We start from the raw sequence: 112,621 nt of genomic DNA on the forward strand, positions 1-112,621 counted from the left end.
GTAAAAATCGACAAGCGCTCGACCGGCCCGGCGCATGAACAACTGGTCAAAAGCTATAACGCTGCAATCAACCTCGCGCTAGCCGAACAAACCATTGCCCTCTCTCAGCAAGCTCTGGCCGATCTGAATAGCAAAATTGAAGCACTTGAAGCCGCAGCGCAGGTTGAAGCGGAAATTGACCGTATTGCTGCTGAAGCCGCCGCGCAAGCTGAAGCCGCACGCATTGCTGCTCACCATGAACTCATGCGCCAGGCGAACACGTTTTCCGCAGCCGGAGCAGCTGCTATCGCAGGCCCACTGCTCGTTACCCCTGCCGGCACGGTGCTGTCGACACTCTCCCTTCTGGGCGAGATCAAGGCTTCCATCACCGCCTTGAAAGGGCTTGGCTCGGGTGTTCTGGCTGGGTTCGCGGTGGGAACATTCGCCATGCTGTATCCATCACGCCTGGGTAACGGCGAACTCCCGGCACGCTATGTGTTACAGACCCCGCTCGCCGAGCTGGACCCTCACCTTGCCTCGACGCTGGCCAACGGCAGCGCGGCAACGCCCCTGGTCGAGCTCCCCTACCGCTTCGGCTCGAAACCAGGCGAGGCCGGCAGCTCGGAAATATTCACCGCCACCAGCGACGGCCAGCTCGTACCGCCGCAGGTACGCGTGATAGCAGCGACCTTTGACACCCAACGCAATCTCTACAGCGCCACCACCGCCGATGTTCCGCCACGCACGCTGACATGGACGCCGGTGGTTACACCGGGCGACGCTTCGACCGTTACGCCAATCGAGCACATAGAGCCACCGGTGTATGAAGGTGCAACGCTGAAGCCGGTCGAGGCGAGAGTCGACAGTTATCCTGGCCTTGGCGATGCGAGCTGGGATGACTATGTGATCGTTTTCCCGGCGGATTCAGGGTTGCCGCCTTTGTACGTGCTTTTCAACTCGCCTTATCCTGGGGCGACGACAGTGGGCGCTTACAGCGGACGACCGTACAATCCCGAAAAAGCGGGAGGTCCGATTGAGAATCTAGACTGGCAACAAGCTGATATCACGCGAGAGGGAGTAGACTTGGTGATATTACACACCAATCGGTTTCCTGTGTCCGATGCGAATAGAATCATGATTGGTCGACTTGAACAAATTCTCCGCGGCGAGCTCGATATAATCGACACAGACAAGCGATTTTACACCCACGAAATCAGGGAACTAGAACGCTTTCGTGCACTGGGCGTTGAGGACACCACCCTGCCGATGGATCGTGGGGAGACTTGGAACAATACCCACGCAGCGTCACTAGAGGATTATAAATTACACTCTAACCCAGAGCTCCTATACACTCCGGAAGCTTTGGATGCTGACGACTTGCAAATCAAAAGGGAGTACCCATGAACAGCATTCACGATGTAATAAAAAACGAAACACCCACTGACGTCATACTGTTCATAACTGGGAATAATTCGATTTCACACCCACACCTTGACAGGCTCTACAATCGTAACGACTGGATATTTGTCGGCGATTGCCTAGGCCTAATAAATATTATTAAGGAGATGATCAATCAAGGGTTAATCGAAGAAAAGGGTGGCGGCTACATCAAGGGCCCAAACTGGCGAGAACCTGAATTTATCACCCTAAAAAAATACAACTTGAACTCTAGCAGTTAAGCACTTTTAAACTTTGAGCCGGAACCCACCAACAACAATCCGCCGGCAGCACAGCACGCTGCCGGCTCAGAGGTTTACCGCCATTCCCCCTTATCCGCAAAAAACGCCCGCGCATTGGCCTCCAAACTCTCCAGGTGATACCCCCCCTCCTGCACAATCAAACACGGCAACCGCAACCCGCGAATCTGCTCACCCAAACGGGCAAACCCTGCGGTGGTCACCGCCACCTTGCTCTGCGGGTCCAGCTCGTAGATATCGAAGCCCAGCGACAGCACCAGCACCTCGGCGCCGAAGTCCTTCACTGCGGCCAGGGCCACCTCCAACTGGGCCATGAAATCCGCCTCGCTGGCGCCATGGGCCATGGGCAGGTTGAGGTTGTAGCCCTGCCCCGCGCCGCTGCCGCGCTCATCCTCGAAGCCGGCTACGCCCGGGTAGAAGTTGGTCGGGTCGCCATGCACCGAGACGTACAGCACATCATCACGGTCGTAGAAGATTTCCTGAATGCCCTGCCCGTGGTGCATGTCGGTGTCGAGGATGGCCACCCGGCGATAACGGCTGCGCAAGGCCTGGGCGGCCACGGCGGCGTTGTTGACGTAGCAGAAGCCGCCGGCGGCGTCGAAGCGCGCGTGGTGGCCTGGCGGGCGGCACAGGGCATAGGCGGCAGGCTCGCCGTCGAGAATCGCCTGGGCGCCGGCCACGGCGCTCTGCGCCGACCAGTAGGCGGCGTGCCAGGTGTGCTCGCCTATCGGGCAACTGCCATCGGCCAGGTAACGCCCGGCCTGGGCGAGGATGCCGCGCAGGGCGTTGGGCTCGCGCACAAAGATGTTGGACATTACCTCGTCGCCCCAGTCCTCAGGCACTTCCTTCCAACGTGCGTGGGCTTCTTCGAGGAACGCCAGGTAGGCTCTGCCGTGCACAGCTTCAAGCGGCGCCAGGCCGGCATCGGCTGGCTGGCGAATGTCAAAACCAAGACCTTTGGCAGCCTGCAGCAGGCGTTGGGCGCGCTCGGGCACTTCCTGCGGGGTGCGCATGGCGCCGCGGGAATAGTAGCTGCGCGGGTGGTGCAGCAGCTGTTCGGGATGGAAGTAGCAACGCATCAGGCTTCTCCTTGTGCAACCTGGCCGGCGCGGGCCAGCACGGCATTGAGCAATACATCGACACCCTGGCGGGCATCTTCGGGCAGCACGTCTTCGGCCTCGTTATGGCTCAGGCCACCGACGCAGGGGATGAACACCATGGCCGTCGGGCAGTAACGGGCAAGCAGAATGGCGTCGTGGCCGGCGCCACTGACGATCGGCTGCTGGGCGTAACCCAGGCCGTCCACCGCCTGCTGCACCGCCGCCACGCAGTCGGCATCGAACGGCGTGGCCGGGCTGACCCAGTGGCGCTCGATGCGCACCTGCAGGCCGCGTTGGCTGGCGATGGCCTGCAGCTTGAGGGCCAGGTCCTGCTCCATGGCCTCGATAGCCGCGTCACGGTGGTGGCGCAGGTCGACAGTAAAACGCAGCACGCCGGGGATGGTGTTGCGCGACGACTTGGCGATGGACAGCTCGCCGACGGTGGTCAGGCCCTCGGGGGCAAAATCGGCAGCCAACTGCTCGACCGCCTGGATCATCCGCGCGGCGCCATACAGGGCATCCTTGCGCAGCGCCATCGGCGTGGTGCCGGCGTGGGCAGCCATTCCTTCGACCGTGACGTCCAGCCAGCGAATGGCCTGGCCGCCGCTGACCACACCGATGGCCTTGGCGTTGTCTTCAAGGATCGGGCCCTGCTCGATGTGCGCCTCGAAGTAAGCGTCTACTTCACCCCCCAGCGGGCGCTGGCCGGCGTAGCCGGTGCGGCGCAGTTCGTCGGCCACGCTGATGCCGTCGGCGTCGCGGATAGCCAGGGCCTGCTCCAGGGCCAGGCTGCCGGTGAACACCGCCGAGCCGAACATGGCCGGGGTGAAGCGCGCGCCCTCCTCGTTGGTCCAGACCGCGACTTCCAGTGGTTTGCGGGTTTGGATGCCAAGGTCATCGAGGCGGCGCAGCACCTCAAGCCCGGCCAGCACCCCATAAACGCCATCGAAGCGGCCGCCCTCAGGCTGGGTGTCGAGGTGGCTGCCCATCATCACCGGGGCGGCCTGCGAATCTGTGCCGGCGCGGCGGGCGAACAGATTGCCGATGGCATCCACGCTCAGGGCCAGGCCGGCTTCGCGGCACCAGTGGCTGAACAGTTCGCGGCCGGCCTTGTCTTCGTCGCTCAGGGCCAGGCGGCAGCTGCCGCCGCGGGCGGTGGCGCCGACTTCGGCCATGGCCATCAGGCTCGCCCACAGGCGTTCGCCGTTGCATTTCAACATTGCAGGTACTCCAGGCAAATCAGGGGTTCAGGCCAGTTCGAGCTGGCGGCTACGGGCGTATTGGCGCGCCAGGGCCAGCACGCAGAGCAGCGAAATGGTGGCGATCAGGGTGTAGAACACCGCCATCGGCCACCACTGGCCGGTAAAGCGGTGGGCCAGCCAGGTGCCGATCAACGGCGTCAGGCCACCGGCGATGGCGCCGCAGATCTGGTAGGCCAGGGAAATGGCGGTGTAGCGCACGCGGGTGTCGAACATGCCGCTGACGTAACCGGCAATCACCGCGTAGAACGAGGCCATGCAGGCCGCCGCCAGGGCGATGCCCAGCACGATCAGCGGGCCTTCGCCGCTGCTGACCAGCACGAACATCGGGTACGGCGAGGCCATCGCCAGCAATGCCACCAGGGCCAGAAAACGCGTGGCACCGAGTTTTTCCGACAGCCACGCCGCCAGCGGCTGCACGCAAAACTGGATGCACGCCACGAAGAACAGGCACTCGAGAATCAGCGAACGCTCCAGGTGCAGTTGCTGGGTGGTGTAGCTGATCATGAAGGTGTTGGTGAAGTAGACCCCGGCAATGCCCAGGGTGTTGGCGCCGATGCACAGCAGCAGCGGCCGCCAGGCAGTGCGCAGCACCTCGAACACCGGTGCCTGCTCCTTGCGCCGGGCCTTTTCGGCGTGCTCGCGGCTGGCGAGAAACTCCGGCGACTCATTGACCCCCAGGCGAATCGCCAGGCCCACCAGCAGCAACAGCGCGCTGGCCAAAAACGGCACGCGCCAGCCCCAGCTCATCAGCTCTTCTTCCGGCAGGCGGGTGACCGCGCTGAAGGCCAGCAGCGACAAAATCAACCCGGCCGGGCTGCCCAACTGGGCGAAGGATGCAAAGAAATTGCGCCGGCCCTTGGGCGCATGCTCGCCGGCCATCAGCACTGCACCGCCCCACTCACCACCCACGGCAATACCTTGCACCACCCGCAGGATGATCAGCAGCACCGGCGCGGCGGCGCCGATCTGCGCATAGGTGGGCAACAGGCCGATGCACACGGTGACCACGCCCATCATCAGCAGGGTGATGATCAGCGACTTCTTGCGCCCGATGCGGTCGCCGATATGGCCGAACACGATACCGCCCAGGGGCCGGGCGAAAAAGCCCACGGCAAAGGTGCCGAAGGCGGCCATGGTGCTGAACAGGCTGTTGTCGGAGGGAAAGAACAAGGCGCCGAACACCAGCGCGGCGGCGGTGGCGTAGATGTAGAAGTCGTACCACTCGATCATGGTGCCGATGAACGCGGCGGCAGCGGCGCGGCGTGGTTGGGGCGAAGCGACGGGCTTCATGGGGGTGGCTCCTTTGCTTGTTTTTTTGGCAGGAGTTGGGGGCACGGTTTGCGCTCTTTTGGCGCTTGGCCTGTTCGTCGGTTCTGGGCTCTTCGCGGGCAAGCCCGCTCCCACAGGGTTTCACAGGAGCAGCAGGCGGCGCCCTACCTGTGGGAGCGGGCTTGCCCGCGAAGAGGCCAACAGCGATGTCACAGGCCTCAATGACTGCGATTTTTCGGCCCACCTCTATGATTAGTCAATTTTCTATTTATTATTCGAATTATTAACCCTACTTATATCGAGCCTGTCATGCCCGACCGCCTGCTCAACGACCGCCTCGACTGGAACCTTCTGCGCACCTTCCGGGTGATCGGCCAGGAGTTGTCCATCAGCCGCGCCGCCGCGCGCCTGCACCTGACCCAACCGGCGGTGAGCCAGGCGCTCAAGCGCCTGGAGGAACAACTGGGCCGCCAGCTCATCGCCCGTCGCGGGCCGCGCTTCGTGTTGACCGAGGTGGGCGAGCAGTTGTTTGCGTTGGCTGGCGAGGTGTACGGGCAGATGTCGCAGATCGGCGGCCTGCTGGAGCAACCGACGGACGAGCTGGTGGGCAAGGTGCGGCTGTTGATGATCAGCCGCATCGTCAGTGAACGCTTCGACAACTTCCTGGCCGAGTTTCACCGCCAGCACCCGCGGGTGGAGCTTGAGATCGATGTGATGCGCAGTTCGGACATTGTTGCCGCGCTGCAGGAGAAGACCGCCACTGCCGGCCTGAGCCTGAACCGTCGGCCGCAGCCGCGCCTTGAGCAGCGATTGTTCCTGCGCCAGCGCTATGCGTTTTTCTGCGGCCGGCACCATGCCCTGTTCGGCCAGCAAGGGGGCGACCTGTTGCGGGAGAACTTCGTCAGTTTTACCAGTGACCAGATTGGCGGGATGCTCTCGCCGCTGACCATTTTCCGTGACCAGCAGGGGTTTGCCGGGCGGATCGTTGCCTCGTCGCCGAGCCTTGAAGAGGTACGCAGGCTGGTGATCGCCGGGTTTGGCATCGGTTGCCTGCCGGAGCATGTGGTTGCGCCGGATGTGGCGGCGGGGCTTTTGTGGAAGCTGCCGCCGCTGGAGGGGATTGCCGATGTGGATATTCACCTGTTGTGGAACCGGGAGCAGCGGTTGAGCCGGGCGGAGGGGGTGTTTATTGAGGCGTTGCAGAGTGGGGCTTGAGGGGGCGGGTTCGGGGCTTTAGGGTGATTGCGCTGGGAGATGTATGCGCATTCGTTGACGATATACGCTTTTCGTCACCTTTCCGCCCTTACGGCGGGTTACTTTGGTCGCGGCTCGGCGCCCCCGGCCAAAGTAACCAAAGCCGCCCTGCTCCCATCATCCGGCCCCCTACGCTGCGCTTCGGGGGTTCCCTCGCTCCGGGCTTGCTCCGGAGGTACGCGCCGACGGGCCGTCCCTGGCCCGATCGGCGCTCGACCGGCATCCATGCCGGTCGCCCTCCTACGCAATCCCTACGCTCGGCCTCCTGAAGTCGCGATTTGTGTTGCCTGAACTATTGCGCGCTTAGAAGCAAGATCAAGAGCCAGATCAAGAGCCAGATCAAGAGCCAGATCAAGAGCCAGATCAAGAGCAGAGATATTGGTTTAGTTATTATTGATGTGTCGTTTGTTCGGGCCCTATTGCCGGCTTGCCGGCGATTGCAATCCTGAGGTCCCACAAATGCAACTAGCGGTTAGCTGCACCAGTGCAGGCGCCGCCCCTAACTTCGCGACTTCAGGAGGCCGAACGCAGGGATTGCGTAGGGGGGCGACCGGCATGGATGCCGGTCGAGCGCCGATCGGGCCAGGGACGGCCCGTCGGCGCGTACCCCCGGAGCAAGCCCGGAGTGAGGGAACCCCCGGAGCGCAGCGCAGGGGGCCGTATGAATGGAGCGAGGATTTTTTGGTGACTTTTTGATCCTTCAAAAAGTTACCCGCCGTAAGGGCGGAAAGGTGAATAAGCGTCACTACAAATAATGAATTCGCGCACAACTCTCAAACCAACTAAACCAACTAAACCAACTAAACCAACTAAACCAACTAAACCAACTAAACCAACTAAACCAGATTCAACAGAGTCAACAAAAATACCAGCCCCTTTCACACCACAATCGCCTCATGCAACTCAATAACAGGCACCTCCCCCTCAACCCGCCGCCCGGCCAGCCACTCCCTCATCCGCTGAGCATCGAAAATCTGCCCCTCGTCCATCATCCACAACACCAGCGCCTGGGACATCCGATAACTCCCACACAACGCACAGCAGCGCTGCTCAAACCCCGACGGGCATTCGACGCTTTGCGCCTGCCCCGCACAAATCAGACAACTCATATACAACCCCCATGGCTTTTTTTGTTGGAAGGGAGCAGCCCTCAAAACGGCTTGCAGTACGTAAGAGTGGCTGTTTCTGCCAGAAATTCCATGCACGAAGCTGACCAAAAGCCGCCAACAGCCACAAAAACCAAAGAACTGGCCTCAACTCTCCAGCACCTGCCCAAGCAACCACTGCCCAGCCACCCCCAGCGGCGCCTTGCGCGACCAGGCCACATCGATGTCGACACTACGCGGGTAACCCCGTACCTGCAGCTCCACCAGGTCCTTGCCAAAGCGCTCGACCATCACCCTGGGCAACTCGGCCCAACCAAAACCACGGCCGGCAAACTCCATCAAGGTCAGGTAGTCCGGCGCCGACCAGGCCTGGCTGCTGGCCGGCTCGCTGCTGCGCGCATAAGTGCGGATGAACAGCTGCCGCTCGCCCTTGAGCTGGCCCGGCGTCACCTGCGCCAGCGCCGACAACGGGTGGCTGGCCGCCACGTACACGCCGAACTGCGCCTGACCGGCCAGGCGCTGCGCGGCGACGTCCGCCGGGTAGCCAGCCTGCGCCGCAAGAATCGCCAGGTGCGCCTGGCCGGCCTGGACCATGTGGATGGCATCGGCATCCTCGGCAGGCCCGCAACGCAGTTCGGTGTCGGGGAAGCGCTCGGCGAAGCGGGCCACCACATCGCCAAAAAAGATCGGGCTGTAGATATCGGTGGCAACCACCGAAAGCAACGGCTCGACCTGCGCCGCCAGGCGCATGGACAACGCGTCCAAGCGTTCGCTGGCAGCGAGAATCTCGTCCACCCGCGCCAAAACCAACCGCCCCGCCTCGTTGAGCTGCGGATGGCGGCCACTGCGGTCGAACAACTGGCAGCCCACATCCGCCTCAAGGTTGGCGACGGCGATGCTGATCGTGGACTGGCTCTTGTTCAGCTTGCGCGCGGCAGCCGAGAACGAGCCCAAGGCAACGGCCTCGACAAACGCCACGAGGGATTCCGGTGAATAACGCATGTATAGATAAAACCGATAGCTGTTATGTGTTCAGTATCAATTTTATCAACGAGCATGTGAAGCATCATTTGGCTCAACGCAGGTGCAATCATGCAAGGCAACCGTGTCTCCCTCACTGAACGGCTTACCCACGCCATCGGCTATGAAATTGGTGCGGTGGTGTTGTCGGCCCCGGTCATGGCCTGGGTGTTCGACAAACCGATGGAAACCACCGGCGCCCTGGCGCTTGTGATATCGCTGATCGCCATGGGCTGGAACATGGCCTACAACGCGCTGGTCGACCGCTTCGTCAGCCGGCCCCGCTCGCAGTGGAGATTTACCAACCGGCTGCTGCACGGGCTGGGGTTCGAAGGCGGGATCATCGTGCTGTGCCTGCCAGTGGCGATGTGGATGCTGGATATCGGCCTGGTCACGGCCTTCATGCTGGAGGCGGGTTTCTTCGTGTTCATCCTGCCGTACACCGTGCTGTACAACTGGGGCTTCGACAAGCTCAAGCAGCAGTTGTCGGGCAATGGTAGCGGTGCCCAGACCTCCTGAACCGCGCAGCCTTCTCTACGTTGCCGATGCCCGCGCCCGCACCAGGCAGTTGGTCAGGTGCAGGCGCATGGCCGCCCGTGCCACCTCGGCATCCCCGCTGGCGATCGCAGCGTACACCTGCTCACGCTCACGCACCTGCTGTGCCTCGCCCGGCAAAGGCGCGGCCTGTTCACCGGCGGCCACCAAGGTGTTACCCAGGTGCGTCATGCTGTCGATGAAGAAGCTGTTGCCGGTGCTCTGGGCAATCTGCAGGTGGAACGCAAAGTCAGTGCGCGTGCACGGCGCCTGCCCGACAAGCCGGGCCTGGTCCAGTGCCGTACGCATGGCCAGCAACTGCTCTGCAGTGGCGCGTTGCGCGGCGATTGCCGCGGCCTCCACCTCCAGGCACAGGCGCAGCTCAATGATTGCGACCGCATTGTAAGCCTCACCCATGTCAGGGCTGGCGGCCTGGAAGTCGCCGGCAGGAAAGGCATCGACGACGAAGGTGCCGATACCCCGGCGGGTTTCCACCAGGCCCTCGGCCTGCAGGCGCGACAGCGCCTCGCGCACCACGGTACGGCTGACCCCCCGGGCCTTGGAGAAGGCGTCCTCGGTGGGCAACTTGCTGCCCGCAGGCAACTCGCCGGCAAGAATCTGCTGCGACAGATCCTGAACCAGTTGCTGGGCAAGGTTGAGGCGTCGTTCGGGGGTAGCGGATGCCATTGCAAAGGCCCATTCAAACCGGAAGATGCTGGATTATACCCGCAGCCTTGCAGCAAAACGCTCTATAATGCCCGCTGTACACACATGAGCAGAACAATGCCGGATCAAACCGCTACCGCCCTGCAAAAACCGCGTCGCCTTGCCGAACAACTGGTTGAACGCTTTGCCCAGCGCATGCGTGAAGGCGTCCTCAAACGCGGCGACAAACTGCCCACCGAAGCATCGATCATCCAGGCCGAAGGCGTCAGCCGCGCCGTGGTACGTGAGGCGCTTTCGCGCATGCAGGCGGCAGGCCTTGTGCAAACCCGCCACGGCGTGGGCACCTTCGTGCTCGACATGCCGGCACCTGAAAGCTTCAACGTCGGGCCTGCCACCATCGGCCTGCTGAGCGACGTGCTCGACCTGCTGGAGTTTCGCCTGAGCCTTGAGGTGCAGGCCGCCGGCATGGCCGCCGAACGGGCCACGCCGCAGGCGCTCGAAGAACTTGCCCAGGCGCTGGACGCCCTGATGCAGGGCCCGGAGAAGTCCGGCAGCACCACCAACGCCGATTTTCAGTTCCACCTGAAGATCGCCAAGGCAGCCGGCAACCAGTACCTGATCGACATCATGAAGCACCTGGGGACCAAGATGATCCCGCGCACCCGGATGAACTCCGCCTACACCGGGCAAAGCAACCGCAGCACCTACCTGGCCGGCATCAACGCCGAGCACCAGCAAATCTTCGATGCCATCGCCAGCCGCCAGGTAGATGCCGCCCGCGCGGCCATGTACCTGCACCTGAGCAACAGCCGCATGCGCCTGCGCGAGGCGCAGCAGGTGCAGGCGTTTTATGGCGAATGACCTGCCCACCTGCAGGGGCAACTGTCTTGTGCTGGCTGTGCCGGCCTCATCGCCGGCAAGCCGGCTCTCATAGAACTGCACACAACTCATTGATTTAACACGGTCTCTGTGGGAAGCGGCCTTGCCGGGGCGCCGTCCGGTCGAGATGGGGCGCGAAGCGGCCCCAAGGTCTCGACCTCATGCAAAATTGCCGGGGCTGCTGCGCAGCCCATCGCGACACGAGGCCGCTTCCCACAGAGACCGTGGCGCATCTGCCAGACCAGTTCTCTGCACGACAGCGCAGCCCGCAGGGCTGGGTAATCTCCTACAGCGACCGTATCAAATCATCGCTGTGGCGCCGGCTCTACATCGCTGTAGGCCAAGCCTTGGCTGTCGCTCACCTGCCAGGGGTTGGCACCCGCGGTTTCGCTGAAGCGCACATTGTCGAAGCGTGAATCCTTCAAACCCTGGATCTTCACAGGTGCCGGCCCGCTGAAGCGCACACGCTCGAACGCCAGCCCCTGGTGATAGGCGCCATGCTGGCTGTCGCCTTTGACCTCGATGGCTGCAATGCCTGCGTTTTCAACGCTGACATCACTGACCTTGATATCGCGAAACTGCCCCGCCACCGTCGAGCGCTGATAGTCCAGCTTGGCGTTGGGGTCGTTGTAGTCGAGGGTGAAGATGAACGCCTGCTTGGCGCTGTTACGGATCGCCGAGTCGCGGAAGGTCACATGCCGGGCGCCGCCGCCCATGAAATTGGTGCTCTTCATGCGCAGGCCCGCATCGGTACCGTCCGACACGTTGTCTTCGGCGAGGATGTTCTGAATCCATGCCCCGGTGTGGCTGCCGGCGACCACCATGCCGTGGCCCTTGCGAAAGTAATTATTGAAGATCCAGGCGTCTTCCTGGGCTTTCTGATGCACCGCATCGGCGCCGGTGCCGGCCGCGAAGTTCACGCAATCGTCGCCGGTATCGAAGAAGTTGTTGAACACCATCGCGCCCCGGCTGTTGGCGAACTCGATGCCATCGCCGTTGTTGGCGTCATAGGTCTTGTGGGTGGTGTTGGCCAGCACCACGTTGCGGGTTTCCAGGTTCATGATGCCGTGGTACGCCGGGTTGAGCACGGTGAAGCCACCGTAAAACACGTTGGTCACATCGCGCAGGGTAATCAGCGATGAGCGCATCTGCCCGTAGGCATCCTTGACGTTCATGCCCTCGGCCACGGCCCGCTCGACCTGGGCCTTGGCCAGCACGCCGTCGTGCATGTAGCGGGTGTTGTCACTGGCCAGGTACACCGGCAGCGGCTGGCCACGCTCGTCCACGGCATCGGCGCTGCGTTTCCAGCCATTGCCGTCGATGGTGCCTTTGCCGACGATGCGGATGTTCTCGAACGCCTGGTGCTTGCGCGGGTCGCGGGGCAAGGCGTTGATCAGCGAGGCCGGGCGCACGGTGGTGGAATACGGGTACTGGATATAGCCCTGGCGCGGGTAGTCCTCGGCACGTTCCGAGCCAAGCAAGGTGGCGCCCTCGGCGATCTCCAGGGTCATGTTGCTCTTGAGGTAGAGCGCACCGCTCTTGTAGGTGCCGGCTGGCAGCAACACCTTGCAGCCGACGCTGCAGGCATCGATGGCACGCTGGATCGCAGCGGTGTCCAGGGTACTGCCGTCGCCCTTGGCACCGTAGCGCCTGACGTCGAACAACGCCGGCACCGGGGTGGTGCGCTGAGTCACGCCAGAGCTGGCAGCAGACTCCTTGCCATCGCGGCCGACCGAATGCACGGTGAAGCGGTATTCGGTGTTCGGCTTCAGGCCTTGGGCGGTGAAGCTGTGGATGGCGATGCGGTGGTGGAAATTGCCCACGTCCTGCTCGTAGAAGCGGTCGATATAGGGCTTGGCCGGCGACACTTCGCTGTTGTTGTGGTTGCTGGTGCCCAGCAGCTTGCCGTTGGCGTAGACGCGGTAGTCGACGATATCGGCATGGCTGGGCGGTTTTTCCCAGACCAGGATGATTTGCCGGTCATCAAAGGCCAGGGTTGGCACCTGGACATTGACCGGGGCCTGCACGGCCCACAGCGGCGTGCTGCAGGCCATGGCCAGGGTGGCGAGGGTGGCGTTGCGCATGGAGGGTCTTCCTTGTTGTTGTTTTTGCCGATGCGTGGGGTCAGGCGTTTTGCGCCTGGTGTTCAAGGTACTGACGGCGGTTGACGAAGGTCTCGCGGGGCATCTGCTGCACATCCACCGACAGCGCCTTGACCTCGGGCAGCAAGGCGACCAGCGCCGCCACCACGGCAAGGCCGAGGCTTCGGCACTGCTGCTCGCTGCGCCCGCCGAGCACATTCAGCGCAACGTGGACGAAATCATCCTGGCCTGCGCCGCAGCGGTAATGGCTGAAGGTGTTCAGCCGGGCCTTGATTTCACCAGGCTGGAACAGGCCGCTGGCGTCGATGGCATCGTGCACGGTGGCCAGCAGCGTTTGTTCGCCTACCCGTTCGGCCAGGGTGGTGGGGCAGTCGATGATGCAATGGGGCATGGGGGCTCCTGGTTAAATAGCGTTGACATGAGATCGCCGGGACCGCACTGCGGTCCTTCGCGGCACGAGGCCGCTCCTACAATGACCGCGTGATGCCAAGGCCAATGGGCTAGGCGCGCGCAGCCATGGGCGAATCGGCACTGAAGTCGCGGCTGGCCTGCACCAGCATGCGGGTGTACTCGTGCCGGGCGAGGTTGTGGCTCAGCGCCTGGCTGTCCAGGCGCTCGACGATACGCCCCTGCTGCATCACCGCCACCTTGTCGCACAAGTGGCTGACCACGCCCAGGTCGTGGGTAACCATCAGGTAGGTGAGCTTCTCGCGCTGGCGCAGGTCGGCCAGCAGGTTGAGAATTTCGGCCTGCACCGACACGTCCAGCGCCGAGGTGGGCTCGTCCAGCAACAGCACCCGTGGTTCGAGAATCAGCGCCCGGGCGATTGCCACCCGCTGGCGCTGCCCGCCGGACAACTGGTGCGGGTAGCGGTAGCGGAAGCTGTCGTTGAGCCCGACCTTGAGCAGGATGTCACTGATGCGCTCGTCGCGCCGGTCCAGGCCGTGGATCACCAGCGGCTCGCGCAGGGCGGTATCGATGGTATGGCGCGGGTGCAGCGAGCCGTACGGGTCCTGGAAGACCATCTGCACCTGGCGAAAGTGCTCCTTGGGCAGCTTTTGCTGCAGCGGTACGCCGGCAATGCTCAGCGCCCCGCTCCAGTGCCGGTACTGCCCGGCCAGGCAGCGCAGCACGGTGGTCTTGCCCGAGCCGGACTCACCCACCAGGCCGAACGACTCACCGTCCTCGACGCACAGGTCGACGTCGTGCAGCACCTGGTTCAGCCCGGCGCCAACGCCGAAGCTCAGGTTCAATGCATGTGCTTGGATCATGGACATCTCGGTTACCTCAGCAGGTCAGCCACAGCGGGTCGCGTTGCAGCACCGGCAACCGCGGGCGGCGGTTGTCCATGCTCGGCAAGGCAGCCAGCAGGCCACGGGTATAGGGGTGTTCGGCGTACTGCAGGTCGCAGGCCTTGAGCGACTCGACCACGCGCCCGGCATACATCACCAGCACCCGGTCGCAGTAATTGCGCACCAGGTTGAGGTCATGGCTGACGAAGATCAGCCCCATCTGCTGCTCCACCACCAGTTCCTCAAGCACGTTGAGCACCTGCTGGCGCACTGACACATCCAGCGCCGAAGTGGGCTCGTCGGCGATGATCACCTCGGGGCTGGTGATCACCATCATCGCGATCATGATGCGCTGGCCCATGCCGCCGCTGACTTCGTGGGGGTACAGGTCGTAGACCCGCTTGGGGTCACGGATGTGCACCTTCTCCAGCATCGTCAGCACCCGCTCGCGGGCCTCCTGGCGGCTGGCCTTGTGGTGCGCCAGATACGCCTCGGCGATCTGCTCGCCGACCCTGACCACCGGGTTCAGCGAGTATTTCGGGTCTTGCATGATCATCGAGATGCGCTGGCCGCGAATCTTCTGCATGGCTTTTTCGCCGGCACCGAGCAGGTCGAGGTCGCCGAACTGCATGGCCTTGGCGCTGACTTGCGCACTGGCCGGGTGCAGCTTGAGCAGGCTGCGCCCGACGGTGGACTTGCCCGAACCGGACTCGCCGACGATGGCAAGCTTTTCCTGGCCCAGGGTGAACGACACATCGCGTACCGCGTGCATCACTTTCTTGCCGTTGACGAAGCGCACGTTGAGCGAATCGACATGGATCTTTGCCGCTGTCATGAAGCCTCCGGTTATTCGCTGCGTGGGTCGAGAATATCCCGCAGGCCATCGCCCAGCAGGTTGAACGCCAGGCTCACCAGCATGATCGCCGCACCCGGTACCGCTACCAGCCACCAGCATTCGAGCATGTAGCGCCGGCCGGTGGAGATCATCGCGCCCCACTCCGGCAACGGCGCCTGCGCGCCCAGGCCTAGAAAGCCCAGGGCTGCGGCGGTGAGGATGATGCCGGCCATGTTCATGGTCAGGCGGATGATCACCGACGACAGGCACATCGGCACGATGTGGCGCAGAATGATGCGGCTCGACGAGGCGCCCTGCAGCTCGACTGCAACCACAAAGTCAGCCTTGCGCAGCGACAGGGTTTCGGCCCGTGCCAGGCGCGCGATCGGCGGCCACGAAGTCAGCGCGATGGCGACCACCGCATGCTCCAGGCCAGGGCCGAGGGCGGCGATGAAGGCCAGCGCCAGCACCAGGCTGGGGAACGAGATGAAGATATCGGTGACGCGCATGAACACCGTGTCGATGACCCCGCCGAAGTAGCCGGAAACAGTGCCGATGAACAGCCCGATCGGCCCGACGATGATAGTCACCAGGGCAATGATGTACAGGGTGATGCGCGCGCCGTAGACCAGCCGGCTGAAGATATCCCGGCCGTACTCGTCGGTGCCGAACCAGTGCGCAGCGCCCGGCGCCTGCAGGGCGTTGGCAAGGTTCTGCAGCACCGGGTCGTGGGTGGCTATCCACGGCGCAAAGGCCGCTACCACGATCAGCAGCACGGCCACCAGCAGGCCGGCCAGGGTCATCGGGTTGCGCACCAGCAAACGCAATACCCGCAGGCTGCTCCTGCCCAGTGCATCCAGGCTCGAAGCAGGGGTATCGGCCTGCCGCGGGGCGGGCGTATCGGTAGAAGACATGTTGGCAATCATCGGCATGTTCCCAAGGTGAAATCATGGCCACCGGGCGCCCGCAGGCGCTGCGGTGGTGCTCAGCGCTGCTTGTAGACGCCCAGGTAACGGGTGGCCTCGGCGTCATCGCCGGTAAAGCCCTTCACGTCGGCTGCGCTCACCGCGGTGTCGGTCATCTGCGAAACCATCATGATCGGCCCCACCTGCTGGTCGTACAGCGCCTGCGCCTGGTGGTACAGCGCCACGCGCTTGCCGGCGTCACGCTCGACGCCGGCCTGGTCGATCAGGGTGTTGAGCTCGGGGCTGTAGAACGAGGCACGCCAGCCCTGGAAGTTGGGCAAGCCGGCGCTGTCGCTGTTGTCGGGGTTGTAGACGAAGGTGCGCAGGCTGAAATACGGGTGCGGGTAGCGCTCGGCGCCGCGGGCCACGATCATTTCGAAGTTGCGCGCACGCATGGCGCCGTACACCTGGTTGCCGGTGCCGGTGACGATGCTGGCCTTGATACCGCCCTCGGCCAGGGTCGCCTGCATGCGCGCGGCAATGTCGATGAACGGCGGCTCGGACAGCGTGCGAATGGTGGTGGCAAAGCCGTCGGGGTAACCGGCTTCGGCCAGCAGCGCCTTGGCCTTGGCCACGTTCAGCCGGTAGCCGGGGTCGGGCAGGCGCGCTTCCAGGCCCAGTTGCATCGGCTGCTGGTTGAGCTTGCCGTAGTGCGGCATCACCTGTTCGTCCAGGCCTTTGTAGTCGATCAGGTTACGCACCGCTTCACGCACTTTTTGCTTGGCGAACTCCGGCTGTTTCATGCTCATCGCCACGTAGTACATGGTGCCGCGCTGCAGCGCCTGCACCTGCAGCTTGTCGGAGCCTTCGATGGCCTTGATGTCGGGCGCGGCCATGCCGTAGGCCAGGTCCAGGTCGCCGCGCTCGAGCATCAGGCGCAGCGACTGCGACTCGGTCATGTGCCGCACCAGCACCCGCTTCATCTTCGCCGGGCCCGCCCAATAGCCGTCGAAACGGGTCATCACCAGGGCGTCGTTGGCGCTCCACTTGCTCAGGGTGAACGGGCCGCTGCCGGCTTCGTTGGTGACCAGCCAGGCCGCGCCCAGGTCGCCGTTCTTCTCGTGTTTGAGCACCGCCTGGCGGTCCACCACCACGGCGCTTGGCGACACTGCCAGCGAGTCGATCACCAGCAGCGGGTCGGTCGGTTGCGCAAGCTCCACCACCAGGGTGTGGGCATCGACCGCACGGATCAGCCCCTGGATGTTCTCGGTGCTGTAGCCGTAGGCCTTCCAGGTGGTGGCCAGGCCGTAGTTGAGCTTCATCACCCGGTACAGCGACCAGGCAACATCCTCGGCGGTGAGCGGGTTGCCGGAATGGAACTTGACGTCATCGCGCAGGTAAAACGTGATCTGCTTGCCGTCTTCGCTCACCGTCCAGCGCGCGGCCAGTTGCGGCAGGTGCCGGTCGGGGCTGCCGTTGTCGCGCTTGACCAGCGTGTCGTAAAGGTTGGCGTTGACCCCTGAGGCGTCCAGGCCCGGGGCGTTGGCCGGGTCGATTGAAAACAAGTTGACCATGCTCATGCCGACGATCAGTTGGTCGGCCGGGGTCTTGGCCTGTACCGCGGCCAGCGGGGCGAACAACAGCGCGGCCCCCAGCAGGGTCGTGCGCAGAGGCGGGAATACTGACTTCATGTGGGCATCCTTGTTTTTATTATTCAGTGAGGCTGCTGCAAGAGCGGCCTCGTGTCGCGATGGGCCGCGCAGCGGCCCCGGCAATCTGCAGTCGTCAGCGGGTCCTGGGGTCGAACACCTTGTACAGGGCATCGCTGATCAGGTTCAGTGCCACGAAAATCAGCCCGATCACCAGCACGCAGCCCATCACCGCGTTCATGTCGCCAAGCATCAGGCTGCTGGTCAGGTACTGGCCGAAACCGGGCCAGGCAAACACCGTCTCGATCAGCACCGCGCCTTCGAGCAGCGAACCATAGGCCAGGGCAACCACCGTAAGCAGCTGCACGAGGATGTTGCGAAACGCGTGGTTCCACACCACCTGGCGCCGCGACAGGCCCTTGACCCGCGCGGTGATGATGTATTCCTGGGACAGCTGTTCGAGCATGAAGCTGCGGGTCATGCGGCTGATGTAGGCCACCGAGTTCAGGCCCAGGATCAGCGCCGGCAACACGATATGGCGCAGCGCGCTGGTGAAGGCTTCCCAGTCGCGGGCAAGCGCCGTGTCGATCAGCAGCAGGCCGGTCACCTCATCGACCATGCCGTCGTAGGCCAGGTCGATGCGCCCTGCCCCGCCGGCCCAGCCGAGCCAGGCATAAAACACCAGCAAGCCCATCATGCCGACCCAGAAAATCGGCGTGGAATAGCCGAACAGGGTAATCACCCGCGCCACGTGGTCGCCCACCCGGCCCTGGTTGCTGGCCGCGACCACGCCTAACGGCAGGCCGATCAGCACGCCGAACAGGATCGCCAGGGTGGCCAGTTCGATGGTGGCCGGGAACACCCGCTTGATGTCTTCCAGCACCGGGTGGCCGGTGAGCAACGCATTGCCGAAGTCGCCGTGCAGCAGGTCGTTCAGGTACAGGCCGAACTGGGTCCAGATCGGCTGGTCCAGGCCCATGGCCCGGTACACCTGGTCGTAGGTGGAGCTATCGGCGTCCGGCCCGACCACGGCCAGCACCGGGTCCAGCGGCATCACCCGGCCAATGAAGAAGGTCAGCGCCAGCAGGCCAAGCAGGGTCACCATGACCGTGCCGGCGCGGCGGGCGGTACCTGACACACGGGTACCCAGCACAGAGGCAGTCGAAGCAAACATAACGAGCTCCTGAAAAAACGGTCACCGGAACCGGGGCGAACCCCGGCCCCTCAACGCGACTTGTAGACGTCTTTGTAACGCGTGGTGGCGGCGGTATGGCCCTGATAATCCTGCACATCGTGGTACAGCACCACGGTGTCGGTCATCTGCGACACCGGCAGGATCGCCCCCACCTGGGTGTCCAGGGTCTGCTGAATCTGCTGGTACTGAGCCAGTTGCCGGGCCTTGTCGGGCTCAACTTCGGCCTGCTCGATCAGGCTGTTCAGCTCGGGGCTGTAGAACGAGGTGCGCCAGCCCTGGAAGTTGCTCAGCTTGGCCTCGTCGCGGTTGTCCGGGTTGTACACCAGAGTGCGCAGGCTCGAATGCGGGTGGCGCTCGGCACCGCCGCCGCCGCGCCCGACCAGGATGTCGAAGCTGCGTTCGCGCATGGCGCCGTAGATCTGGTTACCGGTGCCGGTGACGATGCTGGCCTGAATACCCGCCTGGGCCAGGGTCGATTGCAGGCTGGAGGCAATGTTGATGAACGGCGGTTCGGTGAGCACGCGGATGGTGGTCTTGAAGCCATTGGGGTAACCGGCTTCGGTCAGCAGTTTTTTCGCCTCGGCCACGTTCAGCGCATAGCCCGGGTCATCCAGGCGCGCCGGCAGGCCCAGCGGCAACGGGCGCTGGTTGAGCTGGCCGTAGTGCGGCATCACGGTCTGGTTGATGCCCTGGTAGTCGATCAGCGAACGCACTGCCTTGCGCACCCGCACATCGTCGTAGGGTTTGTTCTTCACGTTCAGCGCCACGTAGTACAGGGTGCCGCGCTGCACGGTCTGGGTGCGGACGTTGTCTGACTTCTCCAGCGCCTCGATGTCGGGGGCCGACATGCCCTTGGCCAGGTCCAGGTCGCCACGCTCGACCATCAGGCGCAACGACTGCGATTCGGTCATGTTGCGCATGACGATGCGCTTGAGCTTGGCCGGGCCACCCCAGTAGCCGTCGAAGCGGTTCATCAGGATCACGTCGTTGGCGCGCCAGTCCTTGAGGATGAACGGCCCGCTGCCGGCGGCGTGGGTGGTCAGCCAGGCGCCGCCCATGTCATCGCCCTTCTGGTGCTGCTGCACCACCTTGCGGTCGAGGATGAACGCGCTGGGCGAGGTGGCCAGGGTGTTGAGTACCAGCAGTGGGTCTGTGGGGCGTGGCAGCTCGATGACGAAGGTGTGCTCGTCAACGGCGCGCATGTGCTGGGCGACGTTACCGGCACTGAAGCCATATGCCTTCCAGGTCGAGGCCAGGGCCAGGTTGAGCTTGAGCACCCGTTGCAGCGACCAGGCGACGTCTTCGGCGCCCAGCGGGTTGCCCGACTGGAACTTCACGCCCTGGCGCAGCTTGAAGGTCAGCGTCTTGCGGTCGTCGCCGACCTGCCAGCTTTCGGCGAGGGCCGGCAGCAGTTGGTCTGGCTGGCGCGCATCCTGCACCAGCAGCATGTCATAGAGGTTGGCGTTGACCTCCGAGACATCCAGCCCGGTGGCGGCGGCCGGGTCCAGCGACAGCAGGTTGATCATGCTCATGCCGACGATCAGCTGGTCGGCCGGGGTTTTCGCGAATGCGCCAGAACTTGGGGCCAGCGCAAGCGATGCGGCAAGGACCCCCGCCCAGACTGTGGGGAGAACGCTCATGTGAGATAGCCTTTTTATAGTTATTGGACTCTCGGGCGGCGCGCGTTGACGCACGCCGCCATGACACGAATCAGAAGCGCTGCAGCGTATTGGTCTCGACGTAGTCGAAGTCGATGTCCTCACCCAGGCCCGGCAGGTTCGACAAGTGCACGAAACCGTCGGCATCCATGGGGTCGACCAGGCGCTTGAGGTAGGCCGGCACCTCGTCGTAGTCCAGGTACGGGTGCAACAGGCCGCGCTCGTACCAGGTGCAGTTCTTGATGGCACCGACCACCGCCAGGTTGGCCGCGCCGTTGCCATGGACCTCGCAGTCCATGCCGAACGACTCGGCCATGTGCGCAACCTTCAGGCACGGCGCAATGCCGCCGACCCCGGCCACGCCGGCACGCAGGATATCGCACACCTCGTTCTTCACCCAGCTGGCCCGGCTCAGGTGCTTGCCCCCCAGGCTTTCCGGGCCCAGCACCGGGATGTCCAGCTGCCCGGACAACCAGGCGTAGCTTTCGGCCGAGTCTTCCATCATCGGCTCTTCGAACCAGGCGAAATCGAGTTTTTCCAGGGCGCGGCCGATGGTCAGGGCCTCGGTGCGGCTGTACCAGTGATAGCCGTCGATCATCAGCGCGATGTCCGGGCCCACCGCCTCGCGCACCGCGGCGCAGGCCTTGATGTCCATGCTCACGCTGGGGGCGAACGACACCGGCGGCATCCAGGTGTGCAGCTTGATGGCTTTATAGCCGCGCTTGACCAGGGTTTCGGCGAAGCGGCCGTACTCCTCGGGGGTGGACAGACCGCCCGGCAGCTCGTCACCGCACATGGTCGAACCGTAGGCCGGCACCTTGTCGCGGTAGGCGCCGATGAGCTTGTGCACCGGCAGGCCAAGCTTGCGCCCGGCCCAGTCCCACAGCGCCTGCTCCACCAGCGCCAGGGCGCGGTCGGTGAGCTGGCTGGCGCTGCCGCGCTGCCAGTGCGCCAGGTCGTGCCAGATTTTTTCGCGGTCGAAGGCATTGGCGCCCACCAGCACCTTGCGTACGAAGTTATCCAGCACGTAAGGGCGGATCAGTTCAGGGGCACCCAGGGCATAACCCTCGCCGCCGCATTCGGTACGGATGCGCAGCAGGGCCATTTTTGCCTGGGTCACGTCGCCCGGGTGGGCGTGGCCGGCGCTGTCTACGGCGCGGCGTGTGGGGTAGGAAAATACCTGGACGTTTACAGCAGTGATGATCATGGACGTCTGTGCCTTCTTATTGGATTTGTGGCGGGTGAGTCACGCTCTGGAGGAGATCCTACGTCATCAGACAACCTTTGAAAAGCACCTGCGTAAAACTCATTTCAAGACCGTTTTTTTCTGTGATTTAGTCCACACACCTCGTAGACCACCTCCTAAAACATCCTTAAAAAGCCCATTCTAGAGGCATCAAGCAAAGTGATCAGACAACATTTCAAGAAATCGTAGACAGCCCTGAAGTCGTACGATAACTTAATTGAAACATCACGGAGCGCCCCCATACCACGCCAGCACCTGCCCCCCACGCCTCATAACGTCCTCGACAAAAACAAAAAAAGAAGATCGCATGAACAACACACTCCGCCGCCTCATTGCCGTCAGTACGCTCGGCCTGTCCTTCTACGCCTGCGCAGACTCGGCCAGCATCAACTACCGCCACGGTTTCACCGAAGACGACAGCATTCACTCCGACCGCATCAAGTTGAACTACCGCAAGGACAACGGCCTGGGTTTTGCCGCCGAGATCAAATACAAGACTGCCGGCGACCGCGAAGATGTCGCGTACGACAACATGGTCAACAACGGCCATGAATTCACCGTGGACTTCAACTACAAGTTGAGCCCCAAGTCGACGCTGACCCCCGCCTTCCAGATGGACAGCTCGAAAGACGCCACCACCTACAAGTTCGGCCTCAAGTACAGCTACAAGATCAGCGACACCTGGTACGTCGCCACCCGCGTGCGCCAGGACGCACGCAGCCTGGACCGCGACCAGATCGACCGCAGCAAGGACGACCGCGCCAAGGACAACCAGAACACCACGCGCCTGGAGGGCTGGCTCGGCTATACCCCCAAAGGCCCGTGGGCCTTCGAGTATCAGTACATTTACTTCGACACCGATTACATCCGCTACGACAACAAGAAGAGCGACTACGAGCAGAACTTGATCATCAAGTACAAGCTCAACAAAGAGTGGGCGCCATTCATGGAGGTGGGTGATATCAAAGTCAGTTCCACCACGGACGATCGCCAGGCCCGCTGGCGTATCGGCATCCAGTACAACTTCATGTAACCCCTGCCACCGGGCAACGTGACAAGTGCCCGGTGTTGTTATTGCCACTTCAAACAAAAGGCTTGCCCGTGACCTCCAATTCCCCCGCAAAACCCTTCAACCGCCTGCTGCTCACCGGCGCCGCCGGCGGGCTGGGGCAAATCCTTCGCCAAGCGCTGCAGGCTCACGCCAACGTTGTGCGCGCCTCGGACATCAGCCCCATGGCGCCGCCTGTGGGCGCGCACGAGGAAGTGGTCACCTGCAACCTCGCCGACAAGGCCGGCGTACTGGCATTGGCTGCAGGCGTTGACGCCATCGTGCACATGGGCGGGATCTCCACCGAGCGCGCCTTCGAAGAAATCCTGCAGGCCAACATCGTCGGCACCTTCCACATCTACGAGGCGGCGCGCAAACACGGCATCGGCCGCGTGGTGTTCGCCAGCTCCAACCATGTCACCGGCTTCTACCCGCAGGACGAGCTGGTCGATGCCCGCTCGCCGCGCCGCCCGGACTGCTACTACGGGCTGTCGAAGGCCTATGGCGAGGACCTGGCGACCTTCTACTACCACCGCTACGGCATCCAGACCGTGAGCCTGCGTATCGGCTCGTCGTTCCCGGCGCCGCGCAACCTGCGCATGCTCAGCACCTGGCTGAGCTACGCGGACCTTGCGCATCTGGTGGAACGCGCGCTGCTGGCCGAAGATGTCGGTCACACCGTGGTGTACGGGGTATCGGCCAACCGCGAGCTGTGGTGGAGCAACCGTTACGCCGCCCACCTGGGCTTCAACCCGCAAGACAGCTCGGAAGGTTTTCGCGCAGCCCTCGAGCAGCAGCCCGAACCTTCTGCCTGCGACCCCGCTGCGCGCCTGCAGGGCGGCGCTTTCACCACCGCCGGCCCGTTCGGCGACTGACCCGGAGCACCGCCATATGAGCGCCGAACTGATCATCAACGCGCGCAATGCCACCGGCGAGAGCCCGGTGTGGCAGGCCCGGGAAAACGCCCTGTACTGGGTCGACATTCCCGCCGGGCGGCTTTACCGCTGGCAGCTGGACGGCCCTATCAGCCACTGGACCGGCGACGAGATGCTCGGCTGCATCGTGCGCACCCCGCAAGGCCACTGGCTGGGTGCTCGGCAAAGCGGCATCTTCAAGCTCACCCCCAAGGCCGATGGCAGCCTGCACGCCGAGAAGCGCGCCAGCGTCGAGCATGCGCTGCCCGGCATGCGCTTCAACGACGGACGCTGCGACCGCCAGGGGCGCTTCTGGGCTGGCACGATGCACACCGGCATGGGCAGCCAGCCGGTGGGCGCGCTATACCGCCACGACCCCGCAAGCGATGCCCCGGTATACGCCCTGCAGGCACGGCTCGGCGGCCTGACCGTGCCCAACGGCCTGGCTTTCAGCCCGGATGGCAAAACCATGTACCTCAGCGACTCGCACCCCGAGGTGCAGTTGATCTGGGCTTTCGACTATGACATCGACAGCGCCACCCCGCACAACCGCCGGGTGTTCGTCGACATGCGCCAGCACCCCGGCCGCCCGGACGGCGCCACCGTGGATGCCGAGGGCTGCTACTGGATCTGCGCCATCGACGCCGGCAAGGTGCTGCGCTTCACCCCCGAAGGCAAGCTCGATCGGACCCTGGAGCTGCCGGTGAAGAAGCCAACCATGTGTGCGTTTGGCGGGCCGCAGCTGGATACGCTGTTCGTCACCTCGATCCGCCCGCAAGGCGTCGACCTTGCCGACCAGCCGCTTGCCGGCGGCGTGTTCGCCTTGAACCCCGGGGTCAAGGGCCTGCCAGAGCCCATGGCCCGGGCCTGAGCTCAGGGTTCTGCGGTGAGAGCGACGGCCTTGCGCTGCCTGTACTGGCCCTATCGTCGGCAAGCCGGCTTCAGGTAGCGCGCGGGATTAAAGCCGGCGCCATCCTGTAGGAGATCACCCAGCCCTTTCGGGCTGCGCTGTCGCGCAGAGAACTGGGCACGAGCCCGCCGCGGCCCCTGTGGGAGCGGGCTTGCCCGCGAAGCAGGCGACGCGGTGTCTGGCACCGGCTTCGCCGGTGTTCGCGGGCAAGCCCGCTCCCACAGGGCCTTGCTAAATCAATGAGTTGTGTGCAGTTCTATGAGAGCCGGCTTTACACCTGCAAAATACCCCGCCACCGTCATCCAGCCGTCACGCAACTGTCGTAATCTGCGCCAAAATTCCGTGGCAAAGGTCCCCGGCATGCGCCGCCTGCTCGCTCTTCTACTCTGCCTGCTGCCAACCCTGGCCCCCGCAGAACCCGCACAACTTCGCATCCAGGGCTCCAACACCATAGGTGCCGCCCTGGCCCCCGCACTGGTGCGCGGCCTGCTGCAATCCCAGGGCGCCACATCGATCGAGACCCTGCCCGGCACCGCAACCAACGAAACCGTAGTCCGCGCCCGCAGCCGTAATAACCAGCCAGTGCGCATCGACATCGCCGCCCACGGCTCCAGCACCGGCTTCAGCGCCTTGGCCAGTGGCGATGCCGACCTGGCAGCAGCCTCGCGGCCAATCAACGACCGCGAAGCCCAGCAGCTTCAAGCACTGGGCGACCTGCGCGGCGCAGGCGCCGAACAGGTGATCGGCCTGGACGGCGTGGCGGTGATCGTCCACCCGGATAACCCGCTAGGCCAGCTCACCACCGAGCAGCTGGCACAGGTGTTCTCGGGCCAAGTGCGGCGCTGGGAGCAATTGGGCGTGCCTGGCGGCAGCATCCACCTGTATGCCCGGGACGACCGCTCGGGCACCTTCGAAACCTTCAAGGCCCTGGTGCTCGACCCGCAGCGCCGCCAGTTGTTCAGCGAAGCCCGGCGCTTCGAAGCGGCCGACGAACTGGCCGAGCGAGTGATGGGCGACCGCCAGGCCATCGGCTTCAGCGGCCTTGCCACGCTACACGGGGCAAAGGTACTGGCAGTGGCGGATGGCGATGCCCCCGCCCTGCCCCCCAGCCGCGCCCTGGTTGCCAGCGAGGACTACCCGCTGTCGCGGCGGCTGTTTTTCTACCTGCCTGCCCACGCCCGGCCACAGGCCCGGGCCCTGGCCGAGTTCGCCCAGAGCCCGGCCGGGCAGGCGATCGTCGCCGAGCAGGGGTTCGTCGCGCAGCAGGTCAAGGCAGTGCCGGTACCCGCCCAGGCCGACATGCCACCGCGCTACCGGGCGCTGGCCGGCGAGGCCAGCCGGCTGAGCGTCAACTTCCGCTTTCAGGAAGGCAGCGCCAGCCTCGACAACAAGGCCCTGCGCGATGTGCAGCGGGTCTGCGACTACCTGCGCCAGGCCGGCAAGCTGCAGGGCAAGGTGGTGCTGGTGGGCTTTGGCGACCCCAAGGAAACCCCGGGCCGCGCCGCCCTGCTGTCGCGCCTGCGGGCCATGGCCGTGCGCCGTGAGCTGGCGCGGGCGGGGGTCGAGGTGAAGGAAGTCACGGGCATGGGTGATGAGCTGCCGGTGGCGGGAAACGAGCTGGAACAGGGCCGGCTGAAGAACAGGCGGGTTGAGGTGTGGGTGTATTGAAGGCAGCAGAGCATGCGCACACTGTAGGAGCCGGCTTGCCGGCGATGAGGCCGGGGCTGCAAACCAGGTCCATGGCCTTGCGCCGTGGCGGATGGCTCTATCGCCGGCAAGCCGGGCTCCTACAGGGGTTCCGGTAACCGGTAATCAAATGTAACACCCCTTTCAGCCCTTCCCGGCCAATCACTACTAGGCTCAAGCCCATGTGATGCCGGGCCCCTCTGACGGTTAGCGCCGCCATGTCGGAATCACTGTTGCCATGCAACGTCGACAATCAAGGAGGGGCTCATGACAGCTCTGCACACATTCCTCTTCACCCCGTTCCTCGGTACCAGCACCTGGTTGTGGCTGGTGTTCATCACCATCGTCATCGCTTTGCTGGTGCTCGACCTCGGCGTGCTGCACCGCCAGGACCGTGAAATCGAAATGCGCGAAAGCCTGTTGCTGTACTCCGGCTACTTCAGTGTCGGCGTACTGTTCGGCCTGTGGGTCTGGCACCAGCTCGGCGCGCAGTCGGCGCTGGAGTTCTACACAGGTTTTCTGGTCGAGCAGTCGCTGTCGATGGACAACGTGTTCGTCATGGCGATGATCTTCAGCTTCTTTGCCATCCCCCGCCGCTACCAGCACCGCGTGCTGTTCTGGGGCATCCTCGGGGTGGTGGTGCTGCGGGCGATCATGATCGGCGTGGGCGCAGCCTTGGTGCAGCACTTTGCCTGGGTGCTGTATATCTTCGGGGCGTTTTTGCTGTTCACCGGCATCAAGATGGCGCTGGCCAAGGACGACAACCACGTCGACCTTGCCAACAACCCGGTACTGCGCTTCGTGCGCCGGCACATGCGGGTTACCGACCAACTGCATGGCCCGCACTTCTTCGTGCGCCTGACGCCGCCCGGCGCCAGCCAGGCCGTACGCTATGCCACCCCGCTGTTCCTCGCCCTGGTGCTGATCGAGCTGGCCGACCTGGTGTTCGCCGTGGACAGCGTGCCGGCGATCTTCGCCATCACCCAGGACCCGTTCATCGTCTACACCTCGAACATCTTCGCCATCCTCGGCCTGCGTTCGCTGTACTTCGCCCTGGCGGCGCTGATGCACCGCTTCGTCTACCTCAAGTACGCGCTGGCCATGGTGCTGGTGTTCATCGGCTGCAAGATCTTCTGGCACGGGCTGGTGGGCAAGGTGCCGCCGGAGCTGTCGCTGGGGGTGACGTTCGGCCTGCTTGCCGGCGGCGTGGTGCTGTCGCTGCTGCGAACCCGCGGGCAGGCAAAAGCAGACCTGTGAGCCGGCTCCTACAGGTTTCTATGTGATACCAACGATCAGGGCTTGAAGCCCTCGACGATGATCACCTCGGCCTTGGCCACCCCCTGGCGGTGCTTGCACGCCTCCTGGTACAGGTCGGAGCGGTAGCACGCCACGGCCTGTTCGTATGAGTCGAACTCGATCACCACGCTACGCTGTGGAGTGGGCCGCCCCTCCATGGCCTCGCTGCGCCCGCCGCGGGCCAGAAAACGCCCGCCAAAGGCAACGAACGCCGCCGGGGCGCGCTGGGTGTACTGCTGGTACTGCTCGGGGTCGGTGACGTCCACGTGGGCGATCCAGTAGGCCTTCATCGGTCATACTCCTGCTTCAGGGATATTTGTGTATGATGGTATACCATAAAAACCACCCGACCACCGTGAGCGTGCAGCATGGCATTCAACAGCATCGAAGAACTCCTCGAGGACTACCGGCAAGGCAAGATGGTCCTGCTGGTGGATGACGAAGACCGCGAAAACGAAGGCGACCTGTTGATTGCCGCCGAGCGCTGCGACGCCGCAGCCATCAACTTCATGGCCCGCGAGGCGCGTGGCCTGATCTGCCTGACCCTCACCGACGAGCACTGCCAGCGCCTGGGCCTGGAGCAGATGGTTCCGAGCAACGGCAGCGTGTTCAGCACCGCCTTCACCGTGTCCATCGAGGCCGCAACCGGCGTCACCACCGGCATTTCCGCGGCCGACCGGGCGCGTACAGTGGCCGCTGCCATGGCCGCCGATGCCCGCCCCGAGCACCTGGTACAACCCGGCCACATCTTCCCCCTGCGCGCCCGTGAAGGCGGCGTGCTGACCCGCGCCGGGCACACCGAAGCCGGCTGCGACCTGGCCCGCCTGGCCGGCTTCAGCCCCGCCTCTGTGATCGTCGAGGTACTCAACGACGACGGCACCATGGCCCGCCGCCCCGACCTCGAAGTATTCGCCGCCCAACACGGCATCAAGATCGGCACCATCGCCGACCTGATCCACTACCGCCTGAGCACCGAGCAGACCATCAAGCGCATCGGCGAGCGCGAGCTGCCCACGGTGCATGGCACCTTCCGCCTGGTCACCTATGAAGACCGCATCGAAGGCGGCGTGCACATGGCCATGGTGATGGGCGACATCCGTCGCGAACAGCCCACCCTGGTGCGGGTGCATGTGATCGACCCGCTGCGCGACCTGGTCGGCGCCGAGTACGCCGGCCCCGCCAACTGGACCCTGTGGGCGGCGCTGCAGAAGGTGGCCGAGGAAGGCGCCGGGGTGGTGGTGATTCTGGCCAACCACGAGTCCTCGCAAGCGCTGCTTGAGCGGGTGCCGCAACTCACCCAGCCGGTACGCCCCTACCAGCGCGGCCAGTCGAAGGTGTATTCGGAGGTAGGTACCGGTGCGCAGATTCTGCAGGACCTGGGCGTGGGCAAGCTGCGCCACCTGGGCCCGCCGCTCAAATACGCAGGCCTTGCCGGCTATGAGCTGGAGGTGGTGCAGAGCATTCCCTTCGAGCCAGGGATGGTCGGCTGAAGTACGCCTGGGCAACAACCAACCCGTGGGAGCGGGCTTGCCCCGCGATGGCGGCCAGCGTCATGCAGATGTCGTCTCGGCCAATGCAATCGCGGGGCAAGCCCGCTCCCACGGGTTTTTCGTTCAGGGCTGCAATTGAGTGATGGCCGGTCGCCCACACCCCCTTGCGAAAAGTTTGGAATACCATAATATGATATCCCGTAGACCTTGAAACCTTAGGCCGAACCTACAATCACAAGACGGCCACGCGACACACATTGATAGCTGCTCCCCGAACACTGTTGGCGGGCGCACCAAAAGCCCCGCCTCGAATAACAAAAGCAACGAGGGCGTAACCATGCTGTTGAGCAAACGTGTAACCGCAGTGCTGTCCGCCAGCCTGCTGACCCTGGCATTTCAGGCCGCTCAGGCCGCCAACGAAAGCGTCAACTTCGTCAGCTGGGGTGGCACCACCCAAGACGCGCAGAAAGACTCCTGGGCCGCGCCGTTCAGCAAAGAGACCGGCATCAAGGTCGTCCAGGACGGCCCCACCGACTACGGCAAGCTCAAGGCCATGGTCGAGAGCGGCAACGTGCAGTGGGACGTGGTCGACGTCGAAGCCGACTTTGCCCTGCGCGCCGCCAGCGAAGGCCTGCTCGAACCCCTCGACTTCACCCAGATCCAGCGCGACAAGATCGACCCGCGCTTCGTCTCCGACCATGGCGTCGGCTCGTTCTTCTTCTCCTTCGTGCTGGGCTACAACGAAGGCAAGCTCGGTGCCAACAAGCCGGTCGACTGGACCGCACTGTTCGACACCAAGACCTACCCCGGCAAACGCGCCCTGTACAAATGGCCGAGCCCCGGCGTGCTCGAGCTGGCCCTGCTGGCCGACGGCGTAGCCCCCGACAAGCTCTACCCGCTGGACCTGGACCGCGCCTTCAAAAAACTCGACACCATCAAGAAAGACATCGTCTGGTGGGGCGGCGGCGCCCAGTCGCAGCAACTGCTGGCCTCTGGCGAAGCCTCGCTCGGGCAGTTCTGGAACGGCCGCTTGTACGCCCTGCAACAAGATGGCGCACCGGTGGGTGTGAGCTGGAAGCAGAACCTGGTCATGGCTGATTTTCTGGTCATCCCCAAAGGCGCCAAGAACAAGGACGCGGCCATGAAGTTCCTGGCCAAGGCCAGCGGCGCCCAGGGCCAGGCCGACTTCGCCAATGCCACCGCCTACGCCCCGGTCAACACCGACAGCGTCGCGCGCCTGGACAAGCAACTGGCCACCAACCTGCCAACCAATTACCCCAACGACCAGGTCACCCTCGACTTCGCCTACTGGGCGAAAAACGGCCAGGCCATCGCCGCCCGCTGGAATGAGTGGCTGGTCAAATGAAAGTCGCCATCAACGCCCTGCATAACGCGCAAGGAGCCCCTTCGGGGGCCGGCGCACCGGGGGCGGCAGACCGTCGCCCACCCTTGAGCCAACGCTGGAAAGGCAGCCGCAACCTGCTGCCGGCCCTGCTCTTTCTCGGCCTGTTCTTCTTCGCCCCGCTGGTCGGCCTGTTGCTGCGCGGGGTGCTCGAACCGGTACCGGGGCTGGGCAACTACGAGCAACTGTTCGCCAACTCGGCCTACGCGCGGGTGCTGTTCAACACCTTCTCGGTAGCGGGCCTTGTGACCCTGATCAGCGTGTTGCTGGGCTTCCCGCTGGCCTGGGCGATCACCCTGGTGCCCAAGGGCTGGGGCCGCTGGCTGCTGAATATCGTGCTGCTGTCGATGTGGACCAGCCTGCTGGCGCGCACCTACTCATGGCTGGTGCTGCTGCAAAGCTCGGGGGTGATCAACAAGGCGTTGATGGCAATTGGCATCATCGATGCGCCCATCGAGATGGTGCACAACCTCACCGGTGTGGTGATCGGCATGAGCTACATCATGATCCCGTTCATCGTGCTGCCGCTGCAGGCGACCATGCACGCCATCGACCCGATGGTGCTGCAGGCCGGCTCCATCTGCGGCGCCAGCCCCTGGACCAACTTCTGGAAGGTGTTCCTGCCGCTGTGCCGCTCGGGGCTGTTCTCCGGCGCCTTGATGGTGTTCGTGATGTCGCTGGGTTACTACGTCACCCCGGCGCTGCTGGGCGGGGCGCAGAACATGATGCTGCCCGAATTCATCATCCAGCAGGTGCAGTCGTTCCTCAACTGGGGCCTGGCCAGCGCCGCCGCGGCACTGCTGGTGGTCATCACCCTGGTGCTCTTCTACCTGTACCTGAAGCTGCAGCCGGAATCCCCGGTCGGCAACGCGAGGTAAACCGCCATGCTTCTGTCCCCCAATGCCATGGGTCGCCCGCTGCGCACCGGCCTGTACCTGACCACCGGGGTCATTGCGGCCTTTTTGCTGCTGCCGGTGGTGTTCATCGTTCTGCTGTCGTTCGGCTCCTCGCAGTGGCTGGTGTTCCCGCCGCCAGGCTGGACCTTCAAGTGGTACGGCCAGTTCTTCTCCAACCCAGAGTGGATGGACGCAGCCCTGGCCAGCCTGAAGGTGGCCGTGCTGACCACCATCGCCGCCGTGTTGCTGGGCCTGCCCACCGCCTTCGCCCTGGTGCGTGGCCGCTTCCCGGGGCGCGAGATGCTCTACGGGCTGTTCACCATGCCGATGATCGTGCCGCTGGTGATCATCGCCGTGGCGGTGTACGCGCTGTTTCTCAAGCTGGGCTACACCGGCACGCTGTTCGCCTTCGTGGTCAGCCACGTGATCGTCGCCCTGCCCTTTACCATCATCTCGATCATCAACTCGCTGAAGCTGTTCGACCAGTCGATCGAGGATGCTGCTGTGATCTGCGGTGCCTCGCGCCTGCAGGCGATCTTCAAGGTGACCTTCCCGGCCATTCGCCCGGGGATGATCGCCGGCGGCCTGTTCGCGTTTCTGGTTTCGTGGGACGAGGTGGTGCTGAGCGTGATGATGGCCAGCCCCGACCTGCAAACCCTGCCGGTAAAAATGTGGACCACCCTGCGCCAGGACCTGAGCCCGGTGATTGCCGTGGCCTCGACCCTGCTGATCGGCCTGTCGCTGCTGGTCATGATTATTGCCGCCGCCCTGCGCCGGCGCACCGAAAACGCCTGAGCGCGGAGAACACAACAATGAGTGCAGTGATCAAAGACAACGCGCAAAACAAGACCCTGGTCAGCCTGCGCGGCCTGAACAAGCACTACGGCGACTTCACCGCCGTGGACAACCTGGACCTCGAGATCCAGGACGGCGAATTCCTCACCTTCCTCGGCTCCAGCGGCTCGGGCAAGTCCACCACCCTGTCGATGCTGGCCGGTTTCGAAACCCCCAGCAGCGGTGAAATTCTGGTAGACGGCCAGTCGTTGGTGAACGTGCCGCCGCACAAACGCGACATCGGCATGGTGTTCCAGCGCTACTCGCTGTTCCCGCACCTGAACGTGCGCGACAACATCGCCTTCCCCCTGGCCATCCGCAAGCTCAGCGCCAGCGAGACCACCAAGCGCGTGGACGCCATGCTCAAGCTGGTGCAACTGGAAAAATTCGCCCACCGCAAGCCCTCGCAGATGTCTGGCGGCCAGCAGCAGCGCGTGGCGATTGCCCGGGCGCTGGTATACGAGCCGCGCATCCTGCTGATGGACGAACCCCTCGGCGCGCTGGACAAAAAGCTGCGTGAAGACCTGCAGGACGAGCTGCGCCAGTTGCACCGCCGGCTGGGCATCACCATCGTCTACGTGACCCACGACCAGGAAGAAGCCATGCGCCTGTCCCAGCGCATCGCGATTTTCAGCCACGGCAAGATCGTCGGCCTGGGCACCGGCTACGACCTCTACCAGAACCCGCCGAATGCCTTCGTCGCCTCGTTCCTGGGCAACTCGAACTTCTTGCGCATCAAGGCCAGCAGCAACGGCGCCGGCAGCTTCGAGGGCCAGCCGGTGGCCATCCGCCTGACCCCGGGCCTGGCCGCCGAGCAAGAGGCGCTGATCATGGTGCGCCCGGAAAAGGCCCTGGCGCTGACCGCCGAGCAAGCCGCCCGCGACACCCTGCCAGCGGGCTGGAACGAAGTCACCGCCACCGTTGGCGAGGTGTTGTTCCTGGGTGAAAGCCAGACCTGCCACGTGGTTACCCAGGGCGGTACCGAGCTGACGGTCAAGGCCCTGTCGGCCGCCGGCATGCCGATGCAGCCGGGTGACCAGGTGAAAGTGCGCTGGGCGGTGGCCGATGCCTGCATCTACACCGAGTGGGCCGAAAGCGATTTGAGCAAGGCGGCCGGGGCGCACTGAGCCTGGCCATCTGCCAACACAGGCGCTTACGCAGGGCCTGAATCATGTGTTGTACCTGTAGGAGCGGCTTTAGCCGCGAACACCGGCGCAGCCGGTGCCAGCCACCGCGTCGCCTGCTTCGCGGTGGTCCGGCACTCCGGTAAACCCGCGCCTACAGGGTACGTGTCGCGCTTACGAACACTACTCCTGCAACAGACCTCAACCCTTACGCTGCATCCACGCCGCCCCCAGCCCGCTCAGGCAGATGATCGCAATGCCCGCCAGGCTTACCCCGTCCGGCACCTGGCCGAACACCACCAACCCCAGCAACCCGGCAAACACGATCTGGCAGTAGCTGAACGGCGCCAGCAGCGCCGGCGCGGCATGCCGGAAGGCCTGGGTCAGCAGCAGGTGCGCGGTCATCCCGCAGCCCCCCAACCCCAGCATCAACAACACATGCGGCCATTGCGGCACCTGCCAGAAGAACGGCACCAGCGCGGTCATCACCAGGGTGTTGCACAGGCCTGCGTAAAAGTTGCTGGTGGTCGGGCTGTCGTGGGCCGCCAGCTTGCGCGTCAGCAGCTGGTAGAAGCAAAAACCCATGGCCGAGCCGAACGGGAACAGAATGGCCGGGGTAAACATCGCCCCGCCCGGGTGCACCACCACCAGCACACCGATAAAGCCCAGCACCACCGCTACCCACTGGCCCAAGGTGACGTGCTCCTTGAGCAGCGGCACCGACAGTGCGGTAACCAGTACCGGGGCCAGGAAGTTGACCGAGGTTGCCTCGGCCAGCGGCAGGTATTGCAGGCCGGCGGTAAACAGCAGGCTGGTGCTGAGCAGGCTCAGGGCGCGCAAGGTCTGCAAAACCGGGCGCCGGGTACGCAGTACCGCCAGGCCCGCCTTGGGCAGGAAGATGCCGGCCATCAGCAGCGTGTGCACCACGTAGCGGGCCCACACCACCATGATGACCGGGTAGATGCCGCCCAGGTACTTCGACAAGCCGTCGTGGCTGGCGAACAGGAAGGTGGCCACCACCACCAGCACGATACCGCGCAGCGGCTGGTTGACTCCGGACAGCGGGGTACTGGAACTCATGGGGCCCTCGGGCGATGGCCCCGGCATGGCGCCCGGGCATGGGCGGATTCTAGAAGAGATCGGACGACCTGAACATCAGGCGCGCCCACTGCTTTGCACCACCCGGTACATTTTGTTCGCTGATCGACCACTTTCCCCCAGGCTGTGCAGCCAGCCAGCGGGCGATAGCCGATGATGTGCACCCACCTTTCGACCCGTACAAGGAGTACCCATGCACAGGCTCACCAACCGCCACGGCCTCGACCTGCCCGCCATCGGCCTGGGCACCTGGCCAATGACCGGCGCCGACTGCACCCGCGCCGTGCACCAGGCGCTGGAGCTGGGTTACCGGCACATCGACACCGCCACCGCCTACGCCAACGAAGCCGCGGTCGGCCAGGCCCTGCGCGACAGCAGCGTGCCGCGCGAGGCCATTCACCTGACCACCAAGGTGTGGTGGGACCGCCTTGAGCCCCAGGCCATGCGCCAGTCACTGGAAGACAGCCTGCGCGCCCTGGGCACCGAACAGGTCGACCTGTTCCACATCCACTGGCCGGCCCGCGACTGGGACTTGGCCCGCAGCATCGAGACCCTGGTGCAACTACGCGACGAGGGCAAGGCGCGCTGCATTGGCGTTGCCAACTTCCCGCTGGGCTTGCTGCGCCAGGTGGTGGAGCAGTTGGGCGCGCCGTTGGCGGCGATCCAGGTGGAGTACCACGCACTGCTCGAGCAAAGCCCGTTGCTGGCGTTCGCCCGCCAGCACGACATGGCCTTCACCGCCTATACGCCTTTGGCCCGCGGCGAAGTGGCCGAGCAGCCGGCAGTGCGTGCAATTGCCGAAAAACACGGCGTACTGCCCACCCAGGTGGCACTGGCCTGGCTGCTCGAGCAGCCCGGCGTGGCGGTGATCCCCAAGGCCAGCAGCCGCGCCAACCAGTTGGCCAACCTGGCGGCACTGGAGCTGCGCCTGGATGAGCAGGACCGCGCGGCCATGGCCGCATTGCCCAAGGACCGGCGCGTGGTAAGCCCCGAGTTTGCGCCGGACTGGCAAGCCTAAGACCGGGCGTGCGCCTTAACGGCGATGAGCCTGACTAAAACCGCTTTCTGTGGGAAGCGGCCTTGTGTCGCGATGGGCTGCATAGCAGCCCCAAGATCTCGACCTCATGCAAAATCGCCGGGGCTGCTACGCAGCCCATCGCGACACAAGGCCGCTTCCCACAAAGCCTGCACCAGCGCTCAAAAATGTCGTAAGACAAAACTCCCACGGTGTCAGGTGCTCTCCTACATTGCCCACACGGAATGATGGCACCCTGCGCCAGCATTCAAACCCCTCTACTACGCCCACGACAGCGGAATTTTCCTGCGTATAATCGCGCCTTTTTCTGACGCTGATCGACGCCCCATGAAAAGACTGCTTTACGCCGCCACCCTGTTCCTCACCCTGCTGCCACCCGCCTTCGCCACCCCGCCTGCGACCTTCACCGAAGCCAAGGTTATCGCCAAACAGAAGATCTACCTCGACCAGGCCAGCAGCGCCCAGGGCGACCTGTACTGCGGTTGCAAATGGACCTGGGTGGGCAAGTCCGGCGGGCGTATCGACCCCGGCTCCTGCGGCCTGCAAGCGCGCAAGCAGCAGACCCGCGCCGACCGCACCGAGTGGGAACACATCGTCCCGGCCTGGACCTTCGGCCACCAGCGCCAGTGCTGGCAAAACGGCGGCCGCGAGGCCTGCGTCGATAAAGACCCGGTGTTCCGCGCCATGGAAGCCGACCTGTTCAACCTCTACCCCGCCGTGGGCGAGGTGAATGGTGACCGCAGCAACTTCAACTACGCCATGGTCAGCGGCGTCGCCCCGCAATACGGCCAGTGCCCGACCAAGGTCGATTTCGTGCAGAAATCCGCCGAGCCCCGTGATGCAGTCAAGGGCCTGGTGGCACGCACCACCTTCTATATGTACGACCGCTACCAGCTGAGCATGTCGCGCCAGCAGCAACAGCTGCTGATGGCCTGGAACAAGCAGTACCCGGTCAGCGCCTGGGAGCAGGAGCGCGACCGGCGCATCGCCGCAGTCATGGGCCACCACAACCCGTTCGTTACCGGCGAGCGCAGCTGGACCCCAGGCTACAAACCGACCGGCAGCACCGTCGCCAGCAACAGCGCAGCCAGCAAGCCCGCCCCCACCGCCAGCACCTCCCACGGCGCGGTGCTGGGCAACCGCAACAGCCAGGTCTACCACCTGGCCAGCGGCTGCCCGGGCTATGCCCAGGTAGCACCGAAAAACCAGGTGGCCTTCGCCTCGGAGGCTCAGGCGCAGGCCGCAGGTTATCGCAAGGCCGGCAACTGCAAGTAAGCGCCCGGCGGCCAGGATGAACGAATCTTCATCTTGGCCGCAGCGCCCTGATACCGGGCCCCAAGGCGCCCTCGCCGGCCGCCCCCGACCGTTGCAGCTTGAGCCATGGCCGGGGCTTGCGTAGCATCGCCGGCCCTTGCCAGCTTCGTGGGAGCGGGCTTGCCCCGCGATTGCGTCTTCAAGCGTCAACCCGCAGCCTGGCCGGCGTCGGGTCGTGGGGCGGGCCCGCTGCCACACCTTATCCGCCGAGCCGCCGATGCCCCAACCCATCCCCCTCAAGGACCACGAAACAGAAAAGAGCCTGGTCAACCGCCGGCTGCTGGCCTGCGCCGTGCTGGTGCTGAGCCTGGTGGCGGTGCTGATCGGCCGGCTGTACGTGCTGCAGGTGCTGCAGCATGACCAGCAAAGCGCGGTATCGGAAAACAACCGCGTGCACGTGCTGCCCATCCCCCCCGAACGCGGGTTGATCTACGACCGCAACGGCGTGGTACTGGCTGACAACAAGCCCAGCTTCAACCTGACCATGACCCGCGAACGCGCCGGCGACTCGGCCAAGGTGCTGGACAGCCTTGCGCAGATCCTCAGCCTTTCCGATGACGACCGCCATCAGTTCGACAAGGACCTGCGCCGCGGCCGCAAACCCTTCGAGCCGGTCACCTTGATGGTTGGCCTGAGCGAGGAGCAGATCGCCCTGATTGCGGTGAACCAGTTCCGCCTGCCGGGCTTGGAGGTAGAGCCGCAGTTCATTCGCGAATACCCCCTGGCCGAGCACTTCGCCCACTCGGTGGGTTATGTGGGGCGCATCAACGAGAAGGAAGCCAAGGCTCTCGACAGCACCGAATACCGTGGCACCCAGTCGATCGGCAAGACCGGCATCGAGCGCTTCTACGAAGACCAGTTGCATGGCCACGTGGGTTACGAAGAGGTCGAAACCAACGCCCAGGGCCGGGTGATGCGCGTGCTGCGCCACCACGACCCGGTGCCGGGCAAGGATATCGTGCTGAGCCTGGATGCCCACCTGCAGCAGGCCGCCGAAAAAGCCCTGGGTGACCGGCGCGGCGCCGTGGTGGTGCTGGACCCGGCCAACGGCGACGTGCTGGCGATGGTCAGCAACCCCAGCTTCGACCCCAACCTGTTCGTCAAGGGCATCAGCTTCAAGCAATACGCGGCGCTGCGCGACTCCATCGACCGGCCGCTGTTCAACCGCGTGCTGCGCGGCCTGTACGCGCCGGGCTCGACGGTCAAGCCGGAGGTAGCCATCGCCGGCCTGGACAGCGGTGTGATCACCCCTGCCAACCGGGTGTTCGACCCCGGCTACTACGAGCTGCCCAACTACGACCACAAGTACCGCAACTGGAACCGCACAGGCGACGGCTGGGTGGACATGTACACCGCCATCATGCGTTCCAACGACACCTACTTCTACGACCTGGCGCACAAGCTGGGTATTGACCGGCTGCACGACTACATGAGCGAGTTCGGCCTGGGGCAGAAGGTGTCGCTGGACATGTTCGAGGAAGCCGCCGGCCTGATGCCGTCGCAGGCCTGGAAGCGCGCCACCCGCCGCCAGGCGTGGTTCCCGGGTGAGACGTTGATCCTTGGCATCGGCCAGGGCTATATGCAGGTGACCCCGCTGCAACTGGCCCAGGCCACCAGCCTGCTGGCGAGCAAGGGCGTCTGGCACCGCCCGCACTTGGCGATGACCATCGGTGGCGACAAGCCAGTGGACCCGAACCCGATGCCGGACATCGTGCTGCACGACAAGCGTGCCTGGGACCAGGTCAGCCAGGGCATGCAGATGGTCATGCACGACCCGCGCGGCATTGCCCGGGCGTCGGCTGCCGGCGCCCAATACCGCATTGCCGGCAAGAGCGGTACGGCGCAGGTGGTGGCGATCAAGCAGGGTGAGCGCTATGACCGCAACAAGACCCTCGAGCGCCACCGTGACAACGCTTTGTTCGTCGGCTTTGCGCCGGCTGACCATCCGGCGCTGGTGGTGGCGGTGATGATCGAGAACGGCGAGGCTGGGGGGCGGGTTGCGGGGCCTGTGGTTCGGGAGGTGATGGATGCTTACCTGCTGGATGAGCAGGGGCATCTGAAGGCGCAATATGCTGGGAATTTGGGGGGGGCGGCTGCGCCGCATGGCTGAGGGGTTCGGGTTCGGGTTCGGGTTCGGGTTCGGGTTCGGGTTCGGGTTCGGGTTCGGGTTCGGGGGTTTAGGGTGATTGCTTTGGGAGATGTATGCGCATTCGTTGACGATATACGCTTTTCGTCACCTTTCCGCCCTTACGGCGGGTAACTTTTTGAAGGATCAAAAAGTCACCAAAAAATCCCTGCTCCCATCATCCGGCCCCCTACGCTGCGCTCCGGGGGTTCCCTCGCTCCGGGCTTGCTCCGGAGGTACGCGCCGACGGGCCGTCCCTGGCCCGATCGGCGCTCGACCGGCATCCATGCCGGTCGCCCTCCTACGCAATCCCTACGCTCGGCCTCCTGAAGTCGCGATTTGTGTTGCCTGAGCTATCGCGCACTTAGAAGCAAGATCAAGAGCCAGATCAAGAGCCAGATCAAGAGCCAGATCAAGAGCCAGATCAAGAGCCAGATCAAGAGCTGGGATGTTGGTTTTATTGTTATTGATGTGATGTTTATTCTGACGCAATCGCGGGGCAAGCCCGCTCCCACGTTAGTTGTGCGCATCAAGTTCTAGCGTGAAAGCGGGCTTGCCCCGCGATTAAATCCTGAGTTCCCACGGTGGCAACTAGCGGTTAGCTGCGCCAGCACAGGCGCCGCCCCTAACTTCGCGACTTCAGGAGGCCGAACGCAGGGATTGGGTAGGGGGGGCGACCGGCATGGATGCCGGTCGAGCGCCGATCGGGCCAGGGACGGCCCGTCGGCGCGTACCCCCGGAGCAAGCCCGGAGTGAGGGAACCCCGGAGCGAAGCGCAGGGGCCGTATGAATGGAGCGTGTACGGGTCACCCACATGGGTTACACAAAAGTTCGCTCACATAGGTGACAACACCTGAAGTGTTACATAACCATCATCGGCATCTCGCTCATCGATCCTGCCGAGAATGATTGGGCCGAAAATAACATCCCACACCCCATCCCCGACTTGCTCCAGCCCAATGGTCTGATGCTTGAGCACGTAACCTACATAGATCCTCAAACCCCGGCGGTTGACGATGCCACTGCGATCAGCTGGCAGGCTCTCGATATGACTGGGGTAAGTCATTTCAGGTAGTTTTTCCGGGAACGGGCGTGGCGAAGGCTGGTAGCAGGACGCTGGTGTTTTCTGCTTCAGTGCTTCGTGGAGCCGCTCGTAATTGTAGTGTTGCCGGAAGCGGTCGAAGTGCCGTTGTTGAGCCTCCCAAGCCACTGCGGGCGGTGACGGAAGCGTACTTTGAGTGTTCGGTGCATACGCTCGTGCCGACCATTTTGCTCCGGTCTGCCAGGCGCAATACGTTCAGGAATGATGCCTAGGCGCAGCCACCAGATGGACAGCTGGGAGAGCCCTGCACGCCCTTTACTGGCAAACGGCACGCCGTTATCGGTCCGGATACGTTCAGGTAGCCCGTTTTCACGAAAGACCTCAGTGAACACAGCCTGTGTCTCCAGAAAGTTCGTATTGGCCATGCTGTGGCACGCGAGCAAGAAGCGACTGGCGTGATCCATGATCGTCAACGGATAGCACCAGACCCCAGCTCCTGTCAGAAACTGGCCTTTGTAGTCCGCAGTGAAGAGCTGATTGGGCGACTCCGCCTTTTCAAGCGGCTTGGGATAGACCGCTACGCGCTGACGCAGGCGCCGCGGCTTGATCAGCTCGGCTTTCTTGAGGATGTTGTAGATCGTTGTCTTGGAGGGAGGCGCCTGGTCAGGAAAACGTTCCTGCAATGCGGCCTGGATCTTCTTGGGCCCAGGCTCCGTCTGGCCCTTGCCGCGTAATTCGATAATGGCCTCGCGAACGGCGACGGGTACAACCCAATCTTGCGTCAGCCGGCGACGGCTACGTTCCTCTAGGCCTGCTGGGCCAGCTTTCTCGAAACGCTCGACCCATTTGTAACCGGTCTTTCGACTGATCTCGTAGGCCTCGCAAAGGGCGCTGAAGCTAGGCGCCCCCTGGAGATAGTCAGCGATGAAAAGCACTTTCATGTCCATAGGTTTCAGCTCTCGCCAAGGCATGGTCAGATCCTCGAAAAACCGACCATGCCAGTTAAAAACTGTTACCTATGTGCGTGAACTGATTTGTAACCCATGTGGGTGAGTCATACCAGCGAGGATTTTTTGGTGACTTTTTGATCCCTCAAAAAGTTACCCGCCGTAAGGGCGGAAAGGTCAATAAGCGTCACTACAAACGGGAGTGTCAGTTTTTTTGTGTGCGGGCCGGTAGCGGCCTGCCGTCAAGCAGGCCCTGATTTTCACCAGGTTGGCCTGATGAATCGATCCCCGTACAAAATCGCGAATTGATTCATCGCACTTTTCCAATCATGCGCCGCTGAGCCCCAGTTCGCCGTGATGTTTCTCAGACCCAGCCAGATCAGCTTGGTGGCTGCTTCATCGTTCGGGAAATGACCCCGGGTCTTGATGATCTTGCGCAGCTGGGCATTGATGCTTTCGATGGCATTGGTGGTGTAAATCACTTTCCGGATGGCCGGCGGGAAGACAAAGAAGGGGATCACTCGATCCCAAGCGCGTCTCCAGGCCGCAACGACCGTTGGATATTGCTTGCCCCAAGGCCCACTTTCAAACTCATCGAGCGCCTGCTCAGCCGCTTCGGCATTGATGGCCTGGTAGATCGGCTTGAGCGCCTTGGCCAGTGCCCGCCGCTTGTCCCAGGCTGCAAAGTCCAGGCTGTTGCGGATCAGGTGGACGATGCACGTCTGTAGCGTCGTCTCTGGAAACACTGCGCTGAGGGCCTCTGGCATGCCTTTAAGACCATCGGTCACGGCAATAAGGACATCGTCGACACCTCGCGTCTTGAGGTCGTTGAACACCTTCATCCAGAACTTCGCACCCTCGGTGTTCTCAATCCAGATGCCCAAGATATCGCGCGTCCCGTCCGGCAGAACGCCCAGCGCCAGGTAAATGGCCTTGTTGCGCACCAGGCCTTCCTCACGGATCTTCACCCGCAATGCATCAAAGAAAATGACCGGGTACATAGGCTCAAGCGGCCGCTGCTGCCACGCGCCGATTTCTTCCATGACCTCGGCGGTCACAGAGCTGATGAAATCGGGTGAAACATCCGTCCCGTACTGCTCGGACAAAAAGGCGCGGATCTCTGACCGTCATCCCACGTGCATACATGGCGATGATCTTGTCATCGAAACCGGTGTAACGCCGCTCATGCTTGGGAATCAGAATGGGCGCAAAACTGCCGTCTCGGTCACGGGGATATCCAGCCGCAATGGGCCGTCCCCGGTTAAAACAGTCTTGCCACTCTTGCCGTTACGTTGATTGGTTTCATCCTCTGGGCGCTGCGCGCCCGGCGGATAACCCAGGTGATGGCCCAGCTCGGCACTCAGGGCGCGTTCGATCAGGGCCTTCTTGAACGCCGCAGAGGCATCCTCGATAGCTTCGGCAGTCATCAGGCCCTCACCGAACTGCTCTAGCAGCTCTTTGGGGATTTGGGGCAGGTCACGCAGGGGTTTCTTTTTGGTTGGCATACATGCACCTCTTACTCATGTTATGCCCGAACACAAAATTTCTGACACCCTCCTACAAACAATGAATGCGCATACAAATTTCAATACCAACCAAACCAACCAAACCAATTAAACCAATCAAACCAATTAAACCAATTAAACCAATTAAACCAATTAAACCAATTAAACCAATTAAACCAAAGACAACCCCCCACTCCAATATACCCACCCCACACAGCCCCCATCACCGCCCAGCAATCGCCCACAGGTAAATACGCACCCCAACCACTTAGCAGGTAGAATGCCCAACCCGTACACCGCCGCACCCGGAGCCCACCCCGAGATGTTCATCCTCCGCCGCCTCGACGGCGTTCCGCCAGAATCCTTCCAGAGCCAGATCCGCCAGTTGGTGATCGACCATGTCGGCCAGCTCAGCAGCGTCGCCATCACCCAGGACAACCCGCTCTACCCGCTGTACCAGTACGGCGTGGGGCTTGAGGTACACCAATACCTGATGGCCCTGGACGGTACCCGCGGCCTGGCCGTGCAAGTGACCCTCGCACTGGACGCCGACGCCCCGGACCAACTGCTGGGCTTCGCCTTGGCACTTCCGGCACAGGACGCCCCCCAGGCGTGCGCCCTTGCCTACCTCGCCGTAAGCGCCAGCCATCGCCGCCAAGGCATCGCCCTGGGCCTGCTGGATGACCTGCGCGCACGCTTTGCCTGCGTCGAACTGAGTACCTTCGCCAACCAGGTACCCTGGTTCGAGGCCATGGGCCTGCAGGTGGTCGCCAGCGCCGGGCCGCAAGTGCTGATGAGCAGCACCGGACGCGCCAGCGGCGCGTTGATCGGGCGGTTGGACATTGCCCCGATCTACCAGACCGTCGAAGTGATGCAGATCCACGCCTACCTGCTCAAGCAGCATGGTGATGAGGCAATGATGGAGGCCGAACAATTGCGCGACGAACGGCTGGATGGGCTGGCGCTGGAGGCCAAGGACTGCGTCAGCCAGCGGCTGCTGCGCCATTGAATCAACGCGCTGGCAAGCCCGCAGCAATCACCAGCAAACCTGCAAACCATCTGTAGGAGCCGGCTTGCCGGCGATAAGGCCGCCACAGCCAGCACAACGCAGTAGCTCCCGCCGCTCAACCAGCTTCGAGGCCCCTGACCACCCGACATCAGGCATAATGTGGCCCTTTTTCACCCCGCAGCACAGGTACCTGCCCCATGAAAGCCCAAGCCCGCCACATCCTGGTCAAGACCGCTGAAGAAGCCGAAAAGCTCAAGCAGCGCATCGCCAATGGCGAAGCCTTCGACGTGCTGGCCAAGAAGTTCTCCACCTGCCCGTCGGGCAAGCGCGGCGGCGATTTGGGCGAAGTGCGCCCCGGCCAGATGGTGGGCGCCATCGACCAGGTGATCTTCAAGAAGCCACTGCGGGTGGTACACGGGCCGATCAAGAGCAAGTTCGGCTACCACCTGGTGCAAACCTTCTACCGCGACTGAGGCTCAGCGCCGCGCCGCCAGCAAACCCAAGCCTGCGCAGCCAAGCATTGAGGCGCTGACCCGGTTGAATACCCGCCGCGGCCCGGGCTGTTCGAACCAGCGCTGCAGATAGGCACCGAGCCCGGCGTAGATGGCAATGGCAGCCCACTCCAATAGCAGGAACAGCCCCCCCAGTTGCAGGAACTGCTCACCCACCGGGGTGCTGCCGCCCACGCTGACGAACTGCGGCAGGAAGGCAGTGAAGATCAAGATGGCCTTGGGGTTGCCCGCCGCCACCCAGAACTCCTGGCGCGCCAGCTTCCAGGTGCCACGCGGCTGCTCACCCGCGAACTGCGCGTCCCTCACCGGCGCCCGCCACAGCTGCCAGGCGATGTAGAACAGGTAACCGGCCCCCAGCACCTTGATGGCCAGAAACAGGTATTCACTGGTGTGCAGCACCACCGCCAGGCCCATCGCCGCCAGGGCAATCATGCCGCTGAAGGCCAGCAGCCGCCCGCCGCCCGCCACACAGGCGGTGCGCAGGCCATAGCGGCTGGCATTGTGCAGGGACAACAGGTTGTTCGGCCCCGGGGCCATGTTCAGGGCAAAGCAGGCGGGGATAAACAGCAGCAGGCTCGACAGGTCCATTATTCTTCTCCTCCACAGGCCGGGCAGCGTCGCGCCCGGCTGGCCCTGGCGTCAAGCACAGTGGCGCGGCAATTGGCCAGAACAGTAGACTGCCCGCTGCCACTGCACTTCAGGCCATTCGCCATGCCCACTGCCCGCCGCGAAATCTGGCACGACCCGGCCCTGCCCCACGTAGAGAGCCGGCGCGCCTGCCACAGCCGCGCCTGCTACAAGGCCCACAGCCACCCGACCTTCTCCATCGGCGCGGTGGATGCCGGGTTCAGCCGCTTTACCGGGGCCGGCATGGGTGAGACCCGCCTGACCCCGGGCACCCTGGTGCTGGTGCCGGCGCAGCGCGTGCATGCCTGCAACCCCGAGCCCGGGCAGGCCTGGAGCTACCAGATGCTGCACCTGGATGCCGAGTGGCTGCAGCGCCTGCGCCTGGAGTCAGGGCTCGAAGCCGGCGCACCTGGCGCGCCGGCCCGGGTCAGCCGTTCGCCGCGCTTGTACCGGCAGTTTTGCGCGCTGAACGAGCTGCTGTTTTCATCCGCCGCACCACTGGAGAAGGACGCAGCGCTGGTGGCGTTCATCGGCGAGCATGATTTTTCGGCGCATCGGTGCCTGGCCGAAGCGCCGGCCCTGGCGCCCTCGATGCTGGCCGAACTGCTGGAGCGCCTGCAGCACCAGGACCTGGCCGCAGTCAGGCTGGACGGGCTGGCGGCACAGGCGGGGCTGGGCCGTTATGCGCTGATCCGCGCCTTTGCCAGCGCCACCGGCATGACGCCCCACGCGTATTTGCTCAATGCACGGGTGAACCAGGCCCGCGAGCTGCTGCGCCAGGGGTTGCAGCTGGCGGATGTGGCCTATCGCCTGGGCTTTGCCGACCAGGCGCATTTTCAGCGGGTGTTCAAGGCGCATGCCGGGGTGACGCCCGGGGTTTACCGCCAGTACCCCAACCGCAAAGCGATGAGTTGACCCGCAAACACCGGCGCACCCGGTGCCTGGCACCGGCTGCGCCGGTGTTCGCGGGCAAGCCCGCTCCCACAGGGATCGCACAACCCTCGGACCTGCGCTGTACCTGTAGGAGCCGGCTTGCCGGCGATGGGGCCGGCACAGGCTGTTACCGGGCAGCAACCCCTTCCAGCGCCGCCTTCAGCTCTGGCGCATCGGCAAATTCGCGCTGCACCACCAGCACACCGTGGTCCAGCGCCAGCCACAGCACCTGGCCCTCGGCCCCGGCATAACGGCTGGCCACTCGCCCTTCCCGGTCCAGCAGCACCCGATAGCTGTAGTCACGCATCGCCGGGATGGCGAACAGCTTGCTGATCAACGCCGGCATGCGCTGGATATCCGCCACGAACACCGCACCACGGGCCTCAAGGTACCCCTTGGGCTGCCCGGCCAGGGCCGCCTTGACCAGCTTGGCGCCGTCCATGTCGCGGGCCACCAGCAAGATGCGGGTGTCGCCGCCCAGGCTGTAGGGCTGGTCGTACTGGTCGAGCAAGGTCCAGGGCGCCAGGCGCTCGCCCGGCTCCACGGCATGGGCCAGCACAGGCAGCAGGCTGAACAACAGTACGGCGAGGTATTTCATGGCAGGTGCTCCAGGCAGCAAAAGGCCGCCAGCATAGCCCAATGCCACCCGGTGTTGTCTTTCCCGGCGCCGCCTTGCACACTCATCGCGCCAGCCAGGAAGCGGAGTCCGCAGTGCCCACACCACGCCAGTTCAGCAAGAAGACCAGCACCAGCAACATGCTGCGCCTGAAGAACAACGACGGCAGCGCCCAGCGCCCGTACCGGGTCGACTTCGTGCTGCTGGAGCATTTCTCCATGGCCAGCTTCACCGTGGCCATGGACGTGCTGGTCACCGCCAACCTGCTGCGCGCCGACAGTTTCGCCTTCACCCCGCTGTCGCTGGGTGGCGACCGGGTGCTCAGCGATCTGGGCCTGGAACTGGTGGCCACGCCCCTCGACCTGCACACCCTGCACGACCTCGACCTGCTGGTGATTTGCGGCGGCCTGCGCACCCCGCTCAAGTACCCTGGCCTGGACCGCCTGCTGGCCGACTGCGCCGGCCACGGCATGACCTTGGGCGGGCTATGGAACGGCGCCTGGTTCCTCGGCCGCGCCGGAGTGCTCGATGACTACGGCTGCAGTGTGCACCCCGAACAACGCGCAAGCCTGGCCGAAACCAGCCCGCAAACGCGCATCACCCCGGCCAGCTTCACCCTCGACCGCGACCGCCTCACCGCCGCCAGCCCCAATGGCGCCATGGAACTGATGCTCGGCCTGGTGCGCCGCCTGCACGGCGATGGCCTGGCCGAAGGGGTCGAGGAAATCCTGTCGTTCTCTGGCGCACGTTATCGCCAGGTCGGCCCGGGGGCGAAAAAGTCCATGAGCCTGCACCTGCGTACCATCGTCGAGCTGATGGAAAACAACCTCGAAGAAACCCTCAGCCTCGACCAGCTAGCGTCCTACTCCGGCCGTTCGCGGCGCCAGATCGACCGCCTGTTCCAGGCCCAGCTGGGCACCTCGCCGCGGCGCTACTACATGGAGCTGCGCATCACCAAAAGCCGGCGCCTGCTGCAGTATTCGGACCTGTCGGTGATGGAAGTGGCGGTGGCCTGCGGCTTCGTTTCGGTATCGCATTTCAGCAAATGCTACGCCGCCTACTTCGGCTACCCCCCATCGCGCGAACAGCGCCTGGGCGAGTAAGGGCTCAGCGCAGCTGCGCCAGCTCCAGCAGCAAAATTTGCAACCCCACCGGCCACGCCGACTGCGCTGCCACGCCGGCTCTCATAGAACAAACTGCAACTCATTGATTTAACACGGTCTCTGTGGGCAGCGGTGCATCTGCGAGACCAGTTCTCTGCGCGACAGCGCAGCCCGAAAGGGCTGGGTGATCTCCTACAGGGAGCAGCGGTGCTCTTATTGCGCGCCAACACTGTGCGCCGCGCACCATCACAGACCACCGGCAACACCGCCGGCACCTGCAAACCCAAGCCACTCAACGCCGCCAGCCACCTGGCACCCTCCTTGCTACCACTCATCCCTTAACCTTTTGCCAGCCTTAGCTTTTTTAAGGTTCATGAGCACAAATTTACTAATTTCCCGTTCCCTGCCCGGCCCCCATCATCGCTCCAACAAGAACGCGTCGCCCCTTGCCGGCACGCCCCCGGGCAGCTGCGGTTGCCCCTCCTTGCCTTGGAGTCAGTCATGACCAGTGCAGCCAATTCGGCACCCCTCATCGAGAAACACACGATCGGCTATGTGCCGCCGCAAGACCGCCATGGAAAGGTAAGGGATCTGTTCACACTGTGGTTCGGCGGCAACATCGCGCCGTTGCCCATCGTCACCGGCGCGCTCGGCGTGCAGCTGTTCCACCTGAACCTGGTCTGGGGGATCGTCGCCATTCTGGTCGGCCACCTGCTCGGCGGCGTGCTGATGGCGCTGCACTCGGCCCAAGGCCCGCAGATGGGCATCCCGCAGATGATCCAGAGCCGCGCCCAGTTCGGCTCGCTCGGCGCGTTGCTGGTGGTGGTGATCGCCGGCGTGATGTACATCGGCTTCTTCGCCTCCAACATCGTGCTGGCCGGCAAGTCGCTGCACGGGGTGGTCGACAGCGTGCCGGTGCCGGTGGGTATCGTCATCGGTGCGCTGGGCTCGGGCATCATCGGCATTATCGGCTACCGCTTCATCCACGTGCTCAACCGCATCGGCACCTGGGTGCTGGGCATCGGCATCGTGGTCGGCTTTGGCTACATCTTCAGCCATGTGCAAAGCGACGACTTCCTCACCCGCGGCGGCTTCAACCTGGCCGGCTGGCTGGCCACCGTGTCGCTGGCGGCGCTGTGGCAGATCGCCTTCGCCCCCTACGTATCGGACTACTCGCGCTACCTGCCGGCCGACGTCAAGGTCAGCTCGACCTTCTGGACCACCTACCTGGGCTCGGCCCTGGGTTCGAGCCTGTCGTTCATCTTCGGCGCGGTGGCAGTGCTGGCCATCCCGGCGGGCATGGACACCATGGATGCGGTGAAGCTCGCCACCGGCACCCTCGGCCCGCTGATGCTGGTGCTGTTCCTGCTCAGCGTGATCAGCCACAACGCCCTCAACCTGTATGGCGCGGTGCTGTCGATCATCACGCTGATCCAGACCTTCGCCTACCGCTGGATCCCCACCGCGCGCAGCCGCGCCGTACTGTCGCTGGTGGTGCTGGCGGCCTGCTGCGTGGTGGCGGTGTTCGCCTCGGCAGACTTCATCGGCCACTTCGTCGACATGGTGCTGGTACTGTTGGTGGTGCTGGTGCCGTGGACCGCGATCAACCTGATCGACTTCTACGCCATTCACAAGGGCGACTACGACATCCAGTCGATCTTCAAGGTCGATGGCGGCATCTACGGGCGCTACAACCCGCAGGCGCTGCTGGCCTACGCGGTGGGCATCGTGGTGCAGGTGCCGTTCATGAACACCCCGCTGTACGTGGGCCCGGTGTCCGAGTACATCAACGGTGCGGACCTTTCGTGGCTGGTGGGCCTGGCGGTGACCTCGCCGCTGTACTGGTGGCTGGCCAGCCGTGACAGCGCCTACCGCCGCCGGCAGACCAGCGCCAAACTGGCCGCGGCGGCCTGACCGAACGCCCATCGCGGGGCAAGCCCGCTCCCACGTAAAACGGCGTGGGAGCGGGCTTGCCCCGCGATGGTATTTACCCCCTTACAGCACCGCCAGCCGTTCGCGCAGAAACTCCACGAACACCTGCACCGGCCGGGCCACCTGGCGGTGCTGCGGATACACCGCCGACAGCTGCAGCGCAGGCGGTGCCCAACCCTCCAGCACCTGCACCAGCCGCCCCTCGGCCAGCGCCTGGCCGACGATGAAGGTCGGCAGGTAGGTCACCCCCATCCCCGCCACCGCCGCATCGCGCAGCATCTCGCCATTGTTGGCGCGCATGCGCCCGCTCACGGCAATGCTGCGCGCCTTGCCCTGCGCGCTGAACTGCCACTGCACCTGGCGCGCATGCCCGTAGGGCAGGCAATCGTGCCCGGCCAACTGCTCCGGCGTTTGCGGCGTGCCGCGCAGCGCCAGGTACGCCGGGCTGGCGCAATACACCCGCTCCACCGCAGCGATGCGTCGGGCGATCAGGCTGGAGTCTTCCAGGGTGCCGATGCGCAGCGCCAGGTCGTAACCCTCGCCGATCAGGTCGACGGCGCGGTCGCTCAGGTCTACCTCCACATCCACGCCGGGGTGCAAGCGCAAGAACTCGGTGAGCAGGCAACCCAGGTGGGCGATGGCGAACGATAGCGGCGCGCTCAGGCGCAAGGTGCCGCGCAGCGCTTGCGTTTGCCCGCTGATGTCCTGCTCCAGCAACTGCACCTCGTCGAGCAGGCGCAGGGCGTTCTGATAGTAACGCTCACCCAGCGGCGTGGCGTCCAGGCGCCGGGTCGAGCGGTTGAGCAGGCGCACGCCAAGGCGCTCTTCCAACTGCATCAGCCGGCGGCTGACGAACTGTTTGGACAGCCCCAGGCGCTCGGCCGCAGCGGTGAAACTGCCGGCCTCCATAACCTGGGCAAAAATTCGCATGTCTTCGTACGGGTTCATTGTCACGCTCTGATTGACAGTCAAACGCTTTATAGCCGCTTTTTCCGCCCATGGCATCTGCTTAATCTGCACACAAGTCGCAGCGATGGCCCCAAGGCCAGGCAAGACGCCCAGTACACACACTCAAATTGAAAAGGATTCGCCATGAACATTGTCCGCAAAACCCTCGCCACCAGCCTTCTCGCCCTTTCGGTCAGCAGCGCCTTCGCCGCCGGCAGCCCAGGTGTGGAACAACACACCCAGGCCTTCCTCGACGCCCTCGCCCAAGGTGGCGGCAAGCCGCTCGAGCAGCTCAGCCCGAAAGACGCCCGTGCGGTACTGACCGGCGCCCAGGCTTCGGTGAAGGTCGACCTGTCGGGTATCGAGGTCAGCGAGCGCAGCATCCAGGCCGACGGCCAGCCGCTGAAGCTGACCATCGTGCGCCCGGCCAAGGTCAAGGGTGATTTGCCGGTGTTCATGTTCTTCCACGGCGGCGGTTGGGTGCTGGGCGACTACCCTACCCACCAGCGCCTGATCCGCGACCTGGTGGTCGGCTCTGGTGCAGTGGCGGTGTACGTCGATTACACACCGTCCCCCGAGGCCCACTACCCCACCGCCATCAACCAGGCTTACGCCGCCACCCGCTGGGTTGCCGAGCACGGCAAGCAGATCGGCGTGGACAGCAGCCGCCTGGCGGTGGCCGGCAACAGCGTCGGCGGCAACATGGCGGCGGTGGTCGCGCTGAAGGCGAAAGAAGCCGGCACGCCGAAACTGCGCTTCCAGCTGCTGCTGTGGCCGGTGACCGATGCCAGCTTCGAGACCGCTTCGTACAAACAGTTCGCCGAGGGCCACTTCCTGACCACCGGCATGATGAAATGGTTCTGGGACAGCTACACCACCGACGCCGGCCAGCGTGCGCAAATCTACGCCTCGCCGCTGCGCGCCACCCCTGAGCAGCTCAAGGGCCTGCCGCCTGCGCTGGTGCAAACGGCCGAGTTCGATGTACTGCGTGACGAAGGCGAAGCCTATGCCCGCCACCTGAATGCAGCCGGTGTGACGGTGACCGCAGTGCGCTACAACGGCATGATCCACGATTACGGGCTGCTCAACCCGCTGAGCCAGGTGCCGGCGGTACAGGCCGCGATGCGCCAGGCGGCTGGGGAGTTGAAGGTGCACCTGCAGTAACCGCGTGATACCGCCACAAGGCCGCTCCTGCCAAAGAGCGGCCTTGTGGCGTGCCCGCAACTCAAATCGCCTGCTCGCCCAACAGCTCCGTCAGCACATCGGCCAATGCCTTCACCATTACGTCTGCCGTTGGCCGGCAGACGATGACGATCTCGTAGCTGTCCACCCCCGGTAGCCCTTCGGCGGCGCCCAACACGCGGTGTTCGGCGGTTGCCGCCCGCGGCGGCAGCAGGCTGATGCCCATGCCGTCGGCCACCGCGGCCTGGATGCCGCTCAGGCTCGAGCTGGTGAAGCTGATGCGCCAGCGCCGGCCCATGCCTTCGATGGCGTTGATCATGTCGTCGCGGTACAGGCCGCGCGGGGGGAAGGTCACCAGCGGGATAGGGTCGAGCTCGAAGGACGGCATGCGCGCGCTGTCGATCCACTGCAGGCGCTCGGGCCAGCAGGCCACGCCTTCGCGGCTGTTGCGCCGCTGCTTGAGCAGCACCAGGTCGAGCTCGCCATTGTCGTAGGCCTGGCTGAGGTCGCGGCACAGGCCGCTGGTGACTTCCAGTTTGACCTGCGGGTGGCAGCGGCTGAACGCCGACAGCGCGTTGGTGGTACGCCCGCCGACGAAGTCTTCGGGCACGCCCAGGCGCACGGTCACCCCAACCATGGCGCCGGCCAGGGCTTCGAGCATCTGGTCGTTCAGCGCCAGCATGTGGCGGGCGTAGCCGAGCAGGGTCTGGCCGGCGTCGGTGGGCAGCACGTCGCGGTTGCCGCGCACCAGCAGGCGGTGGCCGACCATCTCTTCGAGGCGGCGCACCTTCTGGCTGATGGTCGATTGGGTGGAATGCAGCCGCGCGGCGGCGGTAGTGAAGCTGCCGCAATCGGCCACCACCACGATGGCGCGCAGCAGGTCGAGGTCGAACAGGGCTCTATTCGATTTAACGCTGATGGACATCTTGAAATTCAACTTCTGAATGGCAGGCCTGACTTCTATCACGGCCCCCTGCCCCGGGCAACCATTCACAAATCGACTCAAAGTCATGCGGATACTTCACTTCCGCTGCCGGTAACGCTTGCCTAGGATGGCCCCTCGCCCCCCAGGAACCGTCGCCATGCGTACGATGATCGCCGCCCTGCTGCTGGCCCTGCTGAGCCTGCCCACCCTTGCCAAGGAGCGCCCCATGGACACCCGCCTGCTCGAAGCCGCCCAGCGCGGCGATGCCCAAACCATTGGTGAACTGCTGGCCCAGGGCGCCCCGGTCGATGCTCGCAATGGCGACGGCCAGACCGCACTGCTGGTGGCCACCCACGCCAACCAGGTGGCGGCGGCCGATGCGTTGATCGCGGCCGGGGCCGACGTCAATGCCAAGGACAACATTCAGGACAGCCCCTACCTGTACGCCGGCGCCCGCGGGCTGAACGAAATCCTGCGCCTGACCCTGGCCCACGGCGCCGACCTCAACAGCACCAACCGCTACGGCGGCACGGCGCTGATCCCGGCGGCCGAGCGCGGGCATGTAGAAACCGTGCAGTTGCTGATCGATGCCGGGGTGCAGGTGAACCACCTCAACCGCCTGCATTGGACCGCACTGCTGGAGGCGGTGATTCTGGGTGATGGCGGGCCGCGCCATGTGGAGATCGTGCGTCGCCTGCTGGCGGCCGGGGCGGACCGGGCGATTGCCGACAAGGACGGCGTGACCGCGCTGGAGCATGCGCGCCAGCGCGGGTATGGGGAGATGGTCGAAGTGCTGGAGCAATAGCACAGCATCACGTGCGGTATCGGTGGGAAGCGGCCTTGTGTCGCGATGGGCTGCGAAGCGGCCCCAGGATCTCGAGCACATGCAAGATTGCCGGGGCTGCTACGCAGCCCATCGCGACACCAGGCCGCTTCCCACAGGCTCCAGGCATGTCGATGTGCTACCTACAGCCCAACCTACGCCACCTCCTCGAACGGCAACCCCACATAATTCTCGGCAATGTTCAGCAACCCCGCCTCCGCCCCCAGGTAATACTCGCGGTCCGCGGCCTGCATCTTGCGGTCCCAGTCGTCCTGGTGCTCGCCAAAATCATGCAGCAGCTGGGTCATGAACCAGCTGAAACGCTCACCCTTCCACACCCGGCGCAGGGCCATGGGTGAATACTGCGCCAGCAGGTCGGTGCGCCCTTCGCGGTACACCTTCAGCAAAATGCGATACAGGTAGTTGACGTCCGACGCCGCCAGGTTGAGCCCCTTGACCCCGGTGGGCGGGACGATGTGCGCGGCATCCCCCACCAGGAACAGCCGGCCATGCTGCATGGGCTCGACCACATGGCTGCGCAGTGGCGCGATGCTTTTTTCCAGCGCAGGGCCGGTGACCAGGCGCTCGGCCACATCCGCCGGCAGGCGCGTCTTCAGCTCGCCCCAAAAGCGCGCATCCGGCCAGTCCTCCACCCGCTCTTCAAGCGGCACCTGCAGGTAGTAGTGGCTTCGGGTTTGCGAGCGCTGGCTGCACAGCACGAAGCCGCGCTCATGGTGGGCATAGATTAGCTCGTGGTTCACCAGCGGCTGTTGCTGGAGGCGCGGCGCAGCCTTGTTTACACACGCATGAGCATCGGGCAGTTGTCCGACAGCCTGGGGTTCAGCGACCCGACGTACTTTGCGCGGTTCTTCAAACGGCTCAGCGGGCAGACGCCGAATGGCTACCGGCGGTTGCAGGCCCTGTAGGTTACGCGGTCGATGTAGGAGCGGCCTTGTGTCGCGAAAGGGCCGCAAAGCGGCCTCGGCGATTGTGCATGATGCCGAGATCCTGGGGCCGCTGCGCAGCCCTTTCGCGGCACAAGGCCGCTCCTACAGGGATCACATGGACTTCAGGCCGCCGCTATACCTGTAGCCGGCTTGCCGGCGATAGGGCCCGCGAGACAAACATCATTGCCTGTCCGGGCCTCATCGCCGGCAAGCCGGCTCCTACAGGGGACCGCGTGGCCTAGTGCTTCAGGCCCAACTCGGCATCGTCCATCAACGCCTTGGCCAAGGCGCTGAGGTAGTGCGCGGCCCAGACCATCTTCGGGTCTTCATCCATTACCCCCACCAGGGTCAGGTGGCTGACATAGCCCATCAGTTCCGAGGCCTGTTCGCGGGCGTGGTTGCAGGGGATGCCGGGTTCGATGCGAAACAGCGGCTGGGGGTTGTTTTCACCCTGGCTGAAGCGGGTCTTGCCGGGGGTGGTGCGGGGTGTGTCCGTGGTCATTTGCCTGTCTCCCTGGAGTTTCTGATGGCCCCATCGTTTGCCGGCAATGGGGCCGACTTGCCTATGCAGCCATCAATGCACCGTCTGCGGCGCCTCGGATACTTGCTGCACTTGCGCCAGCAGCGTCTCCAACAAGGTGCGCACGCTTTCCAGCTCGTGCATCGCCGCCAGCAACAGGAACGAGCCCGGTGAGCGGGTGCTGAGCAACAGCGATTGATGGGTGACGGCCAGGGCACAGTTCACGTGCTCGGTGGTTTGCACCAGGGTGTCTTCGAACAGGTGGGGATGGGGTGGATCGGGGACAATCTTCAGCATGCTCGTACTCCAACGTGGTTGAGGAGAGCTACCGCTTACTTGCTGTCAAACAAGCGGGAGGCAGCTGTACGCGGGTTGACAGACCGAGACGTTGGCACTCGGCGCACACGGGGTGCCCACACGTACAGCCACCATGATGGGCCTGCACACGAGGCAACGTAGACGGTCTGTCAAAACCGGCCGCTGAATTTGCAGCGGCTGGCCGAGACTAGTGACCGACGCGGGCTCGGGCAATGGCAAAACGGGTGGAAAAGCTTGTTTGGGAAACGTCCTACAGGGAATAGGGAAAGTCTGATGAATTGGGTTTGGCGGGAGGCTCTGAAAATTCTTGGATGGGACCGCGTGAGGGCTTGCAGGTGCCCGCCACAAACCTTGCAGCGCCTATCAGATCGAGCGCCGCCCGCGCGGCGCTTCGCGGTGGTTCGGCACCCCGACAAGCCCGCTCCCACAGTTTGTTTCGGGCCAGTCTCTCCTGTGCCGGTACCGGGTCCGCCTTGTTTGCATGGCGCGATTTCAGCGTGGGCATCGCAGCCGCCTCACATGGCTCAAGACATGCCCCAAGGCGGACAGCGGTACTTTCACAGGAGTAATTGGCCCGAAACAAACTGTGGGAGCGGGCTTGTCGGGGTGCCGAACCACCGCGAAGCGCCGCGCGGGCGGCGCTCGATCTCATAGGCGCTGCAAACCTCTCGGCGAGCACCTGTAAGCCCTGATGCAGAGATTGTGGCGAACACCTCAAAGCCCTGAAACAGCGGTCATGGCGAGCACCTGACACAACCCCACCCAATCAAAGCCCCCTCACCCCGCCACCCGCGGCATCAACTCATAAGGATGCTTCCACCCCGGCACCGCCATGATCCGCGCCTTCCAAGCCTCGATATGCTTGAACTCAGCCAGATCAATCCCGGTATCCTCCGGCATGAACACATACCCCGCCAACGACAGGTCAGCAATGGTCAACCGCCCACCGACCATGAACGGCGTCTTGGCCAGGTGCGCATCGACAATGCGGTAAGCCGCCGTCGCCCGCTCGCGCAAAAACTGAACGACCGGGGTCTCGCCAGAATTCTTCAGGCAAAAGATAAACCGCAGCGCCGCGTAGTAAGCGGTGAACTTGTGGTTATCGAACAGCATCCAGCGCCAGATCTCGCGCCTTTCGGCCTCGTCCTGCGGGCCAAACTGCCCGGTGCGTTCGGCCAGGTACTCAAGAATCAGCGCCGACTGGGTCAGGCGCTGCTCGCCGTGCTCCAGCACCGGCACCTCACCCTGCTCGTTGACCTCGTCGCGCCATTGCTGATCACGGGTCTGGCCGTTGAAAAAGTCGACGAACACCGCCTGCCAGGGCTGGCCGGTAAGTTCGAGCATCAGTGCCGCTTTGTAGGCGTTGCCGGATTCGGCGAAGCAGTGGAGCTTGTAGTCGGGCATGGATCTTCAGCTTCCTTTGAAGGATCGTTGGGGGACACAAAGCATCGCGGGGCAAGCCCGCTCCCACCGATAGCGTGGGAGCGGGCTTGCCCCGCGATGACTCTAGCGCCTGTCGCCAGGCGTACTCAACTCACTTCACGCAATCTGGAACCCATGGGCCAACGGGTCACGATCATCGACCACGATGGTGTTGTACCCGATCACCCTTGCCCACCCCGCCACACTCGGCCGCACCGCATCGAACTCGCCCACCCGGGCCACCTCCTCGGCCCGGCAGTTGAAGGTGGTGCCGGTGATGCTCTCGTGTACAAAGATCTCGCCCACCTTGAGCCGCCCGCGCGCTACCAACTGCGCCACCCTCGCCGACGAGCCGGTGCCGCACGGCGAGCGGTCGATGGCCTTGTCGCCGGGGGCCGTGGGCTTGTCGCACCAGGTGGCTCATGCGCACCAGGTCGTCGGCTTTCAGGCCATCGAGCCCGGCGTAGCTCTGCTGCGGCTCGACGATGATGTAGTAGTTGCCGCCGTAGCCAATACAGTCTTGGTGTGGGTCATCTTGGCGCTCCTTGCCCGTTGCACGATGTATAGGCGCCGCTGCCGCTGTACCTGGCGTGACGGCTGCCTAGCCCGCCAGCAGTTGCTCGAGCTGCTTACAGGCTGAGGTTCAGCGCCTGGCGTACAGGCTCGCCGCGCACATCATCAGAGGCGCTGACCAGGGCGAAGTTGTAGTCGCCATGCGACCAGTAACGCGCCTCCAGCTGGCCGTCGGTGCGCTGGCCGGTGGGCATGCGCTCGAAGCGCTCGCCGGGCGAGCGCAGGAACAGGCTGATGCGCTGCCCCTTGGCGTCCTCGAATACCAGCAAGGCCGCCGGCCCCGCCTCGTTGCTGAGCAGCCGCGCACCCACCGGTTGCAGGCCGTAGCCGGTCAGGTCGGGTAGCCGGCCGACGCGGTTGAAGTGGTGGCCCAGCCAGGCCTGCAGGCGGGCCGGGTCGCTGGCCTGGATATCCAGCGCGGTGGTATCGGCGAACAAGCGGTGCGCCTGCACCGCATCGGCCATGGGCTTCTCGATGGCGGCCAGGGTCGCCTCGCGCGCCTGCCAGCCCCCCAGCCCACCGACGCCCACGGCCAGCAGCAGCACCGCTGCCGTGGCCAACTGGCGTTGCCGGCGCTGGCGCAGGCGGCGGCGCAGCGGGGCCAGGTCCAGGGCGGGGTCACTGGGTTGCTCGGCAAAGCCGGCCAGGGCAGTGCGCAGGCGCCGCGCATCGTTGCGCCAGGCTTCCAGGCGCTGCGCCTCATGCGGATTGGCGGCAAGCCAGGCTTCGACCTCGGCCCGGCGCGCCGGCTCCAGGCGCTCGTCGACGAAGGCGTGCAGCTCGTGTTCGGTGGGGATCAGGCGTGTCATTTGAGTCTCCGCAGGGTGGCGGGCGCGGGGTTGCCGTCGGTCAGTTCGCGCAGGGCGGCGCGGGCGCGCGACAGGCGCGACATCACGGTACCGATAGGAATGCCCAGGGCCTGCGCGGCTTCCTTGTAGCTCAGGCCCTCGACGCTGACCAGCAACAGCAACGCACGCTGTTCGTCCGACAGTTTGGCGAAGGCCTGCAGGTCGGCCTGGGCCAGGACGATGCTTTCGGTGTCGCCGCCCAGCGGCTCCTCGGCCTGGCTGCGGCCGAACCAGTTCAGCCAGCGCGCGTGCAAACGCTCGCGGCGTTTGCCGTCCAGGTACAGCCGGTAAAGGATGGTGAACAGCCAGGCGCGCAGGCTTTGCTGGGTGCGCTGCTGGCTCAAGCGGCTCAGCGCGCGCTCGGCGGTGGCCTGCACCAGGTCGTCGGCGCTGGTGGCGTCGCGGCACAGCCACAAGGCGAAACGGCGCAGCCGCTGCAGCAGCTCGCGCCAGTGTTGGTCGTCCAGATCATGCATGTTCGGGCCCCGGTGGGCGGTCAGTGTAAACAGCAGACGGCGCTGGGGGGATTTTATTCCATGCAGCCGCAGCAATAGCCCGCTCCCACGCAACCCGATCCCGCAATGCCTTTGCACAATGCCGGGAATAAACCCGGCGTTGCTGCGTCGTACCGGTTCATTCCCACTACAACGGACTGCCTGATGACCACTCCCCTGAACGGCCCCGCCAAGGCCCTGCGCCTGGCCGCCATCGGCGCCACGCTGGTGGCGCTGGGTGCGGGCTTTGCCTATGCCGCCGGCTGGGTCGGCCCGGCCAAGCTCACCCCGCAGCGCATCATCGACACCTTCGAAGCCCAGGCCGGGCACCACCCCGGCTACCGCAAGAACCACGCCAAGGGCCTGTGCGTCAGCGGCTACTTCCAGGCCAGCGGCCAGGCCGCCAGCTTGTCCAGCGCACGGGTGTTCAGCCAGCAGAACGTGCCGGTGATCGGCCGCTTCGCCATCGGCGGCGCCAACCCCTTCGCCCCGGACACCGCAGTGCCGGTGCGCAGCCTGGCGATCCAGCTGAGCAGCGACGACGGCCAGGTATGGCGCACCGGCATGAACAACCCGCCGGTGCTGGCGGTCAGCACCCCCCAGGGGTTTTATGACCAGGTACTGGCCGGCGCGCCGGACCCGGCCACCGGCAAGCCGGACCCGGCGAAGATGCAGGCGTTCTTCGCCGCCCACCCGGAAAGCGCGGCGTTTCGCCAGTGGGCGGCGGGCTACAAGCCCAGCGACAGCTTCGCCAGCACCGCCTACAACAGCATCAATGCCTTCCAGTTGATCGACGCCAGCGGCAAGGCCCACCCGGTGCGCTGGGCGCTGGAGCCGCAAACCCCGTTCGCGCCCCTGCCGGGCCAGGTGGACGACAAGCAGTTCCTCCAGCACGACCTCGCCCAGCGCCTGGCCCAAGGGCCGTTGCGCTGGACCCTGCGCCTGACCCTGGCCGAGCCCGGTGACCCGGTGGACGACCCGGCCCGCCCCTGGCCGGCCGAGCGGCGCAGCATTGATGCCGGCACCCTGGTGCTGCAGCAGGTCGACGGCCCCGAGCAAGGCGCCTGCCGCGACCTGAACTTCGACCCGCTGATTCTGCCACACGGCATCCGGCCGTCCGCCGACCCGATCCTGGCCGCGCGCTCGGCCGCCTATTCGGTATCGTTCAACCGCCGCAGCCACGAAGCCCTGAGCGAAGGAGCCAAGCCATGAGCACTACCGCCTTCCACCCCCTGGCCCGGCTGGTGCACTGGCTGATGGCCGTGCTGATCATCGCCATGCTGTTCATCGGCGTGAGCATGGTCGGCGACCTGTCCACACGCCACCCGCTGATGGTCGAACTGCACAAGGCCACCGGCCTTGCCCTGCTGCTGCTGGTAGTGCTGCGCATCGCCCTGCGCCTGAGCCTGGCGCACCCGCCGCTGCCGCGTGAACTGCCGCCGATACAGCGCCTGGCGGCCGGCGCTTCGCACCTGCTGTTGTACCTGCTGATGCTGGCCATGCCGTTGCTGGGCTGGGCGATGCTCTCGGCCGGCGGCTACCCGCGCCCGCTGCAACTGCCGGCCATCGCGCCCCACGACCTGCAGCTGTACGCGGTGCTGCGCCAGGCCCACGGCTGGGCCGGCTACCTGCTGTTCGCCACGGTGCTGGTGCACCTGGGCGCCGCGCTGATGCACGCACTGGTGCGCCGCGACGGCGTGTTGCGTAGCATGTGGCCTGGCCCGCTGCGGCGCGGTGAATGAGCACCGGGTAGTCCAGGGTCGACAAATGTAAATAATTATTACTAACATTGGTGCTCATTTCGCCACTGCCCTGGACTGCCCATGAACGTTGCAAAGGACCCTGCCACCTTCACCCCCGCCAGTACCCTCGACCTGCGCCCACTGATGCTGGTCAGCATGGCCTGCACCCTGTCGATGATGGCCTTCGTCGCCCTGATCGGCCCCATCGCCCGCCTGCTCGGCATGGCAACCTGGCAGGCCGGTGCGGCGGTCACCGTGGCCGGTGTGGTGTGGGTGCTGCTGGCCCGGCCCTGGGGCCAACTGGCCGACCGTTATGGCCGGCGCCGGGTGTTGCTGCTGGGCAGCGCCGGTTTCACCCTGGCCTATTGGGCTCTGTGCCTGTTCATCGACGGTGCCCTGCGCTGGTTGCCGGGCGCTACAACTGCGTTCGTCGGCCTGATGCTGGTGCGCGGCCTGATCGGCGCCTGCTATGCCGCCTTGCCGGTGGGTGCCAATGCCCTGATCGCCGACCATGTCGCGCCACAGCGCCGGGCCCGGGCCATGGCCTCGCTGGGCGCAGCCAACGCGGTCGGCCTGGTGCTCGGCCCGGCGGTAGCGGCGCTGTTGGCGCGCTACAGCCTGAGCCTGCCGTTCTATGTGCTGTCGGTGCTGCCGGCGCTGGCCTTCGTGGTGCTGCTGTTCAAGCTCAAGCCGCAACCGCTGCCCCACGCCCATGCCCCGCAGCCTGTGCGCCTGGGCGACCCGCGCCTGCGCCGGCCGCTGCTGGTGGCGTTCTGCGCCATGTTCAGCGTGACCGTGTCGCAGATCGTGGTGGGCTTTTTCGCCCTTGATCGCCTACAACTGCCGGCCACCGAGGCCGCCCAGGCCGCCGGCATCGCCCTGACCACCGTGGGCGTGGCGCTGATGCTGGCCCAGGTGCTGCTGCGCCAGCTGGAATGGCCGCCGCAGAAGATGATCCGTATCGGTGCCTGTGTTTCCGGGCTGGGCTTCGGGGCGGCGGCCTTCGCCAGCAGCGCCCCCTGGCTGTGGGCCGCATTCGCCGTGGCGGCGTTTGGCATGGGCTTCGTGTTCCCGGCGTTTTCCGCCCTGGCGGCCAATGCCATGCAGGCTTGCGAGCAGGGTGCTACCGCAGGCTCCGTGGGCGCAGCCCAGGGCATGGGCGCGGTGATCGGGCCGCTGGCCGGCGCGCTGGTGTACACCCTTGACCCGCGCCTGCCGTTCCTTGCCGTGGCCGCCTTGCTGGTGCTGCTGGGGCTGTGGCCGGCGTCGGCGGACAAGCGCCACTGACGCACAGGGGCGCAAGGCCTGCAGAGTGTGTTTTAATGCGTCGCCCATTATTTTTGACACCTCTGCAAACAAGGCGGCTATGGACACCGGGACACGACTCAAACTGGTGCGTGAACGCAACAACCTATCCCAACGGGAACTGGCCCGCCGCAGCGGCCTGACCAACTCGACCATCTCGCAGATCGAGCAAAACCGTGTCAGCCCGTCGGTCAGCTCGCTGAAAAAGCTGCTCGAAGGCATCCCCATGTCGCTGGCCGAGTTCTTCAGCTTCGACGAGCCGGTGCGTGAGGAGCGCTTCGTGTTCCGTGGTGGCGACCAACCCGACCTTGGCCGTAACGGCCTGCGCATGCTGCTGGTGGGCGCCAGCGTCGAAGGCCGGCAGATGCGCATGCTGCGCGAGCTGTATGCCCCGGGCGCCGACTCCGGCGAGCCGATCGTGCATTCGGTGGGCGAAGAATGCGGCCTGGTCACCCGTGGCACCATGGAGCTGTGGGTCGATGGCCAGGTGAGCATCCTCAACGCTGGTGACGGCTACTACATCCCCACCACCCTGCCCCACAGCTTCAAGAACATCGGCCCCGACGAGGCCGAGATCATCAGCGCCAACACCCCGGCGAACTTCTGATAGCGCAATGATCAGCAGCCGCGAGGTGTACCAGTGCCTGCGCGATGCCGCGCTGGGCGTTGCGCAGCAGGTGGTCGCCCAGCGGCAGCAGCTGCACATCGACGGCTGGCAACTGGCACTGGTGCTGGATGACGAAGGCCTGGCTTGTTGCAGCCATGCCCGCAGCCCCGACGGGCGCCAGGCCAGCCTGGCCGACTGGCCGCGCTACGGCACCAACCCGGTGGACCACCTGAGCCTGTGGGAACGCCGGCAGATCGAGCGGTTACTGGCTGGCCAAGGCCTGCTCGACGAAGTCCAACCGGTCCTGCCCGAAGAACATCTGCTCGCCGACAAAACAGGTAGGCGCGCCGAATAAGCCCCTGTCCACTGCCTGTTGCGTAGCCTCCTTCAAGGCCTCCTTGACGTCGGTACGCACAGCCAGGGCCTGGAAGACTTGCGCATCGAACCCACCCTCGGCCAGGGTACGGCCCAGCACATCGGGGTCGGACAGGTTGCGCAGCTTTACCCACAACCCTTCGAACAGCACCTTGAGCAAGGCCTCGAAGCGTTCGGGTGCGTGCAGTTGCGTGCCGATAAGCCCGCGCATCAGGTTCAGGGTGTTGACCGGAAACCCCGGCGGCAGGCCGAACGGCACGCCGTAGCGCTCGGCGTAGCGGGCAAGGTCGATGAACATGTAGCGCCCCTTGGCCGGCACCATTGCCGGCGAAGCGTTGCCGGTAGCCTGGAACACACCGCCCAGCAACATCGGGCGGTACAGCAGTTGTGCCTGGTGGCGGGCGCACAGCGCCGGCAGTTGAGTCCAGGCCAGGTAGCTGGCGGGGCTGCCGAGGTCGAAGTAGAAGTCTAGGGTTTTGTGCATGGGGGTTCCTTGTATGCCTGTGGGGGGTGTGCTGCCTGGGCCGGCGATAGGGCCCTCACAGGCCTACCACCGCTCCATCCACGGCCGCAGGTCGAGCTCGAACGTCCAGGCATCACGCGGCTGGCTGTGCAGGTACCAGTAACTGTCGGCAATGTGCGCGGGGTCGAGGATGCCGTCCTGGCCCTTCAGCGCGTAACGCTCGGGGAAGCTGTCGCGAATGAACGCCGTGTCGATGGCGCCGTCCACCACCACATGGGCGACATGGATGTTCCGTGGGCCCAGCTCGCGGGCCATGCTCTGGGCCAGGGCGCGCAGGCCATGCTTGGCCCCGGCGAATGCGGCAAAGCCCGCTGCGCCGCGGGTACCGGCGGTGGCCCCAGTGAACAGCAGGGTGCCGCGCTCGCGCTTAACCATGCGCCGGGCCACGGCCTGTGCGGTAAGAAAGCCTGCAAAGCAGGCCATCTCCCAAATTTTGAAGTATTTGCGCGGGGTCTCGTCGAGAATGCTGCACGGCACGTTGGCGCCGATGTTGAACACGAACGCCTCGATCGGGCCGATATCGCGCTCGATGGTTTCGACCAGCTCGGCCACCTCGTCCTCCTTGCGCGCATCGGAGCCAAACCCATGGGCCTGGCCGCCAGCGGCGCGGATCTCGTCCACCAGCGGTTGCAGCTTCTCGACCTGGCGCCGGGTAACACAGGCGATGTAACCCTCACGGGCAAAGCGCTTGGCAATCTCGCCGCCGGTGGCATCGCCCGCCCCCACCACCAACACGACCTTTTGTTGTTCTGCCATGGACCGCTCCATTAGTGAATGATCGTTTAGTAAACGAACGCTATGCTACGATCACGCCATCGTCAAGCCAGGTGCCCGCATGCGTTACTCCACCGAACACAAGCAGCAAACCCGCGACAAGCTGTTGGCCAGCAGTGGCGCGCTGGCCAAGCGCGGCGGTTTTGCCGGCACCGGTGTGGCAGGGCTGATGAAAGCCATCGGCCTGACGGGCGGTGCGTTTTACAACCACTTCCCGTCCAAGGACGACCTGTTCACCGAGGTGGTGCGCCGCGAGCTGGGCAATAGCCCGCTGGCCCGTACCAACATCGACCGCCCGCGCCTCAAGCGCCTGCTCGATCAGTACCTGTCACTGGCCCACCTGCACAACGCCGAAGGCGGCTGCCCGCTGCCGCCGTTGGGGGTGGAGATCGCCCGCGCCGAGCGCCCGGTGCGCGAAGAAGCCGAACACTGGCTGGTGCAACTGCAACAAGCCTGGGGCGCCACCCTTGGCGACCCGCAACTGGCCTGGGCACTGATCAGCCAGTGTGTCGGCGCCCTGGTTGTCGGGCGCATGCTCGCCAGCGAGCCGGTGCAGGAACAAGTGTTGCAGGCCAGCCGCGCGTTACTGGAGCAGGTGCTCGATGAGGCTGATTAGCGCACTGTTCGGCCTGTTACTGGCCGCCCCGGCCCTGGCCGGTAACTGCCCCGAGGGCCAGTACGAGGCCTGCGTGGTGGTGTGTTTCTGCATGCCGGTGGGCGAAGGCCAGCCGGGCGATGTGTTCAAGGATGTCGAGAACATGGCCACCGCCAGCCTGGTGTTCGCTCTGCGCCAGGCCCGTGACGATGCCAACGCCAGCGGCACCCAGCCGATCCCGTTGCATATCCGCGCCCAACTCGAACCCTGGTACGACTTCGCCGTGCTGGACGCCGCACGTTACCGGGTGGGTAACGAACAGCAGATCAGCGCCGCCAACGCCCTGCTGCAGAACCCCGATGTGAATGCGGTGACGCTGATCGACACGGTGATCTTTCGCCGCAGCACCGACGCCGAGGACAACGTGGCGCTGTGGGCCCACGAGCTCAAGCACGTGCAGCAGTACCAGCAACTGGGGGTTGAGGAGTTCGCCCGGCGCTACACCCGCAACTACGACGAGCTTGAGGCGCCCGCCTACGAGATCGAGGCCGAAGTGGCCAAAACCCTGCGTGAGCGGGGCGCGGGCGGGGCGCGCTGAGCTTGACGTATACGTAAAGCTGGCTTTAGGTTAGCGCGACCGACCCTTCGAGCCGCGCCATGACCAGCCAGACCTACAGCATCTCCGATTTGTCCCGCGAGCTGGACATCACCACCCGGGCCATCCGCTTTTACGAAGAACAGGGCCTGCTCAGCCCCGAGCGCAAGGGCTTGGAGCGCATTTATTCGGCGCGCGACAAGGTGACCCTCAAGCTCATCCTGCGCGGCAAGCGCATCGGCTTTTCGCTGGCCGAATGCCGCGAACTGATCGAGCTGTACGACCCCACCGGCGGCAACCTCAAGCAGCTCAACAGCATGCTGCTGAAGATCGCCGAGCGCCGCGCCCAACTGGAGCAGCAGATGCTCGATATCCAGCAGATGCACCTGGAGCTGGACACCGCCCAGGAGCGCTGCGAGCAGGCCCTGGCCGCCACCCTGAACAAACAGCCCCTCCACCGTTGACCTGCCACAGGAACCCCGCCATGTCATTGCCCCGTAAAGTGCGCCTGGTCGAAGTCGGCCCGCGCGACGGCCTGCAGAACGAAGCCCAGCCCATCAGCGTCGCCGACAAGGTGCAGCTGGTGGACGACCTCACCGACGCAGGTGTTGGCTATATCGAGGTGGGCAGCTTCGTCTCGCCCAAGTGGGTGCCGCAGATGGCCGGCTCCGCCGAAGTGTTCGCCGGCATTCGCCAACGCGAAGGTGTTACCTACGCGGCACTGGCGCCCAACCTGCGCGGTTTCGAAGATGCCCTGGCAGCAGGTGTGAAAGAGGTGGCGGTGTTCGCCGCCGCCACCGAGGCGTTCTCCCAGCGCAACATCAACTGCTCGGTCAGCGAGAGCCTGACGCGCTTCGAGCCGATCATGAGCGCTGCACGCAGCCACGGCGTGCGTGTGCGCGGCTATGTGTCCTGCGTGCTGGGCTGCCCCTACGAGGGTGTGGTCAAGGCCGAGCAGGTGGCCCCGGTGGCCCGCGCCCTGCACGACATGGGCTGCTACGAGGTGTCGCTGGGCGACACCATCGGCACCGGCACCGCCGGTGATACCCGCAGGCTGTTCGAGGTGGTCTCGGCACAAGTGCCACGCGAGCAACTGGCCGGGCACTTCCACGACACCTACGGCCAGGCACTGGCCAATGTCTATGCAAGCCTGCTGGAAGGCATCGCGGTGTTCGACAGCTCGGTGGCCGGCCTTGGCGGCTGCCCCTATGCCAAGGGCGCCACTGGCAATATCGCCACCGAGGATGTGCTGTACCTGCTGCAGGGCCTGGGCATCGACACCGGCATCGACCTCGACAAGCTGATTGCGGCGGGCCTGCGCATCAGCGCGGTGCTGGGCCGGGCCACGGGTTCGCGGGTGGCACGGGCACGCAGCGCGCGCTAGGTCACACGGCTGTCACACAAGTGTGGGCGCGAGTGTTACCGCCTACACGTCCGGCAGCAAAAAATCGGGTAACAGGGAAACAAATCGACAAAATTTCAGGTGCCAGCTTTTTCGCCAAAATCATCAAGCGCTTGATTTTAAAGAGTTTTCAAAAGTTGGCACGGCACCTGCTATATCTCTGGCACAACAAGAACAAAAAACAGCGACATTTAATAAAAACAACATGTAACGGCTCTGACATAACAAGAACAACACGGCAGAGGCGTAGCAAGCAGATTTTTTTGGAGTCGACGTGCTTTCCAGGGAAGCTTTCGCAGAAAAGCCCCGCAACCGGTCACAGAACAATAAAACTACCTGCAAGGTAGCGGCAGTCACGGTTGGATCACACGTTGGATGAACGCAAGTCAGCGCTCAAAAAAATACGTTTGCTCTTGGCCCCGGGTAGGGGCCCCCGCAGCACCGAGGCAAAGGCCGACAAAAACAACAACAGGCCAGTCTCCAATAATAATAAAAGAGCAGGCAACAACGCTTTGAGGGGAGCTTCGGCTCCCCTCAGTGCTTCCTGCCCTCCTCCTCCTTGCGCTTCTCCTCGCTTTCCCCCTCCACCTTCTCCACCAGCAATGGCATGCTGCCCAGCACCAGTAGTGCCAGCACCGTACTCACCAACGCCGTGGCCTCGCGGCCCATGCCGGCGGCCGTGCCGATGGCGGCGGTCATCCATAGCCCGGCGGCAGTGGTCAGGCCCTTCACGTGGCTGGTGTCCTGGCCGTTACCCTTGAGAATGGTACCCGCCCCCAGAAACCCGATACCGGCAACGATGCCCTGGATCACCCGGCTCAGCGCCTGCGCGTCGGCACCGGCCATGCTCGGCGCCAGCACGAACAATGCCGCGCCCATCGACACCAGCATGTGCGTGCGCACCCCGGCCGACTTGCCCTTGCTCTCGCGCTCGAAACCCAGCACCGCGCCCAGCAATGCGGCCATCAGCAGGCGCACGAGAATCTGCGTGACCTGGCGGGCGTCGGTGATGTCGGCGAATTCGGCCTGGATGGCTGCAAGGATGGTGTCCATGGGGCTCCTGGAGTGATGGCAGCACAGTTGTAGGAGCAACTGAGTTGCTCAATTTCCAAACACGCGATCCCACAGGGACCGTAGAACCTTCAAGCCAGCCCCTACAAAAAACGACCCCACAGATTGCCGCAAGTGCCACGGCAACCACCCAGCGGATGGTTGCAGCATCTGCCACACCCCTGCGGTCAACCCCGTAACACCCCAACGGAGGCCACCCCCATGCCCGTCGAAGTCGACCCCAGCACCCGCCATTGCACCCTGATCGGCGACCATATCCGCCTGGAAGGCACTGGCCCTGAAATCGAGATCGTCACCGACGAGCAGCTACGCATGTCGGTGGCGATCCTGGCCGGTGAACGCATCCCCATCACCGAAAGCGAAGCCGATGCGCTGACCGTCGCAGGTGCGGTGGATAGCCGCAGGCACCTCAAGGCCAGCACGCCAGGCTCGGTAATCTAGGGGCTGCGCGGCAACAGGGGGCAATCTGATACGGTTTTTATCGCCATAGCTGAGTCTGTGCTGCAAACAGATCGGCGGCCATAGTGCCCAGGCCTGATCGAGGCCTGATGAGCGATGAACCATGAGCGACCGTATTCCCTTCCGAGTCATCGAGATTGCCCCCGCCGCCGTCAAACCGAGCAAAAGCCAGCCTGGCGGCGGCATCCATACCCGCAGCTTCACAGGCCTTTACCGCAACCTGCGCATCGGCTTCGCGGGCCTGTTGTTCGCGCTGTTCTTCGGCACCGCCTGGCTGCAGTGGGGTGGCCGCCAGGCCGTGCTCTGGGACCTGGCCGAGAGCAAGTTCCACATCTTCGGCGCAACCTTCTGGCCGCAGGATTTCATCCTGCTGTCGGCGCTGCTGATCATCTGCGCCTTCGGCCTGTTCGCCATCACCGTGTTCGCAGGCCGGGTGTGGTGCGGTTACAGCTGCCCGCAAAGCACCTGGACCTGGCTGTACATGTGGTGCGAGAAGGTCTGCGAGGGTGATCGTAACCAGCGCATCAAACTCGCCGCCGCGCCCTGGGGCCTGCAAAAGCTCGCCCGGCGCAGCCTCAAGCACACGCTGTGGCTGGCCATCGGCTTGCTCACCGGGCTGACCTTTGTCGGTTACTTCACCCCGATCCGCCCGCTGGCAGCAGAGCTGCTGAACTTCGAGCTCGAAGGCGTGGCGCTGTTCTGGGTGGTGTTCTTCACCGCCGCCACCTACCTCAACGCCGGCTGGCTGCGCGAGGCGGTGTGCCTGCACATGTGCCCCTATGCGCGCTTTCAGAGCGTGATGTTCGACAAGGACACCCTGGCAGTGGCTTACGACCCGGCCCGCGGCGAAGCGCGCGGGGCGCGCAAAAAGGGCAGCGACCCGCGCAGCCAGGGCCTGGGCGACTGCATCGACTGCACCCTGTGCGTGCAGGTGTGCCCCACCGGCATCGACATCCGCGACGGCCTGCAGATGGCCTGCATCGGCTGCGCCGCCTGCATCGACGCCTGCGACGAGGTGATGGACAAGATGGGCTACGCCCGCGGCCTTGTGGGCTACAAGTCCGAGCACACCCTGCAGGGCGGCACCACCCACTGGCTGCGCCCGCGCCTGCTGGGCTACGCCGCGGCGCTGCTGGTGATGATCGGCGCGTTGGTAATGGCCTTGCAGCAACGCCCGATGGTGTCGCTGGACGTGATCAAGGACCGCGGCCTGTTCCGCGAAAACGCCTTGGGCCAGATCGAGAACATCTACCTGCTGAAAATCATCAACAAGACCCAGCAACCCCAGCAGTACCACCTGCGCCTGGTGGACGCCGACGGCTTCGAGCTGCACGGCAACACCACCTTCAGCATCGGCGCGGGCGAGATGAGCGAGCTGCCGGTGTCGGTGGCGATGCTGGCCGAGCGCCCGGCCAGCAGCTCGCAGGTACTGACCTTCGAGATCCAGGACAGCGACCAGCCCGACATCCGCAGCAGCGCACAAAGCCGCTTCGTCGCGCCAATGAACCGCTGAGCCGATACACTCACCACCACCTTGCCAGTGCAGACCCCATGAAACGCTACGAACGCTTTGCCGATGACATCGCCGAACTGATCCGCACCGGGGTACTTGGCCCCGGGGAGCGCGTGCCGTCGGTGCGCTATGCCAGCCAGACCCATGGGGTCAGCCCGTCCACGGTGTTCCAGGCCTACTACCTGCTGGAGCGTCGCGGGCTAATACGCGCCCGGCCGCGCTCGGGCTACTTCGTCAACGCCCACACCCCGCGCCCGTTCAGCGAGCCGGACACCCAGGTGCCGGCGGGCGAGTCCACCGACGTGGACGTCAGCGGCCTGGTGTTCTCGATCCTCGACTCGATCAAGGACCCGCACACCGTACCGTTCGGCTCGGCGTTCCCAAGCCCCACGCTGTTCCCGCTGCAACGCCTGTCGCGCTCGCTGGCCAGCGCGAGCCGGGCCATGGACCCGCGCATGGTGGTCACCGACCTGTCGCCGGGCAACCCGCAGCTGCGCCGGCAGATTGCTCTGCGCTACATGGTCGGCGGGCTGATGCTGCCCATGGAGGAGTTGCTGATCACCAACGGCGCGCTGGAAGCCCTGAACCTGTGCCTGCAGGCGGTCACTCAACCAGGCGACCTGGTGGCCATCGAGGCACCGGCTTTTTACGCCTGCCTGCAGGTGCTCGAACGCCTCAAGCTCAAGGCCGTGGAAATTCCGGTGCACCCGCGCGAAGGCATGGACCTGGCGGTGCTGGCGCAGACCCTGGACAAGCACCCGGTCAAGGCGGTGTGGTGCATGACCAACTTCCAGAACCCGGTGGGTGCGAGCATGCCCGAGGCGAAAAAACAGCAGTTGGTGGAGCTGCTGCGCCGCCACCAGGTGCCGCTGATCGAGGACGACGTCTACGCCGAGCTGTACTACTCGCAGCAGGCGCCCAGGCCGGCCAAGGCCTTCGACACAGAAGGCCTGGTGATGCACTGCGGCTCGTTCGCCAAGAGCCTGGCACCGGGCTACCGCATCGGCTGGGTGGCGGCCGGGCGCTTTGCCCAGAAGATCGAACGGCTCAAGCTGATGACCTCGCTGTGCGCCTCGATGCCGGCCCAAGCGGCAATTGCCGACTACCTGCAGCACGGCGGCTATGACCGCCACCTGCGCAAGCTGCGCTACGCCCTGGAAGGCCAGCAGGCCAACATGCTGGCGGCCATCACGCGGCATTTCCCGGCGCAGACCCGGGTCAGCCAGCCCAGCGGTGGCTACTTCCTGTGGCTGGAGCTGCCCGAGCAGATAGACGCCCTGAAGCTGTTCCACATGGCCCAGGCCCAGGGCATCAGCATCGCGCCGGGGCCGATCTTCTCGCCCACCCGGCGCTTCGGCAATTGCATCCGGCTCAACTATGGCAGCCCGTGGGGTGACAGCGCGGAACACGCCATGGAAACGCTGGGGAAAATCATCCGGTCGTTTTGAAAGCCCTGCTGTGAAGAAGAAGGGTCGAGCGCGCGTCGTGGCCGCTGGCTATAGTGAAAGCTCACCATTTTGGATCCACACCATGCCCAGCTCCGACTCAATAGCCTGGCCTTCCCCGGCCGCAAGCACAGCATCGTCTCAACTGGATTGGCTGTGCGAACACATGGCCGAAGGGTTGTGCATTGTCGAGCTGATAGACGGGCCCCACGGCCCGCTCAGCGATTATCGCTATGTCTATGCCAACGCGGCCTGCACCCGCCATACCGGCTTGCGCAAGGTGATCGGCAGAACGCTGCGCGAAACCGTGCCAGGCGAGGCAGAGGCCTGGATCGGGCACTACGCCTCGGTGCTGCACAGCGGCGAACCCAAGTACATCGAACAGCGCCTGCAAGTTACCGGGCGCAACCTGACGCTGTCGATCCACCGCCTGGAGCCTGCCAGCGCGCGGCGCATGGCCGTTCTGTTCCACGAACGCAGCGCAGCCTGGGAAACCCGCGCCGACCTGCTGCACCTCAATCAGCAGCTGGGCCAGCAGGTGGACGAGGCGCAGGCGCAGCACAAGCTGTTCGCCCAGCTGGTCGACAGCAGCCTGGCCAACGTGATGGTGGTCGACCGCAACATGTGCCTGCTGGCGATCAACCGCACGGCGCGGCAAACCTTCCTCTCCCTGGGCCTGCCCGAGCCACCGCTGGGGGTAAGTCTTCGCGATCACCCACCCGTCTTTCCGCAAGCCAAGGCGCAATTGCTGGCGCTGTGGGAGCGAGCGCTGGCCGGCGAAGTGTTCGTCGAGAACATCGCCCTCCAGGTATCCCCAGCCGAGCGGCACTACGAGATGCGCTTCAACCTGCTGCGCGACGGCCAGGGCGTCATGCTTGGGGCCTACCTGTTCGCCTACGACATCAGCCAGAGGGTTGTCGAGCAGCACCGTCTGCGCGACACCGAACAGGCCCTGCGCAATGCCCAGAAGATGGAAGCCGTGGGCCAGCTGACCGGCGGTATCGCCCACGACTTCAACAACCTGCTAGGGGGGATTTCCGGCGCCCTCGAGCTTGCCGGCGCGCGCCTTGACCAAGGCCGTGACAACGATGCCCGCAACCTGCTGGGCATCGCTCAGCAAAATACCGCCCGCGCCGCGCAATTGGTGCAGCGCCTGCTGACGTTCGCCAGGCACCAGACCCTGCAGCCCCGCCCGATCGACATGCATGCCCTGTTGCAGGGCATGCAGCCGCTGATCCTCACCTCGCTGGGCGCACACATCACCCTGGTGGACCTGACACAGCCCGGCCAGTGGCGGGCTTGCGTCGACCCCTCGCAGCTGGAAAACGCCCTGCTCAACCTGTGCATCAATGCCCGTGACGCCATGCCGGGCGGCGGCACCCTGACCCTGGCCTGCGCCAACATCAGCCTGTCACAGGCCCAGGGCGAGGCGCTGCAACTGCCTGGCGGCGACTACCTGCAACTGAAGGTACTGGACAACGGTTCGGGCATGAGCGAGAGCGTCAGCGCCCGGGCCGTCGACCCGTTTTTCACCACCAAGCCACTCGGCCAGGGTACTGGCCTGGGGCTATCTATGGTGTACGGCTTCGTGCGCCAGTCCGGCGGCCAGTTGCATATTCACTCAAGCCCCGGGCAAGGCACACGCGTGCACCTGTATCTGCCCAGGCATATCAGCAGCGACGACGCACCTGCGGCTGTGTCGCCGCAACCGGCACCAGCACCCGAACACCTGAGCGGCTGCCGGGTAGTGCTGGTGGAGGACGACCCGACTCTGCGAGTGGTGATCGCTGAGGTAATGCTGGACCAGGGCCACCAGCTGGAGGCTTTCGGTACTGGTATCGAGGCCCTGGATGCACTGGGTGAAGGCCCGGCCCCTGGCCTGTTGATCACCGACATTGGCCTGCCGGGCGGGCTGGATGGTCGAAAGCTGGCTCTACAGGCGCTGGTACTGCATCCTGAGCTGCGTATTCTGTTCATCACCGGATATGATCAGGCCCAAGCGCTGGCCGACTTCCCGTTGACCGACGCGATGGCCAGCATCGGCAAGCCGTTCCAGCTCGACGCGCTGCTTGCTGTCGCCCGGGGCCTGCTCGCCCCCTGACCTGGGCCCTGGCCCTTTCGAACATTCATGACGGCCCCGTTGATGCCAGCACCGAAGAGCACGGCTCAGGACGCCCTGCTGCGGCGCCTGCAGGCGCTGGAGCAGGGCAACGCGCGGCTGCAGGCCGAAGTGCGCGAGCTGAAGGCAAACGTCGAGTTCGTCGACGGCCCCATGGCCCCGACAGCGACTATGTGCACATTCTGGCCAACGCCGCTTATGCCCGCCATGCCGGCATCCCCAACGTGGTCGGCCAGTACCTGCGGCAAATGGTGCCCGCCGAGGCCGACCAGTGGGTTGCCCGTTACGGGCATATGCTGCACAGCGCCGAGCAGTTGCAGTTCGAGCAGGCACTGGTGGCGACCGGGCGCGTATTGAGTCAGCGGCCACCGCCCAGGTCGAGGAAGCTGCCGGTGGAATAGGACGCCTTGTCCGACAGCAGCCACAGTATGGCTTCGGCCACCTCCTGCGGCTGCCCGCCGCGGCCCATGGGCAAGCCAGGCTCAAGCTTGGCGACCCGCCCGGCGTCGCCGCTCAGGGCGTGGAAACCGGTGTGGATGTAGCCGGGGCGCACGCCGTTGACGCGCACGCCCTCGCCTGCCACTTCCTTGGCCAGGCCAAGGGTGAAGGTGTCCAGTGCGCCCTTGGAGGCCGCGTAGTCGACGTATTCGTTGGGCGAGCCCAGGCGCGCTGCCACCGACGATACGTTGACGATCGCCCCGCCCTGCCCGCCGTGGCGCCGGGACATGCGCAGCAGCGCGTGCTTGGCGCAGAGCATGGGGCCGACCACGTTGGTTTTCATGATCTTGAGCAGGCGGAATTCGGACATGTCCTCGACGCGGCTTTGCGTGGCGATGGTGCCGGCGTTGTTGACCAGCGCGGTGACCGGGCCGAGGTCGTGGTCGACGCGCTGGAACATACGCACCACTTCATCCTCGACGCTGGCGTCGGCACGTACCGCGATGGCCGTGGCGCCGAGGGCGCGGACCTGGGCCAGCACCGAGTCGGCGGCCTGGTCGTCGGCGTGGTAATTGATGCAGATGCGGTAGCCCTGGTGTGCGGCCATTATTGCGGTGGCGGCACCTATGCCGCGGCTGGCGCCGGTGATGATGATGACCTTTTCCATGAGCCTGCCATGTGACTGGACGAGGGTTACAAGGTTAGGGGAAATGGGTGGGGTTGGGATAGGGGTGTTTTTTTGGGTTCGGGTTCGGGTTCGGGTTCGGGTTCGGGTTCGGGTTCGGGTTCGGGTTCGGGTTCGGGTTCGGGTTCGGGGTTTGATGGTGATTGCTTTGGGAGATGTATGCGCATTCATTGACGATCGCGGCTTTTATTCACCTTTCCGCCCTTACGGCGGCCTACTTTTGTCTTGGCAAAAGTAGGCAAAACCGCCTGCTCCTATCATCCGGCCCCCTACGCTGCGCTTCGGGGGTTCCCTCGCTCCGGGCTTGCTCCGGAGGTACGCGCCGACGGGCCGTCCCTGGCCCGATCGGCGCTCGACCGGCATCCATGCCGGTCGCCCTCCTACGCAATCCCTACGCTCGGCCTCCTGAAGTCGCGATTTGTGTTGTCTGAGCTATTGCGCGCTTAGAAGCAAGATCAAGAGCCAGATCAAGAGCCAGATCAAGAGCCAGATCAAGAGCTGGGATATTGGTTTAATTGTTATTGATGTGTTGTTTGTTCGGGCCCTATCGCCGGCTTGCCGGCGATTGCAATCCTGAGGTCCCACAAATGCAACTAGCGGTTAGCTGCGCCAGTGCAGGCGCCGCCCCTAACTTCGCGACTTCAGGAGGCCGAACGCAGGGATTGCGTAGGGGGGCGACCGGCATGGATGCCGGTCGAGCGCCGATCGGGCCAGGGACGGCCCGTCGGCGCGTACCCCCGGAGCAAGCCCGGAGTGAGGGAACCCCGGAGCGCAGCGCAGGGGCCGGATGAATGGAGCGTGTACGGGTCACCCACATGGGTTACACAAAAGTTCGCTCACATAGGTGACAACACCTGAAGTGTTACATAACCATCATCGGCATCTCGCTCATCGATCCTGCCGAGAATGATTGGGCCGAAAATAACATCCCACACCCCATCCCCGACTTGCTCCAGCCCAATGGTCTGATGCTTGAGCACGTAACCTACATAGATCCTCAAACCCCGGCGGTTGACGATGCCACTGCGATCAGCTGGCAGGCTCTCGATATGACTGGGGTAAGTCATTTCAGGTAGTTTTTCCGGGAACGGGCGTGGCGAAGGCTGGTAGCAGGACGCTGGTGTTTTCTGCTTCAGTGCTTCGTGGAGCCGCTCGTAATTGTAGTGTTGCCGGAAGCGGTCGAAGTGCCGTTGTTGAGCCTCCCAAGCCACTGCGGGCGGTGACGGAAGCGTACTTTTGAGTGTTCGGTGCATACGCTCGTGCCGACCATTTTGCTCCGGTCTGCCAGGCGCAATACGTTCAGGAATGATGCCTAGGCGCAGCCACCAGATGGACAGCTGGGAGAGCCCTGCACGCCCTTTACTGGCAAACGGCACGCCGTTATCGGTCCGGATACGTTCAGGTAGCCCGTTTTCACGAAAGACCTCAGTGAACACAGCCTGTGTCTCCAGAAAGTTCGTATTGGCCATGCTGTGGCACGCGAGCAAGAAGCGACTGGCGTGATCCATGATCGTCAACGGATAGCACCAGACCCCAGCTCCTGTCAGAAACTGGCCTTTGTAGTCCGCAGTGAAGAGCTGATTGGGCGACTCCGCCTTTTCAAGCGGCTTGGGATAGACCGCTACGCGCTGACGCAGGCGCCGCGGCTTGATCAGCTCGGCTTTCTTGAGGATGTTGTAGATCGTTGTCTTGGAGGGAGGCGCCTGGTCAGGAAAACGTTCCTGCAATGCGGCCTGGATCTTCTTGGGCCCAGGCTCCGTCTGGCCCTTGCCGCGTAATTCGATAATGGCCTCGCGAACGGCGACGGGTACAACCCAATCTTGCGTCAGCCGGCGACGGCTACGTTCCTCTAGGCCTGCTGGGCCAGCTTTCTCGAAACGCTCGACCCATTTGTAACCGGTCTTTCGACTGATCTCGTAGGCCTCGCAAAGGGCGCTGAAGCTAGGCGCCCCCTGGAGATAGTCAGCGATGAAAAGCACTTTCATGTCCATAGGTTTCAGCTCTCGCCAAGGCATGGTCAGATCCTCGAAAAACCGACCATGCCAGTTAAAAACTGTTACCTATGTGCGTGAACTGATTTGTAACCCATGTGGGTGAGTCATACCAGCGAGGATTTTTTGGTGACTTTTTGATCCTTCAAAAAGTTACCCGCCGTAAGGGCGGAAAGGTGAATAAGCGTCAATACGAATAATGAAGGGACTGTCAGATTTTTTGTGTGCGGGCCGGTAACTGCCTGCCGTTAGGCAGGCCCTGATTCTCACCAGGTCGGCCTGATGAACCGATCTCCGTACAAAATCGCAAATTGATTCATCGCGCTTTTCCAGTCATGGGCCGGTTTTCCCCAATTGGCTGTTATGTTGCGCAATCCCAGCCAGATCAATTTGGTCGCTGCGTCATCATTTGGGAAATGCCCACGAGTCTTGATGACCTTGCGTAGCTGGGCGTTGATGCTCTCGATGGCATTGGTGGTGTAAATCACCTTTCTGATGGCCGGTGGGAAGACGAAGAATGGAATCACTCGATCCCAGGCGCGTCTCCAGGCAGCCACCACTGTTGGATATTTCTCGCCCCACGGCCCGTTCTCAAACTCATCGAGTGCTTGCTCAGCCGCTTCCGCATTGATGGCTTGGTAAATCGGCTTCAGCTCCTTGGCCAGTGCCCGCCGCTTGTCCCAGGCCGCGTAGTCGAGGCTGTTGCGGATCAGGTGCACGATGCACGTTTGCAACGTCGTCTCTGGAAACACGGCACTGAGAGCCTCTGGCATACCTTTGAGGCCATCGGTCACGGCAATCAGCACATCTTCGACACCGCGCGTCTTGAGATCGTTAAAGACCTTCATCCAAAACTTCGCACCCTCGGTGTTCTCGATCCAGATGCCCAGGATATCTCGCGTCCCGTCGGGGAGAACGCCCAGGGCCAAGTAAATGGCCTTGTTGCGCACCAGGCCCTCTTCGCGGATCTTCACCCGCAGCGCATCGAAGAAAATGACCGGGTACATCGGCTCCAGTGGCCGCTGTTGCCACGCGCCAATCTCGTCCATGACCTCGTCTGTCACAGAGCTGATGAAGTCGGGTGAAACGTCCGTCCCATACTGCTCGGACAGAAAGGCTCGGATCTCTCTGACCGTCATTCCACGGGCGTACATGGCGATGATCTTGTCATCGAAACCGGTGTAACGCCGCTCATGTTTGGGGATCAGAATGGGCGCAAAACTACCGTCTCGATCGCGAGGGATTTCCAGTCGTAGCGGGCCATCGCCGGTCAAAACCGTCTTGCCACTCTTGCCGTTACGCTGATTGGTTTCATCCTCCGGGCGCTGCGCGCCCGGAGGATAACCCAGGTGGTGACCGAGTTCGGCACTCAAGGCACGCTCGATCAAGGCCTTCTTGAACGCCGCTGAGGCATCCTCGATTGCTTCTGCGGACATCAGGCCCTCGCCGAACTGCTCCAGCAGCTCTTTGGGGATTTTGGGCAGGTCACGCAAGGGTTTCTTTTTGGTTGGCATATATGCACCTCTTACTCATGTTATGCCCGAACACAAAATTTCTGACACCCTCATAATGAATGCGCATACAACTTTCAACACCAACACCAACACCAACACAAACAGATAAACAGATAAACAACCCCCATCCCACATCCCGTCCCAACCGTTATATCCCCCCCAGAACCCCAATGCCATATTGCCCCCCCAAAAAACCCAAAAGAGCCCAACATGCCCCAGCCCCTGACCGTAGTCCGCAACGCCCCAGAAACCCCGCTAGGCACCCCGGCCCCCGCCCGCCTGCCGATCGGCGACCCCATCGCCCAGGCCGCCACCGCCCAGGACCAAACCGACGAAGCCGTCGGCGCCAGCATCGGCGTATGGGAAAGCACCCCCGGCACCTTCCGCCGCCACCTGAAAAACCGCGAATTCAGCCACATCGTCAGCGGCCACTGCACCTTCACCCCCGACGGCGGCGAACCCGTCGAACTGCGCGCAGGCGACGCCGTGCTGTTCCCCGAAAACTGCGAAGGCGTGTGGCAAATCCACGAAACCCTGCGCAAAACCTACGTGCTGTTCTGAAGAAAAGCGCAATGATCGAACGTATCAACCCCGGCCCCCGCGCCAGCCAGATGGTGCTGATCGACGGCCGTATCGAAACCTCCGGCATCGTCGCCCTGGCGCCGCAAGGTGACATCACCGCCCAGACCCGCTGCGTACTGGCCCAGCTCGAGCAATGGCTGGCGCAAATCGGTGCAGGCAAGCACAACATCAGCCGGGTGCAAATCTGGCTGGCAGACATGGCCGAGTTCGCCGCCATGAACGCGGTGTACGACGCCTGGGTAGGTGACCAACCGCCCGTGCGGGCGTGTGTAGGGGCTGCGCTGGCAGCGCCCGAGTACCGTATCGAGATTCAGGCTTTCGGCCAGCGTTGAAATCGCCATCGCGGGGCAAGCCCGCTCCCACGTCGTAATTCAACGTGGGAGCGGGCTTGCCCCGCGATTCTTTTCGGCTACAACTCCGGGTCCAACCCCACCTTGTCGCCATGCCAATCGAACCGCTCCACCTCATGCCGGCGCTTTCTGAAGCTGTACGGCGTCTCGCCATACTGCTTGCGAAACCACAAGATGAAGTGCGAAGCATCGGAAAACCCGCAGGTCAGGGCAATGGTGGTGATGTTCTGGCTGGTGTTCACCAGCAGCCGCCGGGCATGGTCCAGGCGCAGCTTGCGCCAGTAGTTGGCTGGCGGCTCCTGGGTGTTTGCGACAAACTCGCGGTGCAACTGCCGCGGGTGGGTGCCCACCGCCTCGGCCACCGCCTTCAAGGTAAGCGACGCATCCAGGTTGGCGCGCATGAAGGCAATCGCCCGCTGCACCCGGTCGTTCTGGTACACGCTGTCGCTGGCCGCCTGCTCTTGCTGCTCCTCGGCGCGCTCGTCCACCAACAGGTACTCCAGGCCCTTCTGCGCGCGCACCGCGCCGCAATGGCGGCGGATCAGGCTGGCGGCAAGGTCGATGGCGGTGCCGCCCGGGCAGGTGATGATGCCGCGGTCGTCCACGTAGCTCTTGTCGATCACTGCGGTGGCCAGCGGGAAACGCTCCTTGAACTCATCGCGCAAAGTGAAGTGCAACGCGCAGCGCCGACCGTCGAGCAGCCCGGCCTTGCCCAGCACGAACGAGCCTGAGCACAAGGCAATGATCGGGATGTTCGCCGCATGCAGGTCGCGCAGCGCGTCCAGCAGCCACTCGGGCGGGTTGCGGGTTTGCTCCAGCAAGCCGCCGGCCAGCACGATGTAGTCGTACTGGGCCCACAGGTTCAGGGGCTTGGTGGGTGAAATGGGCATGCCGCAGCTGGCGGTGATCGGCTGGTCGTCCAGGGTCATCCAGTCCCACTGGCAATACACCTGCTGGCTGCGGAACGACTTGTCGGCAGCAAAGCGCAACGAGTCCACCAGGCCCGCCACCGGCACCAGGGTGAACTGGTTCATCAGCACGAAGCCCACCCGCAGTTCGGGCTTGACCGACAGCAGCGGTTGCGGGGCGTGATCGGTTTGTACTTGTTGTTCTGCGAACATGGCCTGTGACCTCTGGACATCCGCGTTTTGCGCCATTTTAAGCAGCGCCCGTCAGCCGGAATATCATAGATCTACCGGTAAATAGAAGCTCGCGGACAAGCGGCTTACCCGTACCATCAATTGTCATGGCTGTAATATCCGCCCCCGCGGGGCGCTGAGCATCATGTGGCCAACAAGACCAACATGCTCAGAGGCACCCTTTATGTACCGCGGATTCTGGTATGCCCAGGCGCTCGACCTGGACAACGACCTGGCCCCTGCCCTGCAGGACTCGATTCAAGCCGACGTGTGCATCGTCGGCGGTGGTTTTCTTGGCCTGTGGTCGGCCATCCGCCTGAAGCAGGCGCACCCCGAAAAGACCATCGTCATCGTCGAGCGCGACCGCTGCGGCTCCGGCGCCAGCGGGCGCAACGGCGGCATCGCCACCAACTGGTGGGGCAAGTACCTGTCGGTGCGTACCATCTGCGGTGATGTCGAGGCGCGGCGCATCTGCGAGGCGGCCGAGTCGGCCATCGACGAAATCGGCAGCTTCTGCCAGGAGCACGGCATCGACGCCCAGTACCGCAAGGATGGCTGGCTGTGGACCGCCACCAACCAGCGCCAGATGAACTCGTGGAAGGAGCTCACCGACGGCCTGCAGAAGCTCGGCGTCAACCCGTTCCAGGAACTGGATCGCCAGACCATTCGCGGGCGCGTAGGCTCGCCGCTGGTGCTGGGCGGCATCTTCGACCCCAATGCCGCCACCGTGCAGCCAGCCATGCTCGCCCGCGGCCTGCGCCGGGTGGCACTGAAGCTGGGTGTGCAGATTTTCGAAAAATCCCCGTTCACCCACCTGGTGCGCGGCAAACACCCGGTGGTGCACACCGCCAAGGGCCATGTGAAGGCCAACCACGTGGTACTGGCGCTCAACGCCTGGGGCGCGCAGTTCCCCGAGCTGCGCCGGATGATCGCCATCATGTCCAGCGACATGGTCGCCACCGCGCCGGTCAAGGCCAAGCTCGACGCCATCGGGTTCAGCCGCGGCGAGTGCATGACCGACTCGCGCACCGTGCTCAACTACTGGCGCAACACCCCGGACGGCCGGGTGATCTTCGGCAAGCCGCTGGGCCAGTTCGCCTACGCCGGGCGCATCGGCAACCTCTACGAAAAGCCCTCGCCTGCCGCTGACAAGGTGGCTGCCGAACTGCGCCGCCTGTACCCGCAGCTCGAAGACGTACCGGTGGTCAGCAGCTGGACCGGCCCGATCGACCGGGCCATGAAAGGCCTGCCCAACTTCGGCTACCTCGACCACCACCAAACCGTCAGCTACGGCATCGGCTTCTCGGGCAACGGTGTGGCCACCACGGTGTTCGCCAGCCGCATCATCAAGTCGCTGGCCACCCACGCCAACGACGAGTGGGCCAACTGCGGCCTGGTCAACCAGCAGATGAAGCTGCTGCCGCCAGAACCCTTCCGCTTCTTCGGCGCGCATATGGTGCGTGACGCCCTGGTGCGCAAGGAATCGCTGGAAGACCACGACCAGGATGCAGGCTTCATCACCCGCCAGCTGGTCGGCATGGCCCCGGCCGGCTACGTGCCGGCGCAGAAGAAATAAGGATTCGAGCATGAGCGAACATATCGTCTTTCTCGACGACGACGGCCTGGCGCCCTCGACCCGTCTCAAGCGCCCGGACTGCGCCCACACCTGGCAGCAGTTCGCCTACACCCACCCTGACCAGGTGCTGGAGCACCTCAAGGACGCCACGGTGGCGCTGACCTGCAGCGTGCCGCTGCGTGAAGAGCACCTGCGCCAGTTGCCCAAGCTTAAGATGATCTCGCTGGCCCTGACTGGCCGCGACATCGTCGATGTCGACTACTGCGAGGCCCACGGCATCGAGGTGTCCAGCGTGCCGGGGTATGCCGCCAACACCGTGGCCGAGCACAGCCTGGCGATGATCCTCGAGCTGTTCCGCCGCCCCGGCGCCTTCACCCGGCTGATGCGCCAGGTGCACGCCGGTGACAAGCCGCACCAGAACATCTACTTCAACCACCGTATCCGCGATGTGCGCGACAAGCAGCTGGCCATCATCGGCAGCGGCCCGATCGCCCTGCGCCTGGCCCACCTGGCCCGCGCCTTCGGCATGCAGGTGCTGTTCGAGGACCGTGGCGGCAAGCGCCGTGGCCCGGACTGCCGGCCGCTGGCCGAGCTGCTGAAAAGCTGCGACGTGCTGTCGATCAACTGCCCGCTGACGCCGGAAACCTACAACCTGGTCGATGCCCCGCAACTGGCGCTGATGAAGCCGGACGCGGTGGTGGTCAACACCGGCCGTGGCGGCGTGGTCAACGAGGCGGCGCTGATCGATGCGCTGCTGCACGGGCGCCTGGGCGGCGTGGCGCTGGATGTGGTCGAAGTCGAGCCACTGCACCCCAGCAACCCGCTGTTCCAGCTGATCGAGCGCGATGATTTCCTGCTCAACCCGCACATTGCCTGGAGCAGCGAGGACGCCATGCAGCAGTTGATGGACAGCGCCGTGCACAACATCACCGACTTCTTCGCCCGCCAGGGCACCGAAAAAAGGATTCGCAGCGCATGACCCTCGCCACCAAAAGCAGCTACGTCGATGGCGCCTTCATCGCCCTGGGCAGCAGCACCGACATGCTGGAAAACCGCAACCCGTCCAACCCCGGCGAGGTGATCGAGCGCTTCGAGCGCGCAGACCAGGCGCTCACCGAACAGGCCATCGCCGCTGCCCGCCGCGCACAACCTGCGTGGGGGCGCAGCAACCCGCAGCAGCGCGCCGATGCGCTGGACTTCATCGGCAGCGAGATCCTCGCTCGCCGCGAAGAGCTGGCCGTGCTGCTGGCCCGCGAGGAAGGCAAGATCGTCCGCGAAGCCCTGGGCGAAGTGGACCGCGCCGGGCGCTCGTTCAAGTTCTACGCCCAGGAAGCCCTGCGCGCCGAGGGCGAAAAATACCAGTCGGTGCGCCAGGACGTGGGCATCGACGTGTTCACCCAGCCGCTGGGCGTGGTGGGCATTATCGCGCCGTGGAACTTCCCCATCGCCATCCCGGCGTGGAAGATTGCGCCTGCGCTGTGCTTCGGCAACTGCGTGGTGTTCAAGCCCGCCGAACTGGTGCCCTCCTCGGCCTGGGCACTGGCCGAGATCATCTCCCGTGCAGGGCTGCCGGCCGGTGTGTTCAACATGCTGATCGGCCCGGGGCGCAGCGTCGGCGACACGATCATCCGTTCGCCGCAGGTAGACGGCATCAGCTTCACAGGCTCCGAGAACACCGGCCGGCAGATTGCCAAACTGGCCGCTGAAGGCATGAAGAAAGTGCAGCTGGAAATGGGCGGTAAAAACCCGCTGGTGGTACTGGATGACGCAGACCTTGAGCAGGCCGTGGAAGCGGCCCTGAACGGCTCGTTCTACAGCACCGGCCAGCGCTGCACCGCCAGCTCCCGGGTGATCGTCACCGAGGGCATTCACGACGCATTCGTCGCACGCCTGGCCGAGCGTACCCGCGCACTGAAGGTGGGTGATGCGCAGCAGGCCAGCACCGATATCGGCCCGGTGGTCGATGGCCGCCAGCTGGAGCAGAACCTCGCCTACGTGGCCAGCGGCCGCGAGCAAGGGGCCAAGCTTGTGTGTGGTGGCGAGGCCGTGGGAAACGCCGCGGGTGCGTACTTCTTCACCCCGGCGCTGTTCACCGAAGTGACGCCTGACATGCGCATCTACCGCGAGGAGATTTTCGGGCCGGTGCTGAGCGTGCTCAAAGTACGTGATTACGACGAGGCGTTTGCGGCTGCCGAAGATACCGCGTTCGGTTTGTCAGCCGGTATCGTCACCACCTCGCTGCGCCATGCCGAGCACTTCAAGCGCAACAGCTCGGCGGGGATGGTGATGGTCAACCTGCCCACCGCCGGGGTGGACTATCACGTGCCGTTCGGCGGCAACGGCGCCTCCAGCCTGGGCTCGCGCGAGCAAGGCACCCATGCGCGACAGTTCTTTACCCGGGTGAAGACCACCTACCAGTTGGCCTGACCGGGCCTTATCGCGGGGCAAGCCCGCTCCCACGCGTTCTCCGTGGGAGCGGGCTTGCCGATACAGTCACCGCCATCTGGCATACTCCGCCGATCCCCTGCCCCCTCGGTACAACAATGACAACAGCAGACGGCACCCACAAACCCAAAGGCTACCGGCGCATCATCCCGTCGATGACCGCCCTGCTGCAGTTCGAGGCTGTGGCCCGGCTCAACAGCTTCACCCTGGCGGCAAAAGAGCTGGGCGTGACCCAGGCCGCGGTGAGCAAGCAGATCAAGGTGCTCGAAGAAAACATCGGCGCCTTGTTGTTTCACCGTTCGCACCGCAACATTCAACTTACCGAAAGCGGCGAGTTGCTGTTTTCGATCATTTCCGACTCGTTGCAACGGGTCGCCAGCGCCTTCGATCAAATTGCCCAGGGCTGTGGCCGGCATGAAATAGTGCTGGGCTCCACTGCGCCGTTTTCACAACTTCGCATCATGCCCCGGCTTAACGCGCTGAATGACAACTTACCCAATATACAACTGCGCCTGGCCACGCAAATGTTCATGGGCGATTTGCGCACCCGCGAATATGACCTGGATATTCGTTTCGGCGATGGCAAGTGGGAGGACGGCACTTCGATCCTGTTGTTCGAGGAAGAGGTGTTCCCGGTGTGTTCGCCGGCCTGGCTGGCGCGCAACCCGGCCCCGGTAACCCTTGAAGAACTGGCCGTGGCCGGGCTGCTCGACGCCGCCTCCACCTCCGAGGGCTGGTACACCTGGCCCACCTGGTTCAAGGGCCTGGGCCATACCCCCAGCACCCTGCGCACCAACCTGCGCTGCAGCCTGTACACCGACTCGGTCAACGCCGCATTGCAGGGCTACGGCATCTCCCTGGGCTGGGGGCGGCTGGTCGAGCACCTGCTCGACAGCGGCGAGCTGGTGCGCCTGGAACCCTTCGTGGTCAGGCCCCGGGAGGCCTACTACGTGATCGTGCCCCATGGCCGGCGCGTCGACCAGCAGACCTGGGCCATCGTCCAGTGGCTGCAGGGCAAGGTCGCCACCCCCTCGGCGCATGAATAACTTGAAGTAATGCGAAGCGGAAAATTAACCGCATTGACGCTCCCTTAGGCCACTTTGATAATCAAGCCCATATAAAGCCTTGCTTATCCAATAATAAAAGTGCCTGAGGTTTCACATGATAACCGCCTCCCTCAAATCTCATCGGGCCCTTATTGCCGCGCGTCAACCGGGCGTGGGCATGGCCGGCGAACTGTACAGTCGCCAGGATATCTTCGACACCGACCTGGATATCTTTTTCTATAAACACTGGATTCAAGTTGCAGTCACCGCCGATGTGGAAGAACCCGGTGATGTATTCACCGTGGACATCGGCAAGGCCTCGGTACTGATCGTGCGCGACGACGACGAACAGGTGCGTGCCTACCGCAACGTCTGCCGCCACCGCGGCGCCCGGCTCAAGGCGCCCGGCAAGTCCACCGTCGGCATGCTGGTGTGCCCCTACCACCAGTGGACCTACGAGCTGGACGGCAGCCTCAAGCACGTCAAGAACATGGGCAAGGACTTCGACCCCAAGTGCCGCAGCCTGATCCCGGTGCACTGCAAGGTGATCGGCGCGCACATTCTGATTTGCCTGAGCGACAACCCGCCCGAGGACATCGCAGACCTCGAAGAGGTGATGGGCCCGCGCTTCGCCCCGTTCGACCTGACCAACACCAAAATTGCCTACGAGCTGGACTACGTCGAGCAAGGCAACTGGAAGCTGGTGATGGAGAACAACCGTGAGTGCTACCACTGCGAAGGCACCCACCCCGAACTGATCGTCTCGTACCAGTCCGAAGACCTCGGCGTGAGCTTTGACGAGATGACCGACGAGGCCCGCGCCTCCTTTGATGCCTATCAGATCCGCAAGGCCGGCATCGAAGCCGACTGGGAGCGTTCGGGCCTGCTGTGGCAGACCGTCGAGCACCTGGCCGACGACGCACCGACCCAGTTCCGCACCCAGCGCATGATCATCGCCGGCAGCGGCGAGTCGCAAACCCTCGACACTAAAGTGGCCTGCACCAAGCTGCTGGGCAACCTCACCCGCAAGGATTTGGGCGACACCCACCTGTGGGGCAACAACGCGTGGTGCCACGTGATGAGCGACCACGCCATGATCAGTTGGATCATCCCGCTGTCGCCCGAGCAAACCCTGGTGCGCACCAAGTGGCTGGTGCACAAGGACGCCGTCGAAGGCGTGGATTACGACCTGCAGAAGCTCACCGAAGTGTGGGTGGCAACCACCCAGCAGGACGCCGCGCTGGTGGCCATCACCCACAGCGGCACCCAGGACCCGGCCTTCGTGCCCGGCGCCTACTCGGTGTTCACCGAGCCCTACGTCGACCAGTTCGCGCGTTGGTATGCCTCGCGCCTGGCCGCCCACGGAGTGTGATGCCATGACCCAGTACCAGAACATCGCTGCCCTGCGCGCCGACCAGCGCTTCGCCGACACCGACCATTGGGCTGCCTTCGGCGCCCAGTGGGGCAGCGGCGAAGGCAAGCGCATCGAATGCCTGAGCGTGGTGGCCGAAACCCACGACGTGAAGACCTTCACCTTCCACTGCCCGGACTACCAGGCGCTGGCCTACGAGCCCGGCCAGTTCCTCACCGTGTCGCCGGTGATCGACGGGCAGAGCGTGTCGCGCTGCTACACCCTGTCGTCCACCCCGACCCGGCCGTTCACCTTCTCGATCACGGTCAAGCGGGTGCCGGGGGGCGCGGTGTCGAACTGGCTGCACGACAACCTGCATGCCGGCGCCGCGCTAGCGGCCTCGGGCCCGGCGGGCATCTTCACCCCGGTGGCGGGCCCTTCGCACAAGCTGTTGTACCTGTCGGCCGGCTCCGGGGTGACCCCGCTGATGGCCATGACCCGGGCAGCCGCCGACCTGCACGCCGACCTGGATATCGTCTTCGTGCACAGCGCGCGCACGCCCAAGGACATCATCTTCCGCGATGAACTGGCGCGCCTTGAAAAGAGCATGCCGCGCCTGCGCACGCTGTTCTTCTGCGAGAGCTCAGGCGACGAACCCGACTGGGCCGGCCCGCTGGGGCGCCTGTCGCTGAAGGAGCTGCAACGGCAGATCCCCGACTTCAAGGAGCGCGAAGTGTTCACCTGTGGCCCCAAGGGCTACATGGACGCGACCAAGGCCCTGCTCGGCGATGGCGGCTTTGACTTGAAGCACTACCACCAGGAGAGCTTCGACATCGGCGCCGAGCCGGAACCGGCCCGGGCGCCGGCGCCGGCAGCAGGCCAGCCCCAGGACAGCTTCACCGTGGTACTGGCGCGCTCGGGCAAGACCTTCACCATGCGCGCCGACCAGACCGTACTGGCCGCGGCCAAACAGGCCGGCGCGGTGGTGCCCTCCTCCTGCAGCCAGGGGGTGTGCGGCACCTGCAAGAGCGCGGTGCTGGAGGGCAGTGTCCAGATGCAGCACAACGGCGGCATCCGCCAGCGTGAAATCGACAAGGGCCTGCGCCTGCTGTGCTGCAGCCGGCCCACTTCGGACCTGGTCATCGACCTCTGACACGGCGCCTGCGGGCGCCTTTTGCAATTTCCGAGGCATCCGTGCGGCTGCGGCGAACAGCGTGGGAGCGGGCTTGCCCCGCGATAGCGGTATCGGCTTCGGCATCGCTATCGCGCGGCAAGCCCGCTCCCACGAGCTTCTGAATCAACCTCCAACCAACAGGCAAACCCTCCCGCCGAACAATCCTGCACCCCCCACTCAGCGACAAAGCCAAGCGCAGCCCCTGTGCCCCGCGACTTGCAACAATAAAAAGGAAATAGCCGATGCGTGCAAACCATGGCCTGTTCAAAGGCCTCAACCCTACGGTGACAGTGTGGTCACTGCTTATCGTCATGGCCTTCGTGGCCCTGTGCGCCACCCAGGGCGAACAGGCCGCCGGGGTATTCAAAAGTGCCTCCGACGCCATCCTCGACAACCTCAAGTGGTTCTACATCGCCCTGGTCAGCGGCGTACTGGTGTTGCTGGTGGTGGTCGCCTTCAGCCGCTACGGCACCTTGCGCCTGGGCCGCCCGGACGAACGCCCGGAGTTCAGCTTCCCAGCCTGGATCGCCATGCTGTTCAGCGCCGGCATGGGCGTGGGGCTGATCTTCTGGTCGGTTGCAGAACCGGTGCTGCACTACGCCAGCAACCCCTTCACCCCAGGCTTATCCGACGCCTCGGCGGCCATGGCCATGCGCCTGACCCTGTTCCACTGGGGCCTGCACCCCTGGGCGATCTTCACCGTGATCGGCCTGGGCCTGGCCTACTTCGCCTACCGCGAAGGCTTGCCGCTGGCGCTGCGCTCGGTGCTCTACCCGCTGATCGGCCAGCGCATTTACGGGCCCATCGGCCACACCGTGGACATCATCGGTGCGGCAGTCACCGCCTTTGGCGTGTCGCAATCGCTGGGCATGGGCGTGGAGCAGATCAACGCCGGGCTTAACGACGTGTTCGGCGTGCCGGTGAGCCTGTCGTTCAAGCTGGGCATCATCGCCGTGGTCACGGTGATTGCCTCGATTTCACTGGTGGCCGGCCTTTCCAAGGGCATGAAGCGCCTGTGCACGGTGAACATGTGGATCTCCATCGGCCTGATGCTGGTGGTGCTGGCCCTGGGCCCGACCAACTACCTGCTCAACCTGCTGCTGGAGTCGGCCGGTGACTACGTGCAGAACATCGTCGGCCTGAGCTTCTGGACCGACAGCCAGGCCAACAGCGGTTGGCAGAACAGCTGGACCGCCTTCTACTGGCCCTGGTGGATGACCTGGGGGCCGTTCGTGGGCCTGTTCATCGCGCGGATTTCCCGCGGGCGGACCATCCGCGAGCTGGTGTTCGGCGCACTGCTGGTGCCCACCCTGGTGACCATGATCTGGATGGCGGTGTTCGGCGGCTCGGCGCTCAAGGACGAGCAGCAGGCACGCCAGGCCCACGCCGCGCTGCCGGTGGCCGAGCAGAGCGTGGCCGGCGACTTTACCGGTGGCCCGATCCTGCAGGCCACCCGCCACGACACCACCACGGCGATGTTCACCCTGCTCGAGCGCCTGGACGGCCCCACCGTGGGCGCCATCCTCAGCGTGATCGTGTGCCTGCTGCTGGCGGTGCACTTCGTCACCGCCGCCGACGCCGGCACCCAGGTACTGTGCATGCTCAACTCGCTGGGCAGCATCGACCCGCCGAACTGGCTGCGGGTGATGTGGTGCGTGCTGGAGGGCGCCATCGCCGCCAGCCTGATCATTGCCGGCGGGCTGGTGGCGATACAGATGGCCAGTATCGTGGTGGGGCTGCCGATCGCGCTGTACATGCTGCTGACCGGCTACAGCCTGTGCCGCAGCTTGCGCGCCTATGAAGGGTCGGTGACCTTGGGCACCCCTGCCCCTGAAGCTGTGCGTGTGGTGGCCGGGACCGTCGTCGAAAGCCACTGACGCCACCTCCTGTAGCCGGCTTGCCGGCGATCACGGGCACCGCCCGCGCCATGCTACGAAGAACCGGGGCTGCCATTGCGCAGCCCCGGTTTTTTGTGTCGCCGATTCGTGCCCTATTGCCGGCAAGCCGGCTCCTAGCGGGCTGTGCGCTCGCGCATGGCAAAAAATGGCTGTGCCAAAATGAATAAATAGTTATAAGATAACGTTTCATTTGACACCCATTCCTGCCTGCGACCCAACCCCGATGACAAGCGCCTCAGCCACCCCTACCCTGCTCACCCAGCGCCTGCAGAGCATCGATGCCCTGCGCGGCCTGGTGATCCTGTTCATGCTGCTCGACCACGTGCGCGAGACCTTCTTCCTGCACCGCCAGGTCAGCGACCCGATGAACGTCGATGTCACCGACCCCAGCCTGTTCGCCAGCCGCACCCTGGCCCACCTGTGCGCACCGGTGTTCGTGCTGCTGACGGGCCTGTCGGCCTACCTGTACGGCGAGAAGTACCAGGGCCGCGCCGATGTGTCGGCATTCTTGTTCAAGCGCGGGCTGTTCCTGGTGGTGCTGGAATTCACCCTGGTGAACTTCGCCTGGACCTTCCAGCTGCCGCCGAGCGTGATCTACATGCAGGTGATCTGGGCCATCGGCGTGAGCATGATCGCCCTGTCGCTGCTGGTGTACCTGCCGCGCGCCGCGCTGGTGGCCCTGGGCGTGGTACTGGTGGCCGGGCACAACCTGCTGGACGGCCTGCACTTTGGCCCGGAGTCGGCGATGCACGTGCCGTGGGCAATTTTGCATGACCGTGGCTGGCTGGAGGTGTCCGACAGCCTGCGCCTGCGCACCTCTTACCCGGTGCTGCCGTGGATTGGCGTGATCGCGCTGGGCTACGCCCTGGGGCCGTGGTTCGGCCGCAGCAGCAATGCCGGCGTACGCCAAAAGCACCTGCTGCTGGCCGGCAGCGCTGCGCTGCTGGGCTTCGTGGTGCTGCGCCTGCTCAACGGCTACGGCGAAGCGCCATGGCACAGCTACCCGGCGCTCACCCAGACCCTGATGAGCTTCTTCAACATCACCAAATACCCCCCGTCGCTGCTGTTCCTGAGCCTGACCCTGGGCTGCGGCCTGTTGCTGCTGCGCGGCTTCGAGCGCGCAGGCGCGGCCCGCTGGATCGGCGTGCTGGCGGTATTCGGCGCCGCACCGATGTTCTTCTACCTGCTGCACCTGTATGTGCTGAAAGTGCTGTACGTGGCCTGCGTGGCGCTGTTCGGGCAGAACCATGGCGAGTACTTCGGCTTTGACGGCATTGGCGCGGTGTGGCTGGGCTCGGTGCTGCTGGCGGCGGCGTTGTACCTGCCGGTGCGCTGGTTTGCCCGGTTGAAGGCGCGTCGGCGTGATATCGCCTGGCTGAAATACCTTTGACGGCCGATCGCGGGGCAAGCCCGCTCCCACAAGCCCGCACACGGGGCTTGGCGTGGCAGCGGGTGTGCCCCGCGACAAGGCTGCAACGGTCAAAACCATTTCCACCGGCCGGTCGATGGTCTACCATGCCCGCCGCCGGTTTCCACCAGGAATTAATAGGGAATCCCCAGCCCGCCCAGCGCGTGCCAAAGGGAACTGCCCCCGCAACTGTAGGTGCCGAGCCCGCGCCATCGATGCCACTGGATCATGTATCCGGGAAGGCTGGCGCCGGGCCAGGACGCACCAGTCAGGAGACCTGCCGGCACACATTTACCAACCGGCGGGGTGTCCGGGATGGCCATCTCCACCCCTTGCGGGTGCTGCCCCTCGCCCTGCGCGACGGGCCCGGCGATGCCTGTCCGTGCGTTCATTCCGTGCACCGTAGATAGGAGATCGCCCACCATGCTGCCCCGTTTCGCCGCCCTGCTCGCCGGCCTGTCGCTGACTGGCCTCGCCCAGGCCGCCGCCACCCACTACCCGCTCACCGTCGACAACTGCGGCGCCCCGCAGACCTTCGCCCAGGCCCCCGAGCGCGCCGTGACCATCGGCCAGGCCGGCACCGAGATGCTCTACGCCTTGGGCCTTGGCGACAAGCTGGCCGGCACTTCGCTGTGGTTCAACAACGTGCTGCCCGAGTACGCCGCGCAGAACTCCAAGGTGCCGCGCCTGGCCGACAACGACCCAAGCTTCGAAGCGGTGGTGGGCAAGCGCCCGCAACTGGTGGCGGTGCAGTTCGAGTGGATGGTCGGCGCCCAGGGCGTGGTGGCAACCCGCGAGCAGTTCGACGAGCTGAAGATCCCCACCTACCTGCTGCCCTCGGACTGCGAAGGCAAGGACAACCTGGTGGGCGCCGACGGCACCCGCCTGCAGCCGTTCAAGGTCGACAGCATCTACAAGAGCGTCAGCCAACTGGCCGAAATCTTCGACGTGCAGGCCCGTGGCCAACAGCTCAACGCCGAGCTCAAGGGCCAGCTGGATCACGCCCGCCAGCAACTGGCCGGCAAGGACCTGAGCCACACCAGCGCGCTGTTCTGGTTCTCCAGCGCCGACCTTGAGATGGACCCGTACGTGGCCGGCCGCCAGGGCGTGGCCGACTTCATGCTGCAGACCCTGGGCGTGCGCAACGTGGTCGAGTCCAACGAAGAATGGCCCACCGTGGGCTGGGAAACCCTGGCCAAGGCCAACCCCACCTGGCTGATCATCGCGCGCATGGACCGCCGCCGCTTCCCCGCCGACGACTACCAGAAGAAGCTTGATTTCTTGCGTAACGACCCGGTGGCCAAGAACATGGAGGCGGTGAAAAACGGCCGCATCATCGTGCTCGACGCCGACGCCATGCAGGCCGGCATCCGCCTGTTCACGGGCCTGGAGCGGTTGTCCGCCGCCTTCGCCACGGGTAAAGCGCCGCAACCATGAGCCGCCTGTTCCCCCTGAGCCTTGCTGCAATGGTGGCCCTGCTGGCCGCGTTGCTGGCCGGTATCGCCATCGGTGAAACCCGCGTCACCACGCAGGTGGTGTGGCAGGTGCTGGCCAACCATTTGTGGCAGGCCGGCCACGTGCTCGACCCGATCGACGCCGGCATCATCTGGAACTACCGCCTGCCGCGCACCCTGGTGGCCGCAGCCTGCGGCGCCGGGCTGGCTACCTGCGGGGTGATTTTGCAGGCGCTGCTGCGCAACCCGCTGGCCGAGCCCTACCTGCTGGGGTTGTCCGCCGGTGCTTCCACCGGCGCGGTGGCGGTGGGCCTGTTGGGGCTGGGTGGTGCCGCGCTGTCGCTGTCCGGCGGCGCCTTCATCGGCGCGCTGGCGGCCTTTGGCCTGGTGCTGCTGTTGTCGCGGGCCAGCGGCAGCAGCCACAACAATGCCCAGGTGATTCTGGCCGGCATTGCCGGCTCGCAACTGTTCAATGCCCTCACCGCATTTTTGATTACCAAATCGGCCACCGCCGAACAGGCCCGCGGCATCATGTTCTGGCTGCTGGGCAACCTCAGCGGCGTGCGCTGGCCCTCGGCGTGGCTGGCCTTGCCGGTGGCGCTGCTGGGCCTGGTGGTGTGCCTGTGGCACCGCCGCGCGCTGGATGCCTTCACCTTCGGCGCCGATTCGGCAGCCTCCCTGGGGGTGCCGGTACGCCGCACGCAACTGCTGCTGATCAGCTGCGCGGCGCTGGTGACCGCGGTGATGGTGTCGATTGTCGGCGCCATTGGTTTCGTCGGCCTGGTCATCCCCCACGCCCTGCGTTTGCTGCTGGGCGCGGGCCACAGCCGTCTGCTGCCGGCCAGTGCGCTGGGTGGCGCGCTGTTTCTTATTCTGGCCGATATCCTTTCGCGCACCCTGATCAGCGGCCAGGTGATCCCGGTAGGCGTGGTCACCGCGCTGATCGGCGCGCCGGTGTTCGCGCTGATTCTGGTCAGCCGCCGGGGGCGCCCATGACCGCCATGCCCCCCCTCGCCATCGCCCCCCTTGCCTGCCACAACTTGAGCCTGCGCCTGGGCGGGCGCGACGTGCTGCAAGGCATCGACCTTGCCGTGAACCCCGGTGAGACGCTGGGCATCGTCGGCCCCAACGGCTCGGGCAAGTCCACCCTGCTCAAGCTGCTGGCCGGCCTGCGTACCCCCAGCAGCGGCAGCGTGCAACTGCTCGGCGAGCCCCTGGCGAAGCTGCCGCGCCGGCGCATCGCCCAGCTGTTGGCCCTGGTGGAGCAACAGGCCGACACGCAAGACGCCATCAGCGTGTTCGACGCCGTGGCCCTGGGCCGCACGCCGTGGCTGTCGGCCCTGGCGCCGTTCGGCCGGCAAGACCGCGCCATCGTCGACCAAGCCCTGGCCGACGCGGACGCCAGCCACCTGCGCGAGCGCATCTGGCGCGAGTTGTCTGGCGGCGAGCGCCAGCGCGTGCACATCGCCCGCGCCCTGGCCCAGCGCCCGCAACTGTTGCTGCTTGACGAGCCCACCAACCACCTCGACATCCAGCACCAGCTGGGCCTGCTGCAACAGGTGCAGGCCCTGCCGGTGACCACCCTGGTGGCCCTGCACGACCTCAACCAGGCGCTCACCTGCGACCGCCTGGCAGTGCTCGACCGGGGCCGCCTGGTCGCCCTCGGCCAGCCCGAAAGCGTGCTCACCCCAGAGCGCCTGCTGAGCACTTTCGGCGTACACGCCCACTACCTCACCGACCCTTACGACGGCGCGCGCATCCTGCGCTTTCGCGCCCCCTGAACCAGGACGTTCCGCCCATGTTGCCGCGCTCCACCACCGCCCTGCTGCTCGCCACCCTGCTGACCACCGCCGCCGCCCAGGCCGAGGTGCATGAAGTGCAGATGCTCAACCGCGGCGCCGACGGCGCCATGGTCTATGTGCCCGACCACCTGCACATCGCCCCCGGCGACAGCGTACGCTTTGTGCCAACCCAGGCCGGGCACAACGCCGCCAGCCTGCCCGCCCTGCTGCCAGCTGGCGCCACGGCGTTCAAGAGCAAGCTCAACCAGCCCTTCGAGCAGGTATTCGAGGCGCCCGGGCTGTACGGCATCCAGTGCATCCCGCACCTGGCCATGGGCATGGTGATGTTGATCCAGGTCGGCGACAGCCAGGGCGCCAGCCTGCCTGACGGCCTGCCGGCCCGGGCCAAGGCGCGCCTGGCCGCGCAGCTGCAAAAACTGGAGGCCGGCCAATGAAAAAGGTATTCATCGCCCTGCCCCTGCTTGGCCTGAGCCCGATGGCCCTGGCCGAGTCCGCCCAATCGCAGGCCAACGGCTTCATCGAGGACAGCAGCTGGAGCATCCTCAACCGCATGGTGTATGACCAGCGCGACTACAAGCACGGTGGCCGCAACAGCGCCGCACGCAACGCCTACAAGCCACGCAGCGAACGCAACGGCCTGGCCGAGGAATGGGCCTACGGCCTGATGGGCACTTTCAGCTCGGGCTTTACCCAGGGCCTGATCGGCATCGGCGTGGATGCCCACGCCTACCAGGGCGTGCAACTGGACAGCGGCGGCGGCCGCGCCGGCAAGGCGCGCCTGCTGGGCGTGGACAACGCCGGCCACCCGAAAAACGAATACAGCCGTGGCGGCGCAGCCGTGAAGCTGCGCCTGTCCAACACCGTGCTGTCCTACGGCGAGCAACGGGTGAAAACCCCGGTGTTCAGCTCATCCGACAGCCGCCTGCTGCCCGAGACCGCCACCGGCTGGTTCCTCACCAGCAACGAAATCGACAAACTCAAGCTGGTGGCCGGCCACTTCAACGAAAGCACCGACCGCAACGCCTCAAGCCACAACCAGGGCTTTGTGGTGAACTACTCCAACGCCCGCCAGGGCAACGCCTTCGACCTCGCCGGCGCGGTGTGGAACCCCAACGCCAATGTCAGCGCCAGCCTGTACACCTCGCGCTACGAAGACAGCTGGAACCAGCACTACCTCGACAGCACCCTGAGCCACGCCATCGACGAGCAGCGCAGCGTCAGCCTGGACCTGAACCTGTACCGCACCACCGACACCGGCAAGGCGCTGTCCGGGCGCATCGACAACACCACCTGGAGCCTGGTCGGCCGCTACGCCCAAGGCCCCCACGCGTTCAGCCTGGGTTGGCAGCAGGTCGACGGCAACACGCCGTTCGACTACGTCACCCGCGGCGCCATCTTTATCGCCAACGCCGTGCAGATGTCCGACTTCAATGCCCCCAACGAAAAGTCCTGGCAGGCCCGCTACGACCTGAACATGGGCGCATTCGGCGTGCCGGGGTTGAACCTGACGGCGCTGTATGTGCGCGGGTTCGATATCGACGGCACGCATGTCGACCCTACTGGCGGGTATGCGTACCTGGGGTATGGCAAGGATGGCAAGCACTGGGAGCGCGACCTGGAGGCGCGCTATGTGGTGCAGAGCGGCAAGGCCAAGGGGCTGACGTTCTCGCTGCGGCATAACGTGCACCGGGGGGATACGGCGCAGGCGGAGCTGGATGGGGATCAGGTTAGGGTGGCGGTGGAGTGGCCATTAGCCGGGAGGCTGTAGTAAACGAGTTAGCCCAACCAAACTCTTGAGCAGCCCGAAGATAGCAGCCAATGCATGGTGGCAATTGACCATTATCCGAAAATAGGATCCAATCCAAGAAAATTCTTGTTGGATGAATGAGATCCTCGCCGTGAAAATATCTGTAGAAAAAATATACATCGAAAATTTCAAAAAAATTGAAAAACAAGAAATCGCAGTAAAGCCCATTACTGCAATTGTTGGCGGAAACGCGAGCGGCAAAAGCAGCATATTGCAAGCCGCTCAACTATGCACCTCAATCTGCCAAGCCAGCTTTAAAAACATAAATAGAAATAACAAAATAGAATTCCATAAAACCTTGGCTAACGAAGATGTATTCTACAGGCCAACCCAAACCATTCTCGACTTGAGATTTGAAGAACCGGCAAGCCAAACCAAGTCAATCAAACTTGGCTTTCAATGCATAATTCATGACAACACCACCAAAGCTCCAAAACCCATAGACCTAAAAGTTGCAATTACTCGAGGAAAAAATGCCAACCTGGCCTTGAAGTACGAGGGTAATGAATCCCTGATCTCTAACCTCGGAGATCGCAACCATCCATTTTCGATCTTCACCCCAGGCCTATCTGGAATTCCTATCCGTGAAGAATGGCGCACACGCGGTGCATTAGACGCAGCGGCAATGCATGGGGACGCCAACCTTTATCTCAGAACACTTCTAGATCATCTTTTCACGAAAGACCTTGACGACAGAACAATTAGCGAATGGGTTAATTGGCAAATTGACATAGATGAACTTCCCGAGACCTCCTCCTGGAGAGCATTCTCAACCTATCTTAATGAGTGCTATGAAGGGGCACGTGTTTACGTAAAGCATGACAGAAGTAAAGAGCGATACATTAACGTAGAGGTTTGGTACTTAGAAAAGAGCTTCACACTCGACATGGCTTCAACTGGGATGCTGCAAGTAATTCAAATACTTGCATATGCCTGCTTCTATGAACCACCTCTCTTACTGCTTGATGAGCCCGATGCACACTTACACGCTGACAGCCAAGCCAAACTCCATTCCGCATTGAAAATTCTTTCTTCAAATAGCTTGACAAAAATTGTCCTCGCAACACATTCACCACAATTCCTTCAGCTTTTGCAAAATGACCCTGACGCGTCCATTGTATGGCTCAGCTCAGGAAAGGAAGTTGTCGTACAGGCTGGTCAGCAACCTGCCATCCCACTTTTAATGGAGCTTGGCGCGTTGACGCTAGGTGCTGACGTATTTCAACAAAAGTACAAAACCATCTTACTCACTGAAGACAAAGATACAGACCTTATCAAGCCATTCGTCGCTGCACAAACGAACAAGGCAGTTTCAATAATCTCTTACAACGGATGCGCAAATTTACCTGGTGCCCGTCAACTCGCGATTCTTTTAAGCAGGCTTCGCCCCGATGCAAAAATTGTCATTCATCGCGACCGGGACTTCAGAACGGCAGAAGAAATGGACTTCGAAAGGCTGCTGTTTGAAGCCTGGCTTGAATACGAGGGCGGCACTAACATTCAAGAGATCTTCACACCTGGCAACGACATAGAACATTCATTTCTGGACACTAATCACCTGCAACAAAGTCTAAATGGCTATGCAGATGCGGCCAAAATTGAAAACGCTCTCATCAATGCTCTGGCTATCAAACGAGATGACCTGACTGCAAAAACAAGAAGTGCGCGTGCTGTCATCAAAGAACGTCTATACGACACCATTCGAATTCAAGGAAAGACAGCACTCCGCACAAAAGCCAAATTAAAACCTAAGCCTCCAGCTGACTCAAAGTTCTTACCCCGAGATGGAAAAACACCACTTTCACTGGACCAATGCCACGGAAAGCTTGCTTACAAGTCATTCTTGACATCTCTTCACCAGCTCATAGGCGGAGATAGCAAGGCGATTCCAGATTACATTATAAAAAGCACGCACCACCTCGAATGCCCTATCTGGAAGAACGCTCTAGCCTGAGGCACTAATTAACTTTCACGCAATCGCACGCACACCAAACTTCCCCGTACCAGCCTATCGTTCAAAACGCGGCTGATACGGGCATTGATCTCAAGTACTCGCACTCACCTGATCCGCAGGAGTGCCGAATAGAGCCACTACACAAAAAGCTCAGAGGCTATAAGTTGCGCAATTTTTAAATAACGAAATTTAGCCAGAACACTGGTGTCCTGCCTCCGAATAAGCTGTTCACTTTTGACGGCGGTTTGGGCGCCCGGCCTGCGTTGCTAATCCTCGCCATAGCCCTGCTATGACTTCATCGCGGCCCCTTGGCCGCCCCCCAGGCCACTCGCCAAAAGAGAACTTATTCCCGAGACAGGACACTAGTAATCATTTACATCCCTTACTTCGCCAATTGCGGAATCCTCTTGACATCGTTAACTTAATCATAGCCCATTAAAGTTAAGAAATGACGTTTCGCCTTGTCAGCACCTCAATTCAGCTGCCACTGCACCCGTTCCTGCGGCGTGAGGCTGTCCATCACGTGAGAGAAGGTTTCGCTGAACTCGACGCTGACATTGCCGAACACCTTGAAGTTGCTCAGCAGGTAACGCTTCACCGTTTTTGGCCAGCGCCCGTCACGGTGGCCAGCGTTGATGATGCCCTTGGCGTCCTGGTAGTTGGCGGCGGGCTTTACCTGGGTCAGGCGGCGCTCGAAGTCGCCGAAGGTCCAGTCGTCTTCGCGGGCTTCGAATTCGTTGAGCAGTCTGACTTTGTACAGGGCAAGTTCCGGCATGGGGTTGGCTCCTTTTTTGGTTGGAACGCAAACCCTATGCAAATGGCGCGGGGATGGAAATGAACCAGATGTTGAACATTGGCGTGGCCTTGTAGGGCGTTTACCCGAGCACCAGCTCCATATGGGTGGTCTGCCACTGCGGGTCCGGCTCGATATCGACAATACGAAAGCCCTGCCGCTCCCAGAAGCGGATCGCCCCCGGCAGAAACGGGTGAGTGTGCAAATACAGGCATTCGACCCCCGCCGCTGCCGCATGCTCGCGCAAGGCGCCGAACAACGCGGCGGCCAGGCCATGGCGGCGGTAGCCGGGGGTGACGAACAGGCGCACGATTTCGACGGTGTTGCGGGCGTGGTAGTCGAGTTGCGTGAAGCGGTGATCGTACGGCAGGTAGCCGATGCCGGCGATCAGCTGGTTATCGGCGTGGGCGACCAGGAAGTGGCCGGGGCCATCGATATACGTTTCGTTGAAGTGCGCAAGGTCGCGCGGCAGAGGCGAGTCGGCCAGCAGCGGGAAAAGCTGGCGGCGGGCAGTGTCGATGAAGCGCACGGTTTCGGCGGTGGCCGGGCGGGTGGTGGCGGTGATGGTCCAGGTGGGCATGGGCACAGGTTGCGCAGCGGAATGTCGGGATGTTCTACCCGAATGAACCACGGCGGGCAAACGCCTGGCCGATCATTTTTCCGCAGGCTTTGCTCACACCCCGCTAAAAGTTGTCAATATTGACTTGAACAGGTGCCGTAAATAGCCTGTACGCCGATTGAATTTCAGGCGCCAACCCATGAACCCAACCCCTTCGTACTCCCTGGTTACTCAAGAAACGCTTGAACTTCAGCCCTTACCTGAAATCATCAAACAACACACTGCGCCCTTGCACTTCAACAAGGTCGACTTCAGCCATCAGGACCTCAAACGTTTAGACCTTACCGGTGCCTTGTTCGAGCAATGCTTGTTCAACGAAGCAGACTTTTCATATGCCACGCTGGATGAGACACGTTGGTTGGGGTACCGCCTGGGGGCAGCCACATTCCGTAGCGCAAGCTTGGTCGACGCGCAGTTTCGTAACAGTGACCTCAACAATTCAAACTGGCAGCGTGCCCGCCTGTCCCAGGCTAACTTCGACGGCTGCAAACTCACAGGTTCCAACTTCAACGACGTTTCATCGTTGGGCTTGGCATTTTCCGAGTGCCGCCTGAACAGTGCCAACTTGTCCGGTATCTCGTTTTACAAAGCCACCCTGGATAACCTGGACTTCAGTGACTCTGACCTTTCAGGGTGCGATTTCAGAAAGGCCGTTTTCACCAACGGCGGCAGCCTTGCCCATGCCCGGGTCGTGGGCGCCCGCTTCGATGGCGCCGACCTGAGGGACGCCGACCTGGGCGGCCTGCAGCTTGCGGATGCCAAGCTGTTCAAAGGCGCGATCATTTCCAAGGCGCAGGCGAATATTCTGCTGCGAGGGTTGGGGCTTACCGTGCTTTGAGCTTTGCGGCCCGCGGTAGCTTTGGCTCACACACGCCCCACCCCAACAGGTTTAGCTGACAAATAAATAATAAGTAACAACCAGCAGTACAGCCCCAGCTGTATTACACCAAAAAGATATTTGAAGGCCCCATGCTCAGCCAACCTTGGCGAACCCCCAGTGCGGGCCAGATCATGCCAACGCTGATTCCGCAAACAATCAAACTACGCGACTTCAACGTCAAGGCACCCCATAATTTTCGATCTTCGTCTATCCCCGGGCTGCTTTTAAAAGCTTCGCACATTACAAAAAGCATCCGCGTACCCGCGACCAGCCAGATAATAGTTATCCCGACGAGCACCATGAATACGGGCATCAGAAGCAAGGTCAGCTTTATCATGGTCGGCCAACTACCCGGGTCGATCATAGGCAACCTCATAAATGAAATCTGCTATGGCCTCGCCAAAGGCTCCCCCCTGCACTACCTGCATAAGGAACCACACCAACAGCAGCAAGCCCACAAACAGCCCCACTAATGGGTTTGAAACGACAAACGGCCCGCATCGCGTAACCGCCCAGCCCCTTCTCCTAGAACAAACTACAACTCATTGATTTAACGCGGTCTCTGTGGGAAGCGGCCTTGCCGGGGCGCCGTCCGGTCGAGATGGGTCGCGAAGCGGCCCCAAGGCCTCGGCCTCATGCAAGGTTGCCGGGGCTGCTGCGCAGCCCATCTCGACCGGACGGCGCCCCGGCAAGGCCGCTTCCTACAGGGATCGCGCTAGATTTTAGAAATTGAATAAGACAGTTGCTCCCACAGGGCCCGTGGTGCTCTACAAGACCCGTTCTCTGCGCGACAGCACAGCTGATAGAGCTGGTTGATCTCCTAAGGAACTACCTGCCAAACCACCTGTGAAACTGTCAGACGTATCAAACACTTTTAAAACCAACCAAAAGCGCAAAAAAAGCCATACAACCAAAAGCTGCAAGCACGCAATACATACCAAGCTTCATACGCTTTCTCAAATAAGGCGGAAAATTTTCACTATCCTGTGCATTCAACCAACCCTGGCGAATACCTAATGCCGGCCAAATCATTCCCGCCGTCATCGCGCTCACCGTTTGAAGTCGAAATTTCAATGTAAATGCGCCGCCATTTTTCAACTCTTCATGAAGACCTGGGCTTCGTTTCAGGGATTCGCACATGACTTCGAAATGTCGCGAGCCTGCGATGTGAAGCACAATGGCCAGCCCCGTCAAACCGATAAGAAAAGGAGCAAGTAATAACCCCAACCTGGCCCACACAGGCCACCAACTCAAATCAATCATAGGCCACCTCGTACAGCAACTCCCCTCCGCTCTCTCCCAAAGACGCCCCTACTTTGCTTGCGCCAAAAGAGGAAGCGCCTATAACCAAAATACCGCAGGTAGCTCGCCCCGGCTTTGGACCAGTGCTGCCCCAGGCTTTTGGTGGAAATCCCCAAGCCCTTGCGCAGGCGCTCATGCCCTCAAGGTTCAGGTACTTACCCAAAAACGCACTGCGCAACTGCGCGTCCAACTGCTGGTATAAGGCCCGGCGCGAGTCAAAGAACTGCGCCCCTTCAGCGCCAAAAAAACCTGCCAGCTACTGCTCGAAGCGCGGCAGCGCCGGGGGCTGAGCCGGGTACTTTGACCCCAGCCCCCAATCATGATCGGGTGAGTTTCGTGAAGCCGATCAGCAAGAACAGGATTGCGAAGCCCGACAGTAAGCAGTAGCTGCTGGTTTTCATCAGCCTGCTCAGGTAGACCGGAAAATCCTTGGTGTCCTCGATACTCAACCATCCTTTACGATGACCTAAAGACGGCCATATCAGGCCCAGGGTCATGGCGCTGACAATTATCATGCGTGACTTCTGGCTGAGCGTCCCCCAAATCAGAATTTCATCCTGAAGGCCACTACTGCGACGAAAGGCGCGGCACATGACATCGAAGTGCCTTGTGCCTGCGATACAGGTATTGATCAGCCCCCCCGTGATGATCAACAGAAACGGTAGGGCAATCAGTATGAGCCGCAGGCTGGCGGGCCACCCGCTCAAGTCAATCATGCGTAGTTTCGTAAAGAAACTCGCCCAGCCATTCTCCTCCGGCTACGCCCCCGCCACTGCCGGCGAATGAGCCCACTCCAACAGTTGCGATACCGCAGACCGCTTTTCCCCAGACGCCAAAATTGCAGACAGCCTTTATCGCAATACCACTCGCAACTCCACCAATAACACCGCCCCCCAAACCGCCCGCAAAGCCACCTGTTTCTGTAAACCGAATCTTCTTGCACGCTTCTGTTTCACCCGCTTTGCACGCCTCCTGAACTTTCAGATACGACGAACTTGCCCCAACTGCCACACCAACATAGCCACCATACTTCAAATACCGAGCCATCTTCGCCACCTCATCCAGATGCGTCGCATACCCCGGTATCGCCCCCGGCGCCCCGGCCTTGGACCAGTGGTGCACCAGGCTTTTGGTGGAAATCCCCAAGCCCTTGCGCAGGCTCTCATGCCCGCCGAGGTTGAGGTATTTGCCCAGGAACGCACTGCGCAACTGCGCGTCCAACTGCTGGTACAACGCCTGTCGCGAAGCGAAGAACTGCGGGCTTTTCAGGTGCCCATGCAAGCCGAACTCACGCTGGTGCAACTGCTCGATGCCTTTGAGCGTGTCAGCCACCTGCCCCAGCCCGCGCGACAACATGTCCTTACCCACCCCCATCGACTGGCTGGCACCACTGAGCACCCCGGCAATTTCGCCGATGTACTCCATCATGAAGTTGGCCTCCTGCTCGTCGAGCCCCGCCAGCGCCTCCCGCGCGCGCTGCGCCGCCGCCATCAGGTCGGCTTCTTCGCGGGTACAGGCGTGGTGGTTGTCGGGGTCGCCGAGGACGAAGATTTCGCCGGCCTTGAAGCCTTGCTCGAAGGTGGGGTTCAGGCGTTGCAGCCGGGCCATCGGCAGCCTGTGGTCGTGCGCCAGCAGCTCGGCCAGCACCTTCGGGCCGGACATGCTCCGGCGCACGATATGGAAACCCGGCTCCAGCACCGAGCCAGGCGCAGGCGACGCCAACGGGGACTGGGTTGGCGCCGAAAATGAGGACGCAGCAGCGACAGGTGCCGAGCGAGGCGCCGGCATGCTGCCCAGCGGCGCCACCACCCGGTTGCTGCCAAGCGGGCAACCACAGGCAACCAGCGCCCCGTCGAACGCTACCTCCCGGCCTTGGGAGATGAACCAGGCAATGCCTTCGGCAACCGTGCCCACCTGCTTGCACCTGGGGCATTCGGTAGTCGAATCCCCCATACGCAACACTGCTCTGCCGTCACCGCGATGGGCGCCTTCACTGGCGATGCACACCGCCCCCGTGGTGGTGGCATCGCCATCCAGCGCCTGCCCGACACCTGCAATTTCAACCCGGCTCATACGCACGCTTCCCTATGCAAAGCACGGGAAACTAGCAGCGCAGCGGCAGGAAAAACCGGGCCAGGCACCGCTTCAGAAACGTCCTACAACAGATACGGAAGGCCATTACGCGGCGACATTTTTCGCAATCCCTCACCGCCCGCTGCGCAGCATTTCCTTCGGCACATACTTGCCGATCTCGTACTTGCCGATCGCTGCCCGGTGCACTTCATCCGGCCCGTCGGCCAGGCGCAAGGTGCGCTGCATGGCGTACATGTAGGCCAGCGGGAAGTCGCCGCTGACCCCGGCGCCGCCGTGAATCTGAATAGCCCGGTCAATCACCTTCAATGCCACGTTGGGCGCCACCACCTTGATTTGCGCGATTTCGCTGCGCGCCACCTTGTTGCCCACGGTGTCCATCATGTACGCAGCCTTCAGGGTCAGCAGGCGGGCCATGTCGATTTCCATGCGCGAGTCGGCGATCTTGTCGACGTTGCCGCCCAGGCGCGCCAGCGGCTTGCCGAAGGCAGTGCGCTGCACCGAGCGCTTGCACATCAGCTCAAGCGCGCGTTCGGCCATGCCGACCGAGCGCATGCAATGGTGGATGCGGCCCGGGCCCAGGCGGCCCTGGGCGATCTCGAAGCCGCGGCCCTCGCCCAGAATCACGTTGTCATACGGCACCCGCACGTTCTCGAATACTACCTCGGCGTGGCCATGGGGGGCGTCGTCGTAGCCGAACACCGGCAGCGGGCGGACAATCTTCACCCCCGCCGCATCGGTGGGCACCAGCACCATCGAGTGCTGCTCGTGGCGCTGGCCGTCGGGGTTGGACAGGCCCATGAAAATCATCACCTTGCAGCGCGGGTCGCAAGCGCCGGAGGTCCACCACTTGCGGCCGTTGATCACCCACTCATCGCCATCGCGCACGGCGGTGGCGGCCATGTTGGTGGCGTCCGACGAGGCAACATCTGGCTCGGTCATGGCGAATGCCGAGCGGATCTCGCCACGCAGCAGCGGCTCCAGCCACTGGCGCTTCTGCGCTTCGCTGCCATAGCGCACCAGCACCTCCATGTTGCCGGTGTCCGGTGCCGAGCAGTTGAACGGCTCGGGCCCCAGCAGCGAGCGGCCCATGATCTCGGCCAGCGGCGCGTACTCAAGGTTGCTCAGGCCGGCGCCGTACTCGGACTCGGGCAAAAACAGGTTCCACAGCCCTTCGGCGCGGGCCTTGGCCTTGAGCTCCTCCATGATCGCGGTGGGCTGCCAGCGGTCGCCCTCGGCGACCTGGCGCTCAAACACCGGCTCGGCCGGGTACACGTATGCATCCATGAACGCGCTGACACGCTCGCGCAGTGCCTGCACCTTGGGCGAATAGGCGAAATCCATCGGGGCTACCTTCGGTCAGTGAAGAACATGGGCGCAGCCTAGAACAGCCGGGCTGAATCCACCTAGCCTATTTTCTGCGTGTATAAACATTCATAACCGATATATGATCCGGCGAATAATTCCAACAAAGAGCGGCGCCCATGAACCTCAGCAAGGTCGACCTCAACCTGTTCATCGTCTTCGACGCCATCTACACCGAAGCCAACCTGACCCGCGCCGGGCAGATCGTCGGCATCACCCAGCCGGCAGTGTCCAACGCCCTGTCGCGGCTGCGCGAAACCTTCAACGACCCGCTGTTCGTGCGCACCGCCCAGGGCATGGTGCCCACGCCCATGGCGCAGAACATCATCGGCCCGGTGCGCAACGCCCTGGCGCTGCTGCGCACCTCGGTGCAGGAAAGCCGCATCTTCAACCCGCAGCAGGCCAGCAAGACCTTTCGCATCAGCATGACCGACCTCACCGAGGCGGTGATCCTGCCGGCGCTGTTCCAGCGCCTGCGCCGCCTGGCCCCGGCTTTGGTGATCGAGAGCTTCTTGTGCAAGCGCCGCGAAACCACCAAGGAGCTGGCCGCCGGGCGCCTGGACTTTGCCGTGGACGCGCCGCTGAACACCGACCCGCAGGTGCGCCACGTCAAGCTGATGCAAGACCATTACGTGTGCGCCATGCGCCCCGGCCACCCGCTGGCCGACAGCAAGCTGACGTTGGACAGCTACCTGGGCATGACCCATATCCATATTTCCAGCCGGCGCAACGGCCTGGGCTATGTTGACCTGGCGCTGGGCAAGATGGGCGTGCAGCGGCGCGTGGCGCTGCGCTCGCAGCACTACCTGATGGCCTCGCAAGTGCTGCAGCAGACCGACATGGTAATGACCGTGCCGGAGCGCTTCGCCCGCCGCCACCAGTTGCGCCACCAGCCGCTGCCGGTGGAAGTGCCGGCGCTGGAAACCCACCTGTACTGGCACGAAAGCACCGACCAGGACCCGGCCAACCGCTGGATGCGCGAGCAGATCATCGAGCTGTGCGAGCGGGTCGCGGCGCAGGAGGCGCTGGAGGCAGGGGCTTAAATGCACAGCTCTGAGGCTTATGCGATCCCTGTAGGAGCGGCCTTGTGCCGCGATGGGCTGCGCAGCAGCCCCGGCAAATTTGCGTAAAGCCCATATTCTGGGGCTGCTGCGCAGCCCATCGCGGCACAAGGCCGCTCCTACAGGGACCGCGCCAGCTTTCAGAAATTGAGCAACGCAGTGCCCCCACGCGCTTGCATTGCCCGGCACTTTCGGTAACCCTTGCGCCGCCCTGACCCGGGCCACCCAGCCCCCGCACAAGGAACGCGCAGCATGCCCATCCGTACCCTGGTGATCGGCGCCTACGGCAATTTCGGGCGCATCATCTGCCGCCACCTGGACCGCATGCCGGGGGTACAGCTGGTGATCGCCGGGCGCAACGCCGCCTCCCTGGCCACGCTTGCCGAACAACTCACCGATAGCCAACGCTGGTGCGGCGATGCCATGGCCGACGGTTTCGCCGAGGCCCTGCGCGCGCTGCGCATCGACTGGGTGATCCACACCGGCGGGCCGTTTCAGGGCCAGCCCTATCGCGTGGCCGAAGCCTGCATCGAGGCCGGGGTGAACTACTGCGACCTGGCCGACTGCCGGGCGTTCGTCAGCGGCATCGCCCAGCTGGACGAGCGCGCCCGCAAGGCCGGCGTTGCCCTGCTCAGCGGCTGCAGCTCGGTGCCCAGCCTGTCGTCGGCGATCCTAGACGAACAGCGCCACCGCTTCAGCCACATCGAGGCCATCGAACATGGCATCACCTCGTCGGCAAAAATGCCTGGCCTTTCCACCATCGAAGGCGTGCTGGCCTACGCCGGCCGGCCCATCCCGCAATGGCGCAACGGCCGCCCGAGCACCGTGGACGGCTGGCTGGGCCTGCAACTGCGCCACCTGCCGGGGCTCGGCTGGCGCCTGCTGAACAACGTCGATGTACCCGACATGGCGATTTTCCCGGCCCGTTACGGCGCCGCCAGCGTGGCCTTCAAGGCAGGCTCCGGGCTGATGGCTGGCGGGCTGGCCAATGCGGCGCTGGCGCTGCTGATCAAGCTGGCCCTGGTGCGCGACCCGCTGCCCTGGGCACGGCGCCTGTACCGCCTGGGCGTGCGCGTGGAGCATTGGGGCGACGGCAAGAGCGCCATGTACTTGGATGTGCGTGGCCGCGATGAAAATGGCCGGCCCCTGCGCCTGCACGCCCAGGTAACGGCACTGGACGACAAAGGCCCGGAAATCCCCAGCTGCGCCGCCGTCGCACTGATCGCCAAGGCTGCCGAAGGCTACCGGCCACAGCCCGGTGCACGGCCCTGTGTCGGCGAAATCAGCGTGGCCGAATACCTGGCCGCCATCGATGCCCCGGACAAGGTCCGCTACAGCATCGACTACCGGCACGGCTGACATGGACTACCTGCTGCTCAAGTACCTGCATGTGCTCGCCGCGATATTCCTGTTCGGGTTCGGCATGGGCTCGTACCTGTACCTGATCGCCGCCCACCGCACCGGCGACACCCGGGTGATCGCCGCCGTGGCGCGCCTTGTGGTGCGCTTCGATGCCTGGATCACCACCCCGGCAGGCGCCCTGCAACTGCTGACCGGCTACGCCATGGTGCGCCTGGCCGGCATGGACTGGTCGAGCGGCTGGCTGCTGGCGGCGCTGCTGATCTTCTTCGGCGTGGGCGCACTGTGGTTGCCGGTGCTGGTGCTGCAAAAGCGCATGCAGGCCCTCGCCGCCCAAGCCTGCGCAAACGGCACGGCGCCGCCCGGCGGTTACCAGCGGTTGTACCGCTGCTGGCTGTGGATGGGGGTCGCGGGGTTTGCCGGGATGTTCCTGATGGTGCTGGTGATGGTCAGCAAACTGGCCCCCTGGCAGTGGTTATAAGACCGCAGAAGAATTTTTTTCTACGTCATAAGCTAATGGCGAAACGATATTTCTGAATCAGCGCAAGCCTGCGGTAAGAAGGGAAAACCTTCGCCGCAGCGCCCCCGTAGCATGCGGTTCATGGCGGCCGACCACCGGCCCCCCTGCACGGACCCGCTCCCGATCATGACTAGCGCCCCGCTTTACTTCGATTACGCCGCCACCACCCCCGTCGACGAGCGGGTCATCGAAACCATGCTCACCTGCCTGGGCCGCGAGGCCAATTTCGGCAACCCCGCCTCCAGCGGCCACTTCTACGGCCAGGCCGCCCGCGAAGCGGTAGACCAGGCCCGGCGCCAGGTGGTCGAGCAGGTCGGCGCGCAGCCTGACGAACTGGTATGGACCTCCGGCGCCACCGAATCCAACAACCTGGCGCTCAAGGGCATCGCCCAGGGCGCCGGCACCGCTGGCCATATCATCACCAGCCAGCTGGAACACAAGGCCGTGCTCGACACCGCAGCCGAGCTTGAGCGCCAGGGCTGGGCCATCACCCGCCTGGCGCCGGATGCCCAAGGCCTGATCCAGCCACAGGCCGTGCAGGCGGCCTTACGCGCCGACACCCGCCTGGTGTCGCTGATGGCGGTGAACAACGAAGTGGGCACGGTTACCGACTTCGCTGCCATTGGTGCCCTGGTGCGTGCCCACGGCGCCCTGCTGCATGTGGACGCGGCGCAGGCCGTGGGCAAGGTGGCCATCGACCTGGCCCGCCAGCCGGTGGACCTGATGTCGTTCTCGGCGCACAAGGTCTATGGCCCCAAGGGCATCGGCGCGCTGTACGTCGGCCCCCGCGCCCGCGACGGGCTGCGTGCGCAGATGCATGGCGGCGGCCACGAGCGCGGCCTGCGCTCCGGCACCCTGGCCACCCACCAGATCGCCGGCATGGGCAGCGCCTTCGCCCTGGCCGGCCAACCCGGTGACGCCGAGCACCTGCGTATCGAGCAATTGTCGCGGCGCCTGCGTGACGGGCTGCTGGCGCTGCCGGGGGTGAGCCTGAATGGCTGCCCGCTGCAGCGCGTGCCGCACACCCTCAACCTGTGCATCGACAGCAAGGGCTACAACAGCCTGGCTTTGGCCGGCGAACTGGCCGTGTCGAGCACCTCGGCCTGCAACTCGGCGAGCAACGCCGCCTCCCACGTGCTGCTGGCCCTGGGGCTGAGCGAACACCAGGCGCGCAACAGTGTACGGGTGAGCATCGGGCGGTTCACCCGTGAGGCGGATGTGGACCAGGCGGTAGCAGTGTTCGGGCGGGTGCTCGGGGCGGCGGCAGTGGCGCTGTGGTAGGAGCGCCTGATTCTGACCTCGCGCAATCCTGTGGCGATCCTGGCAAACAACTGGCATCGTGACACCTCCCCACCGCGCACAGGACGCGCCCTATGGCACTGCACCTCTGGCTGACCTTCTCCCTCGCCTACCTGCTGACCTCGCTCACCCCCGGCCCCAACGTGCTGCTGACCGTGCGCAACGCCTTGCGCTACGGCCCGTCGGGCATGGGCATGACGCTGTTCGGCAACCTTGCCGCGCAATTGCTGGCGATCAGCGCCGTGGCCATGGGCATCGGCGCCCTGCTGGTGTCGCTGCCGGCGGCGTTTCTGGTTCTCAAGCTGGTGGGCGCCGGCTACCTGATCTACCTCGGCCTGCGCCAGCTACTGGCCCGCAGCGCCAGCAACGCGGCCAGCACCCAGCCGCTAGCCGTGAGCCACCACGGCAAGTGGCGTATCGGCCTGGAGGCGTTTCTGGTGTCGGCCAGCAACCCCAAGACCCTGGTGTTCTTCTGCGCCTTCCTGCCGCAGTTTCTCGAGCCCGGGCGGCCGATCTTCGGCCAGTTCGCGGCGATGTACCTGAGCATGGCGCTGATCGTCTGCCTGGTGCATTCGTTCTACTGCTTCACCGCCTACCGCTTCGGCCAGCGCATCAAGGCCTCGTCCATCGCGGCCTGGTTCAAGCGCGCCACCGGCGCGCTGTTCATCGGGCTGGGGGTGCGTCTGCTCAATACCCGGGCGGTGTAAGGTTCATTCCCGGCCCAGCAACAGCAGCGCGGCGATGATCGCCAGCACGGCAAAGCCACAGGCCACATACCCCAGCGCGCCCAGACCCAAGGCCTGGATAGCCACCCCGCCCAGCGCCGCGCCAGCTGCGATACCGGCATTGGCCGCCGACACATTCAAGGTGCCGGCCAGCGCCTGGGCCTTGGCCCCGGCCTGCATCACCCGCACCTGGCACACCGGAAACAACGCGGTATAGGCCACCCCCCACAGCACCAGCGCCACGATCAGCAGCGCGGTATGCGTGGCCAGCGGCGCTACCGCGCCCATGCCCAGCGCCAGCATCACCAACAGCAGCACGGTGGCCCGCAGCGGGCTGCGGTCGGCGATACGCCCGGCCAGCGCATTGCCCAGCATGCCCACCACACCAAAGCCCATCAGCCACCAACCCACCTGGTTGGCCGGCACGCCGGCCAGGCGCTCGAGGATTTCGGCCAGGTAGGTGTAGGCGGTGAACATCGCGCTGAACACCAGCGTCGACAGCAGCACATGGGCGATGAAGCGGCGGTCCTTGAGGATCACACCCTGCCCCTGGCCATCGGCGCGCTTGGGCACCATCGGCATGCGTGGCAACCAGGCCCACATCGACAGCGCCACCAGCAGGCACAACCCGGCCAACAGCCAGAAGCTGCCGCGCCAGCCCACCACGCCGGCGGCCAGGGTGCCCAGCGGAATACCGAACACGAACGCTGCGGTAATGCCCAGGTACACCCGCGACACCGCCCACCCCTCGCGCCCCTTGCCCGCCAGTTGCCCGGCGCTTTCGCTGGCAGTACCCCAGAACACCGGCAAAGCCAGCGCGGCGATGAAGCGCGACAGGGCCAGCAACCACAAATCGGGGGCAACCGCCGACAGCACGTTGGCGCCGGCAAACACCAGCAGGATGCCAATGAACAGCGGCTTGCGTGGCAACGGCGACAGCCAGGCGGTCAGCGGCGGCCCGAACAGCATCACGGTGACCGCGAACAAGGTGACCAGCTGGCCGGCACCGGCCACCGACAAGCCCAGGTCGCGCGCCAGCATCGGCAGCAGGCCGAGAATGATGAATTCGGTGGTCAACACGGCAAAGCCGCCGACGGCCAGCAGGCCGATCGACAGCCCGGCACGGGGCTGCGAGCGCTCAGCGGCGCCGCAGGCCAGGGTGGAACTGGTCATGATGAAACGATCCTTGGTAAACGTGGCGCCAGTCTACTCTGGAATCTGGTTCGCATTACTGGTAGTTATTCCGCAATCAAACGAACCAGTTTCACTAATAGCGAGCCCGCCATGTCCGCTTCCGAGCGCCTGAAAGACATCGACCTGTTCGTCTGCGTGGCCAATGCCGGCAGCTTCAATGCCGCCGCCGAGCGCCTGAACCTCACCCCTTCTGCCGTCAGCAAGGGCGTCGCGCGCCTGGAGCGGCGCCTGCAGGTGCGCCTGTTCGAGCGCACCACACGGCGCCTGGCCCTCACCGACGGCGGCGCGGCCTACTACCGTACCTGCAGCCGTGTACTGGGCGACCTGGAAGATGCCGAGCAGGCGCTCAACGAAGCGCACAGCAGCCCCAGCGGCCACTTGCGCATCGACCTGCCGGCCAGTTTCGGCCGCCTGCACGCGTTGCCCGCGGTGCTGGCCTTTGCCGCCCGGCACCCCAGGCTGCAGCCGCATATCACCCTGTCGGACCGCTTCGTAGACCTGGCCGAAGACGGCATCGATATCGTGGTACGCATCGGCGGCCCGCACAGCTGGCAGCCAGGCATCGAGCATCACTACCTGGGCAACCAGCGCCTGGTATTCTGCGCAGCCCCCGCCTACCTGGCCCGGCATGGCACCCCGCGCGACGAGGACGAACTGCGCGCCCACGGCTGCGTGCTGTATGCCTGCACCGACGGCAGCACGCCGGCACTGCACTTTACCGGCGCGCGCCCTGGGGTAGACCTGCTCAAACCCATGCCGGGGCGCCTGGCCATCGGCGATGGTGAGGGGCAGGCGATGGCGGTGATGGCCGGGCTTGGGATCGCCCAGTTGCCAACCTGGCTGGTGCAGCGCCAGCTGGATGACGGCAGCCTGGTGCAGGTGCTGCCTGAATGCGAAGTGCAGGGGCTGCCGATTCACCTGGCCTGGCGGCGCAACCGCGGGCACCTGCCCAAGGTCAGTGCCTTGGTGCAGGCATTGACGGTGAGCCTGGGGCGGGTGGTACGGGAGTAGGTTGCTGCCCCGGAACAATGTTCAGGGGTGCCTGTACGGGCTTCATCGCCGGCAAGCCGGCTCTCATAGAACTGCACATAACTCATTGATTTAGCAGGGACCTGTGGGAGCGGGCTTGCCCGCGAACACCGGCGAAGCCGGTGCCAGACACCGCGTCGCCTGCTTCGCGGTGGTTCGGCACCCCGACAAGCCCGCTCCCACAGGGGCCGCGGCGGGCTCGTGCCCAGCGCTCTGTGCAACAGCGCAGCGCGAAAGGGCTGGGTGATCTCCTACAGGGATCGCATGAGCTTGAGGCCTTGCCGGCGATGAGGCCGGTGCGCCAGTACCCTCGCACAGGGCCCTCACACCCCGCGCAACTGAATCCAGGTGGTCTTCAACTGCGTGTACTTGTCGAAGGCATGCAGCGACAAATCGCGGCCGAACCCCGATTGCTTGTACCCGCCGAACGGGGTGATCACATCCAGTGCATCGACGGTATTGACCGACACGCTGCCCACCTTCAACTGCCGGGCCACACGGTGCACGCGGTTCAGGTCGTCGCTCCACACCGACGCCGCCAGCCCGTAGATGCTGTCGTTGGCCAACTGGATCGCCTGCTCTTCAGTATCGAAGGCCGTGACTGCCAGCACCGGCCCGAAGATTTCCTCGCGGGCCAGCGCCGACTCGGGCCGCACCCCGGTGAAAATCGTCGGTTCGATGAAATTGCTCGAGCCGTTGAAGCTGAGCTGACGCCCGCCACACACCAGTCTCGCCCCCTCCTCCCGCCCGCGAGCGATGGCCGCCATGATGCGTGCGGTCTGCTCGCCGTCGACGATGGCCCCGGCGCGGCTGGCCGGGGCCAGCGGGTCGCCGGGGTACCAGTCACGCGCCTTGGCGACCAGCCGCTCGACGAACGCGTCGTGGATCGAGCGCTGCACATACAGGCGTGAGTTGGCCGAGCAGAACTCGCCCTGGTTGAAGAAGATGCCGAACGCGGCTTTTTCGGCAGCCAGGTCCAGGTCACCGCAATCGTCGAACACCAGGTTCGGGCTTTTGCCGCCGCACTCCAGCCACACCTGCTTGAGGTTCGACTGCGCCGAGTACTGCATGAAGTACTTGCCCACCTGGGTTGAGCCGGTGAACACCAGGCAGTCCACGTCCGGGTGCAAGCCCAGCGCCCTGCCGGCGCTTTCGCCAAGGCCAGGCACCACATTGAGCACCCCTTCGGGCAGCCCGG

The 112,621-nt window shown here is 64.0% G+C and carries 104 protein-coding genes, 6 pseudogenes and 1 riboswitch (2 of these 111 running past the window's edge); of the genes and pseudogenes, 63 read left to right on the plus strand and 47 right to left on the minus strand.

Annotated elements, in window-relative coordinates:
- Together KSS93_RS18480 and KSS93_RS18485 are read left to right on the plus strand one after the other, a co-directional pair.
- A protein-coding gene (locus KSS93_RS18480) for an S-type pyocin domain-containing protein (RefSeq protein ID WP_217885409.1) crosses the window boundary here: on the plus strand, positions 1-1,383 show its 3' portion. Its footprint begins 450 nt before the window's first position; the window shows 1,383 of its 1,833 coding nt (coding positions 451-1,833); its start codon lies beyond the left edge, outside the window; the stop codon is at positions 1,381-1,383.
- Positions 1,380-1,658, plus strand: a complete 279-nt coding sequence (locus tag KSS93_RS18485) for a hypothetical protein (protein ID WP_217885410.1) — start codon at positions 1,380-1,382, stop codon at positions 1,656-1,658. Before KSS93_RS18480 ends, KSS93_RS18485 begins: the two co-directional genes overlap by 4 nt.
- Positions 1,659-1,732: 74 nt before the next feature.
- On the opposite strand, the gene KSS93_RS18490 is transcribed toward KSS93_RS18485, so the two are convergent.
- Genes KSS93_RS18490 through KSS93_RS18500 form a run of 3 tightly spaced genes read right to left on the minus strand, consistent with a single transcriptional unit; the run spans position 1,733 to position 5,328 of the window.
- A complete protein-coding gene (locus KSS93_RS18490) occupies positions 1,733-2,755 on the minus strand; it encodes a histone deacetylase family protein (protein ID WP_217885411.1) in 1,023 nt (340 codons plus the stop codon).
- On the minus strand, positions 2,755-3,996 hold the full coding sequence (locus KSS93_RS18495) for a Zn-dependent hydrolase (protein ID WP_217885412.1): 1,242 nt from the start codon (positions 3,994-3,996) through the stop codon (positions 2,755-2,757). Before KSS93_RS18495 ends, KSS93_RS18490 begins: the two co-directional genes overlap by 1 nt.
- A gap of 27 nt (positions 3,997-4,023) precedes the next feature.
- Positions 4,024-5,328, minus strand: coding sequence for an MFS transporter (locus KSS93_RS18500; protein WP_217885413.1), 1,305 nt, complete (start codon positions 5,326-5,328; stop codon positions 4,024-4,026).
- 288 nt (positions 5,329-5,616) lie between these two features.
- Here KSS93_RS18500 and KSS93_RS18505 point away from each other — a divergent pair, with 288 nt between their 5' ends.
- A complete protein-coding gene (locus KSS93_RS18505) occupies positions 5,617-6,522 on the plus strand; it encodes a LysR family transcriptional regulator (RefSeq protein ID WP_217885414.1) in 906 nt (301 codons plus the stop codon).
- A gap of 747 nt (positions 6,523-7,269) precedes the next feature.
- Here KSS93_RS18505 and KSS93_RS18510 read toward each other — a convergent pair.
- From KSS93_RS18510 to KSS93_RS18520, 3 genes are all read right to left on the minus strand, one after another.
- Positions 7,270-7,443 (minus strand): hypothetical protein, encoded by a 174-nt coding sequence (locus KSS93_RS18510; protein WP_217885415.1) that lies wholly within the window; start codon positions 7,441-7,443, stop codon positions 7,270-7,272.
- Positions 7,440-7,577 carry a hypothetical protein gene (locus tag KSS93_RS18515; RefSeq protein ID WP_217885416.1) on the minus strand — a complete coding sequence of 46 codons (138 nt, stop codon included), beginning with the start codon at positions 7,575-7,577 and terminating at the stop codon, positions 7,440-7,442. The genes KSS93_RS18510 and KSS93_RS18515 overlap by 4 nt, the downstream gene beginning before the upstream one ends.
- Before the next feature lie 237 nt (positions 7,578-7,814).
- Complete coding sequence (locus KSS93_RS18520) at positions 7,815-8,669, minus strand: LysR family transcriptional regulator (protein ID WP_217885417.1); 855 nt, start codon at positions 8,667-8,669, stop codon at positions 7,815-7,817.
- A gap of 90 nt (positions 8,670-8,759) precedes the next feature.
- On the opposite strand from KSS93_RS18520, the gene KSS93_RS18525 reads away from it, so the two are divergent.
- On the plus strand, positions 8,760-9,206 hold the full coding sequence (locus tag KSS93_RS18525) for a multidrug/biocide efflux PACE transporter (protein WP_217885418.1): 447 nt from the start codon (positions 8,760-8,762) through the stop codon (positions 9,204-9,206).
- Between the two features lie 15 nt (positions 9,207-9,221).
- Here the strand turns inward: KSS93_RS18525 and KSS93_RS18530 are convergent, their stop codons facing one another.
- On the minus strand, positions 9,222-9,908 hold the full coding sequence (locus tag KSS93_RS18530) for a FadR/GntR family transcriptional regulator (protein WP_217885419.1): 687 nt from the start codon (positions 9,906-9,908) through the stop codon (positions 9,222-9,224).
- Positions 9,909-10,004: 96 nt separating this feature from the next.
- On the opposite strand from KSS93_RS18530, the gene KSS93_RS18535 reads away from it, so the two are divergent.
- Positions 10,005-10,748, plus strand: a complete 744-nt coding sequence (locus tag KSS93_RS18535; protein WP_217885420.1) for a FadR/GntR family transcriptional regulator — start codon at positions 10,005-10,007, stop codon at positions 10,746-10,748.
- A gap of 323 nt (positions 10,749-11,071) precedes the next feature.
- Here the strand turns inward: KSS93_RS18535 and KSS93_RS18540 are convergent, their stop codons facing one another.
- The 9 genes from KSS93_RS18540 to KSS93_RS18580 form a co-directional block, all read right to left on the minus strand.
- On the minus strand, positions 11,072-12,850 hold the full coding sequence (locus KSS93_RS18540) for a glycosyl hydrolase family 28 protein (protein WP_217885421.1): 1,779 nt from the start codon (positions 12,848-12,850) through the stop codon (positions 11,072-11,074).
- 40 nt (positions 12,851-12,890) lie between these two features.
- Positions 12,891-13,259: a 5-carboxymethyl-2-hydroxymuconate Delta-isomerase gene (locus KSS93_RS18545; RefSeq protein WP_217885422.1), complete on the minus strand. Its 369-nt coding sequence runs from the start codon at positions 13,257-13,259 to the stop codon at positions 12,891-12,893.
- A 109-nt stretch (positions 13,260-13,368) separates the two neighbouring features.
- Positions 13,369-14,145, minus strand: coding sequence for an ABC transporter ATP-binding protein (locus KSS93_RS18550; protein ID WP_217885423.1), 777 nt, complete (start codon positions 14,143-14,145; stop codon positions 13,369-13,371).
- A 10-nt stretch (positions 14,146-14,155) separates the two neighbouring features.
- Entirely contained in the window at positions 14,156-14,995 is an 840-nt protein-coding gene (locus KSS93_RS18555) for an ABC transporter ATP-binding protein (protein ID WP_217885424.1), read from the minus strand.
- Between the two features lie 11 nt (positions 14,996-15,006).
- Positions 15,007-15,921, minus strand: a complete 915-nt coding sequence (locus KSS93_RS18560; RefSeq protein ID WP_217885425.1) for an ABC transporter permease — start codon at positions 15,919-15,921, stop codon at positions 15,007-15,009.
- 59 nt (positions 15,922-15,980) lie between these two features.
- Complete coding sequence (locus KSS93_RS18565) at positions 15,981-17,591, minus strand: ABC transporter substrate-binding protein (RefSeq protein WP_217885426.1); 1,611 nt, start codon at positions 17,589-17,591, stop codon at positions 15,981-15,983.
- Positions 17,592-17,685: 94 nt separating this feature from the next.
- Positions 17,686-18,723, minus strand: coding sequence for an ABC transporter permease (locus KSS93_RS18570; protein WP_217885427.1), 1,038 nt, complete (start codon positions 18,721-18,723; stop codon positions 17,686-17,688).
- Positions 18,724-18,773: 50 nt separating this feature from the next.
- Positions 18,774-20,384 carry an ABC transporter substrate-binding protein gene (locus KSS93_RS18575; RefSeq protein WP_217885428.1) on the minus strand — a complete coding sequence of 537 codons (1,611 nt, stop codon included), beginning with the start codon at positions 20,382-20,384 and terminating at the stop codon, positions 18,774-18,776.
- A gap of 70 nt (positions 20,385-20,454) precedes the next feature.
- Positions 20,455-21,609, minus strand: a complete 1,155-nt coding sequence (locus KSS93_RS18580; RefSeq protein ID WP_217885429.1) for a mandelate racemase family protein — start codon at positions 21,607-21,609, stop codon at positions 20,455-20,457.
- A 346-nt stretch (positions 21,610-21,955) separates the two neighbouring features.
- On the opposite strand from KSS93_RS18580, the gene KSS93_RS18585 reads away from it, so the two are divergent.
- The 5 genes from KSS93_RS18585 (at position 21,956) to KSS93_RS18605 (ending at position 27,463) form a co-directional block, all read left to right on the plus strand.
- Complete coding sequence (locus KSS93_RS18585) at positions 21,956-22,681, plus strand: oligogalacturonate-specific porin KdgM family protein (protein ID WP_217885430.1); 726 nt, start codon at positions 21,956-21,958, stop codon at positions 22,679-22,681.
- A gap of 68 nt (positions 22,682-22,749) precedes the next feature.
- On the plus strand, positions 22,750-23,571 hold the full coding sequence (locus tag KSS93_RS18590; RefSeq protein WP_225917213.1) for an NAD-dependent epimerase/dehydratase family protein: 822 nt from the start codon (positions 22,750-22,752) through the stop codon (positions 23,569-23,571).
- A gap of 16 nt (positions 23,572-23,587) precedes the next feature.
- Positions 23,588-24,481 (plus strand): SMP-30/gluconolactonase/LRE family protein, encoded by an 894-nt coding sequence (locus KSS93_RS18595; protein ID WP_217885432.1) that lies wholly within the window; start codon positions 23,588-23,590, stop codon positions 24,479-24,481.
- A 399-nt stretch (positions 24,482-24,880) separates the two neighbouring features.
- On the plus strand, positions 24,881-26,188 hold the full coding sequence (locus tag KSS93_RS18600; RefSeq protein WP_217885433.1) for a substrate-binding domain-containing protein: 1,308 nt from the start codon (positions 24,881-24,883) through the stop codon (positions 26,186-26,188).
- A gap of 285 nt (positions 26,189-26,473) precedes the next feature.
- Positions 26,474-27,463 (plus strand): TerC family protein, encoded by a 990-nt coding sequence (locus KSS93_RS18605; protein ID WP_217885434.1) that lies wholly within the window; start codon positions 26,474-26,476, stop codon positions 27,461-27,463.
- 35 nt (positions 27,464-27,498) lie between these two features.
- Here KSS93_RS18605 and KSS93_RS18610 read toward each other — a convergent pair whose 3' ends face one another.
- A complete protein-coding gene (locus KSS93_RS18610) occupies positions 27,499-27,792 on the minus strand; it encodes a DUF1330 domain-containing protein (RefSeq protein ID WP_217885435.1) in 294 nt (97 codons plus the stop codon).
- A 78-nt stretch (positions 27,793-27,870) separates the two neighbouring features.
- Here KSS93_RS18610 and ribBA point away from each other — a divergent pair, with 78 nt between their 5' ends.
- The 5 genes from ribBA to KSS93_RS18635 all read left to right on the plus strand — a co-directional run bounded on the left by ribBA (position 27,871) and on the right by KSS93_RS18635 (position 33,251).
- Positions 27,871-28,992: a bifunctional 3,4-dihydroxy-2-butanone-4-phosphate synthase/GTP cyclohydrolase II gene (ribBA, locus tag KSS93_RS18615; protein ID WP_217885436.1), complete on the plus strand. Its 1,122-nt coding sequence runs from the start codon at positions 27,871-27,873 to the stop codon at positions 28,990-28,992.
- A gap of 337 nt (positions 28,993-29,329) precedes the next feature.
- Positions 29,330-30,358: an ABC transporter substrate-binding protein gene (locus tag KSS93_RS18620; protein WP_217885437.1), complete on the plus strand. Its 1,029-nt coding sequence runs from the start codon at positions 29,330-29,332 to the stop codon at positions 30,356-30,358.
- Entirely contained in the window at positions 30,355-31,272 is a 918-nt protein-coding gene (locus KSS93_RS18625; RefSeq protein ID WP_217885438.1) for an ABC transporter permease, read from the plus strand. Before KSS93_RS18620 ends, KSS93_RS18625 begins: the two co-directional genes overlap by 4 nt.
- 6 nt (positions 31,273-31,278) lie before the next feature.
- Positions 31,279-32,085 (plus strand): ABC transporter permease, encoded by an 807-nt coding sequence (locus KSS93_RS18630; RefSeq protein ID WP_217843163.1) that lies wholly within the window; start codon positions 31,279-31,281, stop codon positions 32,083-32,085.
- A 17-nt stretch (positions 32,086-32,102) separates the two neighbouring features.
- Positions 32,103-33,251 carry an ABC transporter ATP-binding protein gene (locus tag KSS93_RS18635; protein ID WP_217885439.1) on the plus strand — a complete coding sequence of 383 codons (1,149 nt, stop codon included), beginning with the start codon at positions 32,103-32,105 and terminating at the stop codon, positions 33,249-33,251.
- A gap of 198 nt (positions 33,252-33,449) precedes the next feature.
- Here KSS93_RS18635 and KSS93_RS18640 read toward each other — a convergent pair whose 3' ends face one another.
- Positions 33,450-34,328 (minus strand): DMT family transporter, encoded by an 879-nt coding sequence (locus KSS93_RS18640; RefSeq protein WP_217885440.1) that lies wholly within the window; start codon positions 34,326-34,328, stop codon positions 33,450-33,452.
- Positions 34,329-34,539: 211 nt separating this feature from the next.
- Here KSS93_RS18640 and KSS93_RS18645 point away from each other — a divergent pair, with 211 nt between their 5' ends.
- From KSS93_RS18645 to mrdA, 3 genes are all read left to right on the plus strand, one after another.
- Positions 34,540-35,364, plus strand: coding sequence for an aldo/keto reductase (locus KSS93_RS18645; RefSeq protein WP_217885441.1), 825 nt, complete (start codon positions 34,540-34,542; stop codon positions 35,362-35,364).
- Between the two features lie 345 nt (positions 35,365-35,709).
- Positions 35,710-36,657, plus strand: coding sequence for an endonuclease (locus tag KSS93_RS18650; protein ID WP_217885442.1), 948 nt, complete (start codon positions 35,710-35,712; stop codon positions 36,655-36,657).
- A 256-nt stretch (positions 36,658-36,913) separates the two neighbouring features.
- Complete coding sequence (gene mrdA / locus KSS93_RS18655) at positions 36,914-38,806, plus strand: penicillin-binding protein 2 (protein ID WP_217885443.1); 1,893 nt, start codon at positions 36,914-36,916, stop codon at positions 38,804-38,806.
- A gap of 850 nt (positions 38,807-39,656) precedes the next feature.
- On the opposite strand, the pseudogene KSS93_RS18660 reads toward mrdA, so the two are convergent.
- Both KSS93_RS18660 and KSS93_RS18665 read right to left on the minus strand, forming a co-directional pair.
- Positions 39,657-40,834, minus strand: a pseudogene (locus KSS93_RS18660) (integrase core domain-containing protein).
- A gap of 236 nt (positions 40,835-41,070) precedes the next feature.
- Positions 41,071-42,315 (minus strand): annotated as a pseudogene (locus KSS93_RS18665) (IS256 family transposase).
- A 322-nt stretch (positions 42,316-42,637) separates the two neighbouring features.
- Between KSS93_RS18665 and KSS93_RS18670 the strand changes: the two are divergent.
- The gene (locus KSS93_RS18670; protein ID WP_217885444.1) at positions 42,638-43,324 is read left to right on the plus strand and encodes a GNAT family N-acetyltransferase; all 687 of its coding nucleotides are present in this window, start codon (positions 42,638-42,640) and stop codon (positions 43,322-43,324) included.
- A gap of 197 nt (positions 43,325-43,521) precedes the next feature.
- Positions 43,522-43,797 (plus strand): peptidylprolyl isomerase, encoded by a 276-nt coding sequence (locus KSS93_RS18675; protein ID WP_133323846.1) that lies wholly within the window; start codon positions 43,522-43,524, stop codon positions 43,795-43,797.
- A gap of 3 nt (positions 43,798-43,800) precedes the next feature.
- Here the strand turns inward: KSS93_RS18675 and KSS93_RS18680 are convergent, their stop codons facing one another.
- Positions 43,801-44,424: a LysE family translocator gene (locus KSS93_RS18680; RefSeq protein WP_217885445.1), complete on the minus strand. Its 624-nt coding sequence runs from the start codon at positions 44,422-44,424 to the stop codon at positions 43,801-43,803.
- Positions 44,425-44,547: 123 nt separating this feature from the next.
- On the opposite strand from KSS93_RS18680, the gene KSS93_RS18685 reads away from it, so the two are divergent.
- Positions 44,548-45,378, plus strand: coding sequence for an AraC family transcriptional regulator (locus KSS93_RS18685; RefSeq protein ID WP_217885446.1), 831 nt, complete (start codon positions 44,548-44,550; stop codon positions 45,376-45,378).
- A 145-nt stretch (positions 45,379-45,523) separates the two neighbouring features.
- On the opposite strand, the gene KSS93_RS18690 is transcribed toward KSS93_RS18685, so the two are convergent.
- A complete protein-coding gene (locus tag KSS93_RS18690; protein WP_217885447.1) occupies positions 45,524-45,994 on the minus strand; it encodes an FAD/FMN-containing dehydrogenase in 471 nt (156 codons plus the stop codon).
- A gap of 113 nt (positions 45,995-46,107) precedes the next feature.
- On the opposite strand from KSS93_RS18690, the gene KSS93_RS18695 reads away from it, so the two are divergent.
- Positions 46,108-47,115, plus strand: a complete 1,008-nt coding sequence (locus tag KSS93_RS18695) for a GlxA family transcriptional regulator (RefSeq protein ID WP_217885448.1) — start codon at positions 46,108-46,110, stop codon at positions 47,113-47,115.
- 501 nt (positions 47,116-47,616) lie between these two features.
- Positions 47,617-49,029 (plus strand): purine-cytosine permease family protein, encoded by a 1,413-nt coding sequence (locus KSS93_RS18700; RefSeq protein ID WP_217885449.1) that lies wholly within the window; start codon positions 47,617-47,619, stop codon positions 49,027-49,029.
- 81 nt (positions 49,030-49,110) lie between these two features.
- Here KSS93_RS18700 and KSS93_RS18705 read toward each other — a convergent pair whose 3' ends face one another.
- Positions 49,111-49,995 carry a LysR family transcriptional regulator gene (locus KSS93_RS18705; protein WP_217885450.1) on the minus strand — a complete coding sequence of 295 codons (885 nt, stop codon included), beginning with the start codon at positions 49,993-49,995 and terminating at the stop codon, positions 49,111-49,113.
- A gap of 144 nt (positions 49,996-50,139) precedes the next feature.
- On the opposite strand from KSS93_RS18705, the gene KSS93_RS18710 reads away from it, so the two are divergent.
- Positions 50,140-51,159, plus strand: a complete 1,020-nt coding sequence (locus KSS93_RS18710) for an alpha/beta hydrolase (RefSeq protein WP_217885451.1) — start codon at positions 50,140-50,142, stop codon at positions 51,157-51,159.
- A gap of 61 nt (positions 51,160-51,220) precedes the next feature.
- On the opposite strand, the gene KSS93_RS18715 is transcribed toward KSS93_RS18710, so the two are convergent.
- A complete protein-coding gene (locus tag KSS93_RS18715; RefSeq protein WP_217885452.1) occupies positions 51,221-52,102 on the minus strand; it encodes a LysR substrate-binding domain-containing protein in 882 nt (293 codons plus the stop codon).
- 157 nt (positions 52,103-52,259) lie between these two features.
- Here KSS93_RS18715 and KSS93_RS18720 point away from each other — a divergent pair, with 157 nt between their 5' ends.
- On the plus strand, positions 52,260-52,907 hold the full coding sequence (locus KSS93_RS18720) for an ankyrin repeat domain-containing protein (protein WP_217885453.1): 648 nt from the start codon (positions 52,260-52,262) through the stop codon (positions 52,905-52,907).
- Positions 52,908-53,080: 173 nt separating this feature from the next.
- Here KSS93_RS18720 and KSS93_RS18725 read toward each other — a convergent pair.
- Positions 53,081-53,704: pseudogene (locus KSS93_RS18725) on the minus strand (FAD-dependent monooxygenase); the annotation flags it as partial.
- Here KSS93_RS18725 and KSS93_RS18730 point away from each other — a divergent pair.
- Positions 53,678-53,851: pseudogene (locus KSS93_RS18730) on the plus strand (helix-turn-helix domain-containing protein); the annotation flags it as partial. The pseudogenes KSS93_RS18725 and KSS93_RS18730 sit on opposite strands and share 27 nt — an antisense overlap.
- A 259-nt stretch (positions 53,852-54,110) precedes the next feature.
- On the opposite strand, the gene KSS93_RS18735 reads toward KSS93_RS18730, so the two are convergent.
- The 6 genes from KSS93_RS18735 to KSS93_RS18760 form a co-directional block, all read right to left on the minus strand.
- Positions 54,111-54,374, minus strand: a complete 264-nt coding sequence (locus tag KSS93_RS18735) for a DUF3077 domain-containing protein (RefSeq protein ID WP_217885454.1) — start codon at positions 54,372-54,374, stop codon at positions 54,111-54,113.
- 72 nt (positions 54,375-54,446) lie between these two features.
- The gene (locus tag KSS93_RS18740) at positions 54,447-54,689 is read right to left on the minus strand and encodes a hypothetical protein (protein ID WP_217839114.1); all 243 of its coding nucleotides are present in this window, start codon (positions 54,687-54,689) and stop codon (positions 54,447-54,449) included.
- 798 nt (positions 54,690-55,487) lie between these two features.
- A complete protein-coding gene (locus tag KSS93_RS18745) occupies positions 55,488-56,114 on the minus strand; it encodes a glutathione S-transferase family protein (protein ID WP_217885455.1) in 627 nt (208 codons plus the stop codon).
- A gap of 135 nt (positions 56,115-56,249) precedes the next feature.
- Positions 56,250-56,471 carry a proline racemase family protein gene (locus KSS93_RS18750; RefSeq protein ID WP_263975031.1) on the minus strand — a complete coding sequence of 74 codons (222 nt, stop codon included), beginning with the start codon at positions 56,469-56,471 and terminating at the stop codon, positions 56,250-56,252.
- Between the two features lie 290 nt (positions 56,472-56,761).
- The gene (locus KSS93_RS18755; protein ID WP_217885456.1) at positions 56,762-57,514 is read right to left on the minus strand and encodes an anti-sigma factor family protein; all 753 of its coding nucleotides are present in this window, start codon (positions 57,512-57,514) and stop codon (positions 56,762-56,764) included.
- Positions 57,511-58,029: a sigma-70 family RNA polymerase sigma factor gene (locus KSS93_RS18760; RefSeq protein WP_217885457.1), complete on the minus strand. Its 519-nt coding sequence runs from the start codon at positions 58,027-58,029 to the stop codon at positions 57,511-57,513. Before KSS93_RS18760 ends, KSS93_RS18755 begins: the two co-directional genes overlap by 4 nt.
- A 183-nt stretch (positions 58,030-58,212) precedes the next feature.
- On the opposite strand from KSS93_RS18760, the gene KSS93_RS18765 reads away from it, so the two are divergent.
- From KSS93_RS18765 to KSS93_RS18785, 5 genes and pseudogenes are all read left to right on the plus strand, one after another.
- Positions 58,213-59,259 carry a catalase family peroxidase gene (locus KSS93_RS18765; protein ID WP_217885458.1) on the plus strand — a complete coding sequence of 349 codons (1,047 nt, stop codon included), beginning with the start codon at positions 58,213-58,215 and terminating at the stop codon, positions 59,257-59,259.
- Complete coding sequence (locus KSS93_RS18770; RefSeq protein ID WP_217885459.1) at positions 59,256-59,789, plus strand: cytochrome b; 534 nt, start codon at positions 59,256-59,258, stop codon at positions 59,787-59,789. Before KSS93_RS18765 ends, KSS93_RS18770 begins: the two co-directional genes overlap by 4 nt.
- Positions 59,790-59,870: 81 nt before the next feature.
- On the plus strand, positions 59,871-61,076 hold the full coding sequence (locus KSS93_RS18775) for an MFS transporter (protein WP_217885460.1): 1,206 nt from the start codon (positions 59,871-59,873) through the stop codon (positions 61,074-61,076).
- Between the two features lie 79 nt (positions 61,077-61,155).
- Positions 61,156-61,701 (plus strand): cupin domain-containing protein, encoded by a 546-nt coding sequence (locus tag KSS93_RS18780; protein WP_217885461.1) that lies wholly within the window; start codon positions 61,156-61,158, stop codon positions 61,699-61,701.
- A 7-nt stretch (positions 61,702-61,708) separates the two neighbouring features.
- Positions 61,709-61,972: pseudogene (locus KSS93_RS18785) on the plus strand (DUF7693 family protein); the annotation flags it as partial.
- Here KSS93_RS18785 and KSS93_RS18790 read toward each other — a convergent pair.
- The gene (locus tag KSS93_RS18790) at positions 61,964-62,560 is read right to left on the minus strand and encodes a 2-hydroxychromene-2-carboxylate isomerase (RefSeq protein WP_217885462.1); all 597 of its coding nucleotides are present in this window, start codon (positions 62,558-62,560) and stop codon (positions 61,964-61,966) included. The pseudogene KSS93_RS18785 and the gene KSS93_RS18790 sit on opposite strands and share 9 nt — an antisense overlap.
- Positions 62,561-62,623: 63 nt before the next feature.
- Positions 62,624-63,355 (minus strand): SDR family oxidoreductase, encoded by a 732-nt coding sequence (locus KSS93_RS18795; protein WP_217885463.1) that lies wholly within the window; start codon positions 63,353-63,355, stop codon positions 62,624-62,626.
- Positions 63,356-63,434: 79 nt separating this feature from the next.
- On the opposite strand from KSS93_RS18795, the gene KSS93_RS18800 reads away from it, so the two are divergent.
- From KSS93_RS18800 to KSS93_RS18815, 4 genes are read left to right on the plus strand one after another with little or no spacing between them, the layout of a single operon-like run.
- Complete coding sequence (locus KSS93_RS18800) at positions 63,435-63,989, plus strand: TetR/AcrR family transcriptional regulator (protein ID WP_217885464.1); 555 nt, start codon at positions 63,435-63,437, stop codon at positions 63,987-63,989.
- Positions 63,976-64,566, plus strand: coding sequence for an eCIS core domain-containing protein (locus KSS93_RS18805; RefSeq protein ID WP_217885465.1), 591 nt, complete (start codon positions 63,976-63,978; stop codon positions 64,564-64,566). Before KSS93_RS18800 ends, KSS93_RS18805 begins: the two co-directional genes overlap by 14 nt.
- Positions 64,567-64,625: 59 nt before the next feature.
- Positions 64,626-65,027: a MerR family transcriptional regulator gene (locus tag KSS93_RS18810; RefSeq protein WP_217885466.1), complete on the plus strand. Its 402-nt coding sequence runs from the start codon at positions 64,626-64,628 to the stop codon at positions 65,025-65,027.
- Positions 65,028-65,047: 20 nt separating this feature from the next.
- A complete protein-coding gene (locus tag KSS93_RS18815; RefSeq protein ID WP_217885467.1) occupies positions 65,048-65,947 on the plus strand; it encodes a hydroxymethylglutaryl-CoA lyase in 900 nt (299 codons plus the stop codon).
- A gap of 552 nt (positions 65,948-66,499) precedes the next feature.
- On the opposite strand, the gene KSS93_RS18820 is transcribed toward KSS93_RS18815, so the two are convergent.
- Entirely contained in the window at positions 66,500-67,018 is a 519-nt protein-coding gene (locus KSS93_RS18820) for an MgtC/SapB family protein (RefSeq protein ID WP_217885468.1), read from the minus strand.
- A gap of 219 nt (positions 67,019-67,237) precedes the next feature.
- Between KSS93_RS18820 and KSS93_RS18825 the strand changes: the two genes are divergently transcribed.
- The 5 genes and pseudogenes from KSS93_RS18825 to KSS93_RS18845 all read left to right on the plus strand — a co-directional run.
- Entirely contained in the window at positions 67,238-67,477 is a 240-nt protein-coding gene (locus tag KSS93_RS18825; protein WP_217885469.1) for a DUF3203 family protein, read from the plus strand.
- Positions 67,478-67,598: 121 nt separating this feature from the next.
- Positions 67,599-69,008: a cytochrome c oxidase accessory protein CcoG gene (ccoG, locus tag KSS93_RS18830; protein ID WP_217885470.1), complete on the plus strand. Its 1,410-nt coding sequence runs from the start codon at positions 67,599-67,601 to the stop codon at positions 69,006-69,008.
- Between the two features lie 38 nt (positions 69,009-69,046).
- The gene (gene mapR, locus KSS93_RS18835) at positions 69,047-70,456 is read left to right on the plus strand and encodes a GntR family transcriptional regulator MpaR (RefSeq protein WP_217885471.1); all 1,410 of its coding nucleotides are present in this window, start codon (positions 69,047-69,049) and stop codon (positions 70,454-70,456) included.
- A 163-nt stretch (positions 70,457-70,619) separates the two neighbouring features.
- Entirely contained in the window at positions 70,620-72,554 is a 1,935-nt protein-coding gene (locus tag KSS93_RS18840) for an ATP-binding protein (protein ID WP_217885472.1), read from the plus strand.
- Between the two features lie 42 nt (positions 72,555-72,596).
- A pseudogene (locus tag KSS93_RS18845) lies at positions 72,597-72,931 on the plus strand (hybrid sensor histidine kinase/response regulator); the annotation flags it as partial.
- Here the strand turns inward: KSS93_RS18845 and KSS93_RS18850 are convergent.
- From KSS93_RS18850 to KSS93_RS18860, 3 genes are all read right to left on the minus strand, one after another.
- A complete protein-coding gene (locus tag KSS93_RS18850) occupies positions 72,931-73,677 on the minus strand; it encodes an SDR family oxidoreductase (RefSeq protein ID WP_217885473.1) in 747 nt (248 codons plus the stop codon). The pseudogene KSS93_RS18845 and the gene KSS93_RS18850 overlap by 1 nt on opposite strands.
- 854 nt (positions 73,678-74,531) lie before the next feature.
- A complete protein-coding gene (locus KSS93_RS18855; protein ID WP_217884504.1) occupies positions 74,532-75,710 on the minus strand; it encodes an integrase core domain-containing protein in 1,179 nt (392 codons plus the stop codon).
- A gap of 242 nt (positions 75,711-75,952) precedes the next feature.
- Positions 75,953-77,200 (minus strand): IS256 family transposase, encoded by a 1,248-nt coding sequence (locus KSS93_RS18860; protein ID WP_217885474.1) that lies wholly within the window; start codon positions 77,198-77,200, stop codon positions 75,953-75,955.
- Between the two features lie 210 nt (positions 77,201-77,410).
- Between KSS93_RS18860 and KSS93_RS18865 the strand changes: the two genes are divergently transcribed.
- Both KSS93_RS18865 and KSS93_RS18870 read left to right on the plus strand, forming a co-directional pair.
- Positions 77,411-77,761, plus strand: coding sequence for a cupin domain-containing protein (locus KSS93_RS18865; RefSeq protein ID WP_217885475.1), 351 nt, complete (start codon positions 77,411-77,413; stop codon positions 77,759-77,761).
- A gap of 11 nt (positions 77,762-77,772) precedes the next feature.
- Positions 77,773-78,114, plus strand: coding sequence for a RidA family protein (locus KSS93_RS18870; RefSeq protein WP_217885476.1), 342 nt, complete (start codon positions 77,773-77,775; stop codon positions 78,112-78,114).
- A gap of 77 nt (positions 78,115-78,191) precedes the next feature.
- Here the strand turns inward: KSS93_RS18870 and KSS93_RS18875 are convergent, their stop codons facing one another.
- The gene (locus KSS93_RS18875) at positions 78,192-79,253 is read right to left on the minus strand and encodes a GlxA family transcriptional regulator (RefSeq protein WP_217885477.1); all 1,062 of its coding nucleotides are present in this window, start codon (positions 79,251-79,253) and stop codon (positions 78,192-78,194) included.
- A gap of 202 nt (positions 79,254-79,455) precedes the next feature.
- Between KSS93_RS18875 and KSS93_RS18880 the strand changes: the two genes are divergently transcribed.
- The 14 genes from KSS93_RS18880 (at position 79,456) to KSS93_RS18945 (ending at position 97,186) form a co-directional block, all read left to right on the plus strand.
- Positions 79,456-80,847 carry an NAD(P)/FAD-dependent oxidoreductase gene (locus KSS93_RS18880; protein ID WP_217885478.1) on the plus strand — a complete coding sequence of 464 codons (1,392 nt, stop codon included), beginning with the start codon at positions 79,456-79,458 and terminating at the stop codon, positions 80,845-80,847.
- A 10-nt stretch (positions 80,848-80,857) separates the two neighbouring features.
- Positions 80,858-81,826: an NAD(P)-dependent oxidoreductase gene (locus KSS93_RS18885; protein ID WP_217885479.1), complete on the plus strand. Its 969-nt coding sequence runs from the start codon at positions 80,858-80,860 to the stop codon at positions 81,824-81,826.
- Positions 81,823-83,274: an aldehyde dehydrogenase family protein gene (locus KSS93_RS18890; protein ID WP_217885480.1), complete on the plus strand. Its 1,452-nt coding sequence runs from the start codon at positions 81,823-81,825 to the stop codon at positions 83,272-83,274. The genes KSS93_RS18885 and KSS93_RS18890 overlap by 4 nt, the downstream gene beginning before the upstream one ends.
- A 116-nt stretch (positions 83,275-83,390) precedes the next feature.
- The gene (locus KSS93_RS18895) at positions 83,391-84,338 is read left to right on the plus strand and encodes a LysR substrate-binding domain-containing protein (RefSeq protein WP_217885481.1); all 948 of its coding nucleotides are present in this window, start codon (positions 83,391-83,393) and stop codon (positions 84,336-84,338) included.
- Positions 84,339-84,453: 115 nt separating this feature from the next.
- A complete protein-coding gene (locus tag KSS93_RS18900) occupies positions 84,454-85,710 on the plus strand; it encodes an aromatic ring-hydroxylating oxygenase subunit alpha (protein ID WP_217885482.1) in 1,257 nt (418 codons plus the stop codon).
- Positions 85,711-85,714: 4 nt separating this feature from the next.
- Complete coding sequence (locus tag KSS93_RS18905) at positions 85,715-86,842, plus strand: FAD-binding oxidoreductase (RefSeq protein WP_217885483.1); 1,128 nt, start codon at positions 85,715-85,717, stop codon at positions 86,840-86,842.
- 263 nt (positions 86,843-87,105) lie between these two features.
- Entirely contained in the window at positions 87,106-88,740 is a 1,635-nt protein-coding gene (locus tag KSS93_RS18910) for a BCCT family transporter (protein ID WP_217885484.1), read from the plus strand.
- A 244-nt stretch (positions 88,741-88,984) separates the two neighbouring features.
- Entirely contained in the window at positions 88,985-90,151 is a 1,167-nt protein-coding gene (locus KSS93_RS18915; RefSeq protein ID WP_217885485.1) for an acetyltransferase domain-containing protein, read from the plus strand.
- A gap of 119 nt (positions 90,152-90,270) precedes the next feature.
- Positions 90,271-90,468: riboswitch (cobalamin riboswitch) on the plus strand.
- Between the two features lie 124 nt (positions 90,469-90,592).
- Positions 90,593-91,606 carry an ABC transporter substrate-binding protein gene (locus tag KSS93_RS18920; protein ID WP_217885486.1) on the plus strand — a complete coding sequence of 338 codons (1,014 nt, stop codon included), beginning with the start codon at positions 90,593-90,595 and terminating at the stop codon, positions 91,604-91,606.
- Entirely contained in the window at positions 91,603-92,619 is a 1,017-nt protein-coding gene (locus KSS93_RS18925) for a FecCD family ABC transporter permease (protein ID WP_217885487.1), read from the plus strand. The genes KSS93_RS18920 and KSS93_RS18925 overlap by 4 nt, the downstream gene beginning before the upstream one ends.
- The gene (locus KSS93_RS18930) at positions 92,616-93,404 is read left to right on the plus strand and encodes an ABC transporter ATP-binding protein (RefSeq protein WP_217885488.1); all 789 of its coding nucleotides are present in this window, start codon (positions 92,616-92,618) and stop codon (positions 93,402-93,404) included. Before KSS93_RS18925 ends, KSS93_RS18930 begins: the two co-directional genes overlap by 4 nt.
- A gap of 17 nt (positions 93,405-93,421) precedes the next feature.
- Complete coding sequence (locus tag KSS93_RS18935) at positions 93,422-93,859, plus strand: pseudoazurin (RefSeq protein ID WP_217885489.1); 438 nt, start codon at positions 93,422-93,424, stop codon at positions 93,857-93,859.
- Positions 93,856-95,193: an OprD family porin gene (locus tag KSS93_RS18940; RefSeq protein WP_217885490.1), complete on the plus strand. Its 1,338-nt coding sequence runs from the start codon at positions 93,856-93,858 to the stop codon at positions 95,191-95,193. Before KSS93_RS18935 ends, KSS93_RS18940 begins: the two co-directional genes overlap by 4 nt.
- 112 nt (positions 95,194-95,305) lie before the next feature.
- Positions 95,306-97,186: an AAA family ATPase gene (locus tag KSS93_RS18945; RefSeq protein ID WP_217885491.1), complete on the plus strand. Its 1,881-nt coding sequence runs from the start codon at positions 95,306-95,308 to the stop codon at positions 97,184-97,186.
- A gap of 472 nt (positions 97,187-97,658) precedes the next feature.
- On the opposite strand, the gene KSS93_RS18950 is transcribed toward KSS93_RS18945, so the two are convergent.
- Positions 97,659-97,961, minus strand: a complete 303-nt coding sequence (locus KSS93_RS18950) for a hypothetical protein (RefSeq protein ID WP_217885492.1) — start codon at positions 97,959-97,961, stop codon at positions 97,659-97,661.
- 100 nt (positions 97,962-98,061) lie between these two features.
- Positions 98,062-98,559, minus strand: coding sequence for a GNAT family N-acetyltransferase (locus KSS93_RS18955; protein WP_217885493.1), 498 nt, complete (start codon positions 98,557-98,559; stop codon positions 98,062-98,064).
- Between the two features lie 178 nt (positions 98,560-98,737).
- On the opposite strand from KSS93_RS18955, the gene KSS93_RS18960 reads away from it, so the two are divergent.
- The gene (locus KSS93_RS18960; RefSeq protein WP_217885494.1) at positions 98,738-99,436 is read left to right on the plus strand and encodes a pentapeptide repeat-containing protein; all 699 of its coding nucleotides are present in this window, start codon (positions 98,738-98,740) and stop codon (positions 99,434-99,436) included.
- Between the two features lie 103 nt (positions 99,437-99,539).
- Here the strand turns inward: KSS93_RS18960 and KSS93_RS18965 are convergent, their stop codons facing one another.
- From KSS93_RS18965 to KSS93_RS18985, 5 genes are all read right to left on the minus strand, one after another.
- Positions 99,540-99,842, minus strand: coding sequence for a hypothetical protein (locus KSS93_RS18965; RefSeq protein ID WP_217885495.1), 303 nt, complete (start codon positions 99,840-99,842; stop codon positions 99,540-99,542).
- A gap of 500 nt (positions 99,843-100,342) precedes the next feature.
- Entirely contained in the window at positions 100,343-100,741 is a 399-nt protein-coding gene (locus KSS93_RS18970; RefSeq protein ID WP_217885496.1) for a hypothetical protein, read from the minus strand.
- 356 nt (positions 100,742-101,097) lie between these two features.
- Positions 101,098-101,496, minus strand: a complete 399-nt coding sequence (locus KSS93_RS18975) for a hypothetical protein (protein WP_217885497.1) — start codon at positions 101,494-101,496, stop codon at positions 101,098-101,100.
- Positions 101,489-102,853, minus strand: coding sequence for a PAAR domain-containing protein (locus KSS93_RS18980; RefSeq protein ID WP_217885498.1), 1,365 nt, complete (start codon positions 102,851-102,853; stop codon positions 101,489-101,491). The genes KSS93_RS18975 and KSS93_RS18980 overlap by 8 nt, the downstream gene beginning before the upstream one ends.
- Before the next feature lie 132 nt (positions 102,854-102,985).
- A complete protein-coding gene (locus KSS93_RS18985; protein ID WP_217885499.1) occupies positions 102,986-104,215 on the minus strand; it encodes an acyl-CoA dehydrogenase in 1,230 nt (409 codons plus the stop codon).
- Between the two features lie 140 nt (positions 104,216-104,355).
- On the opposite strand from KSS93_RS18985, the gene KSS93_RS18990 reads away from it, so the two are divergent.
- The 5 genes from KSS93_RS18990 (at position 104,356) to KSS93_RS19010 (ending at position 109,182) form a co-directional block, all read left to right on the plus strand.
- The gene (locus KSS93_RS18990) at positions 104,356-105,279 is read left to right on the plus strand and encodes a LysR family transcriptional regulator (RefSeq protein WP_217885500.1); all 924 of its coding nucleotides are present in this window, start codon (positions 104,356-104,358) and stop codon (positions 105,277-105,279) included.
- Positions 105,280-105,549: 270 nt separating this feature from the next.
- Complete coding sequence (locus tag KSS93_RS18995; protein WP_217885501.1) at positions 105,550-106,656, plus strand: saccharopine dehydrogenase family protein; 1,107 nt, start codon at positions 105,550-105,552, stop codon at positions 106,654-106,656.
- Position 106,657: 1 nt separating this feature from the next.
- Positions 106,658-107,137 carry a DUF2269 family protein gene (locus KSS93_RS19000; protein WP_217885502.1) on the plus strand — a complete coding sequence of 160 codons (480 nt, stop codon included), beginning with the start codon at positions 106,658-106,660 and terminating at the stop codon, positions 107,135-107,137.
- Between the two features lie 165 nt (positions 107,138-107,302).
- The gene (locus tag KSS93_RS19005) at positions 107,303-108,457 is read left to right on the plus strand and encodes a cysteine desulfurase family protein (protein ID WP_217885503.1); all 1,155 of its coding nucleotides are present in this window, start codon (positions 107,303-107,305) and stop codon (positions 108,455-108,457) included.
- A gap of 92 nt (positions 108,458-108,549) precedes the next feature.
- Positions 108,550-109,182, plus strand: a complete 633-nt coding sequence (locus KSS93_RS19010; RefSeq protein ID WP_217885504.1) for a LysE family translocator — start codon at positions 108,550-108,552, stop codon at positions 109,180-109,182.
- 3 nt (positions 109,183-109,185) lie between these two features.
- Here KSS93_RS19010 and KSS93_RS19015 read toward each other — a convergent pair whose 3' ends face one another.
- Entirely contained in the window at positions 109,186-110,373 is a 1,188-nt protein-coding gene (locus KSS93_RS19015; protein WP_217885505.1) for an MFS transporter, read from the minus strand.
- A 111-nt stretch (positions 110,374-110,484) separates the two neighbouring features.
- On the opposite strand from KSS93_RS19015, the gene KSS93_RS19020 reads away from it, so the two are divergent.
- Positions 110,485-111,405, plus strand: a complete 921-nt coding sequence (locus KSS93_RS19020; RefSeq protein ID WP_217885506.1) for a LysR family transcriptional regulator — start codon at positions 110,485-110,487, stop codon at positions 111,403-111,405.
- 341 nt (positions 111,406-111,746) lie between these two features.
- On the opposite strand, the gene KSS93_RS19025 is transcribed toward KSS93_RS19020, so the two are convergent.
- On the minus strand, positions 111,747-112,621 hold the 3' portion of the coding sequence (locus tag KSS93_RS19025; protein ID WP_437182133.1) for an aldehyde dehydrogenase. 562 nt of this gene lie beyond the right edge of the window; only the last 875 of its 1,437 coding nucleotides appear in the window; its start codon lies off the right edge, out of view; it ends in the stop codon at positions 111,747-111,749.

Origin of the sequence: Pseudomonas xanthosomatis (assembly GCF_019139835.1) — a bacterium.
Classification (GTDB): Bacteria; Pseudomonadota; Gammaproteobacteria; order Pseudomonadales; family Pseudomonadaceae; genus Aquipseudomonas; species Aquipseudomonas fakonensis.

Bases quoted from the DNA above. Each gene is read 5' to 3' on its own strand.
- KSS93_RS18485 (WP_217885410.1), top strand. From the start codon at position 1,380: ATGAACAGCATTCACGATGTAATAAAAAACGAAACACCCACTGACGTC.
- KSS93_RS18760 (WP_217885457.1), bottom strand. From the start codon at position 58,029: ATGCATGATCTGGACGACCAACACTGGCGCGAGCTGCTGCAGCGGCTG.
- KSS93_RS18900 (WP_217885482.1), top strand. From the start codon at position 84,454: ATGATAACCGCCTCCCTCAAATCTCATCGGGCCCTTATTGCCGCGCGT.
- KSS93_RS18980 (WP_217885498.1), bottom strand. From the start codon at position 102,853: ATGAGCCGGGTTGAAATTGCAGGTGTCGGGCAGGCGCTGGATGGCGAT.
- KSS93_RS18535 (WP_217885420.1), top strand. From the start codon at position 10,005: ATGCCGGATCAAACCGCTACCGCCCTGCAAAAACCGCGTCGCCTTGCC.
- KSS93_RS18605 (WP_217885434.1), top strand. From the start codon at position 26,474: ATGACAGCTCTGCACACATTCCTCTTCACCCCGTTCCTCGGTACCAGC.
- KSS93_RS19010 (WP_217885504.1), top strand. From the start codon at position 108,550: ATGGCACTGCACCTCTGGCTGACCTTCTCCCTCGCCTACCTGCTGACC.
- KSS93_RS18790 (WP_217885462.1), bottom strand. From the start codon at position 62,560: ATGCACAAAACCCTAGACTTCTACTTCGACCTCGGCAGCCCCGCCAGC.
- KSS93_RS18855 (WP_217884504.1), bottom strand. From the start codon at position 75,710: ATGCCTTGGCGAGAGCTGAAACCTATGGACATGAAAGTGCTTTTCATC.
- KSS93_RS18640 (WP_217885440.1), bottom strand. From the start codon at position 34,328: ATGAGTTCCAGTACCCCGCTGTCCGGAGTCAACCAGCCGCTGCGCGGT.
- KSS93_RS18625 (WP_217885438.1), top strand. From the start codon at position 30,355: ATGAAAGTCGCCATCAACGCCCTGCATAACGCGCAAGGAGCCCCTTCG.
- KSS93_RS18645 (WP_217885441.1), top strand. From the start codon at position 34,540: ATGCACAGGCTCACCAACCGCCACGGCCTCGACCTGCCCGCCATCGGC.
- KSS93_RS18610 (WP_217885435.1), bottom strand. From the start codon at position 27,792: ATGAAGGCCTACTGGATCGCCCACGTGGACGTCACCGACCCCGAGCAG.
- KSS93_RS18715 (WP_217885452.1), bottom strand. From the start codon at position 52,102: ATGTCCATCAGCGTTAAATCGAATAGAGCCCTGTTCGACCTCGACCTG.
- KSS93_RS18775 (WP_217885460.1), top strand. From the start codon at position 59,871: ATGAACGTTGCAAAGGACCCTGCCACCTTCACCCCCGCCAGTACCCTC.
- KSS93_RS18545 (WP_217885422.1), bottom strand. From the start codon at position 13,259: ATGCCCCATTGCATCATCGACTGCCCCACCACCCTGGCCGAACGGGTA.
- KSS93_RS18860 (WP_217885474.1), bottom strand. From the start codon at position 77,200: ATGCCAACCAAAAAGAAACCCTTGCGTGACCTGCCCAAAATCCCCAAA.
- mapR (WP_217885471.1), top strand. From the start codon at position 69,047: ATGAAACGCTACGAACGCTTTGCCGATGACATCGCCGAACTGATCCGC.
- KSS93_RS18570 (WP_217885427.1), bottom strand. From the start codon at position 18,723: ATGTTTGCTTCGACTGCCTCTGTGCTGGGTACCCGTGTGTCAGGTACC.
- KSS93_RS18795 (WP_217885463.1), bottom strand. From the start codon at position 63,355: ATGGCAGAACAACAAAAGGTCGTGTTGGTGGTGGGGGCGGGCGATGCC.
- KSS93_RS18880 (WP_217885478.1), top strand. From the start codon at position 79,456: ATGTACCGCGGATTCTGGTATGCCCAGGCGCTCGACCTGGACAACGAC.
- KSS93_RS18530 (WP_217885419.1), bottom strand. From the start codon at position 9,908: ATGGCATCCGCTACCCCCGAACGACGCCTCAACCTTGCCCAGCAACTG.
- KSS93_RS18995 (WP_217885501.1), top strand. From the start codon at position 105,550: ATGCCCATCCGTACCCTGGTGATCGGCGCCTACGGCAATTTCGGGCGC.
- KSS93_RS18565 (WP_217885426.1), bottom strand. From the start codon at position 17,591: ATGAAGTCAGTATTCCCGCCTCTGCGCACGACCCTGCTGGGGGCCGCG.
- KSS93_RS18895 (WP_217885481.1), top strand. From the start codon at position 83,391: ATGACAACAGCAGACGGCACCCACAAACCCAAAGGCTACCGGCGCATC.
- KSS93_RS18925 (WP_217885487.1), top strand. From the start codon at position 91,603: ATGAGCCGCCTGTTCCCCCTGAGCCTTGCTGCAATGGTGGCCCTGCTG.
- KSS93_RS18500 (WP_217885413.1), bottom strand. From the start codon at position 5,328: ATGAAGCCCGTCGCTTCGCCCCAACCACGCCGCGCCGCTGCCGCCGCG.
- KSS93_RS18650 (WP_217885442.1), top strand. From the start codon at position 35,710: ATGAAAAGACTGCTTTACGCCGCCACCCTGTTCCTCACCCTGCTGCCA.
- KSS93_RS18635 (WP_217885439.1), top strand. From the start codon at position 32,103: ATGAGTGCAGTGATCAAAGACAACGCGCAAAACAAGACCCTGGTCAGC.
- KSS93_RS18975 (WP_217885497.1), bottom strand. From the start codon at position 101,496: ATGATTGACTTGAGCGGGTGGCCCGCCAGCCTGCGGCTCATACTGATT.
- KSS93_RS19000 (WP_217885502.1), top strand. From the start codon at position 106,658: ATGGACTACCTGCTGCTCAAGTACCTGCATGTGCTCGCCGCGATATTC.
- KSS93_RS19015 (WP_217885505.1), bottom strand. From the start codon at position 110,373: ATGACCAGTTCCACCCTGGCCTGCGGCGCCGCTGAGCGCTCGCAGCCC.
- KSS93_RS18720 (WP_217885453.1), top strand. From the start codon at position 52,260: ATGCGTACGATGATCGCCGCCCTGCTGCTGGCCCTGCTGAGCCTGCCC.
- KSS93_RS18685 (WP_217885446.1), top strand. From the start codon at position 44,548: ATGCCCACTGCCCGCCGCGAAATCTGGCACGACCCGGCCCTGCCCCAC.
- KSS93_RS18920 (WP_217885486.1), top strand. From the start codon at position 90,593: ATGCTGCCCCGTTTCGCCGCCCTGCTCGCCGGCCTGTCGCTGACTGGC.
- KSS93_RS18585 (WP_217885430.1), top strand. From the start codon at position 21,956: ATGAACAACACACTCCGCCGCCTCATTGCCGTCAGTACGCTCGGCCTG.
- KSS93_RS18970 (WP_217885496.1), bottom strand. From the start codon at position 100,741: ATGATTGATTTGAGTTGGTGGCCTGTGTGGGCCAGGTTGGGGTTATTA.
- KSS93_RS18885 (WP_217885479.1), top strand. From the start codon at position 80,858: ATGAGCGAACATATCGTCTTTCTCGACGACGACGGCCTGGCGCCCTCG.
- KSS93_RS19005 (WP_217885503.1), top strand. From the start codon at position 107,303: ATGACTAGCGCCCCGCTTTACTTCGATTACGCCGCCACCACCCCCGTC.
- KSS93_RS18815 (WP_217885467.1), top strand. From the start codon at position 65,048: ATGTCATTGCCCCGTAAAGTGCGCCTGGTCGAAGTCGGCCCGCGCGAC.
- KSS93_RS18905 (WP_217885483.1), top strand. From the start codon at position 85,715: ATGACCCAGTACCAGAACATCGCTGCCCTGCGCGCCGACCAGCGCTTC.
- KSS93_RS18930 (WP_217885488.1), top strand. From the start codon at position 92,616: ATGACCGCCATGCCCCCCCTCGCCATCGCCCCCCTTGCCTGCCACAAC.
- ccoG (WP_217885470.1), top strand. From the start codon at position 67,599: ATGAGCGACCGTATTCCCTTCCGAGTCATCGAGATTGCCCCCGCCGCC.
- KSS93_RS18595 (WP_217885432.1), top strand. From the start codon at position 23,588: ATGAGCGCCGAACTGATCATCAACGCGCGCAATGCCACCGGCGAGAGC.
- KSS93_RS18955 (WP_217885493.1), bottom strand. From the start codon at position 98,559: ATGCCCACCTGGACCATCACCGCCACCACCCGCCCGGCCACCGCCGAA.
- KSS93_RS18735 (WP_217885454.1), bottom strand. From the start codon at position 54,374: ATGACCACGGACACACCCCGCACCACCCCCGGCAAGACCCGCTTCAGC.
- KSS93_RS18820 (WP_217885468.1), bottom strand. From the start codon at position 67,018: ATGGACACCATCCTTGCAGCCATCCAGGCCGAATTCGCCGACATCACC.
- KSS93_RS18515 (WP_217885416.1), bottom strand. From the start codon at position 7,577: ATGTCCCAGGCGCTGGTGTTGTGGATGATGGACGAGGGGCAGATTTTC.
- KSS93_RS18865 (WP_217885475.1), top strand. From the start codon at position 77,411: ATGCCCCAGCCCCTGACCGTAGTCCGCAACGCCCCAGAAACCCCGCTA.
- ribBA (WP_217885436.1), top strand. From the start codon at position 27,871: ATGGCATTCAACAGCATCGAAGAACTCCTCGAGGACTACCGGCAAGGC.
- KSS93_RS18890 (WP_217885480.1), top strand. From the start codon at position 81,823: ATGACCCTCGCCACCAAAAGCAGCTACGTCGATGGCGCCTTCATCGCC.
- KSS93_RS18945 (WP_217885491.1), top strand. From the start codon at position 95,306: ATGAATGAGATCCTCGCCGTGAAAATATCTGTAGAAAAAATATACATC.
- KSS93_RS18990 (WP_217885500.1), top strand. From the start codon at position 104,356: ATGAACCTCAGCAAGGTCGACCTCAACCTGTTCATCGTCTTCGACGCC.
- KSS93_RS18575 (WP_217885428.1), bottom strand. From the start codon at position 20,384: ATGAGCGTTCTCCCCACAGTCTGGGCGGGGGTCCTTGCCGCATCGCTT.
- KSS93_RS18675 (WP_133323846.1), top strand. From the start codon at position 43,522: ATGAAAGCCCAAGCCCGCCACATCCTGGTCAAGACCGCTGAAGAAGCC.
- KSS93_RS18910 (WP_217885484.1), top strand. From the start codon at position 87,106: ATGCGTGCAAACCATGGCCTGTTCAAAGGCCTCAACCCTACGGTGACA.
- KSS93_RS18985 (WP_217885499.1), bottom strand. From the start codon at position 104,215: ATGGATTTCGCCTATTCGCCCAAGGTGCAGGCACTGCGCGAGCGTGTC.
- KSS93_RS18620 (WP_217885437.1), top strand. From the start codon at position 29,330: ATGCTGTTGAGCAAACGTGTAACCGCAGTGCTGTCCGCCAGCCTGCTG.
- KSS93_RS18935 (WP_217885489.1), top strand. From the start codon at position 93,422: ATGTTGCCGCGCTCCACCACCGCCCTGCTGCTCGCCACCCTGCTGACC.
- KSS93_RS18965 (WP_217885495.1), bottom strand. From the start codon at position 99,842: ATGATCGACCCGGGTAGTTGGCCGACCATGATAAAGCTGACCTTGCTT.
- KSS93_RS18600 (WP_217885433.1), top strand. From the start codon at position 24,881: ATGCGCCGCCTGCTCGCTCTTCTACTCTGCCTGCTGCCAACCCTGGCC.
- KSS93_RS18525 (WP_217885418.1), top strand. From the start codon at position 8,760: ATGCAAGGCAACCGTGTCTCCCTCACTGAACGGCTTACCCACGCCATC.
- KSS93_RS18630 (WP_217843163.1), top strand. From the start codon at position 31,279: ATGCTTCTGTCCCCCAATGCCATGGGTCGCCCGCTGCGCACCGGCCTG.
- KSS93_RS18875 (WP_217885477.1), bottom strand. From the start codon at position 79,253: ATGTTCGCAGAACAACAAGTACAAACCGATCACGCCCCGCAACCGCTG.
- KSS93_RS18805 (WP_217885465.1), top strand. From the start codon at position 63,976: ATGAGGCTGATTAGCGCACTGTTCGGCCTGTTACTGGCCGCCCCGGCC.
- mrdA (WP_217885443.1), top strand. From the start codon at position 36,914: ATGCCCCAACCCATCCCCCTCAAGGACCACGAAACAGAAAAGAGCCTG.
- KSS93_RS18710 (WP_217885451.1), top strand. From the start codon at position 50,140: ATGAACATTGTCCGCAAAACCCTCGCCACCAGCCTTCTCGCCCTTTCG.
- KSS93_RS18950 (WP_217885492.1), bottom strand. From the start codon at position 97,961: ATGCCGGAACTTGCCCTGTACAAAGTCAGACTGCTCAACGAATTCGAA.
- KSS93_RS18495 (WP_217885412.1), bottom strand. From the start codon at position 3,996: ATGTTGAAATGCAACGGCGAACGCCTGTGGGCGAGCCTGATGGCCATG.
- KSS93_RS18915 (WP_217885485.1), top strand. From the start codon at position 88,985: ATGACAAGCGCCTCAGCCACCCCTACCCTGCTCACCCAGCGCCTGCAG.
- KSS93_RS18825 (WP_217885469.1), top strand. From the start codon at position 67,238: ATGCCCGTCGAAGTCGACCCCAGCACCCGCCATTGCACCCTGATCGGC.
- KSS93_RS18765 (WP_217885458.1), top strand. From the start codon at position 58,213: ATGACCACTCCCCTGAACGGCCCCGCCAAGGCCCTGCGCCTGGCCGCC.
- KSS93_RS18560 (WP_217885425.1), bottom strand. From the start codon at position 15,921: ATGATTGCCAACATGTCTTCTACCGATACGCCCGCCCCGCGGCAGGCC.
- KSS93_RS18780 (WP_217885461.1), top strand. From the start codon at position 61,156: ATGGACACCGGGACACGACTCAAACTGGTGCGTGAACGCAACAACCTA.
- KSS93_RS18705 (WP_217885450.1), bottom strand. From the start codon at position 49,995: ATGAACCCGTACGAAGACATGCGAATTTTTGCCCAGGTTATGGAGGCC.
- KSS93_RS18810 (WP_217885466.1), top strand. From the start codon at position 64,626: ATGACCAGCCAGACCTACAGCATCTCCGATTTGTCCCGCGAGCTGGAC.
- KSS93_RS18940 (WP_217885490.1), top strand. From the start codon at position 93,856: ATGAAAAAGGTATTCATCGCCCTGCCCCTGCTTGGCCTGAGCCCGATG.
- KSS93_RS18870 (WP_217885476.1), top strand. From the start codon at position 77,773: ATGATCGAACGTATCAACCCCGGCCCCCGCGCCAGCCAGATGGTGCTG.
- KSS93_RS18740 (WP_217839114.1), bottom strand. From the start codon at position 54,689: ATGCTGAAGATTGTCCCCGATCCACCCCATCCCCACCTGTTCGAAGAC.
- KSS93_RS18960 (WP_217885494.1), top strand. From the start codon at position 98,738: ATGAACCCAACCCCTTCGTACTCCCTGGTTACTCAAGAAACGCTTGAA.
- KSS93_RS18700 (WP_217885449.1), top strand. From the start codon at position 47,617: ATGACCAGTGCAGCCAATTCGGCACCCCTCATCGAGAAACACACGATC.
- KSS93_RS18690 (WP_217885447.1), bottom strand. From the start codon at position 45,994: ATGAAATACCTCGCCGTACTGTTGTTCAGCCTGCTGCCTGTGCTGGCC.
- KSS93_RS18745 (WP_217885455.1), bottom strand. From the start codon at position 56,114: ATGCCCGACTACAAGCTCCACTGCTTCGCCGAATCCGGCAACGCCTAC.
- KSS93_RS18840 (WP_217885472.1), top strand. From the start codon at position 70,620: ATGGCCGAAGGGTTGTGCATTGTCGAGCTGATAGACGGGCCCCACGGC.
- KSS93_RS18550 (WP_217885423.1), bottom strand. From the start codon at position 14,145: ATGTCCATGATCCAAGCACATGCATTGAACCTGAGCTTCGGCGTTGGC.
- KSS93_RS18505 (WP_217885414.1), top strand. From the start codon at position 5,617: ATGCCCGACCGCCTGCTCAACGACCGCCTCGACTGGAACCTTCTGCGC.
- KSS93_RS18800 (WP_217885464.1), top strand. From the start codon at position 63,435: ATGCGTTACTCCACCGAACACAAGCAGCAAACCCGCGACAAGCTGTTG.
- KSS93_RS18755 (WP_217885456.1), bottom strand. From the start codon at position 57,514: ATGACACGCCTGATCCCCACCGAACACGAGCTGCACGCCTTCGTCGAC.
- KSS93_RS19020 (WP_217885506.1), top strand. From the start codon at position 110,485: ATGTCCGCTTCCGAGCGCCTGAAAGACATCGACCTGTTCGTCTGCGTG.
- KSS93_RS18850 (WP_217885473.1), bottom strand. From the start codon at position 73,677: ATGGAAAAGGTCATCATCATCACCGGCGCCAGCCGCGGCATAGGTGCC.
- KSS93_RS18520 (WP_217885417.1), bottom strand. From the start codon at position 8,669: ATGCGTTATTCACCGGAATCCCTCGTGGCGTTTGTCGAGGCCGTTGCC.
- KSS93_RS18580 (WP_217885429.1), bottom strand. From the start codon at position 21,609: ATGATCATCACTGCTGTAAACGTCCAGGTATTTTCCTACCCCACACGC.
- KSS93_RS18555 (WP_217885424.1), bottom strand. From the start codon at position 14,995: ATGACAGCGGCAAAGATCCATGTCGATTCGCTCAACGTGCGCTTCGTC.
- KSS93_RS18680 (WP_217885445.1), bottom strand. From the start codon at position 44,424: ATGGACCTGTCGAGCCTGCTGCTGTTTATCCCCGCCTGCTTTGCCCTG.
- KSS93_RS18490 (WP_217885411.1), bottom strand. From the start codon at position 2,755: ATGCGTTGCTACTTCCATCCCGAACAGCTGCTGCACCACCCGCGCAGC.
- KSS93_RS18670 (WP_217885444.1), top strand. From the start codon at position 42,638: ATGTTCATCCTCCGCCGCCTCGACGGCGTTCCGCCAGAATCCTTCCAG.
- KSS93_RS18770 (WP_217885459.1), top strand. From the start codon at position 59,256: ATGAGCACTACCGCCTTCCACCCCCTGGCCCGGCTGGTGCACTGGCTG.
- KSS93_RS18540 (WP_217885421.1), bottom strand. From the start codon at position 12,850: ATGCGCAACGCCACCCTCGCCACCCTGGCCATGGCCTGCAGCACGCCG.